This is a genomic window from Micromonospora sp. NPDC006431 (genome assembly GCF_042870725.1).
GTDB lineage: Bacteria > Actinomycetota > Actinomycetes > Mycobacteriales > Micromonosporaceae > Micromonospora.
Genome location: NZ_JBIAHQ010000011.1, coordinates 1 through 114,022, shown reverse-complemented (window position 1 = coordinate 114,022; position 114,022 = coordinate 1). Strand labels below are relative to the sequence as shown.

The following is a 114,022-nucleotide window of genomic DNA, read 5'->3' as shown; positions in this document are numbered from 1 at the left end:
TTGCCGTACCGCACGCACGACACGACGGTCCCGCTGTCCGGGTTGTTCCGGGCGTACGCCTGGGCCACCTTCTCCATCAGGGCCTTGCTCATGCCCATTGCGTTCACCGGGTAGACGGCCTTGTCGGTGCTGAGCACGACCACCGAGCTGACCCCGCTCTCCGCGGCGCCCTCGATCACGTTGGCACTGCCCAGGATGTTCGTACGGACGGCTTCCAGCGGAAAGAACTCGCAGGACGGCACCTGCTTCAGGGCGGCGGCATGGAAGACGAAGTCGACGCCGCGGGTCGCTCGCAGCACGCTGTCCCGGTCCCGCACGTCGCCGACGTAGTAGCGCAGCCGCTCGTCGCCGAACACGCGCCGCATGGCGTCCTGCTTCGCCTCGTCGCGGCTGAGGATGCGCACCTCGGCCACATCCCGGTCCAGCAGCCGACGCGCCATGGTCTGTCCGAAGGAACCGGTCCCGCCGGTGATCAGCACTCGGCTACCCGCAGTCATCAAGCTCATTGTTTCTCCCGTTCGTCCCCGACGGGCGGTCGCACCCGCCAGTACGGCGGATCACCACGCGCTGTTTCGAGCCGGACGCTCGCGCCCGATGGGCACGAGGACGGCCTCGGCCGATACGGCCACCCGGGTCAACGACGGGCCCCAGCAGCGGATACGTGTTTCCCGCAAATGCCACAAAAGGCCGTAATCATCTAAACGTCTCGGCCGTTTTCATAGCGGACACTTGCGGAATCACACTCTTCAACACCGTTTGACTGGTAGAACGGTTTCGTGCTGCCCGCTGGCGGACTCCGTCGGCTCAGACGTCCGCCGAGAGCCCACCCCTGCGCGGGCCTCCTGACCCGTCACCGAAGGAGTTTCATGCCGCGCGGTAACTCGTCAGGCTCGAATCGACGCCGACTGGGGACACGACTGGCTCGCCGGCTGTGCATCCCAACCGTCCGACCTGGGAGGGCACGCCCATGACCGCGGCGCCGCCGCGGGTCGGCCGTGTCATGGCCGCGATCCCGCACGCCGCACCGACCGACTACCCGGCCCTGCCGGCCGCCGCGGCCGGTCTACCGTCTCCCCGGCGCCCATCAGCGACATCAGGAACCGGAGCACCAGGCGGAGGCCTGGCCAGCGTGCTCGTGCTCTGCGTGGTGGCCTTCATGACGGCCAGGCCACCCTCGTGGTCGTTCAACTACGCGGCGATCCTCGCGGTCGTCGCCGTCGCGCTCACCGTCCGGCTGCCGCGCCTGCGCACGGCGGACGTCCTCGCGCTGCTCACCGGCGGATGGGCATACGCGAGTCTGATCTGGACGGCCTGGGCCGACCTCACGGCGCCCTCGGCCTACCGTTACGCCTCGGTGTGCCTGCTCTTCGTGGCCGCTCGGCATGTGCTGCGCACCCGGCGCGACCTGTTGCTGGTCGGCTGGACGTTCCTGGCCGGCTGCGCCGTCGTCGCGATCGAGGTCATCACCGGGGCGCGGTCGCAGGGCCCGGTGGACTTGTTCGGCCAGCGATACGGAATCGACGGCATCAACCTGAACTTCACCGCGTACACCCTGACGGCGGGTATGGTGCTGGCCCTGGTTGTCGCCGCGGTCACCACCGGCCGGCGGCTGCTGCGGCTCAGCCCGCTGGCGATCGCCATGCTCCTCGGGTACGCCGTCCTGCTCACCGGGTGCCGAGGGGCAGCCGTCGGCATGGTGCTCGGGGCGGCGGTGCTTCTCATGGCCCGGCTCGTGCCTCGGCTGACCGTGGGCACCCTGGTCGTGGTCATCATCGCGCTCGTTGTGCTGGTGCCGCTCGAACTCCTCCCGGAACGCCAGGTCCTGTGGCTCGACAACCTGTACGACCGACCCACCGGCGACCTCTCCGGCCGCCTCGCCATCTGGCCGTACGCCCTGAAGACGTGGTCGGAGGATTTGCTGACCGGTTCTGGCGCCGGAGTTTTCATCGGCACCAACCCGTTCGAGATCGGACCGCACAACCTGCTGCTGACCGTCGGCAACGATCTCGGCCTGGTAGGTGTGCTGCTCTACTTCGGCGCGATCGCCGCGGCGCTGCTCGCCACCGCCCGCACCGGTCGGGTCAGTTTGCTGTTGAGCGGTACCTTCGCCGCCGCCATGGTCCCGATCTGGCTCAGTGGGCAGTGGGAGACATCGCTGGCGTTCTGGCTCGTCCTCGCGCTGATCAGCGTGCTGCCGCAGGCGGGCGTCCCGACCGGCGGCTGGGCGTCGAACGGCCGGCATCACCAGTCCACTCGCGTGATTCCCCAGTCGCCACCCCGCAGCACACCGGCGAAGATCTCCAGGCCCACTACGGGTTGAGTCGGCGGGCTCGGCAGCACCTCCCTTGCCCGGCCAGGTTCGCAGGCCGGGCCCCGGTCGATTCCACCAGCCAGTCCCCCGGTTGGCCGCCGTCGGCCGGGGAGCGCGGAACCTGATAAGCCGATGAACGCATCCCAGCTGGCGGCCCCGGTGCCGGCTCAGCCTCTGGACACCTCTGCCGCCTGCAACCGCCGGCGGTGCGCCGGCGGGAGGCCGGTCGGGCGGCCAGCCGCCTCCCGGAGCACCTCGGCGAAGCGGGCCGCCACCTGGTCCGCGCGGTGGTGACGCACCGCGTACGCCAGGCCCTGCCCACCGAGGCGGTCGCGCAGGGCGCGGTCGGTGCAGAGCCGGGACAGCTCGGTCGCGAGCGCAGTGGGATCGTCCACGCCGACCACCACGCCGGCCCGCGCCGCGCCGATGTGGGCCATGGAGGCCAGCTCGGCCGGACCGAAGCCGAGCACCGGCCGGCCGGCCGCCAGGTACTGCGGGATCTTGGTGGACAGTGAGTAGCGGGTGTAGCGGCGGTGCTCGGCCGCGAAGGACTCGACGTGTACCAGCACGTCTGACCGGCGCAACACCGCACCCACCTCGGCGCTGTCCAACGATCGGCCCAGCCGGACCGCCGACAGCCCAGCGAACGCGTCACCGTAGTGGACCAGGTCCGCCGTCGGCGCGTGCACCGTGAGCCGGACCGGCACGTCCCGCGCCGCGAGGAGTCCCACCGCATCGCATACCCGACGCAGCGACCGCCAGCGGTCCAGATGCAGGCCGCCCACGTAGACGAGCTCAACCACCGGCCGGTCCTGCTCAAGGTCCGGCGAAGCGTCCGGGGCGGCGAACTCCGCCGCGTTCACGCAGTTGCCGAAGGCGGCAAACGGCAGCCGGTACCGGCGCTCGTACTCGCGGGCCATCGGCCCGCTGATCCCCATCCCGTACGAGCTGTGCCGCAGCGTCTCCCCGACGCCGGCGCGCACGGCGAGGCGGGGCAGGCCGAGCACCTGTCCCTGCGCGTAAAGGGTGCTCGGCCAGTCGTCCATGAAGTGCGGCACCAAGGGCACCCGGCACTCCTCGGCGGCGACCACGGCGAGACGCATTACCCGGATGCTGCCGATGGTCGTGTAGATCACTTCCGGGCGTTGTGCGCGCAGCCACGCACGCACGTCGTGAGGTACCCGGATCGGGCTGAGGTCGAAGAACGCCCGCAACTGGATGCGGAGCCGGGCACGCAGCGGACCGGGGAGCGGCGCGACGGCCGGCTGCTCGACCTCTGGCCCCACTGTGCCGCTGGTAGGGTGCCGGCGGATCCGGTGCCACAGCCGGAGGACGTGGTGCTCCACCGGTGCGTTTTCAAGCACGAACCGCCTGAACGTGCCACCGATCCCCGGCCCCGGCTCCCGGTCTTCTAGATAGAGTTGGGACAGCCGGTCCGGCGGCCAGCCGGCGAAGAGGTTCGACAACGTGATCCCGGTGCCGGTGGAGCGGTCCAGGACCGGCCCGCTCACGATCAGCACCCGAGGGAACTCCTCACGGGACAACAAGTTGCTCACCCGATCCTTCCTCGGTGACGATGCGGCGGTGCCGCCGCAGCGTCCGGTAGTAGCCGCAGAGCGCGGCCGGAGCGACGGTCAGCGCGTAGCAGGCGGCACCGACCCAGGGCACGGCGTTGACCCCGAGCCATTCGGCGCCATACCACTTCCCGATAGTCGACAGCGCCAGAAAGACGGCCCAACCGATCAGTTGCGGCCCGATGACCCCGGCGGCGTTCTGCACCATGAACCGCGGCGAGAGCCCGGCCTGGAGCACCCACCACGCGCCGAGACCAGCCAGCAGCCACGGATCACCATCCATCGGCATCGGAAGCCACACGGCGAAGAGCCGATCGCCGAGCAACACGAAGGCGGCGGCCGGCAGTCCCGCGACGAGCAACGAGACGATCGTCATCCGGCGGGTGATCCGCTGCACCCAGTCGAGCTGCCGCTGCGCCAGGGCATCCCCATTGGCGGGCCAGAGCGGCACGTTCACCAGCGCGGCGACGAGCCCGACCTGGGCCAGCAGCTTCGCCGGCACGGCGAAGGCGGCCACGCTGGACAGGCCGAGCGTGTGCGCGATGATGAGCGTGTCGGCGTTGGTGGCGACCGACATGACCACGGTCACCAGGAAGAACAGGCCACTGAGCCGGATCAACTCCCGGGCGGTCGCCGCCTCCACCGCCCCCAGCCGCGGCCGCAGCTGCGGGCGCTGCCGGCCGAAGAACCAGACCGTGTTCACCAGGTTGACCAGCAACGGGGCGGCGGCCGACGCGGCGATGACCAGGATCGGCGACTGGTCGGCCCAGACCAGCCCGAGCACCGTCACCAGCCCGACCAGGTTGCCCCCGGTCTGCCAGACGTTGCTCCAGCTGACCTGCTGGTAGGCGTACTGCACCCGCACGATCAGCGAGAGCGGGACGTTGAGCACGAATGCGGTGAGGCTGATCAACGCAATGAGGCGGGTCCGCTCGGGGGTGATCTGACCGGTCACGTTGAAGACCGCGACCCACGGGATGGCGTCGGCGAGCAGCCAGAGCAGCCCGGTCAGGAAGACCGCGAGCAGGGAGAGGGTCAGGTAGGCGCTGGATATGTAGCGCCGCGCCCGGACGGTGTCGCCATGCGCGTAGCAGGGGGCCAACTTGGTCATCAGACCGCTGCCCAGCCCGAGGTCCGCGAAGGCCGCCATGGCGGACAGCGAGGCGACGGCCATCCAGAGGCCGTACAGGTCCTTGCCGAGGAACGGCAGAGTCACCGGGACCGTCAGGATCGGCGTGAGGAAACCGGCGGCCCGGCTGACCAGCGCGGTGGCCACGCCCGAGAGCAGTCGCCGGGTGCGGTCGGGTGCGCGGCCGGCGCTGGCTGGGGGCCCGTCCCGGTCGGCGAGCGTCGTGGACACGGCCTGCTCCTACTGGCCGCCGAGCCGCAGCGGCGCCTGCGAGCCGTTCAGGTTCTGCGACAGCCGGGTGGAGGGATCCGCGACCGCCATGACCCGAGTGACTGCCGAGGTGATGTCGACCCGCACCCGCACCGGACCGACGCCGATGAAGGTGGGGCCACCCGTCACCGCTACCTCCACGTCGTCCCCCGTCCGGTCGTACGCCAGCCCGGCGATCGGCGCGGCTTACCACGGGACAACGAGCAGAGCCCCCGATGAGTCACGCAAATCGGGCAGCGCAACCGAGGTCGTGGCATCAAGGGGTACGAGCGGCGGCAGCCACCACTTCGGGCGAGCGTTCGGAGTGGCTGGACCCAGCAAGCGCGGCAAGGAAGTTGCGCATCCGCCTGCCCTGCGCGGACGGCCCACGGGTGCCACGAACGAAGGCCGCCCCGCCACGTCCGATCCGGGCACCCTCCTCGGGGGGCAGCCGAAGGACCCGATCAATGGCCTCCCGCAGGCCCGCCGCGCTGTCCGAATCGGCGAACTGCAGCCACGGCTCGTAGTCGGCGGGAATGCCGGTAAGCCGAGTGGTCACCACCGGGACGCCGGCGGCGAGGTACTCGATGAGCTTCGACGGAAAGGACCACCGGACGAAGTCCTGCCCGACTGGACGGGGGTTCACCAGTACGGAAGCGCTGGCCAGCCGGGGCAGCAGGGCCGCTCGAGGCAGCAGTTCGGGCAGCGCGATGCGCGGGTCTTCGGCAGCCTGGCTGGCAATCCACTGCTCCAGTTCACCCCGTCCGTACACCCGCAGCCGCAGGTCGCAGTCCGGCAACCCCCGGAACGCCGCAACCAGCCTGTCCACCCCGTACGAACGGCTGAGACCCCCGGCATAGACGATCTCCCGAGCACCCCGCGCCGCTGTCGTCGGCTCTTCGACCGTGGTCGAGGGGTTGGGCACCGCATGGAAGATGCCTTCCATGACCAGCCGAGGCAGGCCCGGAGCGAAATCGTCGGCGAGGGCAGGCGTCAACGCGATTACCCCGGAGCAGCGCGACAGTGCCATCTGGACCAACGCCCGATCAAGCCGGCGCAGCAGCCGGACCAGCCGTCCGTCGGTGGGCAGGACGACGCTGGGCGGATCGGTCAACACGGGGACCACCAGTACGCCCACTCGACGCGCGCGCAGCGCGCCGAACCACAAGAACGGCGAATGCACGCCGTGCACCAGCAACACGTCCGCCCTCGATTCCCGCAGCGTCCGCGCGCCCATCCGCCACACCGTGGCGAACCGGGTGAGGTGCTTCAGCCCGAGCACATTGACGAAGCCGAGCAACTGCCCCGCCACGCCGTCCTGCCGAAAGGAGCCGGACCGGAAGCGGAGTTGCCGGTTGCCGGGCCAGTTGGAGACGGGCGCGGCGGAGAGGAGGTGGACCGGGCAATCTGCGGCGCGCAGGCTACGGACGAGACCCCAGGCGAACGTATGGGTCTGGACCGGCATGACCGAGTCGCGTTTCATGATCTCCACGAGGAGGTCGTCCGGCACGGTGAAGCCGAGCAGCACGACCGACGGGTTGCCCGCTGTGCTCACCGCTGCAACACCCGCTGGTAGGCGCCATCGAGGGCCGCGAGCATGACATCAAGGCTGTAGCGCTCGGCAACGACTTTTCGCGCGATTTCTCCCAGGTGGCGCCGCTCAGCCGGCTCGTCGAGCAGGGGCACCAACGCCGCCGCCAGGGCTTCCGGATCACCTGCCGGCACCAGCCGGCCGCCCCCGGAACGCAGCACCTCCACGTTGCCGCCCACCGCCGAGGCGACTACCGGCAGCCCGTGCCCCATCGCCTCCAGCAGTGCGTTCGACAGGTTCTCGTGCAGGCTCGGGAAGACGAAGATATCGGCGGCCGAGAGCAGGTCCGGTACATCCAGCCGGTTTCCCAGCGGCCGGCACTCGGTCGCATCCACTCTGGCCAAGGCCGCCGCGATGCCGGACCGGTCGGGCCCGGCACCGGCCACGAGCAGCACGCGTCGACCGGTCGTCGGAGGCAGCCGGCGCAGGGCGTCAGCCAGCACGCCGTACCCCTTGTCCCAGGTCAACCGCGCTACCGCGATCATCACGACGTCATCGGGCCGCAAGTTCAGCGCGGCGCGGACCCGGTCCCGACCGGCCGCGGGTTCCGGCGGCAGGGGGACACCGTTCGGGATGACACCGATGAACCGGGCGCCCGCGGCGGCCAGGAAGTCACGCCCGGCGGCGTACTCACAGACGGTGGCGACGTGCGTGGCGGCTCGCAGGGTGAACGGCTCCGCGCCGTGGACGAGCAGCCGGCGCCGCCAGGACTGGCCCGCGTGCCGCAGGTCCCGTACGGTCCCGTGCACCGTGACCAGGATCCGCCGGCAACCGGCAAGCCGCGCGGCGAGGACCCCGTGGAAACCCTCGTTCTGCAGGCCACGTACGTGCACCAGGTCCGGCCGCACCCGACGCAGCATGCTCACCCACCGCCACAGGAGGGGCATGTTCAGCGCACCATTGCCGTGCGGCTGGTGCATGCGGAGGAACTCGTAACGCTCGGCGAGCGGCGAGGCGAGCACCCGCTCGACCGCGGTCAACGGACCGTTCGCCCCGGGCGAGCCAGCGAAGTGCTGGACGACGACGGGCCGGCTCACCGGCCGCCTCCCGGCACCGGCCGCCGCCCGGAACGGTCGGCTCTCCCCCTCGGCTCCACGTCTCCCCCTTGCAGACACGTTCCGGCGCTGCGACCGCCATAAGCAGGACAGCGTAGGATTACTCCGGCAAAAGCCTCCTACCTATATGAACGACCGAAATGCCGAGGTGGCATGGACCAGACAGCAGCGACCTCCACTGCCCCGTCCCCGCGCGCCGTCGCCACGCCGGCGTCGCCACGACTGCTCGTCCTGAGCGCGTTCCGGTTCCCGCACGGCGACGCCATGTCGAACCGACTTCTCCAGCTCGCCCGCTCCGCGGCACCGGCGGGAGGCACTGCCCTGGTGGTCAACGACTGGCCGGACGACGGGAGTCGGCCCGATCCCGCGCCCGTTCTGCCACCGGAGGTGCAGCTGCTCACGCTTACCAGCCGCGCCCACGGTCGGCTGCTCCGGTGGCTGCGGCGGCAGACGCGGCCGGTCCGGGTGCTGCGGGCGCTGCGCCGAGCAGGCGTGCGGCGAGGCGAAGTGAGCTGCGTCTACATTCCGTTGAACCTGTTCAACCTCGCAACCTGGGCGACCCTGCGTGCCGTCCTGCGCGTCCCGGTGCTGGTCGACGTGCTCGAACGGCACGATCCCGGGCAGTTTCCCCGAGGGCGGCTCACGCCCTACTTCCTCCGCCACCGGTGGTCATCGCTGCTCGCCGGCCGCCTCGCCAGCCGGGTGGTCGCCGTCTCGGAGACGCTCGGCGCCCACTACGCGCGGCGCGGTCGCCCGGTCCTGGTGGTTCCGCCGCAGGTCGACTGTGCGCAGTTCACCTCGCCCGCGCCGCCGCCCCTGGCCAGCGGTCTACGGATCCTGTACGCCGGCTCACCCGGCCTGAAGGACCTCCTCGCCGTCGTGCTGCAGGGCCTGGCCAGGTTGCCCGCACCGGAACGGCAGCGGGTCCAACTGGTGGTCGCCGGCGTGTCGCGTGTGGACGCTCCCCGGTCCTCCGATTTGGATGCCGGCCTGCTCGACACCGACTCCGTCGCGTTTCTCGGTCGGGTCCCCCGGGAACGGGTGCTCGCCGAGCTGCGCCGCTCGCACTTCTCGGTCCTGGTCCGGCCGGACGCCGGGTACGCCCATGCCGGCTTCCCGTCGAAGGTGCCCGAAAGCCTCGCCGCCGGCTGCCCCGTGCTGCTCAACCACACCAGCGACCTCGCCGGGTACGTGAGCGACGGTCGGGAGGGCATCGTGCTGGACGGGCCCACCGCGGAGGATGTCCGCCGAGGGCTCCACCGGGCGCTGCAACTCGACGACTCGCAGTGGCGACGGATGAGCCAGGCGGCCCTGGCCCGCGCCCGCGACTTCGACTACCGCGCCTGGACCCCGATTGTCCGCACCTTCATCTCCGGCGTGGTCGACGCCTCGAACGCCCCCGGAAGGTCCGCCTTCGCGTCCGGTTCCTCGTCGCCCAACCGCCGGTCCGCCGGGTAGGGCGTGCGCTCATGCTCGCGGATGGTCGCCACCGGCCACCGCAACCGGATGACCCACGCCGGATTCCCGGCCACGATCGCATAGGGCGGCACCGACCGGGTCGCCACAACTCCCGCCCCGACGACGGCACCCCCGTTCGATCGTCCAGCGTGCAGCACGATCGCGCGGACGCCTATCCACATGTCTCCTCAATGGCCACCTCGGTCGTACCGCTGCTACTCGGGCTGATTGCCTACGGAGATCATGGGCCGGCCGACGATGTCGGTGCGGTGGTTCCCGCCCCTGATGGTGACCTCTGGGCCGAACATGACGTAGTCACCGATCCGGATCCGCCCCGGGGCGGCGATCAGCCTCGGCCGGCAGCCGAGGTCGCCGTTGCTGCCCAACTCGATCGTCTTCAAGGAGAACACCCAGTCCGCATCGAAGACCCCGTTGTCCCCCAGGCCGCGAAGCGCTCGGCGAGGGCCCAAGCCCGGACAGCCGCCGATTCCGCCGACCGGTCGTCCACACGAGGTCGGCCGCCGACGCCAGCCGCCGCATCACCGGGTCCGGCCGGCCTAGCCGGACCGACGGCCTCAGCGGGCGGGAACACCGTCGTGCTCCTGGATCACGGCGACGTTCTCCCGGACCGGCAGGTGTCCGCAGCCCAGCGACCTCGCGCGCGTCGTGGTCAGGTACCCGTCGGTACTGCGGATCCGGCCCCTCAGGTCGACCCCGATGGAGCTGGCGAAGTCCTCGTGGTCGCGGGCGCAGGCCCTGCAATCGGCGTTCCGCGCCGCCATACCGGCTGGTCGGTCATCCCACCGGCTGCTTCGACACCTGTGTCGCGTACCACTCCACCGTCGCGCGCACGCCCTCGGTCCACGTCACGGGCGCCACGTCGGGGAAGAGCGCGCGCAGCGCGGAGCTGTCGGCCTGCGAGTCCCGGACGTCGCCGGGCCGGGGCGCCTCGTGCACGGTGTCGAGCCGCCGGCCGAGGATCCGTTCCAGCTCGGCGATAAATTCCAGCAGCGAGATTCGCGCTCCGAAGGCGAGATTGACGACGTCGGGGCTGGAGACCTGACGCAGCACCGCGTCGACGATGACGGAGGTGACGCTTCCCACGTAGGTGAAGTCGCGGGTCTGTCTGCCGTCCCCGTGTACGCGCAGCGGCTCCCCGGCCAGCGCGGCGGAGACGAACCGCGGCACGACCGCGGCGTACGCGTGGTTGGCAGCCTGGCGGGGGCCGAAGACGTTGAAGAAGCGGAAGGGCAGCACCGCCATGCCGTAGCAGGCGGCGAAGGCGAGGGCGTACGTCTCGGTGGCGAGCTTGGAGACCGCGTACGGGCTCACCGGCACCGGCCGGAGGGTCTCCACACGGGGCAGGACCGGGTTAGCGCCGTAGACGGAGGACGAGGAAGCGACGATCACCTGGGGCACGTCGTGGCGGCGTGCCGCCTCCAGCACGCTCAGCGTGCCGGTGGCGTTGGCGTGGTGACTGCCGATCGGGTTGTCGATCGAGCGGGGTACCGAGCCGAGGGCGCCGAGGTGGACGACGCTGTCGGCGTCGGCGATCGCCTCGTCAAGCACGTCGGGGTCGAGGATGGTCCCGATGATCAGGCGGACGGGGACGTCGGCGAGATTGTCCAGCGAGCCGGTGGACAGATCATCCACCGCCACGATCTCGGTCACCTGTTGGGCGTCGGCGAGGGCACGCACGAGGTTCGAGCCGATGAAACCGGCGGCCCCGGTAACGACGATCTTCAAAGGACCTCCTCGTTGCGGCCACGCGGCGGCGGTTCGTGCAGGGCACCGGTCTCCGCCCCGGTCGTTCAACGAGAAGTTCCGTTACAGGTTATGCAAAAACGCCCACTGCTCCCTATTCGTCCCGAGTTCGCCCGGCAGACCGGGGATCTCCCGCCGGTGTGATGAGCTGGGCGCCTCCTCCGCCTCAGCCGACGATCGGCTCGGCCCGGCGCTGGGGTCGTGCGGCCACCTGGGCCCGCAGCGGAACGTGCGTCTGGTGCCACGCGACCGTGGCAGTGAGCCCCTCGGCGAGCGGTACGGCTGCCGCCTGCGGAAACAACTGGCGCATGAGATGGTTGTCCGCCTCGGAGTGCAGGATGTCTCCCGTCCGGGCCGGCGCGTACCGCCGGGCCACCGGTCGGCCGAGGATCAGTTCGAGCTCGGCCAGCACCGAGTGCAGGTCGGTCCGGGCGCCGAAGGCCAGGTTCACGGGTTGGGGCTGGTGCACGTGCCGCCGGACGGCGTCGAGGATGACCTCGCAGACCGTGTCCACGTAGGTGAAATCCCGGCTCTGGTGGCCGTCACCGTGGATGACCACCGGCTCGTCATGCAGGGCGGCGTGCACGAACTGGGGGATGACCGCCGCGTACGCGTGGTCGTGGCGCTGGCCCGGGCCGTAGACGTTGAAGAGGCGGAAGGCGAGGGTGGGCAGGCCGTAGCAGGCCTGGTACGCGGACGCGTACGCCTCGGTGGCGAGTTTGCCCGCGGCGTACGGGCTGAGCGGGCTGGTCCAGGTCAACTCGCTCTTCGGCAGCTCGGGATTGGCGCCGTAGACCGATGACGACGAGGCCAGCACGACGTGCCGGACCCCCTCCCGGCGGGCGGCCTCCAGGACGGAGAGCGTGCCGGTGGCGTTGATGCCGTGCGCGGCGATCGGCTCCCGGATCGAACCGGGCACGCTGGACATCGCGGCCAGGTGAACGACCACGTCGCGGCCTGCCATGGCACGGGACAGCCGGGCCTCGTCCAGGATGGAGCCTTCGCGCAGCTCCACGTCGAGCCCGGCCAGGTTCGACCTGCTGCCCGTGGAGAGGTCGTCGAGCACCCGGATGTCGGTGACGGCCGGGTCCGCCGAGGCGATCCGGACCAGGTTCGCGCCAATGAATCCGGCGCCCCCGGTGATCAGCAGTCGCATCCCGAACCTTCCCCTTCCGCGCATCCCCCTGTCGTCCGCGGCAGCGGGGCGGGCGCCCGTGAGGACAGCGGACCGTACGGTGCACCAGCCACCTGGAGGTCGGCGTGGATGCCGCAGCATGCCATCGGTGTACCGCCCTCCTGCCGACGAACCCTGATGTCAGCTTAGAGGGGAATCTTCGGTTTTATCCGATTCTTCCCGGCCGCGTCGGTGCGACCCCGGGCGGCCACATGATCGCCCGCCACTCGGCGCCCCCGCCCGCGTCGTCGTGCCCGGTTTACACGCCTTGTCCCCCGTCCTGTGGTGAGCTGTACCGGTGGCGGGGTATGTGTTCGGGCTGGTGCTGCATCCCACCCGGGACGTCTCCGAGGTGGTCGGGATCATCGACCGGTGGGCGGTCCGGCACGGCAAGACGCTGGCCGTCCGCGCCGAGGACCGGCACCGGGTTCCGTCGTCGGTGCAGCCGGTCCCGGGGCCGGAGCTGGCCGCCCGCTCGGATGCCTTGATCAGCATCGGCGGGGACGGCACCATGCTGGGTGCGCTGCGCGCGGCGGTGCACGACCCGAAGCCGGTGCTCGGGGTGCACCTGGGCCGGGTCGGCTTCCTGGTCGAGGTGGAGCCGCCGGACCTGCCGCGGGCGCTGGACCGCCTGGTGGCGCACGACTTCACCATCGAGTCGCACGCCTGCCTGGCCTGCGACGTCTGCGGGGACGACGTGGTGGCGTTCAACGACGTCGCCCTGGTCCGCCAGCCGGGTCTGGGCTTCGTCACCGCCAGCCTGGCCGTCGACGGCCAGGAGTACGGCTACTACCGCTGCGACGCCCTGGTGGTGAGTACGCCGACCGGCTCGACCGCGTACAGCTACGCCGCCGGCGGACCGCTGGTGTCGCCCGCCACCCAGGCGGTGGTGGTGACGCCCTCCGCGCCCATGTCGGGCATCTCCCGATCGGTGGTGTTTTCCCCCGAGGAGAGGATCCGGCTCGACCTTCGGCCCAGTTCGGCGCCGGTGGCTGTCGAGGTCGACGGCCTCGTGATCCGCGACGCCGCCACGGAGGGCGCGGTGGAGGCCCGGTACGTCCGCGACGCCGGCCTGGTCGTCCGGCTCGATCCCCGCCGCTTCCAGGAACGCAGCCAGCTCAAGCTCAGCCTGCTCGACCTGCCGCTGCTGCCCGACCAGCTCCGGGAACTGCTGCCCGAGGAGCTTCGCGAGCAGCTTAACCGACGCGAGCTGCCCCCACCCCGCTGACCAGGAACGGGCCGCCGGACGGGAACCCGCCGCTGACCGGGCGGGGCCGCCGGACGGGAGGGGGTCGCCGGGCGGGAGCACCTGCCGGGCGGGAGCAGCCCGCCCGGGCAGCCCCGACGAGCGCCGGGACCAGCGTCAGCCCTTCGACAGCACCGCGTCGACCAGGGCCTTGGCCTCCTCCTGGATCCGGGCCAGGTGCTCCGGGCCCTGGAACGACTCGGCGTAGATCTTGTAGACGTCCTCGGTGCCGGACGGCCGGGCGGCGAACCAGCCCGACTCGGTGGTCACCTTCAGCCCGCCGATCGGTGCGCCGTTGCCGGGCGCGGTGGTGAGGATGGCCGTGATTGGCTCGCCGGCCAGCTCGGTCGCGGTCACCTGCTCCGGGGAGAGCTTGCCGAGGACGGCCTTCTCCTCCCGGCTGGCCGGGGCGTCGATGCGGGCGTACGCGGGCGCACCGAAGCGCTCGGCCAGCTCGGCCCAGTGCTGGCTGGGGCTGCGCCCGGTGGTGGCGATGATCTCCGCGGCGAGCAGGCAGAGCAGAATGCCGTCCTTGTCGGTGGTCCAGGTGCTGCCGTCCCGGCGCAGGAAGGACGCGCCGGCGCTCTCCTCGCCGCCGAACCCGACCGCCCCGTCGAGCAGGCCGGGCACGAACCACTTGAAGCCGACCGGCACCTCCAGCAGCGGGCGACCCAGGTCGGCGGCGACCCGGTCGATCATGGAGGAGGAGACCAGGGTCTTGCCGACCGCCGCCGCGGGCCCCCACTGGTCCCTGGTCCGGAACAGGTGGCCGATCGCCACCGCCAGGTAGTGGTTGGGGTTCATCAGGCCACCGTCCGGGGTGACGATGCCGTGCCGGTCGGCGTCGGCGTCGTTGCCGGTGGAGACCTGGAACCGGTCGCGGGCGGCGATCAGCGAGGCCATGGCGTTCGGCGAGGAGCAGTCCATCCGGATCTTGCCGTCGCCGTCGAGGGTCATGAACCGCCAGGTCGGGTCGACGGTCGGGTTGATGACCGTCAGGTCGAGCCGGTGCCGCTCGGCGATCTCGCCCCAGTACGCCACGCTCGCCCCGCCCATCGGGTCGGCGCCGATGCGGACCCCGGCGTCGCGGATTGCGGCGATGTCCAGCACGGCCGGCAGGTCGTCGACGTACCGGGCCAGGAAGTCGTACTCCCCGGTGGTGTCGACGGCCCGGGCCCGCGCGTACGGGAGGCGCTTCACCTCCTTGAGCCCGGCGGCGAGGATGGCGTTCGCGCGGTCCTGGATCCACTTGGTGACGTCGGTGTCGGCGGGCCCGCCGTGGGTGGGGTTGTACTTGAAGCCGCCGTCATCAGGTGGGTTGTGCGACGGGGTGATCACGATGCCGTCGGCCAGGCCGGCGCTGCGCCCACGGTTGTGGGTGAGGATGGCGTGCGACAGCGCCGGGGTGGGCGTGTAGCCGTCGCGGCTGTCCAGCAGCACGGTGACCTCGTTGGCGGCGAGCACCTCCAGCGCGTTGACCGCCGCCGGGGCGGAGAGCGCGTGGGTGTCCCGGGCGAGGAACAGCGGGCCGTCCAGGCCCCGCTCCCGGCGGTAGTCGCAGAGCGCCTGGGTGACGGCGAGGATGTGGTCCTCATTGAAGGCGTTCTTCAGGCTGGACCCGCGATGGCCGGAGGTGCCGAAGGAGACCTGCTGCGCCGGGTCCGCCGGATCGGGGTGCGCGGCGTAGTAGGCGGTGACCAGCCGGGGCACGTCGACCAGGTCGGCGGGCTCGGCGGGCTGGCCGGCGCGGGGGTGGGCCACTGCGGGGTCCTCCTTGCGAGTTCGGGCGGTCAGGGCTCGACGGTCTGGCCCTTGCCGATGACCACGATGCCGTTGTCGGAGACGGTGTAGCGCTGGCGGTCCTTCTCCAGGTCGACGCCGATCTCGGCGCCCTCCGGGACGTAGACGTTCTTGTCCAGGATGGCCCTTCGGACCACCGCGTGTCGGCCGATCTCGACACCCTCCATGAGCACCGCGCCGTCCACGTGCGCCCAGGAGTGGACCTTCACCTTCGGCGAGACGATCGAGTTCTCCACCAGCGAGCCCGAGATCACCGACCCGGGCGAGATCAACGAGCCGACCGCCCGGCCGACCCGCTCCCCCCAGGCGTGCACGAACTTGGCCGGCGGGTAGGGCGGCTGGTTGCTGTAGATCGGCCAGTCGAAGTTGTAGAGGTTGAACACCGGGTGGACGTTGATCAGGTCCATGTGGGCGTCGTAGAACGAGTCGAGCGTTCCCACGTCCCGCCAGTAGCCCCGGTCCCGGTCCGTGCTACCGGGCACCTCGTTGTCCTTGAAGTCGTAGACGTTGGCCTCGCTCCGCTCGACCAGCATCGGGATGATGCTGCCGCCCATGTCGTGCTTGCTGCTCTTGTCCTCGGCGTCGTGCTCGACGGCGTCGATCAGGGCCTTCGTGGTGAAGACGTAGTTGCCCATCGAGGCGTAGATCTGGTCCGGTGCGTCGGGCAGCCCCACCGCGTCGGTGGGCTTCTCGCGGAACGCCCGGATCCGCCGGCCGTCCTCGCCGACCTCGATCACGCCGAACTGGTTCGCCGTCGACAGAGGCTGCCGGATGCCCGCCACGGTGACCGCGGCGCCAGAGGCGATGTGGTCCTCCACCATCTGCCGCGGGTCCATCCGGTAGATGTGGTCCGCGCCGAAGACGATCACGTAGTCCGGCTGCTCGTCATAGATCAGGTTGAAGCTCTGGTAGATCGCGTCGGCCGAGCCGGCGAACCACCACGGGCCACGGCGCTGCTGCGCCGGCACCGGGGTGACGTAGTTGCCGAGCATGGTCGACATGCGCCACGTCGTGGTGATGTGCCGGTCCAGCGAGTGGGACTTGTACTGGGTCAGCACGACGATCCTGAGGTAGCCGGCGTTCGCCAGGTTGGAGAGGACGAAGTCGACCATGCGGTACATCCCGCCGAAGGGGACGGCGGGCTTCGCCCGGTCGGTGGTGAGGGGCATCAGGCGCTTGCCCTCCCCGCCGGCCAGGACGATCGCGAGCACCTTGGCAGCCATGCTCAGACGCTATCGATCCTGCCCCGACTTCACCACTCGTACGGGCACAGTTCCGCGCCGGGTGCGCGGCGGGCTTCTGCACTAGGGTGCCGGTCATGACGGATTCCGCTCGGCTGCGCGTTGATCTGCTCACCCGGGAGTACCCGCCGGAGGTGTACGGCGGGGCCGGGGTGCACGTCGAGTACCTGGCGCGCGAGCTGCGCCGCCTCGCCGACGTGCGGGTGCACTGCTTCGGCGCGCCGCGCGACGAGCCGGGTGTCATTGCGTACGCCGAGCCGGCGGAACTGGCCGGCGCGAACCCGGCGCTGCGGACCATGGGCGTCGACCTGGAGATGGCGGCCGGCTGCGCCGGCACCGACGTGGTGCACAGCCACACCTGGTACGCCAACCTGGCCGGGCACACCGCGAAGCTGCTGTACGGGGTGCCGCACGTGGTCACCGCGCACAGCCTGGAGCCGCTGCGGCCGTGGAAGGCCGAGCAGCTCGGCGGCGGGTACGCCCTCTCCTCCTGGTCCGAACGCACGGCGGTGGAGGCCGCCGACGCGGTGATCGCGGTCAGCGAGGGGATGCGGCGGGACGTGCTGATGGCCTACCCCGCGGTGAACCCAGACCGGGTGCGGGTGGTCTACAACGGCATCGACACCGGGCAGTACACCCCGGAGCACGGCACCGACGTGGTGGACCGGCTCGGCATCGACCCGTCCCGCCCCAGCGTGGTCTACGTCGGGCGGATCACCCGGCAGAAGGGCCTGCCCTACCTGCTGCGGGCGGCCCGGGAGCTGCCCGCCGACACCCAGCTCGTGCTGCTCGCCGGCGCACCCGACACCCCCGACATCGCGGCCGAGGTGGAGGAACTGGTCGCCGAGCTGCAGGCCACCCGCTCCGGGGTGGTCTGGGTGGCCGCGATGCTGCCCAAGCACGAGGTGATCCAGGTGCTCACCCACGCCACGATCTTCGCCTGCCCGTCCGTGTACGAGCCGATGGGCATCGTCAACCTGGAGGCGATGGCCTGCGAGACGGCCGTGGTGGCGACCGCCACCGGCGGCATCCCCGAGGTGGTCGTCGACGGCGAGACCGGGCTGCTGGTGCCGATCGACCAGGCCTCCGACGGCAGCGGCCGGCCGCTGGATCCGGAACGGTTCGTGGCCGACCTGGCGGCCCGGCTCAACGAACTGCTGGCCGAACCGGCGCGCACCGCCGAATTCGGCCGGGCCGGGCGGCGTAGGGCGGTGGAGCACTTCTCCTGGGACACGATCGCGCGGCGGACGCTGGAGGTGTACCGGTCGGTGGGCGCCGCCGGCTGACACGCCGGTCAGGTGCCGGGCGAGATCAACGCCAGCTTCGGGAAGTACGTACGGTCGGCGAAGCGCATCGACACCTCGGCGTACACGATCGGATTGATGACCAGAGCACCGGCATCCCGGGCGGCAGCCAGGGCGGCAGCCAGGGCGTCGCCCGACCACTCCGCCCAGCGCGGGTCCTCGGTGAAGATGTCCAGCAGGACGTTGGTGTCGACCAGAGTGGTGGCCGAGTCATACGCTCGGGCGGCGACGGCCCGGACCCGCTCACTCGCCACGGAGCAGTTCCATCAACTCGTCCGTGGACATCCCCTCGGCCGCTCGGGCCCCACCGCGCCCGCGCATGTGGCGGACCAGGCGTTGCCCCCGGGTTTCGGCGCCGCTCACCCGCACGATCCGCAACGCGCCGCCCTCCTCGACGACGTCGACCTCGTCGCCCTCGTGCAGCCCGTACCGGGCGCGCAGGGCGGCAGGGATGGTCACCTGACCTTTGCTGTTCAGCTTCATCGCGCCCCCTCATGACACGTAATACAAACGGTACGTGTCAGGGCCTACCGATGGGCCCGACGGGTAAAGCACGTCTCGACCCGAGCGCGAAGCGATCTCGCGCAGTAGGTTGAACCGGTGACTGGACGGTTCCCGATCGAAGACGTCTCCCCCGTCGTCTCCTGCGGTCGCTACCCGGCCAAGGCCGTGGTGGACGAACTCGTACCGGTGTCGGCCCGCGCCTACCGCGAGGGACACGACGCGCTCGGCTGCAACGTGGTCTGGCTCGGCCCGGACGGCGCGGCCCGCCCGTTCACCCGGCTGCGGCCCGGCGAGCCCGGCCAGGACCGCTGGCACGCCACCATCCGCCCGGACGCGGTCGGCACCTGGCGATTCGCCGTCGAGGCGTTCCACGATCCGTACCTGACCTGGCAGAACGCGGTCACCAAGAAGCTCGCCGCCGGCCAGGGCCCGGCCGAGCTGGCCAACGACCTGGCCGAGGGCGCCCGGGTGCTGGAGGCGGCGCTGGAGCTGGTGCCGGCGGCCGACCGGGCGCGGGTCCGGGCGGCGGCGGCCGCGCTGCGCGCCGACGACCTGGAGCTGCGCCGGCGGGTCGGCCCGGCGCTCGACCTGGCCGCGCTGCTCTGGGACCACCCGGTCCGGGAACTGGTCACCACCGGCGAGGAATACCAGCTCTGGGTGGACCGGCCCCGGGCGCTCTACTCCGCCTGGTACGAGTTCTTCCCCCGCTCCGAGGGCGCGATCCCGGCCACCGTCGACGCGCCGGCCCAGTCAGGCACCTTCGGCACCGCCGTCGACCGGCTCCCCGGGGTCGCGGCGATGGGCTTCGACGTGCTCTACCTGCCGCCGATCCATCCGATCGGCCGGGTCAACCGCAAGGGCCGCAACAACTCGCTCACCGCCGGGCCGGACGACGTCGGCTCGCCGTGGGCGATCGGCGCCGCCGAGGGCGGCCACGACGCCATCCACCCCGACCTGGGTACGCCGGAGGACTTCCGCGCCTTCCTCGCCGCCGCCGCCGAGCAGGGCCTCGAGGTGGCGATGGACCTGGCGTTGCAGTGCGCCCCGGACCACCCGTGGGTGACCGAGCACCCGGAGTGGTTCACCACCCGGGCCGACGGCAGCATCGCGTACGCGGAGAACCCGCCGAAGAAGTACCAGGACATCTACCCGCTGAACTTCGACAACGACCCGGCGGGCATCCGGGCGGAGATCCTGCGGGTGGTGCTGCACTGGGTCGGCGAGGGGATCCGGATCTTCCGGGTCGACAACCCGCACACCAAGCCGTTCGACTTCTGGCACTGGCTGATCTGGGAGGTCAAGCAGGTCGACCCGGACGTGCTCTTCCTCGCCGAGGCGTTCACCCGCCCGGCGATCATGCACGGCCTCGGCAAGATCGGCTTCACCCAGTCGTACACGTACTTCACCTGGCGCACGACGGCGGCCGAGATGCGGGCGTACTGCGAGGAACTGGTCGCGGCGGCCGACTACATGCGACCGAACTTCTGGCCCAACACGCCGGACATCCTGCACGAGTCCCTCCAGCACGGCGGCCCGCCGATGTTCAAGATCCGGGCGGTGCTGGCCGCGCTGCTCTCCCCCTCCTGGGGCATGTACGCCGGCTTCGAACTCTTCGAACACGTCGCCCGCCCCGGCGCCGAGGAGTACCTGGACAACGAGAAGTACGAGCTGCGCCCCCGGGACTGGGCCGACGCCGAGGCGCACGGCCGCTCGCTCGCCCCGTTCATCACCACCCTCAACCGGGTACGCCGCGACAACCCCGCCCTGCACCGGCTGCGCAACCTGCGCTTCCACGACATCGACAACCCGGCGCTGCTCTGCTGGTCCAAGCACGACCCGGACACCGGCAACACCGTGCTGGTGATCTGCTCGTTCGACTCCCGCGCCGTGCAGTGGGGCAACACCACCCTGGACATGCCGGCGCTCGGCCTCGACTGGCACGACCGGTTCACCGTCCACGACGAGCTGACCGGGGTCAGCTACGACTGGGGGCAGCGCAACGCCGTCCGGCTCGACCCGTACCTGCAACCCGCGCACGTCTTCACCGTGCGGCGCACCGCCGCGCCGGCCGCACCGGACCCGGCGAACCCGGCGGCGCCCGACCTGACCGTCGAGGACGTGCCCGCCGACCTGTCCGGCGGCACCGCCCCGACCGCACCGGCCGTGGAGGACGAGGAAAGATGGAGCAGCTGATCTCCGGTCAGGAGTACGACCCGCACGCCGTGCTCGGCGCGCATCCGGCAGCCGGGCGCACCACCATCCGAACCCTGCGGCGCGGCGCGACCGACGTGGCCGTGCTGGTCGACGACGAACGGCACACGATGCAGCGGGTGCACGACGTCGGCGTCTTCGAGGCCGTGCTGCCCGGCGAGGTGCTCGACTACCGGGTCGAGGTCGACGGCACGGTGCACGACGACCCGTACCGCCACCCGCCCACGCTGGGCGAGCTGGACCTGCACCTCATCGGCGAGGGGCGGCACGAGCGGCTCTGGGAGGCGCTCGGCGCCCGGGTGTTCGATGAGGGCGTGGCGTTCACCGTCTGGGCCCCGAACGCCCGCGGGGTGCGGGTGGTCGGTGACTTCACCGGCTGGGCGCCGGACGACGGCTGGCCCATGCGTTCGCTCGGCGCCAGCGGGGTGTGGGAGATCTTCGTGCCGGGCGTGCCGGTCGGCGCCCGCTACAAGTACCGGGTCCTCGGTGCCGACGGGCACTGGCGGGACAAGGCCGACCCGCTGGCCGCGCGCACCGAGGTGCCGCCGGCCACCGCCTCGGTGGTGCACCACTCCACGTACGAGTGGGGCGACGCGGCCTGGCTGGAGCGGCGGGCGAAGCGGCGGCCGCACCAGGAGCCGATGAGCGTGTACGAGGTGCACCTCGGCTCCTGGCGGCCCGGCCTCGGCTACCGCGACCTCGCCGAGCAGCTCACCGAGTACGTGACCAACATGGGCTTCACCCACGTGGAGTTCCTGCCGGTGATGGAGCACCCGTTCGGCGGCTCCTGGGGCTACCAGGTCACCGGCTACTACGCGCCCACCGCCCGGTTCGGCGACCCGGACGACTTCCGCTACCTGGTGGACCGGCTGCACCAGGCCGGCATCGGCGTGCTGCTCGACTGGGTGCCGGCGCACTTCCCGCGCGACGAGTGGGCCCTGGCCCGGTTCGACGGCACCCCACTGTACGAGCACCCCGACCCGCGCCGCGGCGAGCACCCCGACTGGGGCACGTACGTCTTCGACTTCGGCCGCCGGGAGGTGCGCAACTTCCTGGTGGCGAACGCGCTCTACTGGTGCGAGCAGTTCCACGCCGACGGGCTGCGGGTCGACGCGGTCGCCTCGATGCTCTACCTGGACTACTCGCGGCAGGAGGGCCAGTGGGTGCCCAACGTGCACGGCGGCCGAGAGAACCTGGAGGCCATCGCGTTCCTGCAGGAGGCCAACGCCACCGTCTCCAAGCACCACCCGGGGGCGGTGATGGTCGCCGAGGAGTCCACCGCCTGGCCGGGTGTCACCCGCCCGACGGGTGAGGGCGGGCTGGGCTTCGGCTTCAAGTGGAACATGGGCTGGATGCACGACACCCTGCTCTACGCCTCGAAGGACCCGATCTACCGGCAGCACCACCACCATCAGCTCACCTTCTCCCTGGCGTACGCGTGGAGCGAGAACTACGTGCTGCCGATCAGCCACGACGAGGTGGTGCACGGCAAGGGTTCGCTGGCCGGCAAGATGCCCGGCGACACCTGGCAGCAGCTGGCCAACGTCCGGGCACTGCTGGCGTACATGTGGGCGCACCCTGGCAAGCAGTTGCTCTTCATGGGCTGCGAGCTGGCCGACGACCGGGAGTGGAGCGAGGAGCGCGGCCTCGACTGGTACCTGCTGCACGACCCGGCGCGGGCCGGCGTGCAGCGCCTGGTCGGCGATCTGAACCGTGTCTACCGGGCCACCCCGGCGCTGTGGGCGCAGGACACCGACCCGGCCGGCTTCCGCTGGATCGCCGGGGACGACGTCGCCAACAACACCGTCTCGTTCGTGCGGATCGCCCCGGACGGCGCCACCCTGGTCTGCGTGGCGAACTTCTCCGCCCGACCGTTGGAGGGCTACCGGATCGGCCTGCCGGCCAGCGGCGCCTGGACCGAGGTGATCAACACGGACGCCCAAAACTACGGCGGGTCGGGCGTGGGCAACCTGGGCGCGGTGCACGCGGAGAGCGTCCCCTGGCACGGGCTGGCGGCGTCCGCGACGCTGCGGGTGCCGCCGCTGGGCGCCCTCTGGCTCCGCCGCGACTGACCCGGTCTGTCGGGTTAACACCGCCAGGTCGGCGATCTGGCGGTGTCCGGCACCCTTCGACACCGCCACATCCGCGGAACTGGCGTCGATCCGCGAGCGCCACGGCGGGCGCCGGTCAGACCAGGCCCGCCTCCCGCAGCAGCTTCCAGAGGCCGGCGCCGTCCGGCGCGGCGAGCCACTTCTGCCCGACCGGGCCGGCGGACGGGCGGCCGGGCGGGGCGGGCAGGCTACCGGCCAGCACCGACTGGGTGGGCGACAGCCGGCGGATCGCCACCCCGGCCACGTTGTCCGGGTGCGCGGCGGCGAACTCGCGGTAGATCTCCTGGTCGTGCTGCCCGTCGTCGCCGATCAGCAGCCACCGGAGGTCCGGGAACTCCCGGGCCAGCCGGGCCAGGGTGGCCCGCTTGTACTCCTTGCCGCTGCGGAACCACCGGTCGGCCGTCGGCCCCCAGTCGGTGAGCAGCAGCGGCCCCGCCGGGTAGAGGTGCCGGGAGAGGAACCGGGTGAGCGTCGGCGCGACGTTCCAGGCGCCCGTGGACAGGTAGAAGACGGGGGCGCCGGGGTGGGCGGTGACCAGCCGCTCGTAGAGCACCGCCATGCCGGGCACGGCGGCCCGGGCGTGCTCGTCGAGGACGAAGGTGTTCCAGGCGGCGAGCAGCGGTCGGGGCAGCGCGGTGACCATGACCGTGTCGTCGATGTCGGAGAGGATGCCGAACCGGACGTTCGGGTCGAGCACGCGGACCAGGGCCTCGACCGGCTCGGCGTCGGGGACGCTGAGGCGTACGCTGCCCCAGCCGGGGGTGAAGTCGGCCTCGATGACGGTGTCGACGAAGCCGCTGCGGTCCGCCGTCGTCTCGTGGCGTATGTCGCCGGCCTCGATGGTCACCGTGGCGTGCTTGGCGGGCAGGGTGGCGAAGCTGCGCCAGCCGCGGACCTTCTCCGGTCGGGCCCGCTGGCGGACGTCCGGGCGGCCGAGCAGCACCCGGCAGAGCACCCGCGCCCAGCCCGGGGCACCGTACCCGGCGTACGCGATGATGTTGACCTTCCAACCCGTGCGCCGCAGCCGGCGCTCGACCAGGCCGTGGACGGCGTCCTCGATCCGTGCGGCCCGGTGCAGCCGTGGTACGGCGAGTTCTCCGGCAGGTGTGGCGGGCACGCTGTCACCCTGCCACACGCGGGCGACGGCGGCCACGCGACTGCGGCCGGCTCCGACTCCGCCGATCCGCCCCGCCGCGGGGCGGCACCGTGAAAAACTGCGGTCGGGACGACGACGGGGGCGTTGGTCGTGTCGACAGCTGTGCAGCACCGCGGGTGGTGGCACCCCACGCTCGACCGACCGGCGCTCGTCGCCCTGCTGCTCGGGGCGGCCGGGGTCGGCTACCGGCTGGTCCTGACGCTGCTGACCCTGCCCGGCTCGAACAGCGACGAGGCGACGTTCGGCCTCGCCGCCCTGCACATCGCGGCCGGGCGCGAGCGGCCGGTCTTCCTGTACGGCCAGCACTACATGGGCGTGCTGGAGTCCTACCTGGCGGCCCCGTTGGTCGGCTGGGCCGGGCCGAGTTGGCCGGTGCTGCGGCTGCCACTGCTGGTGCTCTACGCGGTCTTCCTCTGGCTGGCGTACCGGCTGACCCGCCGTCTCTACTCCCCCTGGCTGGCCACCTTCGTGGTGGGGCTGCTGGCGCTCGGTTCGGAGCGGGTGGTCCGGGACCAGCTCACCGTGGTGGGCGGCCGGCCGGAGGTGAAGCCGGCGGTGCTGGCGATGCTGCTGATCGCGGTGGCTCTCGGCGAACGCCGGGTGCGGCACCGCTGGCTGGCCACCGGCGTGTTCGGCCTGCTCGCCGGGCTGGCGCTCTGGTCGGACTGGCTGATCGTGCCCTATCTGGCGGTGGCCGGGATCGTGCTGCTCTGGGCGGCGCCCCGGGACCTGATCGGCTGGCCCGGTGTGCTGCTGATCGCCGGCTTCGTGGTCGGGGTCGCCCCGATGATCAAGGACAATCTCGATGCCCCGCCCGGGCAGGACTCGCTGTCGGTGTTCCGGCAGATCAGCACGAAGGCGGGCGCGGCGCCGTCCTGGTCGGACCGGGTGCACGGCGGCCTGCTGGAGGGGGTGCCGCTGGCCGGCGGGCTCTGCCGGGCGGCCGGCTGTGCCCGGTGGCAGGAGTGGTTCGGGCTGCTCTACCCGGTGCTGCTGGTGGCCGCCGCCGTGCTGGGGCTGGTCGCCCTCCGGCGGGCCGCCGACGCCGCCGGACGGGTCCGGGCGGTCGCGCATCTCGCCCTGGTCGTCGGGGCCGTGCTGACCCTGCTCGGCTACGTGCGCAGCCCGCTCGCCGCGACCGATCCGCTGGGCAACGCCCGCTACCTGTCGGTGCTGCAGATCTCGCTGCCGGCGGTGCTGTGGCCGCTCTGGCTGGCCGCCGCGCGAGCCTGGCGGGGCACGGCGGGCGTGGCGGCCCGGGTCGGTGGGGCGGTGGCCGGTCTGGTGCTGGCCGCGGTGGCCGCGGCGACGGTGGCGGCCACCGTGGCGTTCGTCGCGGACGCCCCGTCGGTGCGGGCCGAGGAGCGGCAGACCCGCGAGCTGGCCGACGCGGTCCGTGGGGCCGGGCTGCACGAGGTGTACGGGGACTACTGGACCTGCAACCGGCTGATCTTCAACACCGGCGAGGCGGTGGTCTGCGGGGTGCTCGACGGCAACCTGACCCCGGGGCAGAACCGCTACCCGGCGTACTGGCGGCAGGTGGGGCGGGCGGCCCGGCCCGGGTACGTGCTCAAGGCCGGGTCGTCGGCGGAGCGCACGCTGCGCTGGTGGCTCGGCGACGGGGCCGACGCCGCCGTGGTCGCCGAGGTCGGCGGCTATCGCGTGTACCACCCGGAGAGCGCCGTGCGGCCCTGGCGCTGAGGTTGGGTCGTACGCTGAGCCGATGCTCATCCTGCTGCCCCCGTCCGAGGGGAAGGCCGAGGCCGGCACCGGTCGTCGGCTGGACCTGTCCCGGCTCTCGCTGCCGGAGCTGACCCCGGCCCGGGAGGAGGTGCTGGCCGCGCTCGTCGCGCTCTGCGCCGGGCCGGACGAGGCGGCGGCCCGGGCCGCGCTGGGCCTCAGCGAGGGGCAGGGCGGCGAACTGCGCCGCAACGCCCGGCTGCGCGTGGCGGCGACCGCGCCGGCCGACCGGATCTACACCGGGGTGCTCTACGAGGCGCTCGACCTGGCCTCGCTGCCGCCCGCCGGGGCCCGGCTGGCCCGCCGCTCGGTGCTGGTCAGCTCCGGCCTGTGGGGCGCGGTGCGCCTCACCGACCGGATCCCGCCGTACCGCTGCCCGGTGGGGGCGAAGCTGCCGGGGATCGGCGCGCTGTCGGCGTACTGGCGGCGGGCGCTGGTCCCGGCGATGGCGGCGGCGGCCGGCCGGGGGCCGGTGCTGGACCTGCGTTCCGGCGCGTACGCGGCCACCTGGGCGCCGCGCGGGGAGGTCGCGGAGCGCACGGTGACGGTGCGGGTGCTGCACGAGCGTGCGTCGACGCCGGTGCCGACCCGGTCGGTGGTGAGCCACTTCAACAAGGCCACCAAGGGCCGCCTGGTCCGCGACCTGCTCACGGCCGGCGTCCGGCCGCGTACCACCGCCGCCCTGGTGGGAGCGCTGCGGGACCTGAAGTACACGGTCGAGGAGCAGCCCGCGCCCGCCGGCCGGCCACGCCAGGTTGACGTCGTCGTGACGGAGTTGTAGCCGCAATTTTTCCTCAAGGCTCGGGCGCAGCGGTTTCGTCGTGCCGGCCAGGGGGCCACGGTAAGGGAACCCCACGCCGACAAGGAGTTCCTGCCATGGCCTCCGACTCCACGCTGCTCGACCGGCCACACCGGTCGCTGCCGCTCCCACCGCTGGACTGGCTGACCCTGGCCGACGCGTTCGAGGTCGCCTGCCTGATGCGCTGCACCCCACCCCCGGCCACCGACGGCCGCCGGGTCGACACCGGCACGTACCGGGGCGGGGTCGCCGAGTTCAACCACGAGGCCGCGGCGCACCGGATGCGGCAGCTGCTCGGCCGCCTGGACGTACCGGTGGAGCACGAGCTGACCACCGGCGGCCTGCGCCGCCGCTACGAGCTGCACCGGTTGTCCGTGCCCCGGGAGCACTGGTCGGCGTACGCGATCCTGCTGGAGACCGGCTGGCGGCAGGGCCGCCGGGAGCTGCTCGGGGGGCCCGTCCCCGGCGCCTCCCCGGCCCGGCGGGTGTGGCGGCCCCGGTTGGCCGCGGCGGCCTGGCGCGCGGCGCTGCTGGCCGGCGGGCGGCACGTCCGCCGGCATTGTCTCGGCGTCCGGCTGACCGACCGGGACCTGGCCGCGGTCCTGGTCCGCAGCGCGGCGCTGCTGGACGTCCCGGCGGTGCTCCGGCCCGGCGGCGGCTGCTTCCTGGTGAGCGTGCCCAACGGCCCGCACCGCGCGCGGATCGTGGACAGCGCCACCCTCGCCCCGGCGCAGGCCTGCTGAGCCGTCCGCCCGGCCCGGCCGCCGCGCGGCGCCGCCGGGCCGAGCCGTCCGCACCGCGCCGGGCGGGACCACCGGCGCCGCGTCCGGGCTTGCGCGGCGGCGGGTGCACAGCGCAGAGTGCAGCGCGTGAGCCGACGCTGGTCTGTGCGCGGCCGGCGGCCGACCTCGGCGCCGGCGGCCCTGGTGCTGCTGCTGGTGTCGACCCTCGGCGGGCTCGCCGGCTGCCGGGACGCGCCGACCCCGGCCGTGCGGATCCGGATCGCCACGGGCAGCCCGACCGCCGTCTACCACGCCTTCGGCCAGTCGCTGGCCGCCATCCTCAACCGGGAGCTGCCCGGGGTGCAGGCCAGCGTGGTGGTCACCGCGGCGTCCGCGCAGAACGTCCGGCTGGTCGGCTCTGGGGAGGCGGAGCTGGGCTTCACCCAGGCCGACGTGCTGCCACCCCGGTCCCCGGACCACCCCGCCGTGCTCGCCGTGGCCCGGGTCTACGACGACCTGCTGCACCTGGTCACCACCGCCGGCGGCCCGGTACGCACGCTCGCCGACCTGCGCGGGCGGCGGGTGTCGGTGGGCGCCTACGGCTCCGGCACCGAGGTCACCGCCATTCGCCTGCTGGAGGTGGCGCAGCTCGGCGGCGACCAGGTCTGGCAGGAGCACCTGGGCCTGGACGACTCGCTGGCGGCGCTACGGGCCGGCCGGATCGACGCGTTCTTCTTCTCCGGCGGCCTGCCGGTACGCGGCGTCGCGGACCTGGCCGAAAGCACCGCGATCCGGCTGGTCGACCTGGGTGAGTGGACCGAGCCGCTGCGCCGCCGGTACGGGCAGGTGTACGTGACCCGGGACGTTCCCCGCTCGGTGTACGGCGTGGACCCGATCAGCACGGTGGCCAACCCGAACTATCTGATCGTCCGCGCCGACCTACCGGAGGCGTTGGTGCGGGAGCTGACCCGGCTGCTGATGGACCGCCGGGAGGAGTTGGCCGCGGCCCATCCGGCGGCCGGCCGGATGAGTCCCCGGTCCGCGATCGTCACCACCCCGCTCCCGTTGCATCCGGGGGCGGCGGGCTGGTACCGGTCGACCAAACCCTGACCCCAACCCGGGGATCCGCGGCGCGGGCTCAGCCGGCGGCGGAGCCGACCCGCTCGGCCGGGCCGGTGTCGTCCGCGCCGTCGCCGCTCGCCGGGCCCGTGACGGGGTCCTCCGGGCTCGGGAACCACAGCTCGGCGACCAGCCCCCGAGGCCGGCCCTGGCGCATCGTTAACCGGCCGTCGGAGGCGTCGACCAGCACCGCCACGATGGCCAGCCCCAGCCCGGCCCCGTCCACGTTCTGCACGTCGGGCGCCCGCCAGAACCGCTCGGTGGCCTGGTCGAGCTGGCTGGCCGTCATGCCCGGGCCGGTGTCCCGCACCTGCAGCGCGATTCCGCCGTCGGCGGGGCGTACCGCCACGGTCACCTCCGCCCCGGTACCGCTGAACTTGACCGCGTTGTCGATCAGCGCGTCGAGCGCCTGGTCGATCGCGGTCGGCACGGTCCGGGCGTACGCGGGCGCCGCGGCCGCGTCCAGCCGGAGGGTGACCGACCGGTGCCGGGCCAGCGGCAGCCAGGCCGCCACCCGGGAGGCCGCGACCTCGGCGGCGTCCACGGTGACCCGCTGGTTCTCCTCCCGTTCGGCCCGGGCCAGGGTGAGCAGGGCGTCGAGCAGGGTGGCCAGCCGGTCGGTCTCCTCCAGCGCCAGCCGGTGCTCGGCGCGGCCGTCGTCGTCGGTCAGGCTCGGTCCCAGCTCCTCCACCCGCAGCCGCAGCGCGGTCAGCGGGTTGCGCAGCTGGTGGCTGGCGTGCGCCACGAACGCCCGCTGCCGGTCCATCACGTCGGAAACCGCGTCGGCCATGTTGTTGAAGCTCGCCGCCAGCCGGCGCAGCTCGGGCGGACCGAGCCGGGGGCGTACCCGGGCGGTGCGATCGCCCTCGGCGATCTCGTGGGTCACCGCGTCCAGCTCGGTGACCGGACGCAGCACCCAGCCGGCCAGCCCGAACGCGGTGGAGATGCAGGCCAGCACCACGAGCAGGCCGATCGCGGTGAGCAGCACCCACCAGGAGGCCACGGTACGTCGGACCTTGCCGGCCGGGGTCGCGGTGACCACCGCGCCGAGCACCTCGCCGCCGTCGGTGACCGGGACCGCCACCACGACCGGTTCGTCCACCCAGGGCCACACCGAGTCGGGCCCGCTGAACTGCTGGCCCGCCAGCGCGGTGTCCAGGGCGACGGCGGTGCCCGGGCCGGGCTCCCAGCTCACCGAGGCGGTCACGGTACCGCCCTCCCGGTCGACCAGTGCGGCCGCGATGCCGTACAGGTCGTCGTAGGCGGCCAGCTCGCTGTCGAGCGGGCCGGGCCCGCCGCCGCGCAGCGCCGGGCCGCCCAGCGAGGCGAACCGGGTGGCGTCGGCGAGCCGGTCGGCGCGGACCCGGTCGGTCTCCCGGGTGGCCAGGGTGACCGCCAGCGGCGTCTCCAGGGCCAGCAGGACCAGCACCATCAGCAGCAGATAGCTGATCACCAGCCGGCGGCGCACCCCGGCCCCCTCACTCGCCGCGGAGCCGGTAGCCGACCCCGCGTACGGTCTCCACCAGCTTCGGGTCGCCGAGCTTGCCTCGCAGCGAGCCGACGTGCACCTCGACCGTGTGCCGGTCCGCCCAGGTGGTGCCCCAGACGTCGAGCAGGATCCGGTCCCGCGGCACGGCCACGCCGGGCTGCCGGGCCAGGGAGAGCAGGATGTCGAACTCCTTGCGGGTGAGCGCCACCGCTCGGCCGGCCACGCTGACCGTCCGGCCGCCCACGTCGATGCGGACCGCGCCCGCCTCGATCAGGTTGCGCTCCGGCACGGTGTGCGCCGCCCGCCGCAGCACCGCCTCGATGCGCGCCTGGAGCTCCACCATCGAGAACGGCTTGACCACGTAGTCGTCGGCGCCCAGCCGGAGGCCGAGCACCCGGTCGCGTTCCTCGCCCCGGGCGGTCACCGCGATGATGCCGAGCTGGCTGCTGCGCCGGCGCAGCTCCCGGCACAGGTCGGTGCCGTCGCCGTCGGGCAGGGTCAGGTCGAGCAGCACCAGATCGCAGGGGGCGGCGGAGAGGGCGGCTTCCACGGTGGCGGCGTGCTCCACCTCGTAGCCCCGCCGGATCAGCGCGGAGGACAGGGCGCCGGCCACCCGACGATCGTCCTCGACCAGGAGGATCCGCACCCGTGCCTCCGTTCCCTCTACCTGCTGCCCACGCATCGTGGCAGACGTGCGCGCGCGACGGGAGCCCCAGGCACGTCGTGGGTCCGGCGGGCCGGGCCGGTGGGCTATGGTTCTGCCTTGTGTCCGCTCCCGCCCCCGCGCACGACGAGCCGGCGTTCGCTCCCGACGTTGACGCCCCCACCGCCCTTCGGCAACGTCCCGGGGACCCGGGATCCCGCGCCGACGCGGAGGGCCGGTCGGATGCCGCGGCCGAGGAACGTCCGGGACGGCCCTGGCACCGGCACCCGGCGGTGGCGCCGGTCGCGCTCTACGCCCTGCTGCGGCTCAGCGGGCTGGTCGTCCTCGGGTTCCTCGCCCACCGGTCCGGCGCGGACTTCTGGTCGCTGCTGCACAGCCGGTTCGACGGCATCTGGTACGTGGGGATCGCCGACGACGGATACGACACCGGGATGGTCGGCAACCACCCGAAGTCCCACAGCACGCTGCCGAACCTGCCGTTCTTCCCGCTCTACCCGGGGCTGATCGCGGCGGTCGCCGCCGTCACCCCGTTCTCCACCCAGGTCGCCGCGCTGATCGTCTCCTGGGCGGCCGGCCTGGCCGCCGCGTGGGGCATCTACGCCCTCGGCGCGCACCTCAGCTCGCGCAAGGCGGGCCTGATCCTGGTGGCCCTCTGGGCGGTCCTGCCGCACGCCGTCGTGCAGAACATGGCCTACACGGAGACGGTGTTCACCGCGCTCGTCGCGTGGACGCTCTACGCGCTGCTGCGCCGGCAGTGGCTGACCGCCGGCCTGCTCTGCCTGGTCGCCGGCCTCTCCCGGCCGACCGCCACGACCCTGATCGCGGCGGTCGGGGTGGCCGCACTGGTGGCGATCGTCCGCCGCCAGGACGGCTGGCGGCCGTGGGTGGCGGCGCTGCTCGCCCCACTCGGCTACCTGGGTTACCTGGCCTGGATCGGGCACCGCCTCGGCCGGGTCGACGCCTACTTCGAGATGCAGGAGAAGTACTGGCGGATCGGCTTCGACGGCGGCGTCTCGACGGCCAGGACGCTGAAGAAGGTGCTGGTCGAGCCGGCCTCGCTGCCCATGTACGTGTCCACCCTGCTGCTGGGTGTCGCGGTGGTGCTGATCGCGCTGCTCGTGCTGCACCGCTACCCGCTGCCCCTGGTGGTCTACTCGGTCACGTTCTTCCTGCTCAGCATCGGCACGGAGAACTACTACTGGGCGAAGGGTCGCTACCTGGTGCCCGCCGTCACGCTGCTCCTGCCGGTCGCCGTGGGGCTGGCGAAGGCGCGGCGGAGCACCATGCTGGCCGTGTTCGCGTTTCTCGTGGTCGTCTCCGCGGCTTACGGCGTCTACCTGAGCCTGATCTGGAAGTGGTCGCCCTGACCGCTGGCGCTTCGTCGGGTGCCGCCGCCCGCAGTCGCTGACGGACCACCGGGCGCCGACGTGCTGTCGGCGTTGCTCGACTGCGGGCTCGGTATGCTACGCCGAGCCCGATCACCGGCCGGCCGACGTCGCCGCCGGGTGTCGGCTGGTCCCGGCCCGCGCGGTCGCCTCGGTCCCCCGGGCGCGGTCCGACGCACGGCTCCGATGGCGCGACGGCGCGCCCTGCGACGATGCGAGTTGAAGGATGACTGACACCAACGACCGTTCCCCGTCCGTGTTCGTCCACCCGACCGCCGAGGTGGAGGACGGTGCCCAGGTCGGCGACGGCACCAAGGTCTGGCACCTGGCCCACATCCGGTCGAGCGCCCAGGTCGGTGCCGGTTGCGTGATCGGGCGCAACGTGTACGTCGACGCGAACGTCACCGTCGGCGACCGCGTCAAGATCCAGAACAACGTCTCGGTCTACCAGGGCGTCACCATCGAGGACGAGGTCTTCGTCGGCCCGTCCGCGGTGTTCACCAACGACTTCCGCCCGCGCGCCCAGAACCCGGACTGGACGATCACCCCGACCCTGGTCCGCCGGGGCGCCTCTATCGGCGCCAACGCCACCCTGGTCTGCGGCATCGAGGTCGGCGAGTACGCCATGATCGCCGCCGGTTCCGTGGTCACCAAGGACGTCAAGCCGTACCAGCTGGTGGTCGGCAACCCGGCGCGCCCGAAGGGCTGGGTCGACGAGAAGGGCGACGTCGTCTCCCGGGACGTCGACACCCCCCCGGCGCAGCACTGACGGCAGCGGTGGCCGGCCCGGGAACCCCCGAGCCGGCCACCGGCCCCACCGCTACTCGAAGCCGTGCAGCGAGGTGGTGACGACGAGATCGGGGTGCCGGCGGGCGAGCTGCCAACCGACCGTCACCCCGTAGGTGCCCGCCACCACGACCCGGCGGGTGCGGGTCAGGTCCAGCTTGGGCAGCACGTCGCGTCGAACGACGCGCCACATGATTCTCGGCCGCACGATCCGGTAACCCCGCTCGAAGCCGGAGTCGTGCACCAGCCTCGCCAGCTTCCGGTGTGCTCGCTGTGCGTTCAGGACGCCGAGTTCGGGCCAGATGGACTCGTGCCGGCGGGTGCGGTTCCGGACCGCGGACAGCACCTTGCCGGGCACCCGGTAGACGATCGCCTGCTCGACGCGGAGCATCGGGCGGCAAGACTCTGCCACGTCGATCGGGTGGACACGCAGCCGGGGGTCCCGCGCCGCCTCCCGCCACAGGTTCGCGTCGTGGGTGATGACGTCGACGCCGAAGCCCGCCGCGGCGGCGCGCAGTGCGAAGTCTCGGGCCGGGTAGAACCGGGGCGCGTTGATCGCGACGAGGACGATCCGTTCCGCCGCGACCGTCGCCGGGGCGGCAGTCGCAGCCGGTTCGGGACCGGCCGCCGCCAGGCCACCCGGGCGAGCCGGGGCCGTCACGGGGGCCCAATCCGGGACCTGTTCGCCGGTCAACTGTGGCAGTACGGCCGGCGCCCCGTACCGCGCCTGGAGCGCCGCCCGGGCGGCGCTCACGTCGGCCCTGCCGAGGTGCGCGCCCAGGCGGCGGTAGCCGTCCACCATCCCCGAGGCGTCCTGTGCCGTCTCGACCAGCGTCCCGGCCACTTCGGACAGCACGGCCAGCGTGGGCTCGGTGGGCGCCTCAACGGCCGCCAGCACGGGTGTGCCGGTGGCGACGGCCTCGACCAGGAGTTCGCCGAGCCCCTCCGGCTGGCCGGCGTGCAGCAGGAGGTCATGCCCGTGCAGCAGGTCGGCAAAAGCGGTGTGCGGCACCGGGGGTACGAAGGTGACGCGGTCGCGTAGCTTGAGCTCCTTGATGCGGTCCGTCACCCGGCGCCCCGTCGTGGCGGCGTCGACGAGGATCAGCGTCACCCCCGGATCCGCCGCGGCGACCTCGGCGAACGCCTCCAGGGCCACCGAGAGGCCTCGCCGCTGAAGGAGCGGCCCGACGTGCAGCCAGCGGCGCAACTCCGCCGGCGGCGTGGACCGCGCGGGCAGGACGTCGAAGTCGACGATCTTCGGCACGACCCGGAGCTTGTCCAGGTGCGCGGGGAAGTTCGCGCCGAGGAGCTCGGACAGGAACGGGCTGGTGCAGACCACCTCGTCGGCCCGCTCCAGCACCCTCTCGTAGCGTTCCCGCGTCGCCGGCTGGGCCAGCATCTGCGCCAGCAGCGGCGAGGACTCGATCACCACGACGCGGGCGTCGGGCCGGGCCAGGGCGGTCGCCACCACTCCGCCGAACATGCCGCCGTGCGCGTGCACCACCGGCGCCTCGATCCGGCCGGTGGGCAGCGCGGCGCGCACCGCGTCGAGGTGCGCGTCGGCCCGGGCGACGAACTCCCGGGGCCGGGCCAGCAGGGGTACGGCCATCCGGGTCAGTTCGGCCTCGGGTTCGTCGAGCACCGCCGCGGCATCGACGAGCCGGGCCAGCCGCTCCAGCGTCACGGTGACCAGCGGCGCCGCCGACGAGGAGGAGGACGTCGGCCACTCCTCCGTGTGCAGCACGGACACCCGGTCGTACCGCTGCCCAAGCGCGGCCACCGCGGCGCGGACGAACGTGCCGGCGAGCGGATCCGCCGGTGACGGATACCAGGGAGTGACGACGGCGAGGTCGGCAGCAGCCGGCCGGCGCGCCTCGTCCACGACCGGCTCGAACCGGACCGGCAGGTCCCGCCGGCGGCGGCGCGCCGCGTACGCCACCGGCACGGCCTCCGGATCGCCGGCGATCAGGAGATCGACTCCGGCCAGCAGACCGCGCTGGCCCAGCACGAGGCGGCGGGCGGCATGCACCGCCTGCCGGGGGTCCCGGGGGACCCGATGCACGGTGGCGGCGGCGGGCAGGTCGACGCCGGTCCACTCCGGCACGTCGGCCACGACGGCCAGCACCTGGAGCCCCTGGTCGACCAGCCGGGTGAGGTGAGCGGCGGCGGCACTCACGCGGGTGCTACCGAGCGCCAGGTAGACGACGTTGTGATCGGCAGTCGTCACCGGGATCCCTCCGTGAGCCGGCGCAGCCGTGCCTCCCAGGGACCGAGCGTGGCCGCCCGGGTGTAGGTGTGCGCATGCCGAAGCGCGGCCTCATGGGTGTCCCGGTCGACGTCCCGGGCGGCCTTCGCAGCTGCCACGAACGAGTGGGCGACGCAGTCGGCGTCGAGCCGTGGACCGGCGAACCAGAGCGGATAGCCCTCCAGCACCTCGACCGCCGCGATCTCCGGCTCGTGCACCGACACGATCGGCTTGCCGGAAGCCATGTACTCGAAAACCTTTCCGGAGGTGACGTAGCGGGCGCCGGGCACACAGAAGACCAGGCCGTCGGTCTGCGCGTACACCCCGGCCGCCTCGGCCTTGCCGAAGGCGCCTCGGTAGCGCACGCCCATGTCCTCCTCCTCGGCGATCCGCTGCCGCAGGGGCGGTGCGTTGTCGGGGAAGAATCCCAGGTGGCCGTGGATGTCCAGCTCGGCATCGGCGAGCAGCGGATGCTGCCGGGCCTGCCGCCACCCGGCGAAGAGCACGTCGAGGGGGAGGTACGAGGTCACGGTGCCGACATAGGCGAACCGCAGCGGCCTGTTCGGGTCCGGCACGGTGTGCTCCGGCCGGCCGAGGATCTCCGGCTCCCAGCCGTTCGGCACCACCTGCATCCGGTCCGCCGCGAACGGGTAGCGCTCGGCGTGCCAGCGCCGCATCCCGTCGTTGACGAAGACGATCTCGGCCGCGTCCCGCAGGATCCGGGCCTCCCACCGCATCGCCTTGCCGCCCTCGGGCACCGAGAGCTCCTCGGTGAACTGGTTGAAGGTCCAGGCATCCCGGTAGTCGACCACGTAGGGCACCCGGAATGCGCGGCCGAGCAGCCGGGCCGCGGCGAACGAGACGAACGGGTTGCCGGTCGCCAGGACAAGGTCGAACCGCTGCTCGCTGTGCAGCCGCCGCGCGGCCCGGAAGACGCCGGGCACCCAGCCGAGATACGGCTCGGGGAAGATGGCCTTCTGCAGCGTCGCGTGCAGCCGGTCGGAGAGCATCGGGAAATTCGCCCGCAGCCGGCCGAACTTGCGCAGGTCGGTCTCCCAGTGGCGCATGTTCATCGCGGGGCGCTCGACGCGTACCCGCGGGTCGACCGTCGCCTCCAGCGTCTCGTCGCTAGCGTCGGACAGATAGTGGGTGAAGAATTCCCTCGGTGCCGTCAGCACCGTCACATCCCAGCCGGCCTGGGCCAGGTGGTTGGCGGTGGCGCGGGCGCGGAACACGCCGCTGGCCCGGCTGGGCGGGAAGTAGAAGGACAGGTAGAGAATCCGGGGGCGCGTTTCCGTCGCACCGGTTGCCGCGTCGATGGCGCTGCCACTCCTCGTCTGGCCCCGACTCACCGGACCTCCCGCGCTGGCCGCGGTGGCACCGCGACCGGCCCCGGAGGTCCGGGCGTTCGGGTTCGGATCAGGTCCCATGGAGTTGACCCGGGCGGGATGGACCCGCCCGGGATCAGATCATCCGCCGATGACGACGCGGCGAACGCCGGGCCAACGGGTCGGGTCGGTCACCCGGCGCCCGTCCACCAGCACGGTCACGCCGGGCAGGTCGCTCTGGCCGAGCGTCCGGTACTCCGCGTGGTCGGCCTGGACGACCGCTGCGGTGACCGGCTGGCCCTCGTACGCCGGCAGCCCCAGCGCGGTCAGCTCCTCGGTGGTGTACATCGGGTCGGAGACGTACGGCTTGGCGCCCCGGGCCCGCAGCGCCTCGACCGTCGGGAAGACGCCGGAGAAGGCGGTCTCCTTCACGCCGCCGCGGTAGGCGGCGCCGAGCACCAGCACCTCCACGTCGGTCAGGTCGCCGTACGCGGCGGCCAGCAGGTCGACGGCGTACTGCGGCATGGCGGCGTTGGCCTCGCGGGCCGAGCGGACCACCGTGGCGGCCGGGTCGTTCCACAGGTACATCCGCGGGTAGATCGGGATGCAGTGCCCGCCGACCGCGATGCCCGGCTGGTGGATGTGGCTGTACGGCTGGGTGTTGCAGGCCTCGATGACCTTGGTGACGTCGACGCCCACGGTGTCGGCGAACCGGGCGAACTGGTTCGCCAGGCCGATGTTCACGTCGCGGTAAGTGGTCTCGGCGAGCTTGGCCAGCTCGGACGCCTCGGCCGAGCCCAGGTCCCAGACGCCGTTCGGGCGGTTGAGGTCGGCGCGCTCGTCGAAGTCCAGCACCGCCTCGTAGAAGCGCACGCCGTGCGCGGCGGACGCCTCGTCGATGCCGCCGACCAGCTTCGGGTAGCGGCGCAGGTCGGCGAAGACCCGGCCGGTGAGCACCCGCTCCGGGCTGAACACCAGGTGGAAGTCCTGGCCGGCGGTGAGGCCGGAGCCCTCCTCCAGCATCGGCGCCCAGCGGTTGCGGGTGGTGCCGACCGGCAGGGTGGTCTCGTAACTGACCAGGGTGCCCGGCTTGAGGCCGCGGGCGATGGCCCGGCTGGCGTCGTCCATCCAGCCGAAGTCCGGCACGCCCTCGGCGTCCACGAAGAGGGGGACGACCACGACGACGGCCTCGGACTCGGCGACCGCGGCGGCCGTGTCGGTGGTCGCGCTGAGCAGCCCGGCGGACACCGCCTCCTTGAGCTTGGTGTCCAGGTCGGTCTCACCGGGGAACGGCACCGCGCCGTCGTTGACCAGCTGCACCACCCGCTCGGAGACGTCCGCTCCGATCACCCGGTGGCCCTTGGACGCGAACTGCACGGCGAGCGGCAGCCCGATCTTGCCTAGGGCGACGACGCAGATGTTCATGGCTACTTCTTTCCTCCTAGTGGAAGCCTGTGCCGCAGGCGGGCCAGCAGCCGGCGCGGCGTGAGCGGTGCTACGGCGATCACCAGCTCACCCTTGTGGTTCGTCGTGGCGGTAAGGACGTGCAGGTGGCCTCCCCGCCGCTGCACCGTGCGCTGTGGCACGGGCCGCGCCGGTCCGCGCAGGGCCGTCTCACCAACGGTACCGAACGCCTCGGCCTCCGCCCGGACCACCCGGAGCTCGCCACCGGGGGCGACGCCGGCGAGCAGCCCGGCCAGCGGAAGCTGCGCCCGCACCAGGGTCCCGTTGCCGTCCGCCTCGAGCGTGGCGTTGGCGCTGACGGTCTCGCCGGCACGGAGCCGGATCGCGGCGGCCAGCCGTGGCAGGTCCCCGCGCGGGCTGCGGGCCGTCACCGCCAGCGTCCGGTTGCCCAGGAACGACACGGAGACGGTGTCCAGGCGGGCGATCCAGTCGGCGATCCGATCGGTGACCTCGAACCAGCGGTCGGCCATGCCGAGTCGCGGGTCGCGGAAGCCGGGGTAGCCGGCGTACCAGTGGTCCCCGTCGACCACGGCCGGCGGGATGCCCTCCTCGGCGTCCTGCCGGATGACGGCGAGCAGGTCGTCCAACTCCCCGTACCGGGCGGTGCCCAGGCGCACCCGCGCCTGGATCGGCAACTGGTCGCGGATCTCGTCGGTCAGGTAGCGCTCGACCAGCTTGCGTACGCCGGCCCGGACCTGCTCCTGCACGCCCCGGTCCAGCGCCAGGAAGTCGTTCTCCAGCAGCTTGGCGACTTCCCAGGTGAAGTGCCGCAGCAGGATCGCGTCGCGGCGCTTGCCCGCCTCGACCAGGCCGGCGACGAACTCCACCAGCGACTCGGCGCAGCGCAGCCGCTCCAGGTGGCGGCTGCGGTAGGTGATGTTGCGGGCGTTGAGCCGGCGCACCGCGTAGTAGTAGTCGTAGTCGGCCAGCACGGAGATCCGGCGGGCCCGGACGCAGGCCTCGATGGTGAACGGCTGGTCGCTGCCGACCGGCATGTCCTCCGGGTACCGCAGCCCGTACCGCTCGATCAGATCCCGGCGGAACAGCTTCGTGTTCGACAGGGACCAGGGCAGCGCCGAGTCGAACAGGTCCAGGTCGGGCTCGGTCCGGGCGAAGACCGCCTGGTGGATGTAGCGGCTGTTGACCCCGACGGTCCGGCCCAGCACGACGTCGGAGTCGTAGCGGTCCGCCGCCGCGACGAGCCGCTCCAGCGCCTCCGGGCCGAGGTAGTCGTCGGAGCCGATGAAGAAGACGTACCGGCCGGTGGCGTGCTCCAGGCCGCGGTTGCTGGGCGCGGCGGGCCCGCCGGAGTTGGGCTGGTGGATCACCTTGACCGTGCCCGGGTGGAGCCGGGCGAACCGGTCCAGCTCCCGGCCGCTGCCGTCGGTGGAGCCGTCGTCCACCGCGATGACCTCCAGCCGGTCCGGGCCGATGGTTTGCTCGACCAGTGAGGTCAGGCACCGCGTCAGGTAGGGCATGGTGTTGTAGACGGCGGTGATGACGGTCACGTCGGGCCGGTTCACCCGCTGACCCCCGCGGGTGGCTGCGCGTCGGTCGTCCGCGCCACGGGCTCCCCCGCCGCCGCGTCACCGACCGGTCGGGGCCGCCCGGGAAGCAGCCGCCGGTAGACGACGTCCAGGACCTTGGCCTGGGCCTCCCAGGTCCAGCTCTCCAGCAGACCGGGCCGGTCGTACGCCGTGCGGTAGCGGGCCGGGTCGGCCAGCACCGCCCGGACGGCGCGCACGTAGTCGGCCACGTCCTCGGCTCGGAACACCTCGCCCTGGCCGGTCGACCGTACGGTGCCCGCCATCGTCCGCACGTCGCTGACGATCAGCGGCAGCCGCGCGTGCGAGTACTCGAAGAACTTGGTGATCAGCGCGATCTCGTGGTTGGGCCAGTGGTGGATCGGGATCACGCCGGCGTCCGCCGCCGACAGGAAGGGCACCACCTGCCAGTGGGCCACGTACGGCAGGGCGTGCACCCGGTCGGCCACCCCGAGCTTGGCCGCCCGGGCGAGGAGGCCGGAGACGTACGGGCCGGTGGGCTTGTTGACCACCAGCGCGACGTGCACCCCGGGCAGCTGCGGCAGCGCGTCGACCATGACGTCCAGCCCGCGCTGCCGGGCGGCGGCCCCGCTGTAGACCAGCAGCGGAGTGTCGGCGCCGATGCCGCAGAGCGCCCGCAGATCCGGCGCGGGAGCGTCCGGAACCAACTCCTCGCCATGGTCGGCGGCCGGGGCGTTGAGCACCACGTCGGGCAGGGTGGCCAGCCCGTGCTGGCGCTGGAGCAGCTCGGCCAGGCCGTCGGAGACGGTCATCACCGCGTCGGCGTACCGGGCGTACTCCCGCTCGTGCGCCATGTGCGCGGGCAGCCAACGGGCATTGTCCTGCCAGGGTCGGAGGCCGGGCAGGAACTCGTGGGCGTCCCAGACCAGCTTGATCTCGCGCCCCGCGGCGGCAGCGCGGATCTTGGCGCGGGCGCCCACCCCGAGCATCCGGAAGTCGTTGGCGTGAATCAGGTCCGGCCGCAGTTCGTCGAGCACCGGCCCGTAGGCCAGTTCGTAGTCCCACAGCCCCGGCTCCAGCCGTCGCCAGGCGCCGTCGCCCTTCACCGCCTGCCAGAACAGGGTGTAGGCACGGTCCCACGGATTGCGGAACCGGCGCCGGGTGCGGGCCCGGGTGAGCTGCCAGTATCGAAACGAGACCCATTTCCGGGTCGCCTGGGCGGCGAGCCGCTCGGCGTCCAGCAGGCGGCGGCGCAACGCCAGGCGGGGGGTGTCGGGGTCGGCCAGCTTGAGCTGAGCGGCCCGGACGGCGAGATCGGCCTGCCAGGCCTTGACCGCCTGGGCCCGGTGCGCGGCGATGCCGCTGGGCGGGTACGCCAGCGGCCACCGCAGCCAGGCGCGGCGGAACTCGTGCCGGCGGCGGGCGAGCGGATCGGGCATGGGCAGCAGCCGCACCTGGGCGTCGCCGAGGGACCAGCTGCGTGCCTCCAGGACCGGCGATCGACCCAGCAGGATGACCTCCCACCCGGCCTCCGCCGCGGATCGGGCGGCCTTCTGCACCCGCGAGTCCCCATTGACGGCGTTGTCCACCAGCATCACGACCCGGCCCCGGGCGGTCGGGTCGGCAACGCCGTCGAACCTCATGATGCTTCTCCGCCTCCCCTGTCGGGCCCCGTCTCCTGCCACGGAACCCCGGCGAGTGTACGGCAAGCGCCGAGGATGCCTCGCGGACATCGGACGATCGGACAGTTAGGCGTCGTAACGGGGCAGCCCGACCCCTCACTACGATGGGCCGGGTGAGTGTTCCCGCGCAGGCCGCCACGGCGGCTCCTCGTAGCGTTCCCGAGCGCGACCGTCGATCCCCCGCCCCCTCGACCGGCTCCGCCGGGACCCCGCCGGTCGAGGCCGGACGCCCCACCCGCCAGTACTCCCTCGACGTGCTCCGGATCCTGGCGATCTCTGGTGTGGTCGCGATCCACACGGTCGGGATGGTGCTGGGCCACGACGAGCTGCGAGGCACGGTCGAGTGGTGGCTGGCGGCCGGCATCGACATCGGGGCGATCTGGACCGTGCCCCTGTTTGTCATGATCAGCGGCGCGCTCACCCTCTCCCCGCGCGCACACGCCGCCGGACCCGGCGCCTTCTATCGCAAGCGTTTCGTCCGGATCCTCCCCGCCCTGGTGGTCTGGCACGTTGTCTACCTGGTGGTGGCCCGGATGGGGCTGCGCGGCGAACGGCTCACCATCGAGGGCCTGGGCGTCCTGCTGTTCGACGCCCGGGTCTTCACCGCGCTCTATTTCCTCTGGCTGATCGCCGGGCTGTATCTGGTGGCGCCGGTGCTCGTCGCCTTCCTGCGCGACGGCGGCCGGCGGCGGGCGCTGATCCTCGCGGGCGTGGCGCTCGGGTTCACCGTGATCGCCTTCCTGGGATCCGCGATCGCCGCCCGGCTGGGCGCGCCCCGGCCGATCCACCTCGGCGCGCTCACCCTGTGGTGGCCGTACGTGGGCTACTTCGTCGCCGGGTGGGCGCTGCGCACGGTCCGGCTGGGCCGGCGCGGCCTGGTGCTGGCGTCCGTCGCCGGGCTCGCCCTGCTCGCCGAGGGGGTGTGGCAGTGGGGCACCCGGGCGGAGCGACCACTGCTGCAGACCCTGATGCCGATCGGCTACCTGGGGGCGAGCGTCGCCGCGGCCACCATCTGCATCTTCCTGGTCGGCGTGACCCTCGGCGACCAGCGGGAGCCCTCCCCCCGCGTCGGCCGGTGGCTGGTCCGGCTCTCCGAGGCGTCCTTCGGCGTGTTCCTCGTCCACCTGCTTGTCTTCGAGGTGCTCCGGTTCAGCGTGCCGGCCATCGCCGCGGGCGCGTCCCTGCCGCTGATGCTGGGGACCTTCGCGGTGGTGCTGGTGACCTCGTTCGCGATCTCGCTCGGAGCGGCCCGGATCCCGTACATCCGGGCCGTCTTCTGAGGCGGGCCACGATGGTGGGCGGTGCGACGCGATGACGCTGCTGTCGCCAGAGGAGAACGCCGCCTACTGGAACCGGCGGCACCTCACGGAGGGTTACCTGCGCTCGGGCGGCGACATGTCGTACGACGAGGGCACGAACCGGATGTTCTACATCCTGCGGCTCGGGCTGCTGCTGGACATCATCGGGCACAACGCCGATCCGGTGGCACCGCTGTACCTGCTCGACGCCGGCTGCGGGAAGGGCTGGTTCAGCCGGCAACTCGCCCAGTTCGGCCACCAGGTCGACGGCATCGACGCCAGCGAGAGCGCGATCGCGTACTGCCGGGACCGGGGCGGCCCGGCCCGGTTCCACGTCTCCCCGCTGTCCCAGTGGCGCAGCCCCTGGCTCTACGACGTGGTCCTGGCGGTCGACGTGCTGTTCCATGTTCTCGCCGACGACGAGTGGGAACGATCGGTGCGTAACCTCGCCTCACTGGTGGGGCTGGGCGGACGGCTGGTGGTCAGCGACTGGGGGGAACCGGGCGACCGGGTGTACGGCGACTACCAGGTCGTCCGGGGCATCAACCGCTACCTGCCGCTGCTGAGCGAGTGCGGCCTGCGCTCCGACGGCTGGCGGCCGTACGCGTTCCGGCAGAACCCGATCGGGTTCCACGTCTTCACCCGAGAGCACTGAGGGGGCCAACCATGCGTCTGCCCGAGGTCCTGGCGCTGCACCTCAGCGGCGTCCGGGAGGTCGTCGACGTCAGCCGCGAGGGGGTCGACCTGGCGGCGCGGTACGCCCTTCCCGACGACGTCAGCCACCGCCGGTGCCCGGTCACCGACGCCGCCGAGCTGGTCCGCACCCCGGACCGGCTCCTGGTCGGCCTGCTCGGGCCGGAGCCGACGGTGCACCTCCAGCCCTCAGAGGTGGCGGCGGCGCTCGCCGGGGCGGCCGCCGGAACCCGGGGAGTCCTGCTGCTCGCCTGGCCGGTCGACGAGCTGCCGGTCCACCTGCTGGTCGGGCCGATGGTGGCGGCCCGATGCCAGGTCGTGGACGCGATACCGCTGGGCATCGCGGGGATCCGCGGGGTTTCCGCCGCCGTCGTCGTGCAGCGGGTCGACCGTCCGCTGCCGCAGCGTGGGCACCTTGTCGACATGACGGTCGCCCGGCGGGCCGCGCACCCCGTCCCCGAACCGGCCGACGAGCTGCGGACGGTGCTGCGCATGGCCAACGAGCACCGGCTCACCGGCCTGGTGACCCGGGCGGTGCGACGGCGGTTGCGCGAGCTGGAGGAGCAGGTCGAGCGCCAGCGGCAGCGGCTCGACGAGCGCGACGCCCGGCTGGCGGAGCTGGAACGCGAACTGGCCCGCCGGGCGACCGTCGGGGCCCCGGCGGAAGACACGGACCGGTACCCGGGCGAAGGGGCGCCGCCGGAGCCGGACGAGGGATTCTTCGGATCCGGGCCCGGCTCGAAGTAAGGTGTCCAGAGCCCAGGCCGGGGCGAATCGGGCCCGGTTTCGCCGCCCGTGCCGGGCACCGCGTTCCCACAGCCGTCGCAGCAGGTCAGAAGAATCGGGAGAACATGCCGTGAAGGTAGTCAGTGTCGTCGGTGCCCGCCCTCAGCTGGTGAAGCTCGCACCAATTGCGGCCGCGTTCCGGGACACCGGGCACCAGCACGTCATCGTGCACACCGGCCAGCACTACGATGCCGACCTGTCCGACGTGTTCTTCTCCGGGCTGGGCATCCCGGATCCGGACGTCCACCTCGGGATCGGGTCGGGCAGCCACGGCGCCCAGACCGGCGGGGTGCTGGCCGCGATCGACCCGGTGCTGGCCGAGGAGAACCCGGACTGGGTGCTCGTGTACGGCGACACGAACTCGACCCTTGCCGGCGCCGTCGCGGCCGTCAAGCAGCACCTGCGGGTGGCCCACCTGGAGGCGGGGCTGCGCTCGTTCAACCGGCGGATGCCGGAGGAGCACAACCGGGTGCTCACCGACCACGCGGCGGACCTGCTGCTCGCGCCGACCGAGGAGGCCATGCGGCACCTCGCGGCGGAGGGCCTCGCCGCGCGGTCGGTGCTGGCCGGCGACGTGATGGTCGATGTCTGCCTGCGCATCCGGGATGCCGTGCTGGCCGGCGGGCCGACGGCCCCGGAGCTGCCCGAGGGGATCGACCCCGCCGAGCCGTACCTGCTGGCCACGCTGCACCGCGCGGAGAACACCGACGATCCGCAGCGGCTGGCCGCCCTGCTCGGGGCCCTGGCCGCGGCCCCCGTGCCGGTCGCGCTGCTGGCCCACCCGCGGCTGGTGTCCCGCGCGGAGGCGTACGGGCTGAAGCTCGACCAGGGCTCGATCCGGGCCGGCCGACCCCTCGGCTACGCCGGGATGGTCAGCGCGGTGCTCGGCTCCGCCGGCGTGGTGACTGACTCCGGCGGCCTGCAGAAGGAGGCGTACCTGCTCGGGCGGCCATGCACCACGCTGCGCGGCGAGACGGAGTGGGTGGAGACCCTCGCCGGCGACTGGAACCGGCTGGTGCCCGACCCGCACCTGCTGGACCCCGGCGCCTGGGCGACGACGGTGAGCCGACCGGCCCCCGACGCCCCGCGCGGCACCCCGTACGGTGACGGCCACGCCGCGGAGCGGGTCGTCCAGCTGCTCGAGCAGCATCTCTGACCGTGACGGGCACTGAGCGAGCGGGAGGAGAGCCCGTGTCCGGACCAGCGAACGTGGCGATCGTGACGCCCTGGTACCCAACCCGGCAACGCCCCTTCCTGGGCGCCTTCGTGCAGGCGATGGTCGAGGCGACGGCTCCGGGCCACGACCGGGTACGGCTCTACCACTGCGAGGAGTGGGGCCACCGGCTGCCACCGGACACCAGCGACGCCGTCGATCAGGGCTACCGGGAACTGATCGCGCACGCGGTACACCCGGGGCGAACCGTGGGCGGGGCGGAGCTGGTGCACCTCCCGGTGCCGCTGCCGGTCACCACCGACTACGCCGCCATCGCCCGGCGGCACGAGGAGACCCTGCGGTCGGTGCTCGGCGGCCAGCCGATCGACGCGCCCGTGGTGCACGCCCACGTCGGGCTGCCCGGCGGGTGGGCGGCGCTGCGCAACGCCCGGCCCGACGCCCGGGTGTTCGTCACCGAGCACGCCACCTTCCTCGACCTGGTGCTGGCCCAGCCCGAGGCCCGCGCGATGTACGAGGAGCTGCTGCAGCGGTGTGCCGGGGTGTTCGCGGTCGGGGAGGCCGTCCGGCGGCCCTTGGTCGAAGCCTTCCCGCAGCACGCCGACCGGGTTGGCTACCTGCCCAATCCGATCTCCTTCGACCAGCAGCGCGCTGCGCCCGTCACCGCGCTGCGCCGCTGGCTCTTCGTCGGCGGACTGATCCCCCGGAAGGGGGTGCGCTGGCTGCTGGAGGCATTCGCGTCCTGCCGGGCCCGGGACCCGGAGCTGACCCTCACCTTCGTCGGCGAGGGTGAGCTACGCGGCCAGCTCCAACAGCGCGCCGAGGAACTCGGCGTGGCCGACGCGCTGACCTTCACCGGCGCGGTGCCGCCGGACCGGGCCCTGGCGCTGATGCGCGAGCACGACCTGCTGGTCCATCCGAGCCGGTTCGAGACGTTCGGGATGACCGTGGTCGAGGCGGTGGCCGCCGGCCTGCCGGTGCTGGTGACCCGGTGCGGCGGTCCGGAGGAGACCCTGGCCGGGGTCGAGGACGCCGCCGCCGAACTGGTCGATGTGGAGGAGGGCTCCGAAGCCCTGATCGCCGGCTACTGGCGGCTGCGCGAACGGTTCGACCGGCTCGACCTGGCGGGCGCCCAGCGGGAGCTGGCCGCCCGGTACAGCTACCCGGCGGTGGCCCGCGCCCATGACCGGGTGTGGTTCTCGGCGGGGGATTCCGTGGCGGGCGCGGTGCAGGCGGGACTGGGTGGACGGATCGATGACTGAGCAGGTGCTCATCCTGGCCCTCGGGGCCACCCGGAAGCGGGCCGTCGTGGAGGACGCGGCCGAGGTCGTCGCGCGCGGCGGCCGGGTCACGGTGCTGATCACCTCGGCGGCGGACTGGCGCCGGGAGCGCTTCGCGCCGGGTGTCCGGGTGGTCGACCTGACCGAGCTGGAGGGGCGTCGCCTTCCGCTGCGCGTCGAGCGGGCGGTGCTGTACCGCGCTCCCCGGCTCGCCTTCCGGGCGGTCGGTCGGGGTCGCCTGGCCGGGTGGACGAAGCGGGCCGGGCGGGCGTACGAGCGGCGGATCGCCGACCGGGTGCACCGGCGCGTCTTCCTGCCGGCGTACCACCGGCTGCGCAACGACCTGGTGCCGCAGCGGCTGGCCGAACGGGTGGTCACCGAGACCGCGGCGGATCTCCTCGTGGTCGCCGACCCGGCCTCGATCCCGCTGGCCGCACGGATCGTCCGGCAATCCCCGGCTCTCCGGGTCGGCTACGGCCTGCCCTACCTCACTCCGGCCGCCCCCAGCTGACCCCCGCGGTCGTCTGCGGGGGGCGTACGACACGACCGGCCGGTGCCCCTGAGGGGCACCGGCCGGTTTGCCTTTCCGGCTCTTGTGGTCAGGCCTGGCCGAGGAACTCCTCGAAGGCCCGGGCGGTACGCCGGCCGTCGTGCACCCGGCGCACGTAGTCAACCGCGCGCCGGCCCAGCTCGGCGGTGCCCTCCCGGTCGGCGAGCAGCCCCTCCAGCACCGACTGGAGGGTCTTGCCGGTGGCGTTCACGATCGGCGGCCGCTCGCCGACGGTGTGCTCCACACTCGGCGCGAGGTACGCCACCACCGGCTTGCCGGCCGCCATCGCCTCGACGGCGAAGGTGCCGTAGCTGCCCGTGGTGATCTGGTCCACCACGATGTCCGCGCCCTTGACCATCTCCACCATCTCGGCCCACGGCACGCCCTCGGCGAGCCGCAGCTCGATGGCGCCGGAGTCGTGCAGGCTGTTGAGCACCGGCAGGATGCGGTCGGTGCCCTTGGTCCACCGCTTCGAGGGGCCGTGCAGGACGACCGGGCAGGACCGCTGCATCACCGGTTCGTCGCAGGCCCACGCCTCCAGATCGACCACGAGCGGCGCCCACGTGGCCCAGGGCAGGTCGTCGAGCAGATCCGGGGTCGTGACGAAGAGCGGCAGGCCCGACTCCTCCGCCACCCTGCGGTTGCGTTCGGACCGGGCGGTGAATCGCTCGACGTACCCGGCGGGCGCGTCGAAGAAGAGCGAGTCCTCGTGCCGCTCCATGTGGCGCAGCGGGTGCCGGACCTCACTGCCGTGCGCGAGCAGGGCCACCTTGATCTTGGCTCGGCGCAGCGCCGGCAGGTCGTACTCGATGTTGTCGCCGTTCAGCGAACCGAAGATCGGCAGGAACGCGTCCACCACCAGGTGGGTGTACCGGCCGATCACCCGGTGCAGCTGTTCGACCTGCACGTCGAGATCGTGCAGCAGTCGCTCCGGGTCGAGGTAGACGTCGGCCGGGTAGATCAGAGTCGGCGAGGTCTTGCGCATCAGGACCTCGGCCGACACGTCCGGGTTGTCCCGGCAGATGGCCTGGGCGAAGGCGGCCGCCTGGCCGGCGTAGTTCGCCGGGCCGAGGCCGAGCCGTACCCGGGTCACGTCCAGCTTGCGCCAGGTGGGCAGGGCGGTCGGCGGGGCACTCGTGTCGACGGTCGCCGCCGCGGTGACCGGACGCTCGTCCACCGCCCAGGAGACGTCCGACCGCCCCTCGGTGGGCGGCGCCACCGGCGAGATCCGGCGGTAGAGCTCCAGCAGCCCGTCGCACTGCTGCTCCCAGGAGAGGTCGTGCAGGATCGGCTCGGTGATGTTGCCGACCAGCTCCGACCGGTGGGCGAAGGCGTCCCGGACGGCAGCGGCGAAGCTCACCGGGTCGTCGGCGGTGAAAACCGCCCCGACCTTGTGCTGGTTGACATACGCGCCGAGCGTCTTGACGTCGCTGGCGACGACCGGCAGACCGGCGTGCAGGTACTCGGCCAGCTTCGTGGGGAGCGAGATCTCGTAGTTGAGAGTCCGCTGGGAGCAGATCAGCCCCAGGTCGGCGGTGGAGAGGTAGTCCGGGACCGCATGCTGCGGCACGTACGGCACGACGTGCACGCGCTGCCGTACCCCGAGCGTCTGCGCCCGCTCCAGCAGCAGCTCCCGCTCCGGGCTGTTGCGGCCGGAGACGATGGCCAGGTGGAATTCCGGAAGCTCCGGCAGGGCGGTGACCGCCGTGCCGAGGCCGCGCTCGGCGGCGAGCCAGCCGGAGTAGACCAGCAACGGCACCTCGGGTGCCAGCCCGCAAGCCTGCCGTACGGAGGGCGGGTTGGCGCTGACGCCGATGGTCTCCCGGATCGGCGTGTTGCGCACGACCAGCGGGGTCTCGGGCAGCTGGAAGTCGTCGCGCAGCAGCTCGGCGATCTCCGGGGAGACGGTGACCACCGCGTCGGCGAAGTTGATGAACTCCTTCTCGTACGCGATGTACGCGCTCGCCTGCTCCGGCTTGGGCCAGTCCACGCCGCTGACGTATTCGTGCGCGTCGTAGAGCCAGGCCACCTTCTCGCCACGCGCCCGCATCCGGGCGACGCTGAGCGCGGCCGTGCCGATCATGGTGATGTCGTTGGCGTGGATCAGATCCGGCTTGAGCTCCTCGATCACCGGCCCGAAGGCGAGGTCGAGGTCGAGCAGGAACGGGTAGTCGCGGCGCCAGTTGCCGGTCGGAGCGGGCGTGTGCCGCTGCTCCCACTGGAACGCCCGCACCCGGAACTGGTGCACCGCGCGGCTGGCCTTGACCATCGCACCCAGCGCCCGGCTCGCCGGGTAGGCGATCGGGGAGATCGCCTGGGGGCGGTGCTGGTCGTCGCGGAGCCAGCCGATCCGCGCGGTCACCTGGCGTACCCACGCCTGGTGGGCCGCCCGGCGGCGAGCCAGGCTGGACTTGTCGGCGATGCCGAACTGGGTGATCTTCCGCCGGATCCGGTGGCCCTTCGCGCGCTCCCGCATGTGGCTGCCGACGGGCAGCCGCACGACCTCGACGGGACCCATCATCGAGCGCTGAGGGCGGACCCGTCCCCCGGCACCGATGAGAGTCACGTCCCAACCGGCACGCGCGGCGGCGAGCGCGGTCTTCTGCACGCGGGAGTCCCCGGTGATGCCGTTTCCGACGATCACCGCCAGCCGCGGCCGGCGGGCGGACGGTTCCATTCCATGTCCTCCAGGAGTCGTGTGGCTCAGTCGGTACGAGCCGCGCGGTGGGCCGCCCACCGGGGGCCGCCCACCGCGCTGCCAGGATCGTCAGACAGCGGCCGGCACGGCCGGAACGTCGCGCGACGACACGTCAACCGTGCTGCCGTCCGCCGCGGAGGACAGCAGCGCTGCCGCGACCTGGACCGTCCGCAGACCCTGCCGGAGGGTCACGATGTCGCTCTCCTTGCCCTCGACCGCGTCCCGGAAGCGCTCGTGCTCCACCAGCAGCGGCTCCCGCTTCGGGATGGCGTACCGCACCATGTCACCCTCGGCCACCCCGCGGAAGGCGCGCAGCGCCTCCCACTCGGTGTCGATGGCGCCGTTGGCGTAGAAGGTCAGGTCCGCGGTGAGGGTGTCGGCCACGAAGCAGCCCCGGTCACCCGTGATCACAGTGGACCGCTCCTTGAGCGGGCTCAGCCAGTTGACCAGGTGGTTGACCATCGTGCCGTCGGCGAGCTGGCCGACCACGGCGACCATGTCCTCGTGCAGCCGACCGCTGCGGGAGACCGTCCGCGCCGAGACGGCGGCATACTCCTGCCCGGTGACCCAGCTGGTGAGGTCGATGTCGTGGGTGGCGAGGTCCATCACCACGCCGACGTCGGCAATCCGGTGCGGGAACGGGCCCTGCCGCCGGGTGACGACCTGGAACACCTCGCCCAGCTCCCCCGCCTCCAGGCGCAGGCGCAGGTTCTGCAGGGCGGGGTTGTACCGCTCGATGTGGCCGACCCCGGCCACCACGCCGGCGGTCTCGAACGCCTCGACGAGCCGGCCCGCGGCCTCTACCGACTGGGCCAACGGCTTCTCGATCAGCGCGCCGACGCCGTTGCGGGCCAGCTCCAGGCCGACCTGCTCGTGCAGTGCGGTCGGGCAGGCGACCACCGCGTAGTCGATGCCCATGGCCAGCAGTTCGTCCAGTTCGGGCACGACCGGCGCGCGCAGCGTACCGGTGACGTCGCCGGCGGGGTCGACGATGCCGACCAGGTCCACACCGTCCAGGCCGGACAGGACCCGGGCGTGGTTGCGGCCCATCGCGCCGAGGCCGATCAGGCCGGCGCGCAACTTACGTCCCTCGCTCATCGGGCACCCCCGGCGAGGTTCGCGCCCTCGGCGATGCGCTCGAGGTCGGCCGGGCTCAGCGCCGGGTGCACCGGCAGCGAGATCACCTCGGCGGCGGCCCGCTCGGTCTCCGGCAGGTCCCACGGGCCGGGCTTGCCGTCCTCGGTCAGGTACGGCTTGAGCCGGTGGATCGGGGTCGGGTAGTAGACCGCGTTGCCGATGCCCAGCTCGGTCAGGCGCCGCTGGGCGGCGTCCCGGTTGCCCTGGGTCCGGACCGTGTACTGGTGGTACACGTGCTTCGCGTTGTCCGCCACCGGCGGGGTCACCATGCCGGTGATGTTGGTGTCGAGGAACTTCGCGTTCGCCCGCCGCTGCTCGGTCCACTCCGGAAGCTGGCGCAGCTGCACCCGGCCGATGGCCGCCGCCACGTCGGTCATCCGCATGTTGGCACCGACGATCTCGTTGGCGTACCGCTGCTCCATGCCCTGGTTGCGCAGCAGGCGCAGGGTCCGCGCCAGCTCGGGATCGGCGGTGGTGATCATGCCGCCCTCGAGCGAGTGCATGTTCTTGGTCGGGTAGAAGCTGAAGCAACCCGCGGTGCCGAACGCGCCCACCGGCTGCCCGTCGAGTGCGGCGCCGTGCGCCTGGGCGGCGTCCTCGACCACGGCCAGGCCGTGCCGCTCGGCGATCTGCATGATGCGGTCCATCGCGGCCGGGTGACCGTAGAGGTGCACCGGCATGATCGCCACGGTGCGCGGGGTGACCGCGGCGGCCACGGCCTCCGGGTCGACGCAGAAGGAGCCGGGCTCGATGTCGACGAAGACCGGCTCGGCGCCCACCAGACGGACGGCGTTCGCGCTAGCGGCGAAAGAGAACGAGGGAACGATGATCTCGTCACCGGGGCCGAATCCGAGCGCCATCAGGGTCAGCTGGAGCGCCGAGGTGCCGGAGTTCACCGCGACGCAGTGCCGACCGGCGACCAGCTCGGCGAACTCCTCCTCGAACGCCTTGACCTCCGGCCCCTGCACCACCAGGCCGCTGCGCAGCACCCGGACAGCCGCCTCGATCTCGGCCTCACCGATCACCGGCCGGGCTGGGGGGATGAATTCTGCGTTCAGCCCAGACATGGGCTTCCTCCTGTCAACAGGGAGCTCGTTCGGGACGCGATGCTAGCCGGTCCACCAGAGACCGGACTTAGGGGTACGGAAGCGGTCATGACCCGATGGGATCGATGGCCACGGTCATGGGGGATAGGTGAACGTCCGGTTCTGTCCGGACTGCCGGTTGGCATGCTACCTCCAGTGCGGTGGCGACAACGGCCGCCAGTCGGGGCAAATCCTCCGCGGACAGGGGGGCCCGGGACACCGCGAGCCGCCAGTACAGCGGGCCGACGATGAGGTCGACCGCCAGGTCGAGATCGGTGTCGGGGCCGAGCTCGCCACGCTCGATCGCCCGGCCGATGAGCTGGCCGCCGACGTCGCGCTGGTTGCCCCGGAGAGCCTCCTCCAGGGTCTGGGCGATGCGCGGGTTGCGGGCGGCCTCGGCCAGCAGGTCGGGGATGATCTGCGCCGCGAGCGGGTGCCGCAGCGCCCGGGACATGATCAGGAACAGCATCTCCAGGTCGGTGCGGAGGTCGCCGGTGTCCGGCAACGGCAGGCTTCGCCCCGCCGCCGACGAGACGATCTCCAGCACCAGCTCCAGCTTCGAACTCCAGCGCCGGTAGATGGCGGTCTTGCTCACTCCGGCCCGGCGGGCCACCGCCTCGATGGAGAGCCTTCCATAGCCGACCGCGGCGAGTTCCTGCATGACGGCGCCGCGGATGGCCGTGGTGATCTCATCTCGCAACACCGCCGCTCCGGCGGGAGCACGCCTCTTCTCGGTCGTCACGTGGGACAATGTACCGCAGCGACGGTACGGTTGCGTCCCGACGTGTTTTGAACTACCGTCCACGCATCGACGGAGCGGCGATCCGCACCCCCCGTGCCCCCCGCTCTCTGCCGTCGCGGATCTTCCCAACGCACAAGAGATCGGAGCGCCTACCCATGGCCAACACGGCGGTGGCCGACGCCGACTCAGGACTGACCCGGGCACAGCTCGCGGCCCGGCACGGCCTGTCCGTCGCCGGCGCGCGGCCGACCCTGGCCGCGTATGTGAAGCAAGTGTGGTTCTACCGGCACTTCATCACCACATACGCCAACGCCAAGGCGGTCTCCGCGTTCAGTCAGGCCCGACTGGGCCAGATGTGGCAGGTGTTGACCCCGCTGACCAACGCGGCGGTCTACTACCTGATCTTCGGCATCATCATCGGCACGAGCAGGAACGTGCCGAACTTCATCGCGTACCTCTGCGTGGGCGTGTTCGTCTTCAACTTCGCCCAGCTGGTCATCCTCGGCGGTACCTCAGCGATCACCGGCAACCTCGGGCTGATCCGGGCGCTGCACTTCCCGCGCGCCAGCCTGCCCATCGCGGTGACCCTCACCCAGCTGCGCAACCTGTTCTACGCGATGGCCGTGCTGGTGGTGATCGTGCTGGTCACCGGCGAGCCGATCACCCTGGACTGGCTGCTGGTGATCCCGGCGATGGTGCTGATGACGATCTTCAACGCCGGCCTGGCCATGGTGCTGGCTCGGCTCGGGTCCAAGCTGACCGACATGAAGCAGATCATGCCGTTCGTCATGCGGACCTGGATGTACGGCTCCGGCGTGCTCTACAGCGTGAAGGCGTTCGAGCAGAACCTCCCGGCGGTGCTGGCCCACCTGGTGAACGTCAACCCGCTGCTGATCTACATCGAGCTGGTCCGGCACGCCCTGCTGGAGAACACCATCCTCACCTCGTCGGCGCCCAGGCTGTGGCTGCTGGCGATCGCCTGGGCGGTCGTGATGGGCGTGGGCGGTTTCATCTACTTCTGGCGCGGCGAACAGGAGTACGGTCGTGGCTGAGCTGAACGTACCCGCCAACGTGGCCACCACGGCCGTTGGCGAGCGGATCCCCACGGTGATCGTGGACGACGCCCACCTCATCTACCGGATCTACGGCGCCGGCACGGGTAGTGCCGGGTCCCCGGTGGCGGCGCTGCGACGGATCGTCCGCCGCCAGCCCCAGAAGCCCACGTTGCGGGAGGTGCACGCGGTCAAGGGCGTCAGCTTCACCGCCTACCGGGGTGAGGCGGTCGGCCTGATCGGCAGCAACGGCTCCGGCAAGTCGACCCTGCTGCGGGCCATCGCCGGGCTGATGCCGGTCAACCGGGGCGCGATCTACACCCAGGGCCAGCCCTCCCTGCTCGGCGTCAACGCCGCGCTGCTCGGCGACCTGTCCGGCGAGCGCAACGTCGTACTCGGCTGCCTGGCCATGGGCATGAGCCCGGAGCAGGTCAAGAAGGCCACCTCCGAGATCCTCGCCTTCTCCGGGATCAACGAGCGCGACGACTTCGCCTCCCTGCCGATGCGGACGTACTCCTCCGGCATGCAGGCCCGGCTGCGCTTCTCGATCTCCGCCGCCAAGCGGCACGACGTCCTGCTGATCGACGAGGCCCTCGCCACCGGCGACTCCCGGTTCCGCCGGCGCAGCGAGCAGCGCATCCGCCAGCTGCGCGAGGACGCGGGTACCGTTTTCCTGGTCAGCCACTCGATCAGCTCGATCCGGGACACCTGCGAGCGGTCGATCTGGCTCGAGTCGGGGTTGATCCGGATGGACGGCCCCACCGACGAGGTGACCAAGGCGTACGAGAACTACATGGCCAGCCGCTGAGGCGGCAGCGGGGTTCGACGGCCGGCGCCGCCCTCGCGGGCGACGCCGGCCGTCGGGACGTTACGCCGCGCACCCCAACCGCTCATGGATCAGTGAGGACCGCAATGACGCAGGACCGCACCACCGCACCGGATGCCACGCCGGCCGGCCCGGCACCCTGGCGCCCCTCGCGGACGGTGGCCGTGATCCTCGCCGGGGGGACCGGGACCCGCCTCGGGCTGGGCATCCCGAAGCAGCTGTTGAAGGTCGCGGGCAAGCCGATCGTCGAGCACACCCTCGCCGTCTTCGAGGCCGCGCCGGAGATCGACGAGATCATCGTGCTGATGGCCGCCGGCCACGTGGCGGAAGCCCGGCGGATCGTCGCCAACGCCGGCTTCCACAAGGTCAGCAAGGTGATCGAGGGCGGCGAGACCCGCAACGACACCACCCGGATCGCGCTCGACGCGATCGGTGCCGGCGATGTCAACGTCCTCTTCCATGACGCGGTCCGCCCACTGGTCAGCGCCCGGATCGTGCGCGAGTGCGTGAACGCCCTCTGGACGTACTCGGCGGTCGACGTGGCCATCCCGTCCGCCGACACGATCATCCAGGTCGACGAGGACGACTGCATCACCGACATCCCGGTCCGCGCCACCCTGCGCCGGGGCCAGACCCCGCAGGCGTTCCGGTCCGGCACGATCCGGGAGGCGTACCGGCGGGCCGAGGGCGACCCGGACTTCGCCGCCACCGACGACTGCGGCGTAGTGCTGCGCTATCTCCCCGGCACGCCGATCAAGGTGATCGACGGCTCGGACGAGAACATCAAGGTCACCCACCCGGTCGACGTGCACCTGGCGGACAAGCTCTTCCAGCTCGCCGCCGCGCAGGCGCCCCGGTTGAGCGACCACCGCAGCTACACCGAGGAGCTGACCGGCCGGACCATCGTGGTCTTCGGCGGCAGCTACGGCATCGGCCACGACCTCACCGAGCTGGCCCGCCGCTACGGCGCCCAGGTCTTCCCGTTCAGCCGCTCCACCACCGGCACCCACGTGGAGCGGGCCGAGGACGTGGCCGCGGCGCTGACGACCGCCTTCGAGGCGACCGGCCGGATCGACCACGTGGTGGTCACCGCCGGGATCCTGGAGAAGGGCGCCCTCGCCGAGATGGACGACGCGACGATGGACCGGCTCCTGCAGGTCAACTTCGTCGGCCCGGTCACCGTCGCCCGGCAGTCGCTGCCGTACCTCCGGCAGACCAAGGGGCAGCTGCTGCTCTACACCTCCAGTTCGTACACCCGCGGCCGGGCCCGGTACGCGCTCTACTCGGCCACCAAGGCGGCCCTGGTCAACCTGACCCAGGCGCTCGCCGACGAGTGGGCCGACTTCGGCGTACGGGTCAACTGCGTCAACCCGGAGCGCACCGCCACGCCGATGCGTACCAGGGCGTTCGGCGAGGAGCCGGAGCACACGCTGCTCTCCGCCGAGGCGGTCGCGCAGGCCTCCCTCGACGTGCTCGTCTCCGAGCTGACCGGGCAGGTCATCGACGTCCGCCGGGCCCCTGGCGAGCAGCCGGCCGGCGAGCAGGTCGCCGTGGTGCCCGCCCAGCCGGAGGACGACGGCTCCAGGTCGCGGCGCGACCCCAGGCCCACCGAGCTGGAGTTGTCGGACGACGCCTCCAGGTCGCGGCGCGACCCCAGACCCACCGAGCTGGAGTTGTCGGACGACGGCTCCAGGTCGCGGCGCGGCGCCAGACGCGCCGAGCTGGAGTTGTCGGAGCAGCTGCCCGCAGCCTCGACGCCGGGCCGGACGACCGAGGGACGGTAGCGATGCGTGGTGACCTGGTCCGGAAGCTGCTCGCCCGGGCACTGACCACCGGGCTGGCGGTGCTGGCGTTCCTCGTCGTGGCGCTCACCGGCGCGACCGGCTGGGGGCTGGCGATCGCGGTCGCCGCCCTGGCCGCCGCCGCATGGGAACGCCGGGTACGGCCCACCGCCGACGGCGTCGCCGAATCGGTGCTGGTCGCCGCCGGGATCCTGGTCGGCTACGCCCGCCGCCTCGACGCCGGCTTCGATCCGGCGCTGGCCGCCACCGCGCTGGTGCTGCTCGGCCTGGTGCTGCTGGTCGGGCCGCTGCGCGAGGCCGGGGCGCTGGAGATCCGCGCGGCCAACCTGCCGGTCCGCACCTGGGCACCGCTGGTGGCCGCGCGGCTCGGTGACGCGCTGCTGGTGCTGCTCGCCGTGGTGGCGGTGGCCGCCGTCCTCGCCCTGCCGGCCTGGCTCGCGCTGGTCGCCGCCCTGCTGGTCGGGGCCGGGTGCGGCGCGGTCGGGCTGGACCTGGCCCGGCGGCGGTTCCGGCCGCCGGCCGGGGGCGGGCCGGTGGGCCGGGCGCTGCGCCGCCACCAGCCCGAGTTCGTGCTCTACTTCTCCGCCCCGCCCGGGTCGGAGTACCAGATCACCATGTGGCTGCCCTACCTGGAGCGGATCGGCCGGCCGTTCCTGGTCATGCTGCGGGAGCCGGAGTTCCTGCCGGCGATCGCCGCCGCGACCAGCGCGCCCGTGGTGTTCTGCCCGACGCTCAAGGCCATGGACGAGGCCCTGGTGCCCAGCCTGCGGGCGGCGTTCTACGTCAACCACGGTGCGAAGAACAGCCACTGCATCCGGTTCGCCCACCTGACCCACGTGCAGCTGCACCACGGGGACAGCGACAAGGCGCCCAGCGCCAACCCGGTGTCGGCGATCTTCGACCGGATCTTCGTGGCCGGGCAGGCCGCGATCGAGCGGTACGCCCGCGCCGGCGTGGAGATCCCCGCCGAGAAGTTCGTCGTGGTCGGCCGCCCCCAGGTGGAGGCGATCGAGGTACGCCGGGAGCCGGTCCGGGGCCTGGCCAACCCGACGGTGCTCTACACGCCGACCTGGACGGGGCACCACGCGGACGCGAACTACTGCTCCCTTCCGGTGGCCGAGACGGTGCTCCGCCGGCTGCTGGACCGGGGCGCCACGGTGATCCTGCGGCACCACCCGTACACGGCGCAGAACCCGGCCTCGGCGCGACAGCTGGCCCGGCTCACCGAGCTGCTCGCCGCAGACCGGGCGAAGGCCGGCCGGGCGCACCTGTGGGGAGCGGCGGCCAGCCGCGAGCTGACTCTGACCGACTGCGTCAACCGCTCCGACGCGCTGGTCTCGGACGTCTCCGGGGTGATCTCCGACTACCTCTATTCCGGCAAGCCGTACGCGGTGACCGACATGGGCGCCGACGGCGACGAGTTCGTCGCCCGGTTCCCCCTGGCCGGCTCCGGCTACGTGCTGCGCCGGGACATGTCCAACGTGGACGAGGTGCTGACCGAGCTGCTCGACACCGACCCGAAGGCCGCGGCCCGCTGGGCCACCCGCACCCGCTACCTGGGCGACTTCCCCGCCGATTCGTACGCCGAGGCGTTCCTCGACGCCGCCCGCCGGCAGCTCGAACCGGGCTGGAACCCGCCGGCCCCGCGCGCCGTCGACGCGGTCGCGCCGGACGGCTCGCCGCTGTCCCCCACCGCCTGACCCACCCCCACCGCCTGACCGCTCCGTCGCCAATGGCCGGAGCGGTCATCGGCGTGCCGAAAATCACCGCCATACATCCACCATTGTAAATATTTATCTTCATCATCATACTTGCTCCCGGGCGCCCAGCCGACGCGGTGTAGTCGGTCCCCTTACCGGCGACGCGGCACGTCCGCACGCCGGCCACCCCTCGTCCACAGGAGCACCTATGAAAACGGTTTTCCGTCAGCTCGCCATGTGGCTCGGCGCGCTCGCGCTCGCCGTGGCGGCCGCACTGACCGGTCCGGCCGCGGCCCAGGCCGCGGCGCCGGCGTGGCCCCTGCTCAGCAACGGCTCGACCGGCACCAACGTCACCACCGCCCAGTACCTGCTCCGCCACCGCGGCTACAGCCTCACGGTCGACGGCCAGTACGGCCCCGGCACCACCTCGGCGGTGAAGTCCTTCCAGTCGGCCAACGGCCTATCCGCCGACGGCGTCATCGGGGCGCAGACCTGGGGCAAGCTGGTGGTCACCCTGAGCCCCGGGGCCAACAACGACGCGGTCCGCGCGCTGCAGGTCTCACTCAACAAGTACGGCTACAACCTGGTCGTGGACGGCGATTGGGGCCCCGCCACGACCAATGCCGTGAACAGCTTCAAGTCCGCCCGTGGCCTTTCCGGCGGCTCGGTCGACACCACCACCTGGCAGTACCTGACTGGCGGCACTGGCAGCGGCAACTACCGCCTGGTCATCGGCAAGTCGGTGCTGCCCCGCAGCGAGTACGACGATCCGCACCACGACTACCCGGCGATCGACCTGCCCACCCTGACCGGCACGACCACGTACGCGATCACCTCCGGGACGATCGGGCACGTGGGCGGCAGCTGCGGCATCGGCATCGGCATCACCGGCGACGACGGCGCCTACTACCTGTACTGCCACCTGAACTCGCGCTCGGTCGCGGCCGGCTCCCGGGTCAGCGCCGGCCAGGTCCTCGGCTACACCGGGGCCACCGGCAACGTGACCGGCCCCCACCTGCACCTGGAGGTCCGGGTCAACGGCGCCAACCGCTGCCCGCAAAACATGCTGCTGGCCATCTACGACGGCGTCGCCCCACCGGCCCCGTCCGCCCTGCCCGCCACCGGCTGCTTCTACTGACGCAACCTGCGGTCGTGATGTCGTCGCCCTGCCTGCGGGGCGACGGCGTCACGGCCCGTCGGGCGCCGCGAACGGCGCGAGCAGGTCGAGGACCACGGCGGGGTCCTCGACGTGCGCGTTGTGGCCGAGCCCCGGCAGCGTCGCCACCGGCACGCCCAGCTCCTTGAGCTGCGCGTCGGACACCATCGGGTCCTGCTCCCCCCGGGCCAGCAGCACCGGCACATCGGTCGCGGCGAGCAGGGCGGGCAGCTGCGGCTCCCCGACCGCGAACGCGGCCGGGTCCATGGCCAGCCGCCAGCGGCCGTCCTCGCGGCGCAGCCCGGCGTCCACCACCGGATGGTCGGGAGCGAACAGCCCGGCCAGCCCGGCCACCCGCAGGTAACGGCGGGCGGCCTCGTCCCGGCTGGCGAACCAGGTCACCGGCCGCTGGGCGAGCTCGCGGGCCTTGTCCAGCTCGGCCGGCGACCAGGCGACCTTGATGCCGAGCCCGACCACCCCGTCGATCGGAAGCTGCCGCGTCCGCGCGGCCAGCGCCAGCGCCACCACCCCGCCGAGCGAGTGCCCGAGCACCACCAGCCGGTCCCGGGGGCCGAGCCGGTCGGCGACCGGGCCGAGCCCCGCCACCACCCGGTCCGCGAGCGCCTCGAAGGAGTACGCCGGCAGCTGCGGCGACCAGCCGTGCCCGGCCAGGTCGGGGGCCAGCCAGCGGCCCGCCCAGCGGCGCTCCAGCAGCGGCGCCCAGGGCAGCCACACCTCACCGGTGGCGCCCATGCCGTGCAGCAGCAGCAGCTGGCGGGTACCCGTCTCGTCGCCCATACGGCGCAGTGTGCCACCGGACGGACACCAGGCGCGAGACCGGCCCCGGATACGACGTCGGGCACCGGCTCCAGGAGCCGGTGCCCGACGTGCCGGGGTGGGATCAGGCGGAGTAGCCGCGGGTGCCGGCCCAGTTCGCCAGATCGATGGTGGTGATCCAGTACTCGGGCAGCGCCGGGTTCGCCGAGTCGGCGATCCGCACCGTCCGGCCGTCGTCCTTGTAGCCGACCACTGCGATGTAGTGGCCGCCGGGGAACGAGTGCCAGCCGCCGTTGGTGTCGGTGGCGGAGCCGGCGATGTTGACCACCACGCCGCGGCCGTCGGTGATCGCCTTGACCACGTCGGCCTGGAGCTGGTCCATCTGTGCCGGGGTCGCGGCCTGGCCCGGGATCATGTGGGTCCGGTACGGGTTGCCCTTGACCATCTGGTTGAGCCCGCGGGTGGTGTCCTCGGCCGAGTTGGTGCCGTTCTCGCCGGCGTTCAGCGGGGCGGCCATCGCGTCCTGGGTGGTCTCGACGCCGCTCGCGCTCAGCGCGTTGCGCACCGCGGCCGGACCGCAGTTCCAGTAGGCGGTCTGGGCCTCGTAGTTGTAGTCGAGGACCTTCGTCGACGGCGGCTTCGGCTTCGCCTTCGCGGTCTTCGTGACGTCCGGGTCCGGCTTGGCCGAGCTGGCCTTCGCCGACGGCGACCCGCTCGGCGACGCGCTGGGCGAGGCGGTCGGGGACGGGGCGGCGACCCGGGCCTCGCTCCGGGTGGCGACGTCACCGAGGCGCGGGGCCAGTTCGGCGACGGCGGCGGTGGTCTCCTGCCGGACCGGCGCGTCGTTCGTGCTGGCCAGTGCCGCGCTGGCGCCGCCGGCCAGCACGAGAGCCGCGGCGGAGCCGGCGACGATCTGGTACGGGCGCTCGGTCGCGAGGCGCCGCAGCTGACGCTTCAGGTGGTGCTTCACGTGTTCCTCCACGGGGGCCGGAGCGGCACACGCCGACCCGACGCGCGGAGTAGCTCACGCGCGTTCCTGGGCGGGTGGCCGCGGGAAAAGAGCGCCCGGCGGACCGGGCAGCGGGGGTCGGTTACCGGAACGGACTCGCGGGTCAGGCGAGCGCCGGCACCGTGGCGCCGTGGAGGCGGGGGGAGGATCGGGGGGTGGTTCGCACGAGGTTGGAACTCCTTCCGTGGCCGCCTACCGGGTTAGCTGACGGATTCGGGCGGGAAGTAGGCCCTACCGCGGGCCTCGGCTCGCGGATTCACCCCGGTGTTGCACTGGGTCCCCGGTTCGTGAGATCACGATTGAGCGGGTCGGCGCGGCGTCGCCACTTGCGATCGAAAACCGCACCGGACGCGCTGACACTACCGGTGGGTACGCCGCCTGCCAAGCGCGCCCACCTGCGTAAACGTCAACCACCGTTACCGAGATCGGAACAGCCGGTCACTGACCTGACTCAATGGGACGACCGTTTTTAACGGGAACCGTCGGGTGACTATCGGACATCCGGGTGGGGATCGAAGGGGAATTGCGGGGCTCGATCGCCCGGCCTGATCCGGTTGACCGTTTCCCCGGTCGCCGTGACCGGGCTCACCGAATTCGGATAACGATTCAGCCGACCCGCGCCGGACGCCACCGTGCGGGGTGCACCCCGACCGCGCCGGCCGGCACCGGGGCGAGGGTCTGGGTCACCGCCTCGGCGGGGCGTACCGGGACCGCTCCGGGGCGCACCGCCTCGGCGGCCGCGTACGCCTCCACGGCCAGCACCCGGGCCGCCTCGGCGGCCACTTCGGCGTCCCGCCAGGCCCGCCGCTCCCGCTCGGCGGCTGCCCGCCACCGGGCCCGCCGGCCGTCGCGTACCACCCGGGCCAGGGCGATCTCCTGCTCGGCCGGATGCCGGCGCGGGTCCCACCCGTTGCGCCCGGCGAGGACGTCCGCGAGCTGCCGGGCGGTCAGGTCGCCCTGCCAGTGCGCCGTCATGGCGGCGTGGTGCAGCCACCGCTCCCGGGCCGCGTACTCGGCCGGCGTCCGGGGCGTCCGCGGCTCGGGCAGCACGGCGGCCCCCGCGAACCGCCGGGCGGCCGCCTCGGCCTCGTCGTACGCCCGCCAGGCCCGGTCGACCTCGTCGTGCGCGGTCAGCCACTGCTCGCGCCACCGGCGGGCGGTCTGCCTGGCCCCGCCGGCGGCGACCGCCACCTCGTCGGCGTACCGGCGCAGGTCGGCGCGGCGGGCGGCCGCCACGGCGGCCGGGTCGGGGGCGGGATCCGGCGGAGTCCCCCGCTCGGGCCGGGCGACCAGGGCGGCGAGCACCCCCAGGGCGAGCACGAGCAGGGCCGACCAGATGGCGGCGGCCACGGGAACCTCGGTCAGGAAGTGGTAGAGAAGAGTCTGCTTCATGGTCGGCACCTCACGGGAACGACGTGGTGGAGAGGTCCGCACGGCCGGCGGGGCGGGGACGCGACCGGGTACGGGCGCCGCCACCGGGCCGGTGCGGGGGTGAGGTTCGGGTACGGCGTGGGCGGACCGGGCCCGCCGGGCTCGTCAGCGGGCGGGCGGGGCCCGGGAGCCGACGGTCGCCGGGACCAGCCCGACCAGGACGCGGTGCCGGTCGCCCGGGGCGACCACGACGCCCCGCACCAACGAGTCCGGTGCGCTGGCCAGGAGGGCCTGCCGGTCGCCGGCCGCGTCGGCGCCGGACGACGTCCACCCGGCCGCCGCAGCCGATCCGGTCCCGATCCGCGCGGCGGGACCAGGCGCTCCGGTCCCGGCCCGGACCACCGCGTCGGCGGCCTCGCCGGACCAGCGGATCAGCGCCCGGAGGGTGGGGTCTGCGCCGGCGGACTCGGTGCCGCCGAGGTGCCCGGCCCGTAGGGTCGCGGTGTCGACGGCGACCGTCGCGGGAGCCGCGTGCGCCGCCGCGGCCGGGCCCAGGGGCAACGTGGCTGCGCCGAGCGAGCAGGCGACGACCACGGCCAGGCTGGCCAGCATGCGCGCCGTCCAGCGCGCCACCCACCACACGGGACAGGTGAGCGCGATCGGAAGCACCGGTCCAAATTACCGTCGAACCGGCCGTATCGCACCGTCCCCGGGCGTGTCGCACCGCCGCAGAGGCGCATTGGCCAGCGTGGACACCGGCCCGACGGCGGGGGTGTGGTCCGGCGGCCCGCTCAGCGCGGGTCGCGCCGCCCCGCGTACTCGATCGACCGGGGCCGTGGGACGCGGACCTCGACCGGTGCGGCGGGGGCGGCCTGCGCGCGGGCCCGCCGGGGCGGTCCCAGCCGGCGCATCATCGGCGTCTCCACCCAGCGGTGCAGGGCGGCGGCGAGCAGCAGGTTGCCCAGCAGGAAGCCGAGCACCGCGAGCGGGCCCCACCAGCCGCGCAGCCCCTCGCCCCAGTGCCCGGTCAGGCGCAGCACGGCCTGCATCACCAGCACGTGCACCAGGTAGAACGCGAAGGAGACCTCACCGAGCCAGACCATCGGACGAGACCCCCACGGGGTGCGCCGGCCGTGCACGTCGGCGTCGGCCGCGGCGGTGATGACCAGGAGGTACGCGACCGCGAGCAGGGCCGCCCAGAGCTCCGCGCGGACCCACTGCGCGGCGACCACCCAGGTGGCGACGAAGAGCAGGCTGGCCACGGTGAGGTTCGGGCCACACCAGCGGCCCCGGCGCATCAGTTCCGCCGCGGCCACGCCCATCCAGAACTCCAGCGACCGTGCCACCGGGAATACCTGGGTGAACCACCACCGGTTCTCCTCGGGCAGCAGCAGCTGACCGGGCCAGAGGGCCAGGATGAGCAGCGGTGCCGCGACCACCACCGCCCGGAGCAGCCCGGTGCGCGACCGGCGCAGGTAGGGCAGCACGAACGGCAGGCAGAGATAGAAGGCGAGTTCGCAGGAGAGCGACCAGCTGACCGTGTTGACGCTGTAGAAGTAGCCGGGGGTGGGATTCCAGGCCTGGACCAGGGCGAGGTTGCCCATGGCGGCCCAGAGGCCGACCGGGTCGGCGAACCAGAACGCGACCAGCAGCGCCAGCACGAACGTGACCAGGTGGTTGGGGTAGATCTTGGCCAGCCGGCGGCGCAGGAAGGTGCGCCGCGGCTCACCGTCCCGGTACGACCAGACCAGCACGAATCCACTGAGGATGAAGAAGAACTCCACGCCGGACAGACCGAGGGCGAAAAGCCAGTCCACCACGGCCTGGTAGCCAGGCTCGGCGACGATCCGCATGGTCCCGGCGTGGAAGCCGAAGACCAGCAGGGCGGCGATCCACCGCAACCCGGTTAGCGACGGCAGCCGGACGGCGCGGACGGAGGTCGGTGTGCTGGTCATGCCGGAAGCCCGACCGTCAGCAGGATCACCAGCACGCGCGTCTCCTCCTCGGGCGGTCGGCGACGGGCGGCACCGGGACCACCCGGGACGGCTCTCCACCGCGACGCCGCCGCCGGGCACCCTACCCGCCGGTGCCCCGGACCGCCTCCCGCGCCGTCGGGCCGCCCGGCCACCGGGACGCCGGCGAGCCGCGGACAGAGCGCTCGTACGTCTGTTCGATCGGAGGGGTAGGATCGGCCTCGTGTCCGACGTCGCGTACCAGCCCTCGATGCTTGACTTCACCGAGCAGGGGCCGATCCTGGGCGCGCTCGGCGCCGGGCTGCGCCGGCACGAGCTGAGCCGCAGCGCGTGGGTCGACCACCTGCCCGGCTGGGTGCGGGGTTCCGACGGGGTGCTCGACACGCTGCTGCGCGACGTGCCCTGGCGGGCCGAGCGCCGCACCATGTACGAGACCGAGGTCGACGTCCCCCGGCTGCTCTGCTGGTACGCAGCCGGCCGGCCGCTGCCCCACCCGGTGCTCACCCAGGCCCGCGAGGCGCTCACCCAGCACTACGCGGCCGAACTGGGCGAGCCCTTCGTCACCGCCGGCATGTGCCTCTACCGCGACGGCCAGGACAGCGTCGCCTGGCACGGCGACACCCTGGGCCGCTCCGCGCACACCGACACCATGGTGGCCATCGTGTCCTTCGGCTCCCCGCGCCCGCTGCTGCTGCGTCCCCGCGGCGGCGGGGCCAGCCTGCGCTTCCCGCTCGGTCACGGCGACCTGGTCGTGATGGGCGGGTCGTGCCAGCGCACCTGGGAGCACGCCGTCCCCAAGACCGCCCGCCCGGTCGGCCCCCGAGTCAGCGTCCAGTTCCGTCCCGCCGGCGTCGCCTGACCCCGACCGGCTCGGCCGCGCCGGCGCACGCCCCCGGCGGCGCCGGATCCGGCCCACCGCACCCGGACGCGGATCCGTGACGTGCTACAAACGACCCTCAGGGTCGATCACGCCCCCGTCACCTGACGACGCGAAGGGCGCAGCATGTCCCACTCCTCCACCGAGCCGCGATCCCGCTGGTCCCCGTGGCACCTGCACGGCGACGGCCGGTCCGTCCGCCCCGGCGACGTGGTGCATCCCGACGAGCGGCTGTCCTGGCCGCGTACCGTCGGCGTCGGCGTGCAGCACGTCGTCGCGATGTTCGGCGCCACCTTCACGGTGCCGCTGATCACCGGCTTCCCGCCGGCCACCACGCTCTTCTTCTCCGGGCTCGGCACGCTGCTGTTCCTGCTGATCACCGGCAACCGGCTGCCGTCGTACCTGGGCTCGTCGTTCGCGTTCATCGCCCCGGTGCTGGCCGCGAAGACCAGCGGCGGCATCCCGGCGGCGCTGGGTGGCATCGTGGTGGTCGGCGCGGTGCTGGCCCTGGTCGGCCTGGTGGTGCAGTGGGCCGGCGCACGCTGGATCGACGCGCTCATGCCGCCCGTGGTCACCGGCGCCATCGTCGCGCTGATCGGGCTCAACCTGGCCCCGGTGGCCTGGGACGGCGGGGGCAGCGGCACCGGCGTGAAGGCGCAGCCGCTGATCGCGGTGGTCACCCTGGTCGCGATCCTGGTCGCGACGGTGATCTTCCGGGGCTTCCTCGCCCGGCTCTCCATCCTGCTCGGCGTGGTGGTCGGCTGGGTGCTCGCCGCGGTCCTCGGCGAACTCGACCCGAAGGCGGTCACCGGGCTGAAGGAGGCCGCCTGGGTGGGGCTGCCGCAGTTGCACGCCCCGAGCTTCAGCCTGCGGGCGGTGGTGCTGGTCATCCCGGTGATCCTGGTGCTGATCGCGGAGAACGCCGGGCACGTCAAGGCGGTCGCCGCGATGACCGGCCGCAACCTCGACCGGGACATGGGCCGGGCGTTCCTCGGTGACGGCATCGCCACCGTGCTCGCCGGCTCGGGCGGTGGCTCCGGCACCACCACGTACGCGGAGAACATCGGCGTGATGGCGGCGACCCGGGTCTACTCGACCGCCGCGTACTGGGTGGCCGGCGTGACGGCGGTGCTGCTCGGGCTGAGCCCGAAGTTCGGCGCGCTGATCCTCACCGTGCCGGCCGGGGTGCTGGGCGGGGCGACCACCGCCCTCTACGGTCTGATCGCCATCCTCGGCGCGCGGATCTGGATCGAGAACCGGGTCGACTTCCACGACCCGGTCAACCTGATGACCGCCGCCGTGGCGGTGATCATCGGGGCGGCCAACTACACCCTCACCGCCGGCGACCTGTCGTTCAGCGGCATCGCCCTCGGCACCGCCGCTGCCCTGGTCATCTACCACGGCATGCGCCTCATCGCCCGCCTCCGCGGCACCACGCCGGAATCCCGCCCCGCCCCCGAACCCGAACTCTGATCCCTCCCCCCTCCCCGCTCCCCCGGTCCGTCCCCGCGATCATGAGGTTGGCCGGGTGAGATGTCCGTTTCGCGACCGCCAACCCCATGATCAACATGCGGGGGCGGGGGTGGGGGGTGGGTGGCAGGGCCGGCGGCGTGAGCCGCCGGCCCTGCCGGGGCGCCTGGTCAGTCGCGTTCGATCTGGTGGCCGACGACGGTGGGGCCGAGCATGACCGCGAAGCCGGAACCGTCGCGGCGGGGGTCCGCCGGGGGCAGTTCCACCGGATCGCCGGTGGCGGTCGCGCCGACCGGACGCGGACCGACCCAGGCCACCGCCAGGTCCACCTCGCCCTTGAGGAACCGCTGCGCGCGCACCCCGCCGGTCGCCCGCCCCTTCGCCGGGTACGCCTTGAGCGGCGTCACCTTCACCGTGGCGCCGGTCGAGGTGACCACCATCGGCTCCCCGTGCCCCGGATCGTCGGTGCGGACCGCGCCGAAGAAGACGACCGTCGCCCCGGCCGGCAGGTTGATGCCGGCCATGCCCCCGCCCTTGATGCCCTGCGGGCGCACCTGCGACGCGGCGAAGCGCAGCAGTGACGCCTCCGAGGAGACGAACGCCAGCGCCTCGGCGCCGTCGGTGAGCCAGGTCGCCCCGACCACCTCGTCGCCGTCGCGCAGGGAGATCACCTCGAACTCGTCCGAGCGGACCGGCCACTCGGGCGCGCAGACCTTGATCACGCCCTGCCGGGTACCCAGCGCCAGGCCGGGCGACCCCTCGGCGGACGGGCCGAGCGGCGCCAGCCCCACCACAGTCTCCCCCGGCTCCAGCGGCGCCAGCTCGGCCGCGGACATGCCGCCGCGCAGCGACACCGTGCCGGACTGCTCGGGCAGCACCGGCAGCGGCAGTACGTCGATCTTGAAGGCCCGCCCGGCGCTGGTGACCAGGAGCACCCGGCCCCGCGCGGTGGAGGAGACGACGGCGCGTACCGCGTCGTGCTTGACCCGGCCGCTGCGTCGGCGCCCCTCGGTGGCCTCCTCCGACTCGGCCGCGGTCCGGGCGACCAGCCCGGTGGCGGAAAGGATCACCTGGCACGGGTCGTCGGCGACCTCCAGCGGCCCGGCCGGTACGGAGGCGGCCAACACCTCCTTGAGATCCCCGTCGACCAGGGTGGTGCGGCGCTCGGTGCCGAACTGCTTGACCACGGCGGCCAACTCGTCGGAGACGAGCTTCCGCAGCACCTTCGGGTCGTCGAGGATCTTCGACAGCTCGGCGATCTCGGCGCGCAGCTTCTCCTGCTCGGCCTCCAACTCCAGCCGGTCGTACTTGGTGAGGCGCCGCAGCGGGGTGTCCAGGATGTAGGTCGCCTGGATCTCGGAGAGCTTGAACCTCTGCATCAGGCCGTCCTTGGCGGCCTGGGCGTCCTCGCTGGCCCGGATCAGCTTGACCACCTTGTCGATGTCGAGCAGGGCGATCAGCAGACCGTCGACCAGGTGCAGCCGCTCCTCGCGCTTGCGCTTGCGGTACGCGCTGCGCCGGGTCACCACCTCGTACCGGTGGGCCAGGAAGACGTCCAGCAGCTCCTTGAGCCCCAGGGTCTGCGGCTGGCCGTCCACTAGGACCAGGTTGTTCACGCCGAAGGACTGCTCCAGCGGGGTGAGCCGGTAGAGGTCAGCGAGCAGCGCCTGCGGGTTGACCCCGACCTTGCACTCGACGACCAGACGGGTGCCGTTCTCCCGGTCGGTGAGGTCCTTGACGTCGGCGATGCCGGCGAGCCGCTTGGTCTTGTTGACCTCGTTGGTGATGGCCGCGATGACCTTCTCCGCGCCGACGCCGTAGGGCAGCTCGGTGACCGTGATGGCCTGCCGGCCGCGGCTGCCCTCCAGCGGGCCGATCTGCACCCGGCCGCGCATCCGCACCACGCCCCGCCCGGTCTCGTACGCCCGGCGCACCTCGTCCAGGCCGAGCAGCAGCCCGCCGGTCGGCAGGTCCGGGCCGGGGACGAACTCCATGAGCTTGTCCAGCGTGGCGTCCGGGTGGTTGATCAGCCAGCGGGCCGCCTGGACGACCTCGCTCAGGTTGTGCGGGATCATGTTGGTGGCCATGCCGACCGCGATCCCGGACGCGCCGTTGACCAGCAGGTTGGGGAAAGCTGCCGGCAGCACGGTGGGCTGGGTGAGCGAGCCGTCGTAGTTGGGCTCGACGTCGACCGTGTCCTCGCCCAGGTCGCCGACGAGCAGCATCGCCTCCCGGGACATCCGGGCCTCGGTGTAGCGGGCGGCGGCCGGGCCGTCGTCCGGCGAGCCGAAGTTGCCGTGCCCGTCGATCAGCGGCACGTTGAGCGAGAAGTCCTGGGCGAGGCGGACCATCGCGTCGTAGATCGCGGCGTCGCCGTGCGGGTGGTACTTACCCATCACGTCGCCGACGATCCGGGCGGACTTCACGTGCCCCCGGTCGGGGCGGTGGCCCTGCTCGTACATCGACCAGAGGATGCGCCGGTGCACCGGCTTGAGGCCGTCCCGCGCGTCGGGCAGGGCGCGGGAGTGGATGACCGAGAAGGCGTACTCCAGGTAGGAGTCGGAGACCTCGGTGACCAGCGGATTGTCGAAGACCCGCGCACCGGCCTGGTCGAACGCGGACAGGTCGGCGCGGGCGCGGTCGTCCCTACGGCGTGCCATGGTTCAGCTTTCCTTCCGAAACGAACCCGGTGGTCAGGCGTCGATGGCTTCGCGGTCGACCCGGTCGGCCGAGTCGATGAGCCAGTTGCGGCGGGGTTCGACCTTCTCCCCCATGAGCAGTTCGAGGATCCGCTCGGCGGCCTCGACGTCGTCGAGGGTGATCCGGCGGACCGCCCGGGTGGCCGGGTTCATAGTGGTCTCCCAGAGCTCGTCGGCGTCCATCTCGCCGAGGCCCTTGAAGCGCGGGATCGGGGTGACGATCTGCTTGCCGGCCTTCTCCAGCTTGCGGACCGTCGCCTCCATCTCGGCCTGCGTGTAGGTGTAGACGGTCTGCGGATTGCGCCCCTTGGTGGTGATCTTGTGCAGGGGCGGCATGGCCGCGTAGAGCCGGCCGGCCTCGATCAGCGGCCGCATGTACCGGGCGAAGAGCGTGATCAGCAGGGTACGGATGTGCGCGCCGTCGACGTCCGCGTCGGCCATGATGAGGACCCGGCCGTAGCGCATCGCCGACAGGTCGAAGGTACGCCCGGAGCCGGCGCCGAGCACCTGCACGATCGCCGCGCACTCGGCGTTGTCCAGCACCTGCTGGAGGTTGGCCTTCTGCACGTTGAGGATCTTGCCGCGGATGGGCAGCAGGGCCTGGTATTCCGAGGAGCGGGCCATCCGGCTGGTGCCGAGGGCGCTGTCGCCCTCCACGATGAACAGCTCGCTGCGGTCCACCCCGGTGGCCCGGCAGTCGACCAGCTTGGCCGGCATCGACGCGCCCTCCAGCGCGGTCTTGCGCCGGGCGGCGTCCTTCTGCTGCTTCTGGGTGAGCCGCACCCGCGCCGCGTCGACGATCTTCTGCAGCACCGTCCGGGCCTCGGCCTTGGTCTTCCGGTCTTCCAGCCAGGCCTTGAGGTGCTGCTCGACCAGGCCCTGCAGCACTTTGGTGATGCCGGCGGTGGAGAGCTCGTCCTTGGTCTGCGAGGTGAACTGCGGCTCCGGGATCCGCACGTGCACCACCGCGGTCATGCCCTCCAGGACGTCGTCCAGGGTGGGCGCGTCCTCCTTGGGCTTGAGCAGGCCGCGGGTGTTGCGGGCGGCCTCAGCGAGGGTACGCGCCAGGGCCCGCTCGAACCCCTTACGGTGGGTGCCGCCGTGCGCGTTGCGGATGGTGTTGGTGAAGCATTCGACGGTGCGCTCGTAGCCGGTGCCCCAGCGGAACGCGACCTCGACCTCGGCCCGGCGCTGCACGTTGGACTGCATCACGCCGTTGGCGTCGGCGGCGTTCTCCCGGTAGGTCCCCTCGCCGGTGACCAGCAGCGTGCCGGAGACCGGGCGGTCGCCGGCCGGGGCGAGGTATTCCACCATGTCGGTGAGGCCGTTGGGGAAGTGGAAGCTCTCCTCGACGACCTCCTCCCCCGTCTCGTCGCGCAGCCGGTATGCCACGCCGGGGACGAGGAAGGCGGTGTTGCGCAGCTTGAGCCGGACCGCCTCGGTGTCCAGCCTCGCGCCGGTCTCGAAGTAGCGCGGGTCGTGCCACCAGCGGATCGAGGTGCCGGTCGGCTGGCGGCGCTTCATCGCGCCGACGATCTGCAGGCCGGGGCCGGGCGTGAACGCCGCGTCCGGGCCGGCCCCGTCGAAGATCCCGGGTACGCCGTGCCGGAACGACATCGAGTGGATTTTGCCACCGCGGCGGACCGTGACGTCGAACCGCCGGGAGAGCGCGTTGACCGCGGAGGCGCCCACGCCGTGCAGCCCGCCGGAGGTCTTGTAGCCCGAGCCGCCGAACTTGCCGCCCGCGTGCAGCCGGGTCAGCACCAGCTCGACGCCGGAGATGCCGGACTTGGCGTGCACGTCGGTGGGGATGCCCCGCCCGTCGTCGTCGACCTGCACCGAGCCGTCGGCGTGCAGGATCACGTCGACCTTGGTGGCGTGACCCGCGACACCCTCGTCGGTGGAGTTGTCGAGGATCTCGTTGACGAGGTGACCCACGCCACGGCTGTCGGTCGAGCCGATGTACATGCCGGGGCGCTTGCGGACAGCGTCCAGCCCCTCCAGGTGCGTCAGGTCGTCGGCCCCGTACAGGGTCTCAGGCTGTGCGGTCAACTGGTCGTACTCCCAGGTCTCGGCGGTGTGGTGCCGCTCACCGGCTTGATCGCCTCGCGCGGCGCGCCGCAGCGAGCCTAGCCCGGCGATCCGACAGAGCCGTGGCACCGGGTGGGTGCGGCGTCCGGTTTGGCCGCGTCCGGGGTCTCTGCCACCGCCCGGTCATGGGCGTCCGGAGGCGAGGAGGCGTCCGTGCAGCACAACCACTCGACCTGCCGGCTGTCTTCCCGAACGATCGACCGATGGCGATCCGACCGATCGGTGCTCCCCGGGAGCTACGACCCGAGGCTCGCGTTGCGGGCGGGCGGCGCGCCGCGGCTGACCAGGCAGCCGTCGACCAGCGGGCAGGCCGGCTGCTCGCAGGAGACCACCTCGCCGTCCCCCTCGAAGGCCCGGACCACCAGCCCGACGGTCAACGCCGCGCACGCGTTGCGCCACGAACTGCCCGGCCTCGGAGAAGCAGTTGCCGAACCTGTCGGTGCGCCTGTGGTACGAGGACGCCGCCGACGGTGAGCTGGCCGGGCTGAAGGCGGAGGTCGCCAGCGGGCTCGTCGATCCGGCGCGGATTCCGCTGGCCCCCGGGGCGTACGTGCATCTCTGCGGGCCGGTGCCGTTCATGGCCCTGGTCCGCGGCGCACTGCTGCGCCGGGGCGTGCCGGCGGAGCGGATCGCCTACGAGGTGTTCGGCCCGGGCATGCTGCACGGCTGAGCCGCACGGGTCCGAAGACCGGGGGCCGGTGCCGGGCGATGCCCGGCATCGGCCCCTCGCCATGCCGGCCCCGACAGGCGTGATCACGGTCACGATAAGTGACTACAGCCGGCCTCCCGCGACCATCGACCCGCGCCCTTTGCTCTGCAGCCACGGAGGCAGCAGTCACCCATGGTTCGCTGCTGCGTCTATGGCTGCAGAGCAAAGCCGGGTGGGGGGTGTTTCGGCACCGGGGCTACCGCACGGATTTTCGCTGGTCGGGGGATTGTGGCCAGATCAGCGCCCACGGGGGCACCACGCGCCAGGATCACGCTGGGTGATATCGAGTTTCCGCGGAGGCGTGTCACCCACAGTTGTCGGCAGCACGCCAGGCGGACGCCCGACCTGCCGGCCGTCAGGCCCAGTGCCCGACCACGGCGGCGAACACCAGCAGCGAGCCGACCAGCTCGACCAGCCCGACCCGGACCGGGGCCAGCCGCCGGCCCGGCAGCAGCGCCGCGCGGAGCAGCAGCAGCGCGAAGACCCCCGCCACCGCCGGGCCCCAGTAGGCCACCGCCACCACGGCCGCCGCGAGGTGGTACGCCCCGGACGCCCACCGGTAGCCGACGCTCTCCCGCTCCCGAATCATCGTCTTGACGTAGAGCACCGTGCCGACCAGATACGCGGCGACGGCGCCCGCCACCCCGGCCAGCCCGGCGGGCGGGACCCCGGCGACGGTGGCCACCACGAACACCATGAGCACGCTCTGCGCCACCGAGGCGAGATCGTTGAGCAGGGCCCGTTCGCGACGCCGCCGGGCGTACCCGACGTTGACGGCGGTGAGCAGGGCGTAGAGCGGGGCGTAGCCGAGGACCGCGGGCCGGGCCAACAGCACCGGCGTGATCAGCAGCGCGGCCGCGGCGCCGTAGAGCAGCAGCTGGGGGCGTACCCGGTCGGCGCGGCCGGTCTTCACGACCAGCAGGGCGTAGTAGGAGAAGAGGTAGCCGGTCAGCCAGGCGCCGAGCAGCGGCAGATGCGGCCACCGGAGGCCGGTGACGCAGACCGCCGTGGCGTACGGAAGGAGCAGCATGGCCCAGGCGCCGTGCTGCGGCGGCAGCCAGCGGTGCCGACGACCCCGCTGCCGACCGGCGGCCCCGGTGCCGGCGCGGGCCGGCGTGCGGGGCTCCTCGGTCGGCGCGGACAGCGAGGACGTGGACACGGAAGGTCACCTCCGGGAGTCGACTCGGACGAGGTTGGCACTAAACCGGAGCCGGCCGCACCTCTTTGCCCAGCTTGGTCGCATCCTGCGGCCCCGACCAGGGACTTTGGTCACTGATCCGAGACTCCACAGGTGACATCGAACTCCGCGGGAGAAGTCGATGATCTCAGGTTAGGCAGTGTTCGCGGGGGTAGGGGGCTTCCCATGCGCGTCCTCGGAATCAACGCGATCTTCCACGACCCCGCAGCTGCCCTCGTGGTCGACGGCAGGGTGGTGGCCGCCGCCGAAGAGGAGCGGTTCAGCCGCCGTAAGCACGGCAAGCGCCCGGTGCCCTTCGCCGCCTGGGAGCTGCCCGAGCTGTCCGCCGCCTGGTGTCTGGCCAGCGCCGGGATCGACGCCGACAGCCTCGACACGGTCGCGTACTCCTTCGACCCCGGACTCTGCCGCGACGCGACCGAGTTGGGCCTCGACGACCCGTGGGACTGGCTGCGGGTCGACTACGCCAAGCGGGCCCCGCAGTTCCTCGCCGCCGCCCTGCCCGGGCTCGACCCGGAGAAGGTGCGGTTCGTGCCGCACCACGTGGCGCACGCCGCCTCCGCCGGGCTGGCCGCCCCGCCGGCCGGCGACGACACCGCGGTGCTGGTGCTCGACGGGCGCGGCGAGGTGGCCAGCCACCTGGCCGGCGTCTACCACGACGGACGGCTGTCATCCCTGTACGCGCAGCAACTTCCACACTCGCTCGGCCTGCTGTACGAGGACCTGACCCGGCACCTCGGCTTCCTGCACTCCAGCGACGAGTACAAGGTGATGGCGCTCGCCTCGTACGGCCGGCCGACGCATCTGGGCATGCTCCGTGACCTGGTCCGGGTCACCGACGACGGCGGGTTCCACGTCGAGCGGATCGACTGGGCCGGCCTGGCCAAGGCGCGCACCGCCGACGGCGAGATGACCGACGACCACGCCGACCTCGCCGCCAGCGTGCAGGCCCGGCTGGAGGAGGTCGTCCTCGACCTGTCCCGCTGGCTGTACGACACCACCGGCGGCGCCGGCACCCTGGCCCTGGCCGGCGGGGTCGCTTTGAACTGCGTGGCCAACGCCCGGCTCGCCGCCGAGGGGCCGTTCCGGGACGTCTGGGTGCAGCCGGCGGCCGGCGACGCGGGCACCGCGCTGGGCGCGGCCCTGCACGTGGCCGGCGAGATGGGGGACCGGTCCATCCCGATGGCCGGGGTGGACCTGGGCCGCGGCTGGTCGGACGAGGAACTGGAGGCCGAGCTGCGGCGGGCGGCGCTGCCGTACCGCCGGCCGGCGTCGATCGCCGCGGAGGCGGCTCGGGTGCTCGCCGACAACGGCATCGTCGCCTGGTACCAGGGGCGCAGCGAGTACGGCCCGCGGGCGCTGGGCCACCGGTCGCTGCTCGCCCACCCCGGCGACCCGGACACCACCCGCCGGATGAACGACGTCAAGGGCCGGGAACAGTTCCGGCCGATCGCCCCGATGGTCCGTGCGGAACGCTTCGCGGAGCTCTTCGAGGGCGTCTACCCCAGCCCGTACATGCTCTTCGTGCACCGGGTGAAGGCGCAGTGGCGGGACCGGATCCCGGCGGTCACCCACGTCGACGGCACCGCCCGGGTGCAGACCGTGCACGCCGGCACCGAGCCGCTGGTGGCCGAGTTGCTGGCCGAGTTCGAGCGGCGCACCGGGCTGCCGGTGGTGGTCAACACCTCGCTGAACACCGCCGGGCGGCCGATGGTGGACACCCCACGGGAGGCGATGGAGCTGTTCGGCTCCGCGCCGGTGGACCTGCTCGCCCTCGGTCCGTTCGCGGTGCACCGCCGGGCGCTGGGCGGTGGCCGGTGATCAGCGTGGTGGTGCCGACGCTCGGCCGGCCCAGCCTGGCCGTGCTGCTGGACACCCTCGCCGGGCAGCTCGGCGACCTGCCCGGGGCCGACCTGCTGCTGGTCGACGACCGGCGCGACGAGACCGGGGAACTGGCCGTGCCGGGGGCGCTGGCGGCGTACGCGAAGGTGCTGACCGGTCGTGGCGCGGGCCCGGCGGCGGCCCGCAACCTGGGCTGGCGGGCCGCCCGCGGCGAGTGGGTGGTCTTCCTGGACGACGACGTGGTGCCGGCGCCGGACTGGGCCCGGCGGCTGCGCGCCGACCTCGAGGTGCCCGGCCGGATCGGCGGGGTGCAGGGCGTGGTGACCGTGCCGCTGCCGGCGGACCGCCGCCCCACCGACTGGGAACGCGCCACCGCCGGCCTGGCCGAGGGCAGGTGGATCACCGCGGACATGGCCTACCGCCGGGCCGCCCTCGCGGCCGTCGGCGGGTTCGACGAGCGCTTCCCCCGGGCCTACCGGGAGGACGCCGAACTGGCCCACCGGGTCCGGCTGGCCGGCTGGGACCTGGTCCGCGGCCAGCGCCGGGTCACCCATCCGGTACGCCCCGAGGGCCGCTGGGTGAGCCTGCGCACCCAGCGCGGCAACGCCGACGACGCGCTGCTGCGCCGGTTGTACGGCCCGAACTGGCGGACCGCGCTCGACCTGCCCCCGGGCCGGCGGCCCGGGCACGTCGCGGTCGCCACGGCCGGCGCGGTCGCGCTGGCCGCCACCGTGCTGCGTGCCGTGGCCCGTCCCGGCGCCCGGCGGCGCGGCCTCGGAGCGGCCGCCCTCGTCGCCGGGCTGGGCTGGGCGGCCGGCACCGCCGACTTCGCCCGGGTCCGCATCGCGCCCGGCCCGCGCACCCGCGACGAGGTCGTCGCCATGCTGGCGACCAGCGCGCTCATCCCGCCGCTCGCGGTCGTCCACTGGGTACGCGGCTGGTGGCACGCCCGCTCGTTGCCCGCCGGGGCGGTCGTCACGGCGGACGGACCCGAGGCGGGGCGATGACGTTCCCTTCGCTTGCCCCGGGCAACTGGGCGGCCGAGACGCCCCCCGGTCCCGCCCTGTTCGACGCGGTGCTGCTGGATCGGGACGGCACGCTCGTCGAGGACGTGCCCTACAACGGCGACCCGGAGAAGGTCCGCCCGGTGCCCGGCGCGCGGGAGGCGCTGGACCGGTTGCGCGCGGCCGGGCTGCGTCTGGCCGTGGTCAGCAACCAGTCCGGCCTGGCCCGGGGCTGTTTCACGGTTGAGGACCTGCGCCGGGTCAACGCCCGGGTGGAGGAGTTGCTCGGCCCCTTCGACGACTGGCAGATCTGCCCGCACGACGACACCGACGGCTGCGGCTGCCGCAAGCCGGCGCCGGGTCTGGTGCACGCCGCCGCCCGGGCGCTCGGCACCACGCCCACCCGGTGCGTGCTGGTCGGCGACATCGGCCGGGACATGAGGGCCGCGCTCGCCGCCGGGGCGACCGGCATCCTGGTCCCCACCCCGGTCACCCGCCCGGAGGAGGTCGCCGAGGCGCCGACCGTGGCCCGGGACCTGCCCGCCGCGGTGGAGGAGATCCTGCGCCGGATGCGGGCGGTCCGGCCGGTCGCGCCCCGCGCCGGGCGGGCCGGGACGGTCCTCGTGGTGCGCAGCGACTCGGCCGGGGACGTGCTGGTCACCGGCCCGGGCATCCGCGCCGTCGCGGCCGGCGCCGACCGCGTCGTACTGCTCTGCGGGCCACAAGGCAGGGCAGCCGCCGACCTGCTACCCGGCATCGACGAAATCATCGAATGGCCACTGCCCTGGATCGACGCCAACCCCCAACCCGTCGACCCACACGACATGCACCACCTCACCACCCGACTCACCACCACCCACGCCGACGAAGCAATCATCTTCACCTCCTTCCACCAATCCCCCCTACCCCTCGCCCTGCTCCTACGCATCGCCGGCATCCCCCGCATCAGCGCCATCAGCGACGACTACCCCGGCACCCTGCTCGACATCCGCCACCACGTCCCCACCGGCATACCCGAACCCGAACGAGCCCTCTCCCTCGCCGCCGCCGCCGGATACACCCTCCCCACCGACGACCAACCAGGACTACGGCTGCGGGACGACCTGGAGCCACCGACCGGGACGGAAACCGCGCCGGACCACCCGGTCCCTGCACCGACCGACGACTACGTGGTGGTGCACCCCGGCTCGTCGGTGCCGGCCCGGGCCTGCCCGGCGGACCGCTGCGCCGAGATCGTGGCCGCCCTGGTCGCCGACGGGCGCCGGGTCGTCGTCACCGGCGGGCCGGACGAGCGGGACCTGACCGCGCGGGTCGCCGCCGCCGGCGGCGTGGACCTCGGCGGGGCGACGGACCTCACCGGGCTCGTCCGGATCATCGCCGGCGCCCGCTGCCTGGTGGTCGGCAACACCGGGCCGGCCCACCTCGCCGCGGCCGTGGGTACCCCGGTGGTCAGCCTCTTCGCCCCCACCGTCCCGTTCGGACAGTGGGGACCGTACCGGGTCCCGACCGTCCGGCTCGGCGACGCCGGGGCGGCCTGCCGGAGCACCCGCGCGGCCGTCTGCCCGGTCGCCGGGCACCCCTGTCTGGCCGGCGTCGACCCGGCCGAGGTGGTTGCCGCCGTGCGGCTCCTCGACCCGCCCGACTACCGCCCCGTCCGCCGCGCCCGACCAGCCCGATCGTGAGGAGAGGCATGAACGTTCTGCTGTGGCACGTACACGGCTCCTGGACGACGTCGTTCGTCCACGGACGACACCGCTACCTGGTGCCGGTCACTCCCGACCGCGGCCCGTACGGCCTCGGGCGGGCGCGGACGTACGCCTGGCCGGCGAATGCCGTGGAGGTGACCCCGCAGGAACTGGGGCAGACCGACGTCGACCTGGTCGTCCTGCAACGGCCCGAGGAGCTGGAGCTGGCCGAGCAGTGGCTGGGCCGCCGCCCCGGCCGCGACCTGCCCGCGATCTACGTCGAGCACAACACCCCCAAGGGCGACGTGCCGAACACCCGCCACCCGATGGCCGACCGGGACGACCTGATCATCGCCCACGTCACCCACTTCAACGAACTGTTCTGGGACAACGGCGCCACCCGCACCACCGTCATCGAACACGGAGTGCTCCCACCGGCCGTCGAATGGACCGGCGAGCTGAACCGCCTGGCCGTGGTCATCAACGAACCCGTACGCCGCTGGCGCGTCACCGGCACCGACCTGCTCCCCCGCTTCGCCGACATCGCCCCGCTGGACGTCTACGGCATGAGCGTGACCGGACTGGCCGACCACCTCGGACTACCACCCGACCGGCTCACCAGCCACGACGACGTGCCACAACACACCATGCACACCGAACTCGCCCGACGACGGGCATACCTACACCTGTGCCGCTGGACATCCCTCGGACTCAGCCTGATCGAGGCGATGACCATGGGCATGCCCGTGGTGGCACTGGCCACCACCGAAGCCGTGGACGCCGTGCCGCCCGACGCGGGGGTGCTCTCCACCCGGGTGGACACGCTGGTCGAGGCGGCCCGCTGGCTCGCCGAGGACCGCGACGCGGCGTACCGGCTCGGGGCGCGGGCGCGCGAGGTGACGAAGGAACGCTTCGGGCTCGACCGGTTCCTCGCCGACTGGGACCGGCTGATGGAGGAGGAAGTATGCGCATCGCGATGATCTCGGAGCACGCCAGCCCGCTCGCCGTCCTCGGCGAGGAAGACGCCGGCGGCCAGAACACCCACGTGGCGGAACTCGCGGCCGCGCTGGCCGGCGAGGGACACGACGTCCGCGTCTACACCCGCCGCGACTCCCCCACCCTGCCCGACGCCGTGTCCACCCCGGACGGCTATCACGTCTGCCACGTGCCGGCCGGGCCGCCACGGCGGGTCCCGAAGGACGAACTGCTGCCGTACATGGGCGAGTTCGGCAGCTGGCTGGCCGACACCTGGCGGCGCGACGGCTGGACCCCGGAGGTGGCCCACGCACACTTCTGGATGAGCGGACTGGCCACCGTGCACGCGGGCCGGCGGACCGGGGTGCCGACCGTGCTCACGTACCACGCGCTCGGCACGGTGAAGCGCCGCCACCAGGGCGCCCGGGACACCAGCCCACCAGGACGGATCGGCTACGAACGGGCGCTCGGGCGGGCCGTCGACCGGGTCGTCGTGCAGTGCAGCGACGAGGTGGCCGAGCTGGTCCGGATGGGCGTACCCCGGTCCCGGATGGCGCTGGTCCCCTCCGGCGTCAACCAGCGCGTGTTCCACCCGGCCGGCCCGGCCGCGCCGCGCGACCCGGCCAGGCCTCGCATCCTCACGGCCGGCCGGCTGGTGGAGCGCAAGGGCTTCCTGGACGTGGTCCGAGCGCTGCCCGCGGTGCCGGACGCCGAGTGCGTCGTGGTCGGCGGCCCGCCGGCCGAGTTGCTGCCCGCCGACGCCTTCGCCCGGCGGCTGCGGGCGCTCGCCGAGTCCTGCGGGGTCGCCGACCGGGTCCGGCTGGTCGGCGGGGTGCCCCGGGAGGAGATGGCCGGCTGGTACCGCTCGGCCGACGTGCTGGTGGCCACCCCCTGGTACGAGCCGTTCGGGCTCACCCCGCTGGAGGGGATGGCCTGCGGCGTACCGGTGATCGGCAGCAACGTCGGCGGCATCGCCGACACCGTCGTCGACGGGCTCACCGGCGACCTGGTGCCGCCTCGCGACCCCCGCGCGCTGGCCACCGCGATCCGCCGGCTGCTCACCGACAAGGTACGCCGCTTCGCGTACGCCACGGCGGCGCTGGACCGGATCCGGAGCCGGTACTCGTGGAAGCGCTGCGCCGAACAACTCAACGCGGTCTACGCCACGGTGACCACGGTCGCCCGTCCCGCCCGGGCGGTGGCCTGATGACCGACATGATCGACGCGCACCTGTCCGGGCTGGCGGCGGCGCTGCTGCCGTTCCGGCGGGAGGCCGAGCGGCTCGCCGACTGGGGCACGGAGCTGGCCTGGACGCTCGTCCGGGGCGGACGGATCCTCGTCGCGGGCAACGGGGGCAGCGCCGCGGAGGCCCAGCACCTCACCGCCGAACTCGTCGGCAAGCTCCACGACGACCGGGAACCCCTGTCCGCCATCGCCCTGCACGCCGAAACCTCCGCGCTCACCGCCATCGGCAACGACTACGGCTACGACGAGGTCTTCGCCCGCCAGGTCCGCGCCCACGGCCGAACCGACGACATCCTCCTGCTCCTGTCCACCAGCGGCACCAGCACCAACCTGCTCACCGCCGCCCACGCCGCACGCGAGACCGGACTGCGCTGCTGGGCCTTCACCGGCCCGACACCCAACCCCCTCGCCGACGCCTGCCACGAGGTCCTCGCCGTTCCGTCACCGGACAGCCAGGTGGTGCAGGAGCTGCACCTGGTCGCCACCCACCTGCTCTGCGAGTACGTCGACCAGGCCCTCCCCTTGATCCGGCAGCTGCCCACGACGACCGTGACCGCGCCCCGGGGCAACAGCATCGCCGGGTGGGCACCACCGCTCGTCCCGGTCCTCCGCGACGGGCACACCGCGAACGGACACACCGCCAACGGGCAACGCGCGAACGGGCACACCGCCAACGGACACACCGCCAACGGGCAGAGCGCCAACGGACACCGCGGCACGGGCCACAGCGTCGACGGCCACGGGCGGAACGGGCACCACCGCAACGGGACCACCGGCACCGGTTGGGTGGAGCGGTGAGCGGGCCGCTCGTCGTGGTCGGCGACGCCCTGCTGGACCGGGACGTGACGGGCACGGTGAACCGGGTCTGCCCGGACGCCCCCGTACCGGTGCTGGACGAGCGCACCGCCGTGGACCGGCCCGGCGGGGCCGGCCTGGCCGCGCTGCTCGCCGCCGCCCAGGACACCGAGGTCGCGCTGGTCACCGCGCTCGCCGACGACGCCGGCGGGGCCCGCCTCGCCGAGTTGTTGGCCGAAGCGGGGGTGGCGGTCTATCCGGTGCACCTGCCCGGCGCGACCGCCGAGAAGATCCGGCTGCGGGCGGGCGGACAGACGCTGCTCCGGCTGGACCGGGGCGGCGGCCCGCAGCCTCCCGGCGAGCCGCCGGAGGCGGTGCTGGAGGTGCTGTCCCAGGCCCGGGCCATCCTGGTCAGCGACTACGGTCGCGGCCTGATCCGGCAGCCGACGCTGCGCGCCGCGCTCGCCGAGGCGTCCGCCCCGGTGGTGTGGGACCCGCACCCGCGCGGCCCGGCCGCCGTGGCCGGGGCCCGGCTGACCACGCCGAACCTCGCCGAGCTGCGGCAGCTCACCGGCGACGCGGGGGCCGGCTCGGCGCTGTCCACCGCGACCCGGGCCGGGCACGAGCTGCGACGCCGCTGGCGGGTCGGCGCGGTCGCGGTGACCATGGGTCCGGACGGCGCGGCGCTCTGCCACGCCGGCAGCACCCCGCTGGTCGTGCCGCCACCGTCCATTCCGAACCGGGTCGAGGACACCTGCGGCGCCGGCGACCGGTTCGCCGCCACCGCCGCCCTGGCGCTCGGCGACGGCGCGCTGGTCTCCGAGGCGGTCGGCGCGGCGGTGGCCGCCGCGTCGGCGTACGTGGCGGCGGGCGGGGCCGCCGGCCTGCACCGCGAGCCGGCGCAGCCCCCGACACCCGCCGCCGCCCGCACCGCCGAGGAGCTGGTGGCTGCGGTACGCGCCGACGGCGGCACCGTCGTCGCCACCGGCGGCTGCTTCGACATCCTGCACGCCGGGCACGTCGCCACCCTCCAGGCGGCCCGCCGTCTCGGCGACTGCCTGGTGGTCTGCCTGAACTCCGACCGCAGCGTACGCGGGCTGAAGGGGCCGGAGCGCCCGGTCAACCCGGAGGCGGATCGGGTCCGGCTGCTGACCGCCCTGGACTGTGTCGACGCGGTGCTGGTGTTCGACGAGCCCACCCCGCACCGGGTGCTGGCCCGGCTGCGGCCCGACGTCTGGGTCAAGGGCGGCGACTACGCCGGGAACGGCGGGCCGGAGCTGCCCGAGGCGGATCTGGTCCACCGCTGGGGCGGCCGGGTCGTCACCGTCCCCTATCTGGCCGGCCGATCCACCACGGGCACCATCTCCGCCGCGCGCCAGCGCGGCCTCCACCTCGTCAAGGGAGCGGCAGTATGAGCGAGCGTCAGCGGAGTGCTGGCAGTGGCATCAACGGCAGGGCGGTCCTCGTGACCGGCGGGTCGAGCGGCCTGGGCGCGGCGGTGGTGACCGCGGTCGCCAAGGCCGGTGGGCGGCCGTACGTGCTGGACCGGCAGGCGCCCGCCGACGGGGTGCCCTGGGTCGAGTGCGACCTCGCCGACACCCGCGCCGCGGAGGCGGCCACCCGCCAGCTCGCCGAGCAGGCCGGCGGGCTCGACGGTGTGGTGACGGCCGCCGGCGTGGACGTGCCGGGGCGGCTGGCCGACGTGCCGGGCGACACCTGGGACCGGATCGTGACGATCAACCTGCTCGGCACCGCCGCGGTGGTCCGGGCGGCTGTGCCGTACCTGGAACGCGGGCACGGCACGGTGGTCACCGTGGCGTCCACGCTGGGCGTCAAGGCGGTCAGCGACGCGACCGCGTACTGCGCGGCGAAGTTCGGGGTGGTCGGCTTCACCCGGGCGCTCGCCGCCGAGCTGGCCGGGACGGTCGGCGTGACGCTGCTGATCCCCGGTGGCATGCGGACGGCGTTCTTCGACGACCGGGACGAGAAGTACCGGCCCGGCCCGGACGCGATCCTCAACGACCCGGCCGACACTGCGGAGGCGGTGCTGTTCGCCCTCGCCCAGCCGCCGGGCTGCGCGGTACGCGAGCTGGTGGTCTGCGCCGAGCAGGAGTCCTCGTACCCGTGATCCTCGTGCTCCGCGCGCTCGGCGTCGGCGACCTCGCCACCGGGGTGCCGGCGCTGCGCGCGCTGCGCGCCGCGTACCCCGGTGATGAGCTGGCGCTGGTCGCGCCGCGCTGGCTGGCGCCGCTGGTCGAGCTGGTCGATGGGGTGGACCGCCTGGTCGAGGCGGACGGGCTGGGCCACCTGGGGTGGTCCGGACCGACGGCCACGCTGGCGGTGAACCTGCACGGCCGGGGCCCGCAGTCGCACCGGATGCTGGCCGAGGTCAGGCCCGGCCGGCTGCTCGCCTTCGCCAACGCCGAGGCCGGGCACCACGACGGTCCACCGTGGCGGGCCGACGAGCACGAGGTGGACCGGTGGTGCCGGCTGCTGGCCTGGTACGGCATCCCGGCCGACCGGACGGACCTGGCGCTGCACCGCCCCGCACCCGGTGCGCGGCCCAGCGGGGTCAGCATCGTCCACCCCGGGGCGAAGGCCGCCGAGCGGCGCTGGCCACCGGCGCGCTTCGCGGCGGTGGCCCGGGAGCTGACCGCGCGCGGCCACCGGGTGGTGGTGACCGGCAGCCCGGGTGAGCGGGGCATCGCCGACGAGGTGGCCCGCGGCGCCGCGCTGCCGCCGGAGGCGGTGCTGGCCGGGCAGACCGGCCTCGGCGAGCTGGCCGCCCTGGTGGCCCACGCCCGGCTGGTGCTCGCCGGCGACACCGGCATCGGCCACCTGGCCACCGCCTACGGCACCCCGTCGGTGCTGCTCTTCGGCCCGGTTTCGCCCGCGCTCTGGGGCCCGCCGCCGGACCGGCCGTGGCATCAGGCGCTCTGGGCCGGGCCGCGGCCGCCCGGGGACGGGCTCCACCCGGCGCTGGCCGAGCTGGCGGTGCCCGCGGTGCTGGCGGCCGTCGACCGGGTCGAACGGGCCTTTCCCGGTGCGGTGGGGCGGCTCGTCCCGGCCGCCCGGGACGGGACGGACCGAACCGCGCCGACCGAACCGGCGGCCCGGTGCGGCACCCCCGCGGCTACCCGCCGGTAGCTTGCCGCCGTACCCTGAGCCGGTGAGCGGGGAGTACACGCAGGAGTTCGTCGACGTCGACGGGGCGCGGATCGGCGTCCAGGTCTACCCGGAGCCGGACGGGCCGCCCGGCGCGCCGGTGGTGGTGCTCTGGCCGGCGATGGGGGTGCGGGCCCGCTACTACCGGCCCTTCGCCGCGGCGCTGCGCGGCGCCGGGCTCGCCGTCGTCGTGGTCGACCTGCGGGGCACCGGCGAGAGCACTCCGGCTCCCGCGCGCACCTGCCGCTACGGCTACCCCGAACTGGCCGTTGACGTCGGCGCCGTGCTCGACGCGCTCAAGCCCCGGCTGGACGGCCGTACCCGGCTGCTGCTCGGGCACTCCCTCGGCGGGCAGGTCGCGCTGCTGCACCAGGCCCTGCACGACGCGGACGCGGTGGACGGGCTGGCCCTGGTGGCGGTCGGCCTGCCCTGGTGGCGCGGGTACCCGGGGCTGCGCGGCTGGGGCGTGCTGCCGTACACCCAGGGGATCGCGGCGGTGGCCCGGCTGTTCGGCGTGTGGCCGGGCTGGGGGTTCGGCGGCCGGCAGGCCTGCGGGGTGATCCGGGACTGGGCGTACACCGCCCGGACCGGCCGGTTCCCGGTGCTCGACGGGGTCGACGCCGAGGCGGCGGTACGCCGGGTGCGTACGCCGGTCCTCGCGGTGAGCGTGGACGACGACCAGTACACCCCGCACGAGACCCTGGACCACCTCTGCGGCAAGCTCACCGCCGCGCCGGTGACCCGGCACCGCTACACGGTGGCCGAGGCCGGCGGCCCGCTGGACCATTTCACCTGGGTACGCGCGGCGATCCCGCTGGCCGCCCGGGTCGCCGCGTTCGCCGCCACCCTGCCGCGCCGCTGACCGGTGGCCGGGCTGCACGCCGGGTCGGCCGGGCGGGAGCGATCGGGGGCGTAGCCGGCCGGAACGTGGGTATGCCGCACCGCCCGAACACGGCGGAGGGGGATCAGATGTCCGAACGGCACACCGCGTTGCGGTCGATGCACGATCTGGGCCTGGCGGCATGGTTCGGCGGCTCGCTGATGGGCGCGCTCGGCGTCAACGCGGCGGCGGCTCGGGTCGACGACTCGACGCAGCGGCTGCCGGTGGCCTCGGCGGGCTGGGCGCGCTGGACCCCGGTCAACGCGGCGGCGATCGGCGCCCACCTGGCCGGCGCGGTCGGCGAAATGGTCACCGAGAGCCCACGGATGGCGGTGCAGTCCGGGGTGGGGAAGATCAGCGCGGTGAAGACCGCGCTAACCGTGGGCGCGCTGGCGGTCACCGGCTACAGCCGGATGCTCGGCAAGAAGCTGGAGCGGGCGGGCGGGCCGCCCGTCGAGGGAATCACCGAGCCGAGCTATCAGACCCCGGCGAGCGTGGCCTCCTGCCAGCGGCAGATGAAGCTGCTCCAGTGGGCGGTGCCGGCGCTGACCGGCGCGCTGGTGGTGGTGACCGCGTACATGAGCGAGCAACAGAAGCCGGGCCAGGTGCTCCGGGGCATGCTCGGCCGGGCCGGCGGGGTGATCACCCGGCCGAGGATGGCCGGCAAGGTCATCGCGATGGGCGGGCCGAAGATCGGCAAGGCAGTCGGGATGACTGCTCCGAAGATCGGCAAGATCGCCGGCCTGAGGGTCGCCGCGATGGGTGCTCCGAAGATCGGGAAGGTCGTCGGCAAGGGCGCGCCGAAGATCGGCAAGGTCGCCCTGGGCTCGCCGAGGACGATCGCCAAGGTCGCCGCGATGGGCGCGGCCACGCGGCACCTGGTCACGGCCGGCCGTTGACCCGCCGAGCGGACGCCGATCCGGCATGACCGGGCGGGCGGCGGGCATTCAGCGCGGGCACGGGAACCCAGCCAGGGTGAGGTGGCGATGAGCAGCAAGAAACGACCGAGGACGGGCGAGGGGCGGGGGCCCGAGGCGAGCAAGCCGTGGGGCACCACGGACGGTTTCGACGCCGACCCGCCGTGGGGCGCGGGCCAGGACTCGCCGATGGACGAGGGTAGCGAGGAGCCCGCGGTCCCGGAGGGCCGGCGGGGTGAGCGCCGGGCGCGCGGGGCGGCGGCGGGCGGGCCGGCGGCCGGGCGGCACGGCTTCGGGTCGGTGGAGCCGACCCGCACCGCAGAGGCCGGACCGGGCGCGCCGCCGGATCCGGCGCCGTCCGCCCGGACCTTTCCCGACGACAGCGCCGAGGGCGACCTGCCGGACAACGCGCTGGAGGAGGCCACCGGCATGCACCCGGAGGGCGTCCGGCGGCGCGGCTGAGCCGGTACGGCAGTGGCGGCGAGGACACCGACGCGCCGCCCCCGCTGACGACCCGACGCACGGAGCGAGCCCCGCCGGGCCTCGCTCGGCCCGGGGTCAGGATCCCGCGCCGGCCCGCTCCCGGACGGCCTCGACGCCGAGCAGTTCGGCGAGCCGGGCGGCGTCCCGTTGGGCCTGGTCGCCGCAGCAGTTGTTCATCAGGACGTGCAGCTCGGCGCACTGGTCGGCCAGTTCACGCAGCAGCTCGGACCAGTGCCGCAGTTCCTCCTCGCCGTAGGCGTAGCGGAACCTGTCCTGCCTGTCGCCGCTCTCCCAGGCCGTGCTGTGCCCGTGGAACCGGACCACCGCGAGGTCGGCGGTGGTGATCAGGATCGGCGGCACCGAGGAGACGTGGCCCTGCGGCATGTCCACGCAGACGTACCCGAGCCCCTGCTCGCGCAGGAAGGTCACGGTGTCCACCACCGCTTCCTCACTGAACCACGAGGAGTGCCGCAGCTCGACGCAGACCGGCCAGGGCCGGCACCGCCGGGCCGTCTCCCGGATCCGCCGTTTGGCGGCGTCGCCGCGGGCCAGCCAGGGCGGGAACTGCAGCAGCACGGCGCCGAGCCGCTCGGCCGCCGCGAGCGGCGCCAGCGCCGCGTGGAACCGGTCCCAGAGTTCGTCGTACGCCCCTGCGGGCAGGTCCCGCCAGCGGATCAGGCTCGGTCCGCCGGCCGGCCGCAGCTCGCGGGGCAGCGCCGCGACCGGGGTGTGGTGGCCGGTGAAGAGGCGGAACGCCTTGACGTCGAAGGTGAACCCCGGCGGGGTGGCGGCCACCCAGCCCGCCGCCGTCTCCGGCAGCGGGATCGCGTAGTACGACGTGTCCGCCTCGACCAGCCCGAACCGCTCGGCGTAGAAGCCGAGGCGGCCCGCGGGGGTGTTGACCGCGCGGGGATACCAGCCGGAGCGCACCAGCAACTGGTCGGCCCAGGATGACGTGCCCACCTTGATGACACCCATGTCATTCAGTGCACCGCCAACCGGACGAATCGGCAACCGGGACGGTCCCGTGTGGAAGCCGGAAACTGTCGGTGGGCCGTCGTACGGTGTCCGCGGTCGTCAAGCGAAAGGCGGACAACATGAGCGTCTCCGACCAGGTCCTCACCGGTGAGCGGGCGGATCTGCTGGCCAGCCTGCGCCTGCACCGCGGGTTCCTCCGGCAGACCGTGCAGGGCATGACCGACGAGCAGGCGGCCCGGCGCAGCACGGTGAGCGAGCTCTGCCTCGGCGGCCTGATCAAGCACGTGGCGGGCGTCGAGGAGCGGTGGATGCGGTTCGCCGTGGGCGGGGCCGAGGCGATGGAGAGCGAGCCGGTCGACTGGGTCGGGCAGTTCCGGATGGCGGAGGGCGAGACCCTGGCCGCGTTGCTCGCCGAGTTCGACCGGGTGGCCGCCGAGACCGATGCCCTGGTCGCCACCGTCGACCTGGACCAGGCGCACCCACTGCCGGTGGCGCCGTGGTTCGAGCCGGGGGCGAGCTGGTCGGTGCGCCGGGTGCTGCTGCACCTGATCGCCGAGACCGCGCAGCACGCCGGCCACGCGGACATCATCCGCGAGTCGATCGACGGGGCGAAGACGATGGGGTGACCACCCGAGGCAGGTGAGCGGTCTCACGCCGGGTTCGGGTGACCGGCGCGGGTTTCCATGTGACGTCACGAAGCGTGGCGGCGCTGAGGGACACGAGATGACCACACACCGGATGGACCAGGAGACCGTCGAGCGGCTGCTCGTCGGTCCGGGCGCCGACGCGCAGGACGTTCCCGAGGTGCTCGTCCGGCTCCTCGCCGCCGTCCGCGTCGCCGCCCGCCCGCACGAACTCGGCGGCGAGGCGGCCGCCCTCCAGGCTTTCCGCACGGCGCGCGCCGGACTGCTCCCGGCGGCGCCCCGCCCCGGGCAGGGGTTCGTCGCCAGCCTGCTCAGCGCGAAGATCGCGCTCGCCGCGCTGCTGGCCGCCGCCACCGGTGGCGTGGCGCTCGCCGCCGCCACTGACACGCTGCCGGCGCCGATCAGCGGCGGTGCCGAGACCAGCGCGACGCCGAAGGCCGGGGTCGGGTTGCCGGGCTCGCCGACGACCGGGCCGGGCGCCTCGCCCCCCCCGGCCGCCGAACCCAGCCCGACCGCCGGTCCGACCGGCCAGCCGAGCACCTCGGCTCGCCTCACCGGGCTCTGCCGCGCGTACCTCGTGAAGGCAGCTGAACAGCGACGGCGCGTGCTGGAGACGCCGAGCTTCGCCGACCTGGTCTCGACCGCCGGCGGCCGGGACAAGGTCACCGGCTACTGCGAGCGGCTGCTCGACGCGCCGGACAAGGAAAAGGGCACCAGCAACGGGACGAAAGAGCGGACCGACAGCCCGCCCACCGGACCCGCTACCGGCCAGCCGGCCGGTGGCCAGGCAACCACCGCCACCACCCCGGCCGTCACGGGGCCGCCGGCGATCCGCCCGGCGGGTCCGTCCGTGCACCTGTCCGCCCCGGTCCGGCCGACCCTGCGCTGAGCGGCCGGGCACGAGGCCCCGGACGCCCCGTCCGGTCGCGCGGCGCGGCCACTGCCGGCGGTCGGTTTCGGCCGGCGCACCTCGGGCCGGTGACCTGCGGCGGCCGGGCTGATAGCTTGCCCCGGTGACCCCGCGGCGTCGCCGACTGGCGATCCTCTTTCGCCTGGCCACCGTGCTCAGCGTGGTGGCCGGCGTCGTGCTCACCGCCCTCGGCCCGGCCACGGTGACCGGGCTGCTGCCCTACTTCACCATCCAGAGCAACGTGGCGGTCGGCGGGTTCGCCGGATACGCCGCCTGGCGGTGCTGGCACGACCGGCCGGAGCCGCCGTCGGTGCTCAAGGGTGCGGTGACTCTCTACATCACCATCACCGGGGTGGTCTACCACCTGGTGCTGGCGAATCCGGCCAGCCCGTTCGCGATGGCCCAGCCCGGCCGGGCGCTCGGCGAGGCGCTGGGCAACCAGTTCCTGCACACCGTCGTGCCACTGCTCGCGGTCGCCGACTGGGTGCTGTTCGACCAGCGCGGCCGGCTGCGCCTCCGCTACGCGGCCTGGTGGCTGGCGTTCCCGTTGGCGTACCTCGGGTTCGCCCTGGTGCGCGGCCTGATCGTGCACCGCTACCCGTACCCGTTCGTCGACGCCGGTCAGCTCGGCTACGACGGGGTGGGGCTCAGCTCGCTCGGTTTCGCGTTCGCGTTCTGGCTGCTCGGGCTCCTGTTCGTCGGCGTCGACAAGGGGCTGGCCGGGCGGACCCGAGCGGTGCTCTCCCCCGCCGGCGCCGTCGCGGCGCGGCCCGCCGCCGCGGGATCCTCCGGGCCGGCGGAGCAGACCACGGCGGGGCAGCGGTGACCGGGGTTCAGCTGCGCGCGGGCGGCGGTCAGCCCCGCTCGACGAGCCCGCGCACATACGCGGCCTGACCGGCGTGCTGCAGATCGTCGTCCAGCAGACTCACCAGCCGCACGCCGAGGGTGACCGGCGGGTCCCAGTTCAGGTCGACCACCCGGTCGAGGTCGGCGGGGCGCACCCCGCGCAGATACCGTCGGGTCCGGTCGACCACCGCAGCGTGGTAGTCGAGGAGCACCTGACCGTTCTCCGGCCGTACGGTGGCGACCTGTTCGGGGCCGTACCCGAAGCCGGTGTCGTCCGGGTCGGCGGTCATCCCGAAGCTCCGCGCCCAGTCGCCGGTGACCCAGATCTGCTCCTCCCCCAGCAGGTCGGCGACGCCGTGATCCTGGATCCGGGTCAGGTGCCAGACCAGCCAGCCCACCGTGTTCGCCCCGGGTGCCGGAGGCTGGCGCAACTGCTCCGGGCTCAGACCGTCGACCGCTGTCGCCACCAGATCGGGCAGCCGGTCGTACGCCTCGGTCAGCAGATCGTTCACGTCCACTCGTCCACGCTCCTCGCCGTCGGTGCCACCGGGGCAGTACCGCCCACCGGGCCGGGCAAACCTCACCTCTTAGGGTGATCGCGTGGTCGCGGCGCTGGAGCTGTATCTCGACACGGACGCCACCCGGCGGATCCGGGTGCTCTGGGACGCGCTGGAGTCCGAGGGCGTGCAGAGCATGCGGTCGCTGCTGGAGCAGCGGCACCGCCCGCATGTCTCGCTCGCGGTGGCGCCCCGGTTCGACCCGGAACGGGTGGCCGAGGCGCTCGCCGGGATGGTGGTGGCCGCGCCGTTGCGGCTGGAGTTCCAGCACGCGGGGCAGTTCGTCGGGCGGGTGCTGTGGCTCGGGCCGGCCCCGACCGCCGAGTTGCTGGCCCACCACGCCCAGGTGCACCAGCGGCTGGCCCGGGCCGGGATCGGGCTGGTCGAGCACTACCAGCCGGGACGCTGGGTGCCGCACTGCACGCTCTCCATGCGGGTGCCGAACCCGCTGATGGGCGCGGCGGTGCGCCGCTGCCTGGAGGTGCTGCCGCTGACCGCCACCGTGGTCGGCGCGGCCATCACCGATCACGCCCGGGGCATCTCCCATCCGCTTCCGTGAGGTTCAGCGCGGGCCGAGGTCGACGATGAAGGTCGGGTACTCGGGTTGCGGGCAGGGCTCACCGCGGTGGCCGAGCCGCTCGTAGAAGGGCGCCGCCCGCTCCCGGTGCGCCTGCCACTCCAGGTGGCGGGCCCGCCCGGCCGCCCACCGCGTCACCGCCGCGAGCAGCGTCCGGCCCACCCCGTGTCGGCGCCGGTCCGGGCGTACGTAGAGGTCGTGCAGGCGCGCGGTCCGGTGCGTGTCGCCGGAGCGCAGGTGCGGGCCGTGATCCTGGGCGGCGGCGTACCCGGTCAGCCCGCCGGCGTCCACCGCGCCGAGCAGCGCCCAGCGCGGGTCGGCGAGCAGGCGCAGGAAGTGCTCCCGGTGCGTCTCGGCGGGCTCGTCACCGACGCCCATGTCGCGCAGCATCGGCCACAGCTGCGGCCAGTCGGCGGCGGTCAACTCCCGTACGGTCGTCATGCCGGCCAGGATGCGGGCCGAGGGTGGCTTCCGGCCAGCCGGTTTCGGGCCGGGCGGGCTCAGCGGACCGCTCCGGCCGGTTCACTCCGGTCGACTACGGCAGCGGGTCGACCTGGTGCACGAGCGGCTGGACGCGCACGGCGCCCGGCCGAGGACCGGGGTGGGGCGGGACCCGCGCACCGGCGACGGTACCGTTGCGCCTCATCATGCCCTTGCGGGGCGGTCGTCCGCCGGCCCGGCGCTGGCGAACCTGACGGAGGATGGCGCAATGTCCAACGGCGAGGAACCGTTCGCATCCCACGACGACGTGTCCGCACGGCCGAGGTTCGACCCGGCGCTGCGCGGCTACGACAAACGCCAGGTGGACCGGTACGTCGAGCAGATGGAAGCCGAACTGTCCGCATTGGCGGCCGGCCGGGACCGGGCGTACGCGCAGGTGCGGGAGCTGACCACGCAGGTGCAGCGGACCCAGGCCGAGGCGGCGGAGCTGCGGCAGCGACCGGCCGAGGTGGACCGGGCGTCCTTCCGGGACCTCGGTCCGATGGTCGAGCAGATCCTCGACCTGGCCGAGCGGCAGTCCGCCCAGATCACCGAAACCGCGACCAGGCGCGCCGCCGACCTGCAGGAGCAGGCCGAGAAGGTACTGGCCTCGGCGCAGGAGGAGGCCGTCCGCCAACTGCGGGAGCTGGAGGACGATCTGTCGGCGCGCCGCGCCGAGCAGGAGAACGCGCACGAGGAGCAGCGCGCCGCCGCGCAGGCGGAGCTCACCGCGATCCGGGAGATGGCCGAGAAGCTGCGCGTCGAGGGGCAGGCCGCCCACGAGCGGGCGCAGCAGGAGGCGAAGCGGATCGCCGAGCAGAGCGCGCAGCAGGTCGACCAGGCCCGCTCCGCCTCGGAGGCGCTGGTAAAGGCGGCCCGCACCCAGATCCAGCAGGAGGTCCAGGCCACCCGGAGCAAGGCCCAGCAGGAGCTGGCCCAGTGGCAGGCCACCATGGCCCGCGAGCTGGACGAGCGGCGGGCCGCCGCCGAGCAGGAGCTGGCCGACCGGGCCAGCGCCGCCGAACGGGACATCGCCGCGCTGGTCGCCGAGGCCCAGCAGTACGCCACCGAGGTCCGCGAACGGGTCGACGAGGAGACCGCGGCGCACCAGGAGCAGCTCTCCACGGTGCAGCAGGAGATCCAGCAGCGGCAGGAGACCCTCACGCAGCTCCAGGCCGAGCTGGAGAGCGTCGGCCAGCGGCTGGAACGGACCCGCCAAGAGATCGCCACGGTCGAGCAGGAGGGGGCCGCGCTGGAGGAGCGCCTGGTCGAGGTACGCCGGGACCTGGCGGCCGAGACCAAGCGGCTCGACGAGGCGCGGCGGGCGGCGGACCTCGCCGAGCAGCACGCCAAGGAGACCCGGGCCCGGGTGCAGCGCGAGGCGAAGCGGGTGGCTGACCTGGCCGCCGCGGCGGTCATGGCGGCCGCTGCGGGCGGCGCGGCAACCGCCGAGTATCCGCAGGTCGCTCCCCGCCCCCTCGGCGACGGCGCGGGCCACGACGCGGCCGACCGTCCGGCGGCGGAGCGCCTCGAGGGCCCGGAACTGCCGACCGGTGACGCGAACGCCTCGCGCGCGCCGCTGAACGGCCCCACCTTCGACGCGTTCGCGGTGCGTCCGCCGGCGCAACGCACCGCCGCCGAGGCGGAGTCGGCCGTGCGGACCGCCGAGGAGCCGGCGGCGGGCCCCGACGTCGGGATCTCGGCCAACGCCTGAGCCGGCCGTCCTGACCGGTGCCCGGCCCGGGTGCCGGTCAGGATCCGGCCGGCCCGGCGCCGGCTCCGTCCGGTGTCGAGGCAGGTCGTCCGGCCGCCGGCGCAGCGCACCACGCCCAGGCCGCCGGAACGCCGGCGGGCGAACTCTTGATCTGCATCTTGAAGCATGCAAATATTCGGATCACTTTGCGTGCTGCTCCGACTTCGAGGGGTTGATCAACGTGCGGAAGGTTTCCTCCGTCGCGACGGCTGTCGCGCTGGCGACCGCCTGCTCCGGCGTCGCCGTCATCAGCGCTGCGGCGCCGGCCGGCGCATCCTGCAGCCACTCCCGCACCAACGTCGACACCGCGGGCGGCCAGCTCTTCAACGCCAGCAACGTCAACATCCGCTCCGGCCCGCACACCAGCTGCGCCTCCCTGGGGTACGGGCAGTACAGCCACAACGTCGACTTCTGGTGCTTCACCAACGGCGACAAGGTCACCGCCAACGGGCACACGACCTACACCTGGACCTACCTGAAGGACACCACGACCGGCGTGTCCGGCTGGGTGGCGGACGCCCTCCTCGACAACCTCGGCAGCAACATCGCCTGCTGACCGCCGGCCGCCCCCACCGGCGGCCAGCGAACGGGCAGGATGGTTCGCCATGACCACCGAGCCCCGCCTCTACCCGCCGATCGAGCCGTACGCCACCCACCGGATCGCCGTCGGTGACGGCCACGAGCTGTACGTGGAGGAGGTGGGCCGGCCGGACGGCCTACCCGTGGTGTTCCTGCACGGCGGGCCCGGCGGTGGCCTCGTCCCGGCGGCGCGGCGGTTCTTCGACCCGGACCGCTACCGGGCCGTGCTGTTCGACCAGCGCGGCGCGGGCCGGAGCACCCCGCTGGGCGGACTGCGCGCCAACACCACCTGGCACCTGGTCGACGACATCGAGGTGATCCGGGAGCGGCTCGGGATCGACTCCTGGCTGGTGTTCGGCGGCTCGTGGGGGGTCACCCTCGGCCTGGCGTACGCGCAGAGCCACCCGGACCGGGTCACCGGCCTGATCCTGCGCGGCGTCCTGCTGCTGCGGCGCAGCGAGCGGAACTGGTTCTACCAGGGCGGGCTGCGCCACCTCCAGCCGGACGAGTGGGACCGGTTCATCGCCCCGATCCCCGAAGCGGAGCGGGACGACCTGCTGGGCGCGTACCACCGGCGGCTGCACGGGCCCGACGACGCCGAGGCCCGCGCGTGCGCCGTCGCCTGGGGCCGGTGGGAGGCGGTGAACTCCGCGCTGCGCCCCGACCCGGACCTGCTCGCCCACTTCACCGCCGACGAGCACGCGCTGCCGATCGCGCGGATCCTCTCCCACTACGCGCTGCACGGCGGCTTCTTCACCAGCGAGACGCAACTCCTCGACGGGGTGGACCGGATCCGCCACCTTCCCGCCGTCATCATCAACGGCCGCTACGACCTCTGCTGCCCACCGGTGTCGGCGTATGACCTGGCGCGGCGCTGGCCGGAGGCCGAACTGCGGATCGTGCCCGACGCCGGCCACTCCGCGGCGGAACCGGCGATCGCCCGGGAACTGCTGCGCGCCACCGACCGCTTCGCCGACCTGCTCACCGGCTGAGCCCCGTCCGCAGGCCGGCCTTCGCCGCCTGCGCCGGGCTGACCGCCGCAGTCGCCCGTCATTCGACCAGGAGGGCCCGGACGGCGGCGGCGATCACCGGGTCGACCGGGAACCGCTGCTCCAGCCAGCCCAGCGTCACCCGGGCCGCCTCCCGGTTGCCCCGGTAGCCGGGCACCATCTCGGCCAGCGGCAGCACCTCCGGCGGGTACGCCCCCTCCACCCGGCGGCTCGGGTCGAACGGGTCCCGCCGCTGCGCCGCCGCCGGAGCGGTGAGCCGCAGCAGGGCGAGCACCCGGTCCACCGCGTACGACTGGATGAACCGCGCCGCGGTGAGCCGTTCCCCGCGCAGCTCGCGATGCAGGCCGACGTAGAGGTTGGTGAGCGCCTCGTTGAGGTGGAACTCGACGGTGTCGTACGGCGTGGCGGGGCGCGCCGGTGGCCCGCACTCGGCCAGCCCGGCGGGCGCGTCGGACCGCTGCCACACCACCCGGGCGCCGGTGAACGGCAGGCGCCGCAACTCGTCCACGGTGAAGACCGCGTACTCAACGAAGATCCCGTCGGCGTAGCGCGCCTTGCGGCCGTTGCGTTCGTTGGCGAAGCTGTACGCCACCGGGCCGGGCGCGGCCAGCCAGTCGACCGACTCGACGTAGCGGGGCACCGCGCCGTCGGCGACGACGAGGAAGAAGTCCAGGTCGGAGTGGGCGTCCAGCCGGTCGTGCTCGGCGCCGGCCGAGCCGAGGCCGAGCAGCGCCACGGTGTCCGGCCGGGTGGCGAGGTGAGCGGCGAGCTCGTCGAGTCGACGCAGCATCGGGTGCAAGCCGTCGTCCCTTCCGTGAAGAGTCGACGTTTCAGCCCGTACGGCCCTGCTCGCCGCCGGGGTCGCGACACCGATGCGGCCCATCATCGTTCTCCGGCGGATGCCGCACAAGCGCACCTGTCCCGCCCCGGCCGACAATGGCAAGATCGACCGGGTGACGGGTTCGCTGTTGGCGGTCAGTGACCTCCATGTGTCGTACGCCGAGAACCGCCGCATCGTGGACGGCCTGCGACCGGAGTCGGCGGACGACTGGCTCATCGTGGCCGGCGACGTCGCCGAGCTGTTCGGGCACGTGGAGCGGACGTTGCGCCAGCTCCGCGACCGGTTCGCCAGGGTGATCTGGGTGCCGGGCAACCACGAGCTCTGGACGCACCCGGCCGACCCGGTGCAGCTGCGCGGCCGGGACCGGTACGACGCGCTGGTCCGGATGTGCCGCGACCTCGGTGTGCTGACCCCGGAGGACGACTATGCGGTGTGGCGCGGCGAAGGCGGGCCGGTCACCGTCGCGCCGCTGTTCCAGCTGTACGACTACTCGTTCCGGGCGCCCGGCACCACGTCGAAGGAGGCGTCGCTGCAGCGCGCGTACGACGCCGGGGTGGTCTGCACCGACGAGCTGCTGCTGCACCCCGACCCGTACCCGGACCGCGAGTCCTGGTGCTGGGCCCGGCTCGCCGAGACCGAGCGGCGGCTGGCCGGCGTCGACCCGGCGCTGCCGACGGTGCTGGTCAGCCACTGGCCGCTGGTCCGCGAACCCACCGAGGTCCTGTGGTACCCGGAGTTCGCGCAGTGGTGCGGCACCGACCGGACCGCCGACTGGCACGTCCGCCACCGGGCCGTCGTCGCGGTCTACGGGCACCTGCACATCCCGCGCACCACGCACTACGACGGGGTGCGTTTCGAGGAGGTGTCGCTGGGCTACCCGCGCGAGTGGACCCGGCGCGGTGGTGAGCCGCGACCGATGCGGCGGATCCTGGGCGGTGCGGCGTGATCGAGGCACTGCTGCCGCCGGCTGCCGTACCCGTCGAGGCGTTCTCGGATCTTCCCGGTGAATGCCCGTACCCGGGCGAGGAGGATCTCGTCGCGAGGGCGGTGGAGACCCGCCGACGCGAGTTCGTCACCGCCCGCCGGTGCGCCCGGGAGGCCCTCGCCCGCCTCGGGTACGCCCCGGCCCCGATCCGCTCCGGCCCGCGGCGGGAACCGGTGTGGCCGGCGGGCGTGGTCGGCAGCATCACCCACTGCGCCGGTTACCGGGCCGCGGCGGTCGGCAGGGTCACCGAGCTGGCCGGCCTCGGCATCGACGCGGAACCGCACGCTCCCCTGCCGGACGGCGTGGGCGCGCTGGTGACCGTCGCCGGTGAGCCGGACCTGCTGGGCCGCCTCGCCGACGCCGACCCGGGCGTGCACTGGGACCGGTTGCTGTTCAGCGCCAAGGAGTCGGTCTACAAGGCGTGGTACCCGCTGACCGGGCGCTGGCTCGGCTTCGAGGACGCCGAACTGTCGGTCGACCCCGCCGCCGGGGCCTTCACCGCGCGGCTGCTGGTGGACGGCAGGCGTACCGACGGCGGGCCGTCGCTGACCGAGCTGTGCGGCCGGTATCTGGTCGCCCGCGGCCTGGTCGTCACAGCCGTGGCGGTGGCCCGCTGACCTCTGCTGCCAGGTCGCCGATGTGGCGGTGTCGCGCCGCCGCCGACACCACCGCATCGCCGACCCGGGCGGGGCCGGGCGACCCGTCAACGACGCCGCTGCGGCGTCGTGTCCTGCCCACGATCCGCTGCGGGAGCGGATACGGTCCCGGAATGACCACGGAAACCGCCATCCGGCACGCCGGCGGCACCCTGCTCGACTACTACCTGTTGCGGGCCGAGGCGGACCACGCCGAGGTGACGGGGCTGCTGGTCGAGGAGTTCGTCCTGGCCGACGACCTGGCCGCGGCACGGCTGCGCAGTGCCGGGTGGACGCCGGCCGACGGCGGCTGGTGGAGTTCGGCCGCGTACGCCCGGGCGGTCCGCACCGACCCGCGGCTGCGCGCCCGCCTGGCGGCGGTCGACCGGGCCACCGCCGAGGCGACCTACCACCGGCTCGGCGGTGGCGACCTGCCCGCCGAGGAGGAGCTGCGCGGCCACTTCCGCGACGACGTTCCGCTGGCCACCGGTGCGCCGCTACGCCTGAGCGACGGCCCGGACGTCCACCGGATCCTCTTCGCCGGTGAGCTGGACGACCGCCGGTTGGCCCGGCTGGGCGCGCTGCTCCGGCTGGACGATCCGGACGGGGCGCGGCCCGGCGTGGTCGGCACCGGGCGGCTCCGGGTCAACGACACGAACGTCCGCTGGGACCTGCGGCGCGTCGGCGGCGGCATCGCCTGGTGCTTCGATGTGACCGCCGAGCCGGCCGGTGGCGACGCGCTGCCCTGGGTGCTCCGCCAGCTCATCGGCGTGGCGCGCGGCCACGGCCTGTTCCCCGCCACGATCGAACGCCTCTCCTGACCAGCTCAGCCGGCGGGGCGGGCCTCCTGGCCGACCGGCACGGCATGACGATCCTGCTCGCCACCCACGGGCGGGCCATCGCCGCCCGCTGCGACCGGCTGATCCGCCTCAACGACGGACGGGTCGTCGAGGACGTCGACCTCACCGAGGGTGAGGATCCGGCCGACACGTACCAGCGCGCCAGCCGGTTGCGGCTGTAGCTCGGCCGGCCGCCACGCGTACCCGCACCGCCCTGCCGGGGCCGGTCCGGCTCAGCGTTTGCGGGCCCGGGCGGTGGCCCGCGCGTTCGCCTTCTCGATCGCCCGGACCAGGTCGTCCTTGTTCAGGTTCTGCGGGTCCTCGATGCCCACCTTCCGGGCCACCTCGTCGAGGTGGCCCTTGCTGGCGTTGACGTCCACGCCCTGCGCGGTGGGCCGCCGCCGTTGCGCCGACTCCGGTGTGCCCAGCGCCGCCTGCGGGTCCGAGGGCCCCCGGTGCTCCTTCGGTTCCCAGTGGTCGCCGACCTTCTCGTGGGTGTGCTTCAGCGACGCGTACGCGGTCCGGTGCGCCCGTTCCCCGTCGCCGTAGGTCTCCTCGGCCGACTCCAGGGTCTTCTTGTACGTGCGTACCGCCTTGTCGTCGGAGCGGGCGACGGTCGACGGCACCTCGGGCCGCATCTGTTCCGCCTGCTCGTGCTTGTCCCCCATGGCTGTTGCCTCCCCTGCGGTTCCCTGCCCGGCGCTGCTGGCCCGCGGCCGGTTCCGGCCGGCACGGCGCCGGTCGTGTCATCGCTCCCAGCCGTCGCGGGCGGCGGAGGTGCCGGCGGGCATGACCCGACCAGCGGTGCTCGACACGGCGTTTCCGACCTGGTCGGCCAGGCGTGCGGAGCTGCCGCCCGCGGTCCGCAGCCGCTGCAGGCCCAGGCCGCCGAGGAACACGGCTGCCGCGAGGTAGCCGGCCGTCAGTCCCGCCGCCGCCATCCGCCGCGGCAGCATCGCCTCCAGCATCCGCAGCGTGGTCGTCGAGGCCGCCCCGATCCCCAGCACCACGCACCCGCCGGCGGCGGCCAGCAGCAGGAAGCCGACACCCGCCGGCCGGGCGGCGTCGGTCAGCTGCGCCCGCACCGCCCGCACCTCCTCGCGGACCACGTCGGCCACGTCCGCCGCCAGGCGCTCGACCGGGGCGCCCCGCCCCGCGGGCCCGCCAGCACGGCCTCCGACGGTGTCACTCATCGGGCCTCCCTCGACTCGTCAAGACCCGCCTGCGTACCCGGAAACCGCGACGGCAATCAGCCCGCCCGTGTGTCGGAGGGTGCCCGGACGGTCACGCCGGGCACAATCGGGGATCGTGGTGTGAGCAGAGGTGCTCCCTCCGGAGGTGCCCGTTGTCGCGGTGTCGAGGCCGACTGACCAGGTGGACGCTGCGTGGCATCCTCCTGGTCGGCGGCGTTCTCGCCGTCTGGGGCCTGTCCGACACGGTCGCGGATGACCCGGCTCAGGCTGCCGCGCCGACTCGGTCCTGCCTCCTCGGGGACGCGCTCGACGGTGCCGACCGGATCCTCGGCGGTGTCCTGAGCTGCATGCCGCACTCCGCGCCCGCTTCACACAGCGGGGGTGAAGCATCCGCCGTCGGGGGCGGCGTGCCGGCGGTGAACAGACGCCAGCCACCGATGCGAGTTCCGGCGAATGCCCCGCCCGCGCGGGTGCCGGCACCGGCACGGTCCGCGTCGCACGCCCCCGTCCGCTCGAGCGCGGACACCGTCGTCGAAGCGACCACTTCGGTGACCGGTCGGGTCGTGGACCTCGCCTCGCCCGTCGTTGCGGAAGTCGCCGAGGCAGGGCTGCTGAAACCGGTCGGCAGTGTGCTCCGGCCGCTGGTCGAGCCGATCGTGGACGTGCTGCCGCCGGCTCTGGACCCGGTGCTCGACCTGACCCAGCCGATCATCGGCCCACCCGCTACGGCCACCGACCCGGTCGTGACCGCGCCGCCGGCGGTGGCCGCCGGCGCGCCGGCGGTCACCGCACCCACCGCGCTCGCCCGCCCGGCGCCACCGGTGGTCGCCAATTATCCGGCACCCCCGGCACCGCCCCGCTGGTCACCGCCCGCGGGCCGCGGCGCGGAGCCACCGGATGCCGCCGCGCTGACGCGGGTGCAATGGCCGGGCCACCCCGGCCACACCCCGGGCGCGACGCCTGCCGCTCCCGCCCGCACCGCCGCCAGCGGCTCCGCCCACGGCGGGATCAGCCTCCCGGCCGACGCGTGCCGGCCCTCCTGGGCCCCGGACCTGCACCTACTCGGCCTGTGCGCCGGTGGGTGCGACCCGCTCGCGGACCGCTCGTACCGACCGGACCCCAGACCCGCCTGAGCATCCCGGGCCGCTGCCGTCTGCGGAGACGGCGCGGTGGGGCCGGGGGTGCACGGGTAACCGCGCCTGGTGCGCTCGTGCCTGCGCTCACCGGGATTCCTGGTCGATCTCTAGTTCCCGCACGGGCACAGCGGCCGTCACCGCTGCCGCTGAAGCCCAACTGCCGCCGCCTTGGTCCGCTCGCAATCGGGACCGCTCGGCCGTCCACCGACCATCTGCAACCGGGAGAATTTCGTGCACCGCACACTGCCCGTCTGCCGCGCCCGTTGGCAGGACATCCCCGACATCGTCGCGCTCGTCGTCGACCCCTTCGCCGGCAGCACCGTCGGCGCGTGGCTGGTACCCGACGAACGCCACCGACGTGACGTGCTCACCGCCGCCATCCGCCTCTGGATCGAGCACGCTCTCCTCTGCGGCGAGGCGTACCTCCTGCCCGGCCACTCCGCCGCCGCGGTATGGCTGCACCGGTACGGCCCCGTCCCACCGCCGACCGAGTACGGCGAGCGGCTCGCCGTCGCCTGCGGCGACTACCTGGACCGGTTCCTCCACCTCGACGACGTCCTGGCCACCCACCGGCCCGCCAATCCCCACAACCACCTGGCGTTCTTCACGGTCGCGCCGAACCCGCACCGGATCAGGCGGGCCACCGCACTGCTCACCACGAGCAACGCGCGGATGGGCCAGGCCCTGCTCCCCGCCTACGCGGAGGCGACCACGATCGCCGAGCGAGACCTGTACGCGCGGCACGGCTACGTCACCCACGAGCCGTTCCGGCTCCCCGACGGCAGCACCGCGTACCCGATGTGGCGCGGCCCGGGTCGGTGGCGGGTCGGCCACCGCCCGCTCAGCCCGGCGATCTGCCCGTATCGGGCCGCCTCGGCGGCATAGCCAGGGTGGCTGGCAAAAGCCCCGCTCAGGTTCCTTGTCGGAGGACAATCTCTGAGTGGGCAGGCAGCAGCATATGGTGCTGGAACAACGGCGAGCCACGAGGGAATCGACGCATGAAAGAACACGGGACTCGTGAGTAACTTCACCATCAGTACGTCTTTCGCGGCAGACGGCACAACGCTGCTCCATGTCCGCGGCGAAATCGATGTCTCCACCTCCGCCGAACTGCTGGCCGCTGTCGTGAACGAGGTCAACCGACGACGTCCGCCCAAGCTGGTGGTCGACATGCTGCATGTGACGTTCCTCGACTCCACCGGCTTGACGACTCTTCTTTCCGCTCATCGGTCCGCCCAGCAACTCGGCACGACGTTGGTCGTACGTGAACTCAGCGCTTTTGTGCGACAGCAACTGCGGGTGGCCGGTATCTACGAAATCCTCACCGAAGTCCATTAGTCGGACGCTCGGCAGCCGCTGGTTGCCTTTCCGGCGGCAGAGGAATAGGTGAGACGATTCCTCACCCATTCGTTCCGCAACTTCATCCGCCGGCAGCCGCCGACGAGGGCCAACTGCTCGGCGCCGGCCCGGCGCATCGGACGGAGAAGAAGGGGTACGCCCTTCGGTGGTCTTCATCCTTGCGCTCGGCGCCGCCCTGCTGCTCGGGACCGGTTCGGTCATCCAGCAGCGGGTCGCCTTCCAGGCCCCGGACGGCCTGGCGCTGCACGTGGGACTGCTGTGGCATCTCGCCCGGCAGCGCCTGTGGCTGCTGGGTCTCGCCGCGACCCTGATGGGCGGCGCGCTCAGCGGTCTCGCTCTCGGTCAAGGCTCGGTCGTGCTGGTGCAGCCCGTCCTGGTACTGCGCCTGCTGTTCGCCCTGTCGGTCGCGGCGCTGTGGACCCGGCGCCCGCTGCGGCGGCGGGACTGGGCGGTGGCGTCCGCGGTCACCGTCGGCATGATCGCCTTCCTGGTGGCGGGCAGTCCCGGACCGGGCAACCCGGAGGGCGTGCCCGCCTGGGACTGGGCGGTGGCGGCGGCCGCCATCGGCGCGCTGACCTGGGCACTCGTCCGCACCGCGCGCCGGCTGCGCCCCAACCAGGAAGCGCCGATGCTGGCGATCGGGGCGGGCATGCTGTTCGGGCTCCAGTCCGCGCTGACCCAGTCGGCCTCGCACCGGCTGTTCACCCAGGGGCTGCTGGCGCTGCTGACCAGCTGGCAACCCTACGCGGTGGCGCTGATCGGACTGCTGGGCACGCTGCTCGCGCAGAGCGCGTACGACCTCGCCCCGCTCTCCGTCGCCTATCCACCGCTCGCCGCGGCCGAGCCGCTCGCCGGTATCGCGGTCGGCATCGGCGTGCTCGGTGGGACGCTGCGGCTGACCCCGGGGGCGATCTCCGTGGAGGCCATCGGCCTGATCGTGATGACGCTCGCGGTGTACCTGCTGGCCGCGTCGCCGCACATCGTCGGCCACCGCGACGAGCCGGCGAAGAAGAAGCACTGACTGGACCCCGTCCAGACCTCGCAACGAAATCTCATCGTTGCCAGCGGTGACGTGAGAGACTACTTTCGAAACATGCCTCTCAAAAATCCGTACGGGGACTTCGAGATCAGCGACCCGCAGGCGCTGCGGGCCCTCGCGCATCCGGTGCGGCTGGCCGTCCTCGGCCATCTCCAACGCCACGGCCCGGCCACCGCGACCCAACTGTCGCCGCACGTGGGCGCCACCCCCTCAGTGGTCAGCTGGCACCTGCGTCACCTGGCCTCATTCGGGCTGGTGACCGACTGGGACGGGGCCACCAACCGGCGCGAGCGCTGGTGGCAGGCGGCGGCCAAGGGGTTCCGGTTCAACCTGCCCGACGACGCCGACGGGCAGAACGCGGCACGCCAACTCCAGGGCGAGATGTTCGCCCAGAGCGCCGAGCTGCCGCAGCAGTGGCTGCTGCACGACGAGCCGCGGCTGGACACCGGGTGGCGGCGGGCCGCGGGCCTGGCCAACACCCGGATCATGCTCACCGCCGAGGAGATGCAGCAGCTCAAAGACGACGTCGAAGCCCTGATCGCCAGATACGTGCAGCGCCCGGAGGCCGAGGCGCCGGCCGGGGCTCGGGGCGTACGGCTGCTGCAGTACGTCCTGCCGGAGCCCGACGGCGACGAGCAGGCCGAGGCATGAGCGCCGTCACCGCCGCCCCGGCCGGCACGGTCCGGACCGGGCGGCACTTCCGGGCGTTCTGGCTGGCCCAGACGATCTCGCAGTTCGGTGACCGGATCACCGAGCTCGCCCTTCCGCTCATCGCGGTCACCATGCTGGCCGCGACACCCGGCCAGGTCGGCCTGCTCACCGCCCTGATCTGGCTGCCGTACCTGTTCGGCGTGTTCGTCGGCACCTGGGTCGACCGGCGTACGCACAAACGGCGGCTGCTGATCGTCGCGGATCTGGTCCGCGCGGTCGTGCTGTTCAGCCTGCCCGTCGCCTACCTGCTCGACGTGGTCAGCCTGACCCAGATGTTCGTCGTCGCGGTGCTCAGCGGCGCCGGCGCGGTGCTGTTCAGCATGGCCTACCCGTCGTTCTTCGTCACGCTCGTGCCGAGCGCGGCCTACATCGACGCCAACAGCAAGCTCAGTCTGAGTCGAGCCGGATCGTCCGTCGCCGGTCCCGCCCTCGGCGGCGCGCTCATCCAACTTCTGACCGCACCCGTCGCGCTCGCCGCCGACGCCCTGTCGTTCCTGGGATCCGCGCTGCTGATCCGGCGCATCCCGGCCGGCGAGGCACCGCCGGCACCGAACCGCTCGTCGACCCGCGCGCTGATCCGGGACGGGCTGACGCTGCTGCTGAGACACCGCGTGCTGCGCGCGGCCCTCGGCGCCACCACCACCGTCAACTTCTTCACCTTCATCGCGTCGGCGCTGCTGGTGCTCTACGCCAGCCGCGAGCTGGGCCTGTCGGCGGGCGCCATCGGACTGGGCATGGGTGGCGGCGCCTTCGGCGGCCTGGCCGGCGCGGCCCTGGCCCCGCGGGTGACCCGAGCGATCGGCGTCGGCCGCGCCGCCATCATCGGCACCGCGCTCTTCCCGGCGCCGCTGGCACTGCTGGCGCTGGGCAGCGGCCCGACCTGGGCGAAGATCGCGTTGCTCGCCGCGGTCGAGTTCGTCTCCTCGGTCGGCGTCATGCTCATGGACATCAACCTCAACGCCCTGATCACCAAGGTCACGCCCGACGACGCCCGGGGGCGGACGGCCGGCGCGTACAGCACCATCAACTACGGCATCCGCCCCCTGGGTGCGCTGATCGGCGGCTGGCTGGGCACCACCATCGGACTGCGTCCCACCCTCGTCCTCGCCGGCCTTGCCGGCGTCTCCGCCGCCCTGTGGCTGATCCTGTCACCCGTCAGAGCCATCACCACGCTCAACGACGAGCCCTGATAACACGCACGGCCACGGGCCGAGCGCCCCTCCATCGAACGGCATCACTGATGCCTTGGTTGCCCACCGGCGGCCCCGTCACGCCGACCCGGCGCGGCGGGGCCGCCGCTTGGGGTTTCAGCGGCCCCGGGTGGCCCGGCCGATCTCCACCGGCAGCGCCGGCGCGCCGTCGACCGGTGCCGGGTCCTCCGGCGTGGCGGCGATCCCGCCGGCCGCGATCCGGTCCAGGGTCGCCAGGCCGGCCTCGTCCACCGTGCCGAAGACGGTGTAGTTGGGGCGCAGCGCAGAGTCGGACTGCACCAGGAAGAACTGGCTGCCGTTGGTGTCCGGGCCGGCGTTGGCCATCGCCAGGGTGCCCCGGGCGTAGAGCCGCCGGACCCCGGTCGGGTCGGTCGGTGCCGGCGGCAGGTTGGTGGGCAGTTCGTCGGCGTACCGGTAGCCGGGACCGCCCTCGCCGGTGCCGGACGGGTCGCCGCACTGCAACACCTTCAGCGTGGGGTACGCGGTGAGCCGGTGACATGGCGTCCGGTCGTAGAACTTGTGCCGGGCCAGGTGCAGGAAGCTCTGCACGGTGCATGGGGCCTGTTCACGGTCGAGGGTCAGCCCGATCGGGCCCTGGCTGGTCCGCAGGGTGACCCGGACGGTGCCGCGGTCGGGCGTGTGCCGGGGGTCCGGCGGCAGCGCCACCGGCCGGGCGGCCGGCTCGTCCGGCGTGGGCGTGTACGCGCAAGGGCCTTTCGTGGGCGCCGGCGAGGCTGCCGGTGCCGCGGTCGCGGCGGCGCCACCGGCGGCGACCAGCGCGGCGGACACCACCGCCACGCCCGCGAGGCGGGACAGCAACTGCGGGATGGCGTGCGGTCGGGTTTCGCTCGGCACGTGGTCCTCCCTGGACTTGTGACAGCAGAGAGACCGGAGTCTATGGAGCCGGTGACCCGATGTCGATGACTCGTTCTGTCGGCCCGTGCCGGCGCATCCCGTCAGAGTGGATGCCCGGCGGGGTTGGCCGTCCTTCGCGAGGCGTCCGGCGGGAACGGCCGCTCCCGGCGTGGGAGCGGCCGTTCCCGGTCGTCGCGGTCGACGGGCTTGCCGCCGACCGGTCAGCCGATGGAGAGTTCGTTCACCCAGTTCTGCCAGGCCTGCTCGACCTGGGCCGGGTCCTGGTCGGCGGCGAAGATGTGGTGGCCGAGGACCAGGACGTTGCCGCGCTCGGCGCCGGAGTGCAGGAACCGGTAGAGCGCGTCGCCGGTGCGAACGCCGAAGTAGGTCGGCAGGCCGGCGAGGTCGACGACCCCGTCGATCGGTGGCAGGCCGTCGACGGTGAGCTGGGCGCGCTGCCCCTCGGTGATCGGGCCGGTGATGCCGAATGCGACGGCCACCGCCGCGAAGGCCTGGTCCGGGGTGCCGGCCCCGGGGCGGAACGCGGCGACCGGGGCGCCGGTCCGGCCGGGGAAGTGGGTGAGGTAGGCGGCCAACGTGCCCAGGTACATGTCCCAGCCGGCCTGCATCGCCTCATACTCGGTCTCCCAGTTGTCGCCGAGGACGCCGCTCTGGACCAGCCGCAGCACCGTGGCGCCCTGGTCGCGGCCCTCGATCAGGTACTCGATGGCGTTGAAGGCGCCGTCCGGGCCGGACTCGGCGCGGATGGCGAACCGCTTCCCCGGCTCCCATGCGGTGACGGTCGCCTCGTCGGTGTGGCCGGCCATGGTGAGGCTGCTGCGACCGCCTTCGCGCGGCTCCACCTCGTTTCGGCCCATGAACCAGGAGTCGAGGCCCGGCCCGGTGGCGATCGCCTCCCACACCTGCTCGGGGGTGGTGGCCAGCTCGATGTCCTTCTGCAGTTCGAAGTGGTGTCCCATGATGCGGAGCCTTTCCGGTGATCGGTGTCGTCGAGAGTTCTGTCGAGTCGGTTACCCGACGCCTCGGCTGGGGCGGGGAGGTGGTGGGCCCGGGGTGGGTCAGTGGGCGGCCGCGCCGGCCCGGTGACGGAGCATCGGCAGCAGCGCGACGGCCACCACGACGTGCAGCACACAGAGCATCAGCCGGGTGTCCCCCGTGGCCTGCTCGATGAAGACCGGGATGAACGACGCCACCAGCACCGTCCCGGCCAGCCCGCTCCAGACTGCCCGGGCGTGCCGGGTGAACCGTTCGAGCAGCGTGAGGGCACCCCAGCCGAGCAGCCCGAAGACCAGGCTGAACACGGCGATCTCCGGCAAGATCAGCGGGTGTGCCTGGGTGGCGCCGGGGTCGGTGAGCGTGAAGTCCACGCCGGCCGCGCGGCCGACCAGGTAAAGGAGGCTGTTCGCGGCCACCGCGGCGGCCACCCCCAGGGCGCGCTGGCGGCGGCGGGACGTGCCGCTGACGGTACGGCTGGCCGGGCGGGTCCGGGCAATGATCGGGCTGGTCGTGGTGGTCATGTCAGGACTCCTCGGATTCGTTGCCGGTCGTGGGAGTGACGCTGGGGTGCAGGGCGAGCACCACGCGGTGCTCGCGGCCGCCGGGGGCGTTCTCGTCGTGGTACCTGCTGACCAGGGCGCTCACCGTGGCGGCCAGTTCCTCGGCGAAGGCGGCCCGGTCGCGGGCGGAGGCGAACCGGACGGTGGCGTCGACTGCGAACGTCGCCACCCGCTTCTTCGCCCGGTCCGCGCCGGTGATGAGCGCGCCGACGTCCTGCACGAGCCGGGCGGCGACCGCGAGCAGCCACCGCGCGGACAGCCGGTCCGGCGCGTCGGACGGGTTGGGCCGCACGGCCGCGAGGGCCGTCGGCGAGATCACGTACGACGCCGCGGTGGCCTGCATGACCCGTTCGGTGACGTTGCCCTTGCGGCGCTCCTCCACCAACTCGATAAGGCCGTGCTGCTCGAGCGCGCGGAGGTGGTAGTTGACCTTCTGCCGAGGCAGGCCGACCCGGGCGGCGAGCATCGTCGCCGAGGCCGGCTCGGCGAGCGCGGCCAGCAGCCGGGCCCGCATGGGGTCCAGCGACGCCTCGGCCGCCGCCGGGTCCTCGATCACTGCGATGTCGAACATGACCCCACCCTCCCACCGACAACTTTTCTTGTCAAGACAATCTGCCTTGTCGGTTGGCTCTGTGGTGCTACCGCCCTACGACGGGGTGCCTCCCGCACACCGGCCGCCGGGATAATGGACCCGCGACGCCGCAACACCGCCGGAGGTCGGGTTGGTCCAGGACGAGATCCGCCGACGCAATATCGGCACCCTGCTGCGACACGTTCACCTGTGCGGTTCGCTCTCCCGTGCGGCGCTGGGTGAGCGGATGGGGCTGAACCGCAGCACGATCATGGCGCTGACCGCGGAACTCACCGCCGCCGGTCTGGTCCGTGAGGAGCCGCCGACCGACACCGGGCGGGCGGGCCGGCCGTCGCTGGTGGTCCGCCCGGAGTCCACTCGGGTGTACGTGCTGGCGTTCGACGTCGCCGTGGACTGGCTCGTCGCCGCCCGGGTCGGACTGGGCGGCGTCATCCTGGACCGCCGGCGGGCCCCCCGTCCGCGTGCCGGAGCCGACCTCGACCGGGTGGTCGAGGTCCTCGCCTGGTTCGGTCGGCAACTGCACAAGGCGGCACCGCCGGCCTCGGTGTGCGTCGGGGTCAGCGCGTCGTACTGCGGGATGATCCGGCCGGGCGACGGCATGGTCCGCTTCGGACCCGACATGGGCTGGGTGGACCAGGCGTTCGGCACCGAACTCGGCCGCCAGCTGGGGCTCGGCCTGCCGGTGTCCGTGGGCAACGAGGCCCACCTCGGAGCGCTGGCCGAGCAGCAGCGCGGGGCGGGCGTCGGCTTCCGGAACCTGATCTACCTGCACGGGGACGTCGGCGTGGGCGGCGGGATCATCGTCGGTGGCAAGTTGCTGGATGGTGAGGGCGGGTACGGCTGCGAGCTCGGGCACATGGTGGTCAACCCGTACGACGGACGGCCCTGCGGCTGCGGCTCGCGCGGCTGCCTGGAGGCGGAGGTCGGCGAACGGGCCCTGCTCGACGCCGCCGGACGGCCCGCCGAACTGTTCGGCCGCGACGCCCTGCGCGCGGTGGTCGACGACGCCGGCCGCGGCGACCCGGTGGCCCGGGATGCGCTGCACCGCGTCGGCGACTGGCTCGGCATCGGGGTGGCGAACCTGATCAACCTGTTCAACCCCGGCATCGTGATCTTCGGCGGGATGCTGCGCGACGTGTATCCCGGCGCGGCCGAGCCGGTCCGCGCCCGCATCGCGGCCAACGTGCTGCCGGTCGCCAGGGAGCGGGTACGGCTGCGCACCTCGGCGCTCGGCGACGACGCCACCCTCGTCGGTGCCGCCGAACTCGGCTTCTCGGAACTGCTGACCGATCCACTGGGCACGCTCGCCCGCACGGCGACCGGGGGCTGGGCGTCGACATCCATCGCGAGCTCGGTGTCGCACTCCCGTGGCAGCATGACCGGCATGGCGACATCGAAGCAGCCGGTGACCGTCCCGACCGACGCCAGCGTCGATGACTTCCTGGCCGCGGTCCGCGACGAACGCCGGCGGGCCGACGCGGAACGCCTCTGCACGTTGCTGCGCGCAGTGACCGGCGAGCCCGCGGTGATGTGGGGCCCGAGCATCGTCGGCTTCGGCAGCTACCGCTACACCTACGACAGCGGACGCACGGGCGACTGGCCGCTGGTGGGTTTCTCGCCGCGCAAGCAGCAGCTCGTCGTCTACCTGGTGGGCGGGTTCGAGGAACGGCACGCGTCCGTGCTCGCCCGGCTCGGCCCGCACAAGACCGGAAAGGGATGCCTCTATCTCAAACGGCTCGACGACGTCGACGAGAGCGCGTTGCGTGAACTCGTCGACCGGACGGTGCGGGTGCACAAGGGCGTCGACCGGGCCAGCAGACACGGGCAGTAGTGAGGGGAAGGCTCTCCTCCCCCAGCACCGCGACCTTCGAGCGAGCCGTCGTCCCGCGCGGGCGAACCGGCGATGAGCTGTTTCCCGGCCGACCTTGACCGGGCTCGACGAGGCATGACCAGCCCCTGACGGCACGCCGAGAGCACGCCGACTGCCTGGAAACCCGGGTGGTCGGTGGGGCGACCACGGGCGGCTATCGCGGACTGTCCAGACACGATCCATCGATGCCTCAAGTAATGCTCAAATCCAGTTCACGCGACCCAACGCCGCCAATAGATGCACATACGCTCCCCTCGGCTCCAGCCCGCTCCGATCGCTTCGGATCCACAGGGAGGTTGCATCCCGAGATAGGCCCAAGGGCATCCAAAAGGTGCAATGGCACAACCGACTCCCGACGTGGGAGCGGTTCGAGATCGACGCGACCCCGGCGGGGAGACCTACCTCCCGATCCTTCTCACGACGGCGATCATCGTCGTCCCAGGCTCACCGCGCGCGAGCTCAGCACGACCGTTCTGGTTGGACCGGCCCGAGACGCAGCAGGGTCGGCCACCACTTCAACCACATGCCACAAGCAGAAGGAGGGGAGAATGCGACGTACCCAAGTGCGCATCGCACTTCTCGCGCTGCCCGCCCTGGTGGGGAGCGTCCTCATGGCGACCGCGCCCGCCGGCGCGGAGCCGACGGCGGGCTCGGGGCGTTCCCAGCTCGAGGACCCGGCACAGGTACGCCTCGTACACATCCAGATGGCCGGCGCTGACATGCTGGACAAGGTCGTCGCCGCCGGCTTCGACCTCGAGCACGGCCTCAAGCGCGTACCGAACGGCATCGAAGGCGAGGCGGTGGTGACCGCCGAGCAGATCGCCGAGCTCGAGGCGATGGGCGTCGAAATCCTCGGCGACGACGAGGGCTTCGCATGGAGCAACGAGGCCGACGGCGGCATCCAGGCCCGCCGCGCGCAGGCTGTCCAGCTGCTCAGCCACGAGGAGACGGTACGGATCGTCCGCGCCGACTGGTTCACCACGAAGGGCCAGGGTTTCCTCTACGTCGAGGCCCGGACCACCGCGGGGCAGCAGACGAACCCGATCGTCACGATGCAGCTCGAGAATGACTCGGGCGCGGACACGTCGTTCGGCTTCGCCCGGACGATGAGCCGGTTCGTCGACTCCGGGCAATACATGTTCCACCGGAACCTGTTCAAGCTCGACGCACGACCGAGCCAGATCCGGGTCACGAGCTCGACCGGCGGCGTCGCCACCGGCTACGTCTCCAACTGGCTGGAGGACGGCGCGCCGCCGCTGACGGCGAACCCGGCCTACAAGTGGGACTTTGTCGATGGCTACCGGACTCCGCAGCAGCTCTACAGCCGCGCCGAGGAGATCGCCCGCCAGTACCCGGACATCGCCGAGATCGTCTACCTGCCGAACAAGACGAACGGCTACCAGCGTAAGGCGCAGGCCACGATCGGCGGTACCGGGCAATCGGCGGTCGTCGTCAGCTCGGCGGCGTGGGGCCACGAGGGCGGCAACGACATCACTGTCGAGTTCGTGAACCGGCCGGAGGCGAACCTCCCGCTCACGGTCGAGGTGGCGGGCAAGGCGGTGCGGGTCCTTCTCGCCAAGGACGCCTCCGGTGCGCTGGCGAGCACGGCCGCCCAGGTGGCGACGGCGCTGCGGACCCAGTCCCAGGGCCTGATCGACCGGGCGCACCCGTACCGGACCAACGCGGGCACCGGCATCGTCGCCGCGACGTCCGGCCCGGTCGCGCTGACCGACTTCCTCAACGAGAAGCGCGCCGGCGCACCGGAGGGCGAGGTGCCGCGCGGTCCGGCCACGATCCCCGTCCTGCGGATCGGCAAGCACCGCGACGGCAGGAACCCGGGTGTCCTGATCCAGGCGCAGGACCACGCCCGTGAGTGGGTGCCGGCGACGACCTCGCTGGAGTCTGCCGAGCGCCTGGTGCACAACTACAAGTCGGACTGGGAGACGAAGAAGATCGTCGACAACACCGACGTCTTCTTCATCCTGTCGAACAACCCCGACGGAGCGAACTACAGCTTCTACAACTTCGCCTCGCAGCGTCGGAACATGACGAACCACTGCGCGGACGACAACGCCGATCCGGCCCGGCGCAACTCCTGGGGCGTCGACCTGAACCGGAACTACCGGGTCGGGTCGGGCCACGACGGCTACTCGGGCGGGTCGACCAGCTGCGTCAGCGACACCTACCAGGGACCGGAGAAGCTGTCCGAGCCCGAGTCGAAGAACATCATCTGGCTGGTCGAGAAGTACCGGAACATCAAGTTCATGATGTCGGTGCACTCCAACGGCGGCCAGCTGTTCTGGCAGCCGGGCGCCTACATCGCGGACGGGCGGATCACCACGCCGCGCCCGCCGCTGGGTGACGAGGCGTTCTACTGGCAGTCGGCCGCCCGGATCCTGTCGCAGGTCAAGGCGCACCGGCAGACCGTCGTCACGCCGGAGAACGTCGGCGGCTCGTCGGACGTCCTCTACTCCTCCGCCGGCAACGTGCGCGAGGACCTGTACCACAACTACGGGATCTACGCCTTCGGCTGGGAGGTCGGCGGCTCGATCTACAACCCGGCCACCGGCAACTGGCAGGGCGGCTCGTTCCAGCCGGCCTGGGTGGGCAACCCGGAGCTCGTCAGCGGCCACGCCGAGACGATGGAGTACGCCAACGGGATCATGGAAATGTTCCGGGTCGCGGCGGATTGGGGCCAGGACAACAAGAAGCCGACGTCCAAGCTCGTCCCCGGCGGCGGGAAGTACTCCGGGCCCGTCGACGTGCGCTTCGAGACGAGCGAGCCGGCCACCATCTACTACACGACGGACGGCAGCCGGCCCACCCTCGAGTCGCCCCGCTACGCAGCGACCGAGTTCCGTGAGCCGGGGCAGGTGTTCCACGTGACCGAGACCACGACGTTCAAGTGGTTCTCGGTCGACTCCGCCGGCAACATCGAGCAGAACTACGACCCGACCAACAACGACACGCGCAACAACTACCGCACGGCGACGATCACGGTCGCCAAGTAGTAGTCCCGCGCCACGCCCATCCGGTGATCATTGCCTCGTCAGTGCGGTTCCGTCCGCACTGACGAGGCAATGCCGTGCATGCTCAACCCGGCTGGTGCGGTGGCAATTCCAGCATGAGTTGAGGAAAGCGCTCGGGCCGCCCGGGCGGAAGCGCTGGGTGCCGCGACCGCGGGTTGGCAGGAAAGCTCCGAACGCCTCCGCAACCGCTACGCTCCCCGGGTGTCACCGTTGCTGATCGGTACGTGCGCGACCCTGTGCGGCGTGGCTGGCCTGCTACTGCCACGGGCCGCGTATCGCTTCGCCGTACCGTCCGGTGAACCGCTTCAAGACACCTGTGTCGACTGCGGCGCCTCGCTGCACCCGGGCGTCGACGACTGGCTGTCGGTTCGGTCGACCTGTGCCACCTGCGGGGCCCGGTTGGGGCCCGCGGCGTGGGCGACCGGCGTGGCAGCTGGGCTCGCTGGCGGGCTGGTCGGCGCCGCGCTGGGCCCGGTAGCCGTCCTGCCGCTCTTTCTCGCCGTCACGGTGCTCGGGGTGCTGCTCGCCGCGATCGACATCGCCTGTCGTCGTCTTCCCGACACCCTGGTGCTGCCAGCCTTGGCGGTGACACCGGTCCTGTTCGCCGTCGTCGCCGCCGTGACCGCACAGTGGAGCGACTGGCTTCGCGCGCTGCTGGCCTGCCTGGCCTCCGGTGTGGTCTTCATCGGGATGGCACTGCTGCCCGGTGGCGGCTACGGAATGGGCGACGCGAAGGTAGCCGCCCTGCTCGGCTGGTATTTCGGCTGGCTCGGCTGGCAGGCCGTGCTGCTCGGCGCGCTGCTGCCGTGGCTGCTGAACGCGCCCCTGCTGCTGGCCCTGCTGGCCTCCGGTCGGGTGGGCTGGAAGAGCCATCTGCCGTTCGGCCCGGCCCTGCTGGCTGGTGGGCTGCTGGCCGTTTGCGTGGTGGCCTGGTAGCCGACCGGTGGCCGGCTCGATCTGGCCGGGAGGCGTCCCCCTCCGGCCGTCGCGAGGAATACAGCTGACCTGACCCCAGCATGGCCGACCGGCCCGGCCGGGCCGGTCGGAGGTCGCAAGCCGGCCGGGCCCGGGCCGGCGCGGCCCGCTTCGCGCACTGCCCGACCCCTCGCTTGTAGGTTCTCCGCGCTTCGTCCGGAGGCGTCCATCGCATGCGCGACCTCGGGCGACTGTCCGCGCCCGGCCGCCGGCGGCTGTCCGTGTCCCGGCTCGTTGCTGTCGGCGCTGGTGTCGGCGCCGCCCTGGGTGAGAGAGTGAGCGCGTGGGGCTGAACAAGGAGACTGCGGCGCAGCTCGCCGAGGCTCGCCTGGCGGAATGGCGCCGCAACGGCTATGACGAGTGGCGCGCGATGCTCGACGACAAGGAGACGCGCCTGGTCGTGGGCGAGGACGGCCGACGGTACGCCGTGGTCAGCTACGCCATTGACGACGGTGCGGGGCGGGTCCGGATGTCAGTCCTCGTGGACGATGGCGGCTGGTCGGCGTTGGTCCCGCTGGTGCGAGACGAGATCATGAGCTCGGACGGCACCTTCATCACGTGACCTCTTCGTCCCAAAAGAATGATCAGTCGTCTCGTCGCGCACGGCGGCGCGGTGCAGGTTCGTGCCGACGTGTAGCGCGTATGGGTTAGCGGCTATCGACCGGTATGGCGTCCTGCGGGGTTGCCAGATGATCCACCGCCAGCTGATCCGATGCCGCCCACCGTCGCGTTTGGCACGCCCGGCCCGGTGCCGCTGCCAGCCAGGCATGCATGACAACGCCGCTGGTCGGCCTCTGACCGCCTAGTACGGCAGCCGCCAATTGCTAGCTGACCAGGGCGTAGTCGCGATTCAGTCGGGTGCGTTGGTGGAACCAGCGGGCGCGGGCTTGGTGACGG

General features: G+C 73.0%; 100 protein-coding genes, 5 pseudogenes and 1 riboswitch (1 of these 106 cut by a window edge). Of the genes and pseudogenes, 61 read left to right on the top strand and 44 right to left on the bottom strand.

Features of this window, described 5'->3' with window-relative positions; genetic code table 11:
- Positions 1-497 carry the beginning of a polysaccharide biosynthesis protein gene (locus ACFYM6_RS20205; protein WP_387277531.1) on the bottom strand. The gene continues 535 nt to the left of window position 1, outside the view, so 497 of the gene's 1,032 nt are visible here — the first part of the coding sequence; its start codon is at positions 495-497; the stop codon falls past the left edge of the window.
- Positions 498-1,129: 632 nt separating this feature from the next.
- Here ACFYM6_RS20205 and ACFYM6_RS20200 point away from each other — a divergent pair.
- On the top strand, positions 1,130-2,320 hold the full coding sequence (locus ACFYM6_RS20200) for an O-antigen ligase family protein (RefSeq protein ID WP_387277529.1): 1,191 nt from the start codon (positions 1,130-1,132) through the stop codon (positions 2,318-2,320).
- A 158-nt stretch (positions 2,321-2,478) separates the two neighbouring features.
- Here the strand turns inward: ACFYM6_RS20200 and ACFYM6_RS20195 are convergent, their stop codons facing one another.
- The 5 genes from ACFYM6_RS20195 to ACFYM6_RS20175 form a co-directional block, all read right to left on the bottom strand.
- A complete protein-coding gene (locus tag ACFYM6_RS20195) occupies positions 2,479-3,867 on the bottom strand; it encodes a glycosyltransferase (RefSeq protein WP_387277527.1) in 1,389 nt (462 codons plus the stop codon).
- Positions 3,845-5,245 carry a lipopolysaccharide biosynthesis protein gene (locus ACFYM6_RS20190; protein WP_387277525.1) on the bottom strand — a complete coding sequence of 467 codons (1,401 nt, stop codon included), beginning with the start codon at positions 5,243-5,245 and terminating at the stop codon, positions 3,845-3,847. Before ACFYM6_RS20190 ends, ACFYM6_RS20195 begins: the two co-directional genes overlap by 23 nt.
- Positions 5,246-5,254: 9 nt before the next feature.
- Positions 5,255-5,413, bottom strand: a complete 159-nt coding sequence (locus ACFYM6_RS20185) for a hypothetical protein (protein WP_387277523.1) — start codon at positions 5,411-5,413, stop codon at positions 5,255-5,257.
- Positions 5,414-5,540: 127 nt separating this feature from the next.
- Positions 5,541-6,818, bottom strand: coding sequence for a glycosyltransferase family 4 protein (locus ACFYM6_RS20180; RefSeq protein WP_387277521.1), 1,278 nt, complete (start codon positions 6,816-6,818; stop codon positions 5,541-5,543).
- A complete protein-coding gene (locus ACFYM6_RS20175) occupies positions 6,815-7,891 on the bottom strand; it encodes a glycosyltransferase (protein ID WP_387277519.1) in 1,077 nt (358 codons plus the stop codon). Before ACFYM6_RS20175 ends, ACFYM6_RS20180 begins: the two co-directional genes overlap by 4 nt.
- A 171-nt stretch (positions 7,892-8,062) precedes the next feature.
- Here ACFYM6_RS20175 and ACFYM6_RS20170 point away from each other — a divergent pair, with 171 nt between their 5' ends.
- Positions 8,063-9,367 carry a glycosyltransferase family 4 protein gene (locus ACFYM6_RS20170; RefSeq protein WP_387277518.1) on the top strand — a complete coding sequence of 435 codons (1,305 nt, stop codon included), beginning with the start codon at positions 8,063-8,065 and terminating at the stop codon, positions 9,365-9,367.
- Between the two features lie 215 nt (positions 9,368-9,582).
- Here the strand turns inward: ACFYM6_RS20170 and ACFYM6_RS20165 are convergent, their stop codons facing one another.
- From ACFYM6_RS20165 to ACFYM6_RS20155, 3 genes are all read right to left on the bottom strand, one after another.
- On the bottom strand, positions 9,583-9,768 hold the full coding sequence (locus ACFYM6_RS20165) for a hypothetical protein (RefSeq protein ID WP_387277516.1): 186 nt from the start codon (positions 9,766-9,768) through the stop codon (positions 9,583-9,585).
- A 394-nt stretch (positions 9,769-10,162) separates the two neighbouring features.
- Positions 10,163-11,113 carry an NAD-dependent epimerase/dehydratase family protein gene (locus tag ACFYM6_RS20160; protein WP_387277514.1) on the bottom strand — a complete coding sequence of 317 codons (951 nt, stop codon included), beginning with the start codon at positions 11,111-11,113 and terminating at the stop codon, positions 10,163-10,165.
- 184 nt (positions 11,114-11,297) lie between these two features.
- Entirely contained in the window at positions 11,298-12,287 is a 990-nt protein-coding gene (locus tag ACFYM6_RS20155) for an NAD-dependent epimerase/dehydratase family protein (protein WP_387277512.1), read from the bottom strand.
- 316 nt (positions 12,288-12,603) lie between these two features.
- On the opposite strand from ACFYM6_RS20155, the gene ACFYM6_RS20150 reads away from it, so the two are divergent.
- Positions 12,604-13,533: an NAD(+)/NADH kinase gene (locus ACFYM6_RS20150; RefSeq protein ID WP_387277510.1), complete on the top strand. Its 930-nt coding sequence runs from the start codon at positions 12,604-12,606 to the stop codon at positions 13,531-13,533.
- Positions 13,534-13,668: 135 nt separating this feature from the next.
- On the opposite strand, the gene pgm is transcribed toward ACFYM6_RS20150, so the two are convergent.
- Both pgm and glgC read right to left on the bottom strand, forming a co-directional pair.
- Positions 13,669-15,312: a phosphoglucomutase (alpha-D-glucose-1,6-bisphosphate-dependent) gene (gene pgm / locus ACFYM6_RS20145; RefSeq protein WP_387277508.1), complete on the bottom strand. Its 1,644-nt coding sequence runs from the start codon at positions 15,310-15,312 to the stop codon at positions 13,669-13,671.
- Between the two features lie 29 nt (positions 15,313-15,341).
- A complete protein-coding gene (glgC, locus tag ACFYM6_RS20140; protein ID WP_387277506.1) occupies positions 15,342-16,574 on the bottom strand; it encodes a glucose-1-phosphate adenylyltransferase in 1,233 nt (410 codons plus the stop codon).
- 95 nt (positions 16,575-16,669) lie between these two features.
- Between glgC and glgA the strand changes: the two genes are divergently transcribed.
- Positions 16,670-17,878, top strand: a complete 1,209-nt coding sequence (gene glgA / locus ACFYM6_RS20135) for a glycogen synthase (protein ID WP_387277504.1) — start codon at positions 16,670-16,672, stop codon at positions 17,876-17,878.
- A gap of 8 nt (positions 17,879-17,886) precedes the next feature.
- Here glgA and ACFYM6_RS20130 read toward each other — a convergent pair whose 3' ends face one another.
- Both ACFYM6_RS20130 and ACFYM6_RS20125 read right to left on the bottom strand, forming a co-directional pair.
- Positions 17,887-18,150 (bottom strand): hypothetical protein, encoded by a 264-nt coding sequence (locus tag ACFYM6_RS20130; RefSeq protein WP_387277502.1) that lies wholly within the window; start codon positions 18,148-18,150, stop codon positions 17,887-17,889.
- Positions 18,140-18,379, bottom strand: a complete 240-nt coding sequence (locus ACFYM6_RS20125) for an AbrB/MazE/SpoVT family DNA-binding domain-containing protein (protein WP_073839703.1) — start codon at positions 18,377-18,379, stop codon at positions 18,140-18,142. The genes ACFYM6_RS20130 and ACFYM6_RS20125 overlap by 11 nt, the downstream gene beginning before the upstream one ends.
- A 117-nt stretch (positions 18,380-18,496) precedes the next feature.
- Here ACFYM6_RS20125 and ACFYM6_RS20120 point away from each other — a divergent pair, with 117 nt between their 5' ends.
- Both ACFYM6_RS20120 and glgB read left to right on the top strand, forming a co-directional pair.
- The gene (locus tag ACFYM6_RS20120; RefSeq protein ID WP_387277500.1) at positions 18,497-20,593 is read left to right on the top strand and encodes a maltotransferase domain-containing protein; all 2,097 of its coding nucleotides are present in this window, start codon (positions 18,497-18,499) and stop codon (positions 20,591-20,593) included.
- Positions 20,581-22,683, top strand: coding sequence for a 1,4-alpha-glucan branching protein GlgB (gene glgB, locus ACFYM6_RS20115; RefSeq protein WP_387277498.1), 2,103 nt, complete (start codon positions 20,581-20,583; stop codon positions 22,681-22,683). Before ACFYM6_RS20120 ends, glgB begins: the two co-directional genes overlap by 13 nt.
- A gap of 115 nt (positions 22,684-22,798) precedes the next feature.
- Here the strand turns inward: glgB and ACFYM6_RS20110 are convergent, their stop codons facing one another.
- A complete protein-coding gene (locus ACFYM6_RS20110; protein ID WP_387277497.1) occupies positions 22,799-23,839 on the bottom strand; it encodes an App1 family protein in 1,041 nt (346 codons plus the stop codon).
- A gap of 129 nt (positions 23,840-23,968) precedes the next feature.
- Between ACFYM6_RS20110 and ACFYM6_RS20105 the strand changes: the two genes are divergently transcribed.
- The 4 genes from ACFYM6_RS20105 (at position 23,969) to ACFYM6_RS20090 (ending at position 28,249) form a co-directional block, all read left to right on the top strand.
- Positions 23,969-25,579 carry a hypothetical protein gene (locus tag ACFYM6_RS20105; RefSeq protein WP_387277495.1) on the top strand — a complete coding sequence of 537 codons (1,611 nt, stop codon included), beginning with the start codon at positions 23,969-23,971 and terminating at the stop codon, positions 25,577-25,579.
- Positions 25,580-25,601: 22 nt separating this feature from the next.
- The gene (gene yaaA, locus ACFYM6_RS20100) at positions 25,602-26,399 is read left to right on the top strand and encodes a peroxide stress protein YaaA (protein ID WP_387277493.1); all 798 of its coding nucleotides are present in this window, start codon (positions 25,602-25,604) and stop codon (positions 26,397-26,399) included.
- Positions 26,400-26,494: 95 nt separating this feature from the next.
- Positions 26,495-27,160, top strand: a complete 666-nt coding sequence (locus ACFYM6_RS20095; RefSeq protein WP_387277491.1) for a hypothetical protein — start codon at positions 26,495-26,497, stop codon at positions 27,158-27,160.
- Between the two features lie 126 nt (positions 27,161-27,286).
- A complete protein-coding gene (locus ACFYM6_RS20090; RefSeq protein ID WP_073839644.1) occupies positions 27,287-28,249 on the top strand; it encodes a TAXI family TRAP transporter solute-binding subunit in 963 nt (320 codons plus the stop codon).
- Positions 28,250-28,277: 28 nt separating this feature from the next.
- Here the strand turns inward: ACFYM6_RS20090 and ACFYM6_RS20085 are convergent, their stop codons facing one another.
- Positions 28,278-29,726 carry a sensor histidine kinase gene (locus ACFYM6_RS20085; protein WP_387277489.1) on the bottom strand — a complete coding sequence of 483 codons (1,449 nt, stop codon included), beginning with the start codon at positions 29,724-29,726 and terminating at the stop codon, positions 28,278-28,280.
- Positions 29,727-29,736: 10 nt separating this feature from the next.
- On the bottom strand, positions 29,737-30,429 hold the full coding sequence (locus ACFYM6_RS20080; protein WP_357441366.1) for a response regulator transcription factor: 693 nt from the start codon (positions 30,427-30,429) through the stop codon (positions 29,737-29,739).
- Between the two features lie 83 nt (positions 30,430-30,512).
- On the opposite strand from ACFYM6_RS20080, the gene ACFYM6_RS20075 reads away from it, so the two are divergent.
- Together ACFYM6_RS20075 and ACFYM6_RS20070 are read left to right on the top strand one after the other, a co-directional pair.
- Positions 30,513-31,778 carry a glycosyltransferase family 39 protein gene (locus ACFYM6_RS20075; RefSeq protein ID WP_387277487.1) on the top strand — a complete coding sequence of 422 codons (1,266 nt, stop codon included), beginning with the start codon at positions 30,513-30,515 and terminating at the stop codon, positions 31,776-31,778.
- A 244-nt stretch (positions 31,779-32,022) separates the two neighbouring features.
- Complete coding sequence (locus ACFYM6_RS20070) at positions 32,023-32,565, top strand: acyltransferase (protein WP_387277485.1); 543 nt, start codon at positions 32,023-32,025, stop codon at positions 32,563-32,565.
- Between the two features lie 51 nt (positions 32,566-32,616).
- On the opposite strand, the gene ACFYM6_RS20065 is transcribed toward ACFYM6_RS20070, so the two are convergent.
- The 5 genes from ACFYM6_RS20065 to ACFYM6_RS20045 form a co-directional block, all read right to left on the bottom strand.
- Positions 32,617-34,809, bottom strand: coding sequence for a glycosyltransferase (locus ACFYM6_RS20065; protein ID WP_387277483.1), 2,193 nt, complete (start codon positions 34,807-34,809; stop codon positions 32,617-32,619).
- The gene (locus tag ACFYM6_RS20060) at positions 34,806-36,179 is read right to left on the bottom strand and encodes a glycosyltransferase (protein ID WP_387277481.1); all 1,374 of its coding nucleotides are present in this window, start codon (positions 36,177-36,179) and stop codon (positions 34,806-34,808) included. Before ACFYM6_RS20060 ends, ACFYM6_RS20065 begins: the two co-directional genes overlap by 4 nt.
- Positions 36,180-36,296: 117 nt before the next feature.
- Positions 36,297-37,580, bottom strand: a complete 1,284-nt coding sequence (locus tag ACFYM6_RS20055; RefSeq protein WP_387277479.1) for a nucleotide sugar dehydrogenase — start codon at positions 37,578-37,580, stop codon at positions 36,297-36,299.
- A 2-nt stretch (positions 37,581-37,582) separates the two neighbouring features.
- Positions 37,583-39,142, bottom strand: coding sequence for a glycosyltransferase family 2 protein (locus tag ACFYM6_RS20050; RefSeq protein WP_387277477.1), 1,560 nt, complete (start codon positions 39,140-39,142; stop codon positions 37,583-37,585).
- The gene (locus ACFYM6_RS20045; RefSeq protein ID WP_387277475.1) at positions 39,139-40,767 is read right to left on the bottom strand and encodes a glycosyltransferase family 4 protein; all 1,629 of its coding nucleotides are present in this window, start codon (positions 40,765-40,767) and stop codon (positions 39,139-39,141) included. The genes ACFYM6_RS20050 and ACFYM6_RS20045 overlap by 4 nt, the downstream gene beginning before the upstream one ends.
- Before the next feature lie 152 nt (positions 40,768-40,919).
- Here ACFYM6_RS20045 and ACFYM6_RS20040 point away from each other — a divergent pair, with 152 nt between their 5' ends.
- From ACFYM6_RS20040 to ACFYM6_RS20015, 6 genes are all read left to right on the top strand, one after another.
- On the top strand, positions 40,920-42,086 hold the full coding sequence (locus ACFYM6_RS20040) for an acyltransferase (protein WP_387277473.1): 1,167 nt from the start codon (positions 40,920-40,922) through the stop codon (positions 42,084-42,086).
- Between the two features lie 31 nt (positions 42,087-42,117).
- Entirely contained in the window at positions 42,118-42,759 is a 642-nt protein-coding gene (locus tag ACFYM6_RS20035; protein ID WP_387277471.1) for a class I SAM-dependent methyltransferase, read from the top strand.
- Between the two features lie 11 nt (positions 42,760-42,770).
- A complete protein-coding gene (locus ACFYM6_RS20030; RefSeq protein WP_387277469.1) occupies positions 42,771-43,544 on the top strand; it encodes a hypothetical protein in 774 nt (257 codons plus the stop codon).
- A 109-nt stretch (positions 43,545-43,653) separates the two neighbouring features.
- Positions 43,654-44,739, top strand: a complete 1,086-nt coding sequence (gene wecB, locus ACFYM6_RS20025) for a non-hydrolyzing UDP-N-acetylglucosamine 2-epimerase (protein WP_387277467.1) — start codon at positions 43,654-43,656, stop codon at positions 44,737-44,739.
- A 35-nt stretch (positions 44,740-44,774) separates the two neighbouring features.
- Positions 44,775-46,016, top strand: a complete 1,242-nt coding sequence (locus ACFYM6_RS20020) for a glycosyltransferase family 4 protein (protein ID WP_387277465.1) — start codon at positions 44,775-44,777, stop codon at positions 46,014-46,016.
- On the top strand, positions 46,009-46,545 hold the full coding sequence (locus ACFYM6_RS20015) for a hypothetical protein (protein WP_073839656.1): 537 nt from the start codon (positions 46,009-46,011) through the stop codon (positions 46,543-46,545). Before ACFYM6_RS20020 ends, ACFYM6_RS20015 begins: the two co-directional genes overlap by 8 nt.
- An 88-nt stretch (positions 46,546-46,633) precedes the next feature.
- Here ACFYM6_RS20015 and ACFYM6_RS20010 read toward each other — a convergent pair whose 3' ends face one another.
- From ACFYM6_RS20010 to ACFYM6_RS19995, 4 genes are all read right to left on the bottom strand, one after another.
- A complete protein-coding gene (locus ACFYM6_RS20010) occupies positions 46,634-49,261 on the bottom strand; it encodes a glycosyltransferase (RefSeq protein WP_387277462.1) in 2,628 nt (875 codons plus the stop codon).
- Positions 49,262-49,351: 90 nt separating this feature from the next.
- On the bottom strand, positions 49,352-50,380 hold the full coding sequence (locus ACFYM6_RS20005) for a Gfo/Idh/MocA family protein (RefSeq protein ID WP_387277460.1): 1,029 nt from the start codon (positions 50,378-50,380) through the stop codon (positions 49,352-49,354).
- Positions 50,377-51,486, bottom strand: coding sequence for a DegT/DnrJ/EryC1/StrS family aminotransferase (locus tag ACFYM6_RS20000; protein ID WP_357441392.1), 1,110 nt, complete (start codon positions 51,484-51,486; stop codon positions 50,377-50,379). Before ACFYM6_RS20000 ends, ACFYM6_RS20005 begins: the two co-directional genes overlap by 4 nt.
- An 85-nt stretch (positions 51,487-51,571) precedes the next feature.
- On the bottom strand, positions 51,572-52,207 hold the full coding sequence (locus tag ACFYM6_RS19995) for a TetR/AcrR family transcriptional regulator (RefSeq protein WP_357441431.1): 636 nt from the start codon (positions 52,205-52,207) through the stop codon (positions 51,572-51,574).
- Between the two features lie 194 nt (positions 52,208-52,401).
- Between ACFYM6_RS19995 and ACFYM6_RS19990 the strand changes: the two genes are divergently transcribed.
- The 5 genes and pseudogenes from ACFYM6_RS19990 (at position 52,402) to ACFYM6_RS19970 (ending at position 58,764) form a co-directional block, all read left to right on the top strand.
- A complete protein-coding gene (locus ACFYM6_RS19990; RefSeq protein WP_387277458.1) occupies positions 52,402-53,298 on the top strand; it encodes an ABC transporter permease in 897 nt (298 codons plus the stop codon).
- The gene (locus ACFYM6_RS19985; protein ID WP_387277456.1) at positions 53,291-54,106 is read left to right on the top strand and encodes an ABC transporter ATP-binding protein; all 816 of its coding nucleotides are present in this window, start codon (positions 53,291-53,293) and stop codon (positions 54,104-54,106) included. Before ACFYM6_RS19990 ends, ACFYM6_RS19985 begins: the two co-directional genes overlap by 8 nt.
- 104 nt (positions 54,107-54,210) lie before the next feature.
- Positions 54,211-55,737: pseudogene (locus tag ACFYM6_RS19980) on the top strand (D-ribitol-5-phosphate cytidylyltransferase); the annotation flags it as partial.
- A gap of 173 nt (positions 55,738-55,910) precedes the next feature.
- The gene (locus ACFYM6_RS19975) at positions 55,911-57,626 is read left to right on the top strand and encodes a CDP-glycerol glycerophosphotransferase family protein (RefSeq protein WP_387277455.1); all 1,716 of its coding nucleotides are present in this window, start codon (positions 55,911-55,913) and stop codon (positions 57,624-57,626) included.
- A gap of 208 nt (positions 57,627-57,834) precedes the next feature.
- Positions 57,835-58,764 carry a peptidoglycan-binding protein gene (locus tag ACFYM6_RS19970; protein WP_387277453.1) on the top strand — a complete coding sequence of 310 codons (930 nt, stop codon included), beginning with the start codon at positions 57,835-57,837 and terminating at the stop codon, positions 58,762-58,764.
- 48 nt (positions 58,765-58,812) lie between these two features.
- On the opposite strand, the gene ACFYM6_RS19965 is transcribed toward ACFYM6_RS19970, so the two are convergent.
- The 5 genes from ACFYM6_RS19965 to ACFYM6_RS19945 all read right to left on the bottom strand — a co-directional run bounded on the left by ACFYM6_RS19965 (position 58,813) and on the right by ACFYM6_RS19945 (position 63,894).
- Positions 58,813-59,580, bottom strand: a complete 768-nt coding sequence (locus tag ACFYM6_RS19965) for an alpha/beta fold hydrolase (protein WP_387277452.1) — start codon at positions 59,578-59,580, stop codon at positions 58,813-58,815.
- A gap of 103 nt (positions 59,581-59,683) precedes the next feature.
- Positions 59,684-60,541, bottom strand: a complete 858-nt coding sequence (locus ACFYM6_RS19960; RefSeq protein ID WP_387277450.1) for a C39 family peptidase — start codon at positions 60,539-60,541, stop codon at positions 59,684-59,686.
- A 201-nt stretch (positions 60,542-60,742) separates the two neighbouring features.
- Positions 60,743-60,884, bottom strand: a riboswitch (cyclic di-AMP (ydaO/yuaA leader).
- Between the two features lie 290 nt (positions 60,885-61,174).
- Positions 61,175-61,960 (bottom strand): hypothetical protein, encoded by a 786-nt coding sequence (locus tag ACFYM6_RS19955; protein WP_387277448.1) that lies wholly within the window; start codon positions 61,958-61,960, stop codon positions 61,175-61,177.
- A 144-nt stretch (positions 61,961-62,104) separates the two neighbouring features.
- Positions 62,105-62,608 (bottom strand): hypothetical protein, encoded by a 504-nt coding sequence (locus ACFYM6_RS19950; protein ID WP_387277446.1) that lies wholly within the window; start codon positions 62,606-62,608, stop codon positions 62,105-62,107.
- Positions 62,609-62,730: 122 nt separating this feature from the next.
- On the bottom strand, positions 62,731-63,894 hold the full coding sequence (locus tag ACFYM6_RS19945) for an acyltransferase family protein (RefSeq protein ID WP_387277444.1): 1,164 nt from the start codon (positions 63,892-63,894) through the stop codon (positions 62,731-62,733).
- 241 nt (positions 63,895-64,135) lie between these two features.
- Here ACFYM6_RS19945 and ACFYM6_RS19940 point away from each other — a divergent pair, with 241 nt between their 5' ends.
- Both ACFYM6_RS19940 and ACFYM6_RS19935 read left to right on the top strand, forming a co-directional pair.
- A complete protein-coding gene (locus ACFYM6_RS19940) occupies positions 64,136-64,771 on the top strand; it encodes an alpha-ketoglutarate-dependent dioxygenase AlkB (RefSeq protein WP_387277443.1) in 636 nt (211 codons plus the stop codon).
- A 144-nt stretch (positions 64,772-64,915) separates the two neighbouring features.
- Positions 64,916-66,262, top strand: a complete 1,347-nt coding sequence (locus ACFYM6_RS19935) for a uracil-xanthine permease family protein (RefSeq protein ID WP_387277441.1) — start codon at positions 64,916-64,918, stop codon at positions 66,260-66,262.
- 167 nt (positions 66,263-66,429) lie between these two features.
- On the opposite strand, the gene ACFYM6_RS19930 is transcribed toward ACFYM6_RS19935, so the two are convergent.
- From ACFYM6_RS19930 to ACFYM6_RS19920, 3 genes are all read right to left on the bottom strand, one after another.
- Complete coding sequence (locus ACFYM6_RS19930) at positions 66,430-68,919, bottom strand: DNA topoisomerase (ATP-hydrolyzing) subunit A (RefSeq protein WP_387277439.1); 2,490 nt, start codon at positions 68,917-68,919, stop codon at positions 66,430-66,432.
- 33 nt (positions 68,920-68,952) lie between these two features.
- Positions 68,953-71,010: a type IIA DNA topoisomerase subunit B gene (locus ACFYM6_RS19925; protein ID WP_387277437.1), complete on the bottom strand. Its 2,058-nt coding sequence runs from the start codon at positions 71,008-71,010 to the stop codon at positions 68,953-68,955.
- A gap of 275 nt (positions 71,011-71,285) precedes the next feature.
- Positions 71,286-71,426: a hypothetical protein gene (locus ACFYM6_RS19920; RefSeq protein WP_387277804.1), complete on the bottom strand. Its 141-nt coding sequence runs from the start codon at positions 71,424-71,426 to the stop codon at positions 71,286-71,288.
- A 4-nt stretch (positions 71,427-71,430) separates the two neighbouring features.
- Here ACFYM6_RS19920 and ACFYM6_RS19915 point away from each other — a divergent pair.
- Positions 71,431-71,719, top strand: a pseudogene (locus tag ACFYM6_RS19915) (hemin transporter); the annotation flags it as partial.
- 394 nt (positions 71,720-72,113) lie between these two features.
- Here ACFYM6_RS19915 and ACFYM6_RS19910 read toward each other — a convergent pair.
- Positions 72,114-72,902: a YwiC-like family protein gene (locus ACFYM6_RS19910; protein ID WP_387277793.1), complete on the bottom strand. Its 789-nt coding sequence runs from the start codon at positions 72,900-72,902 to the stop codon at positions 72,114-72,116.
- Between the two features lie 219 nt (positions 72,903-73,121).
- Between ACFYM6_RS19910 and ACFYM6_RS19905 the strand changes: the two genes are divergently transcribed.
- The 12 genes and pseudogenes from ACFYM6_RS19905 (at position 73,122) to ACFYM6_RS19850 (ending at position 85,923) form a co-directional block, all read left to right on the top strand.
- A complete protein-coding gene (locus ACFYM6_RS19905; protein ID WP_387277435.1) occupies positions 73,122-74,774 on the top strand; it encodes a carbamoyltransferase in 1,653 nt (550 codons plus the stop codon).
- On the top strand, positions 74,771-75,802 hold the full coding sequence (locus ACFYM6_RS19900) for a glycosyltransferase family 2 protein (RefSeq protein ID WP_387277433.1): 1,032 nt from the start codon (positions 74,771-74,773) through the stop codon (positions 75,800-75,802). Before ACFYM6_RS19905 ends, ACFYM6_RS19900 begins: the two co-directional genes overlap by 4 nt.
- Positions 75,799-77,481 (top strand): HAD-IIIA family hydrolase, encoded by a 1,683-nt coding sequence (locus ACFYM6_RS19895; RefSeq protein WP_387277431.1) that lies wholly within the window; start codon positions 75,799-75,801, stop codon positions 77,479-77,481. Before ACFYM6_RS19900 ends, ACFYM6_RS19895 begins: the two co-directional genes overlap by 4 nt.
- A gap of 8 nt (positions 77,482-77,489) precedes the next feature.
- On the top strand, positions 77,490-78,464 hold the full coding sequence (locus ACFYM6_RS19890) for a glycosyltransferase (RefSeq protein ID WP_387277429.1): 975 nt from the start codon (positions 77,490-77,492) through the stop codon (positions 78,462-78,464).
- Entirely contained in the window at positions 78,449-79,666 is a 1,218-nt protein-coding gene (locus tag ACFYM6_RS19885; protein WP_387277427.1) for a glycosyltransferase, read from the top strand. Before ACFYM6_RS19890 ends, ACFYM6_RS19885 begins: the two co-directional genes overlap by 16 nt.
- Positions 79,666-80,502: an SIS domain-containing protein gene (locus ACFYM6_RS19880; protein WP_387277425.1), complete on the top strand. Its 837-nt coding sequence runs from the start codon at positions 79,666-79,668 to the stop codon at positions 80,500-80,502. Before ACFYM6_RS19885 ends, ACFYM6_RS19880 begins: the two co-directional genes overlap by 1 nt.
- Positions 80,499-81,914 carry a PfkB family carbohydrate kinase gene (locus ACFYM6_RS19875; RefSeq protein WP_387277423.1) on the top strand — a complete coding sequence of 472 codons (1,416 nt, stop codon included), beginning with the start codon at positions 80,499-80,501 and terminating at the stop codon, positions 81,912-81,914. The genes ACFYM6_RS19880 and ACFYM6_RS19875 overlap by 4 nt, the downstream gene beginning before the upstream one ends.
- Positions 81,911-82,627 carry an SDR family oxidoreductase gene (locus ACFYM6_RS19870; RefSeq protein WP_387277421.1) on the top strand — a complete coding sequence of 239 codons (717 nt, stop codon included), beginning with the start codon at positions 81,911-81,913 and terminating at the stop codon, positions 82,625-82,627. The genes ACFYM6_RS19875 and ACFYM6_RS19870 overlap by 4 nt, the downstream gene beginning before the upstream one ends.
- Positions 82,624-83,535 (top strand): annotated as a pseudogene (locus tag ACFYM6_RS19865) (glycosyltransferase family 9 protein); the annotation flags it as partial. The gene ACFYM6_RS19870 and the pseudogene ACFYM6_RS19865, both read left to right, overlap by 4 nt.
- Before the next feature lie 133 nt (positions 83,536-83,668).
- On the top strand, positions 83,669-84,526 hold the full coding sequence (locus tag ACFYM6_RS19860; RefSeq protein WP_387277419.1) for an alpha/beta fold hydrolase: 858 nt from the start codon (positions 83,669-83,671) through the stop codon (positions 84,524-84,526).
- A 107-nt stretch (positions 84,527-84,633) separates the two neighbouring features.
- Positions 84,634-85,443, top strand: a complete 810-nt coding sequence (locus ACFYM6_RS19855) for a hypothetical protein (RefSeq protein WP_387277417.1) — start codon at positions 84,634-84,636, stop codon at positions 85,441-85,443.
- 87 nt (positions 85,444-85,530) lie between these two features.
- Positions 85,531-85,923, top strand: a complete 393-nt coding sequence (locus ACFYM6_RS19850) for a hypothetical protein (RefSeq protein WP_387277415.1) — start codon at positions 85,531-85,533, stop codon at positions 85,921-85,923.
- 96 nt (positions 85,924-86,019) lie between these two features.
- On the opposite strand, the gene ACFYM6_RS19845 is transcribed toward ACFYM6_RS19850, so the two are convergent.
- Positions 86,020-86,922: a DUF72 domain-containing protein gene (locus ACFYM6_RS19845; protein WP_387277413.1), complete on the bottom strand. Its 903-nt coding sequence runs from the start codon at positions 86,920-86,922 to the stop codon at positions 86,020-86,022.
- Positions 86,923-87,041: 119 nt separating this feature from the next.
- Between ACFYM6_RS19845 and ACFYM6_RS19840 the strand changes: the two genes are divergently transcribed.
- The 3 genes from ACFYM6_RS19840 to ACFYM6_RS19830 all read left to right on the top strand — a co-directional run bounded on the left by ACFYM6_RS19840 (position 87,042) and on the right by ACFYM6_RS19830 (position 89,302).
- Complete coding sequence (locus ACFYM6_RS19840; RefSeq protein WP_387277411.1) at positions 87,042-87,548, top strand: DinB family protein; 507 nt, start codon at positions 87,042-87,044, stop codon at positions 87,546-87,548.
- Positions 87,549-87,645: 97 nt separating this feature from the next.
- On the top strand, positions 87,646-88,455 hold the full coding sequence (locus ACFYM6_RS19835; RefSeq protein WP_387277409.1) for a hypothetical protein: 810 nt from the start codon (positions 87,646-87,648) through the stop codon (positions 88,453-88,455).
- A 124-nt stretch (positions 88,456-88,579) separates the two neighbouring features.
- Positions 88,580-89,302, top strand: coding sequence for a Pr6Pr family membrane protein (locus ACFYM6_RS19830; RefSeq protein WP_387277407.1), 723 nt, complete (start codon positions 88,580-88,582; stop codon positions 89,300-89,302).
- A gap of 28 nt (positions 89,303-89,330) precedes the next feature.
- Here the strand turns inward: ACFYM6_RS19830 and ACFYM6_RS19825 are convergent, their stop codons facing one another.
- A complete protein-coding gene (locus ACFYM6_RS19825; RefSeq protein ID WP_387277406.1) occupies positions 89,331-89,840 on the bottom strand; it encodes a DinB family protein in 510 nt (169 codons plus the stop codon).
- Between the two features lie 82 nt (positions 89,841-89,922).
- Here ACFYM6_RS19825 and ACFYM6_RS19820 point away from each other — a divergent pair, with 82 nt between their 5' ends.
- Positions 89,923-90,438 carry a 2'-5' RNA ligase family protein gene (locus ACFYM6_RS19820; RefSeq protein ID WP_357446898.1) on the top strand — a complete coding sequence of 172 codons (516 nt, stop codon included), beginning with the start codon at positions 89,923-89,925 and terminating at the stop codon, positions 90,436-90,438.
- A 3-nt stretch (positions 90,439-90,441) separates the two neighbouring features.
- Here ACFYM6_RS19820 and ACFYM6_RS19815 read toward each other — a convergent pair whose 3' ends face one another.
- Positions 90,442-90,897 carry a GNAT family N-acetyltransferase gene (locus tag ACFYM6_RS19815; RefSeq protein WP_387277403.1) on the bottom strand — a complete coding sequence of 152 codons (456 nt, stop codon included), beginning with the start codon at positions 90,895-90,897 and terminating at the stop codon, positions 90,442-90,444.
- Positions 90,898-91,165: 268 nt separating this feature from the next.
- Here ACFYM6_RS19815 and ACFYM6_RS19810 point away from each other — a divergent pair, with 268 nt between their 5' ends.
- From ACFYM6_RS19810 to pip, 3 genes are all read left to right on the top strand, one after another.
- Complete coding sequence (locus tag ACFYM6_RS19810) at positions 91,166-92,650, top strand: hypothetical protein (protein ID WP_387277401.1); 1,485 nt, start codon at positions 91,166-91,168, stop codon at positions 92,648-92,650.
- Positions 92,651-92,870: 220 nt separating this feature from the next.
- On the top strand, positions 92,871-93,245 hold the full coding sequence (locus ACFYM6_RS19805) for an SH3 domain-containing protein (RefSeq protein ID WP_387277399.1): 375 nt from the start codon (positions 92,871-92,873) through the stop codon (positions 93,243-93,245).
- Positions 93,246-93,294: 49 nt separating this feature from the next.
- Positions 93,295-94,260, top strand: a complete 966-nt coding sequence (gene pip, locus ACFYM6_RS19800) for a prolyl aminopeptidase (RefSeq protein ID WP_387277397.1) — start codon at positions 93,295-93,297, stop codon at positions 94,258-94,260.
- Positions 94,261-94,318: 58 nt separating this feature from the next.
- Here pip and ACFYM6_RS19795 read toward each other — a convergent pair whose 3' ends face one another.
- Complete coding sequence (locus tag ACFYM6_RS19795) at positions 94,319-95,068, bottom strand: hypothetical protein (protein WP_387277395.1); 750 nt, start codon at positions 95,066-95,068, stop codon at positions 94,319-94,321.
- Between the two features lie 109 nt (positions 95,069-95,177).
- On the opposite strand from ACFYM6_RS19795, the gene ACFYM6_RS19790 reads away from it, so the two are divergent.
- The 4 genes from ACFYM6_RS19790 (at position 95,178) to ACFYM6_RS19775 (ending at position 97,760) form a co-directional block, all read left to right on the top strand.
- Positions 95,178-96,065, top strand: a complete 888-nt coding sequence (locus ACFYM6_RS19790) for a metallophosphoesterase family protein (protein ID WP_387277393.1) — start codon at positions 95,178-95,180, stop codon at positions 96,063-96,065.
- Entirely contained in the window at positions 96,062-96,721 is a 660-nt protein-coding gene (locus tag ACFYM6_RS19785) for a 4'-phosphopantetheinyl transferase (RefSeq protein WP_387277391.1), read from the top strand. The genes ACFYM6_RS19790 and ACFYM6_RS19785 overlap by 4 nt, the downstream gene beginning before the upstream one ends.
- Positions 96,722-96,873: 152 nt before the next feature.
- Entirely contained in the window at positions 96,874-97,560 is a 687-nt protein-coding gene (locus ACFYM6_RS19780) for a hypothetical protein (protein WP_387277389.1), read from the top strand.
- A gap of 44 nt (positions 97,561-97,604) precedes the next feature.
- Complete coding sequence (locus ACFYM6_RS19775) at positions 97,605-97,760, top strand: hypothetical protein (protein ID WP_387277387.1); 156 nt, start codon at positions 97,605-97,607, stop codon at positions 97,758-97,760.
- A 51-nt stretch (positions 97,761-97,811) separates the two neighbouring features.
- Here the strand turns inward: ACFYM6_RS19775 and ACFYM6_RS19770 are convergent, their stop codons facing one another.
- Both ACFYM6_RS19770 and ACFYM6_RS19765 read right to left on the bottom strand, forming a co-directional pair.
- Positions 97,812-98,246 (bottom strand): ChaB family protein, encoded by a 435-nt coding sequence (locus ACFYM6_RS19770; protein ID WP_357446937.1) that lies wholly within the window; start codon positions 98,244-98,246, stop codon positions 97,812-97,814.
- A 78-nt stretch (positions 98,247-98,324) separates the two neighbouring features.
- On the bottom strand, positions 98,325-98,771 hold the full coding sequence (locus ACFYM6_RS19765; protein WP_387277385.1) for a phage holin family protein: 447 nt from the start codon (positions 98,769-98,771) through the stop codon (positions 98,325-98,327).
- 548 nt (positions 98,772-99,319) lie between these two features.
- Between ACFYM6_RS19765 and ACFYM6_RS19760 the strand changes: the two genes are divergently transcribed.
- The 6 genes from ACFYM6_RS19760 (at position 99,320) to ACFYM6_RS19735 (ending at position 104,206) form a co-directional block, all read left to right on the top strand.
- Positions 99,320-99,904: a hypothetical protein gene (locus tag ACFYM6_RS19760; RefSeq protein WP_387277383.1), complete on the top strand. Its 585-nt coding sequence runs from the start codon at positions 99,320-99,322 to the stop codon at positions 99,902-99,904.
- Between the two features lie 234 nt (positions 99,905-100,138).
- Entirely contained in the window at positions 100,139-100,792 is a 654-nt protein-coding gene (locus ACFYM6_RS19755; RefSeq protein ID WP_387277382.1) for a hypothetical protein, read from the top strand.
- A gap of 132 nt (positions 100,793-100,924) precedes the next feature.
- Positions 100,925-101,245 (top strand): STAS domain-containing protein, encoded by a 321-nt coding sequence (locus tag ACFYM6_RS19750; RefSeq protein ID WP_387277380.1) that lies wholly within the window; start codon positions 100,925-100,927, stop codon positions 101,243-101,245.
- Positions 101,246-101,411: 166 nt separating this feature from the next.
- The gene (locus ACFYM6_RS19745; protein ID WP_387277378.1) at positions 101,412-102,287 is read left to right on the top strand and encodes a DMT family transporter; all 876 of its coding nucleotides are present in this window, start codon (positions 101,412-101,414) and stop codon (positions 102,285-102,287) included.
- 72 nt (positions 102,288-102,359) lie between these two features.
- Positions 102,360-102,956 carry a helix-turn-helix domain-containing protein gene (locus tag ACFYM6_RS19740; RefSeq protein WP_387277376.1) on the top strand — a complete coding sequence of 199 codons (597 nt, stop codon included), beginning with the start codon at positions 102,360-102,362 and terminating at the stop codon, positions 102,954-102,956.
- Positions 102,953-104,206, top strand: coding sequence for an MFS transporter (locus tag ACFYM6_RS19735; protein WP_387277374.1), 1,254 nt, complete (start codon positions 102,953-102,955; stop codon positions 104,204-104,206). Before ACFYM6_RS19740 ends, ACFYM6_RS19735 begins: the two co-directional genes overlap by 4 nt.
- Positions 104,207-104,323: 117 nt before the next feature.
- Here the strand turns inward: ACFYM6_RS19735 and ACFYM6_RS19730 are convergent, their stop codons facing one another.
- The 4 genes from ACFYM6_RS19730 to ACFYM6_RS19715 form a co-directional block, all read right to left on the bottom strand.
- Complete coding sequence (locus ACFYM6_RS19730) at positions 104,324-105,082, bottom strand: peptidylprolyl isomerase (protein ID WP_387277373.1); 759 nt, start codon at positions 105,080-105,082, stop codon at positions 104,324-104,326.
- Between the two features lie 221 nt (positions 105,083-105,303).
- Positions 105,304-106,062 (bottom strand): SRPBCC domain-containing protein, encoded by a 759-nt coding sequence (locus ACFYM6_RS19725; RefSeq protein ID WP_387277371.1) that lies wholly within the window; start codon positions 106,060-106,062, stop codon positions 105,304-105,306.
- Between the two features lie 99 nt (positions 106,063-106,161).
- The gene (locus ACFYM6_RS19720) at positions 106,162-106,620 is read right to left on the bottom strand and encodes a DUF6069 family protein (protein ID WP_387277369.1); all 459 of its coding nucleotides are present in this window, start codon (positions 106,618-106,620) and stop codon (positions 106,162-106,164) included.
- 1 nt (position 106,621) lies between these two features.
- The gene (locus tag ACFYM6_RS19715; RefSeq protein WP_387277367.1) at positions 106,622-107,230 is read right to left on the bottom strand and encodes an ArsR/SmtB family transcription factor; all 609 of its coding nucleotides are present in this window, start codon (positions 107,228-107,230) and stop codon (positions 106,622-106,624) included.
- A gap of 59 nt (positions 107,231-107,289) precedes the next feature.
- Between ACFYM6_RS19715 and ACFYM6_RS19710 the strand changes: the two are divergent.
- From ACFYM6_RS19710 to yidD, 6 genes and pseudogenes are all read left to right on the top strand, one after another.
- A pseudogene (locus ACFYM6_RS19710) lies at positions 107,290-108,548 on the top strand (ROK family protein); the annotation flags it as partial.
- Positions 108,549-108,626: 78 nt separating this feature from the next.
- Positions 108,627-109,082: a DUF1801 domain-containing protein gene (locus ACFYM6_RS19705; RefSeq protein WP_387277791.1), complete on the top strand. Its 456-nt coding sequence runs from the start codon at positions 108,627-108,629 to the stop codon at positions 109,080-109,082.
- A 587-nt stretch (positions 109,083-109,669) separates the two neighbouring features.
- Positions 109,670-112,132 (top strand): M14 family metallopeptidase, encoded by a 2,463-nt coding sequence (locus ACFYM6_RS19700; protein ID WP_387277365.1) that lies wholly within the window; start codon positions 109,670-109,672, stop codon positions 112,130-112,132.
- A gap of 261 nt (positions 112,133-112,393) precedes the next feature.
- The gene (locus ACFYM6_RS19695; protein ID WP_387277364.1) at positions 112,394-113,086 is read left to right on the top strand and encodes a prepilin peptidase; all 693 of its coding nucleotides are present in this window, start codon (positions 112,394-112,396) and stop codon (positions 113,084-113,086) included.
- A gap of 322 nt (positions 113,087-113,408) precedes the next feature.
- Positions 113,409-113,687: a hypothetical protein gene (locus ACFYM6_RS19690; protein WP_387277362.1), complete on the top strand. Its 279-nt coding sequence runs from the start codon at positions 113,409-113,411 to the stop codon at positions 113,685-113,687.
- A gap of 37 nt (positions 113,688-113,724) precedes the next feature.
- Positions 113,725-113,931, top strand: a pseudogene (yidD, locus tag ACFYM6_RS19685) (membrane protein insertion efficiency factor YidD); the annotation flags it as partial.
- Between the last annotated feature and the right edge of the window lie 91 nt (positions 113,932-114,022).

What these genes read in the sequence shown, in the direction of transcription:
- ACFYM6_RS19720 (WP_387277369.1), bottom strand. Translation starts at nt 106,620, where the DNA reads ATGACCACCACGACCAGCCCGATCATTGCCCGGACCCGCCCGGCCAGC.
- ACFYM6_RS19990 (WP_387277458.1), top strand. Translation starts at nt 52,402, where the DNA reads ATGGCCAACACGGCGGTGGCCGACGCCGACTCAGGACTGACCCGGGCA.
- ACFYM6_RS19905 (WP_387277435.1), top strand. Translation starts at nt 73,122, where the DNA reads ATGCGCGTCCTCGGAATCAACGCGATCTTCCACGACCCCGCAGCTGCC.
- ACFYM6_RS19840 (WP_387277411.1), top strand. Translation starts at nt 87,042, where the DNA reads ATGAGCGTCTCCGACCAGGTCCTCACCGGTGAGCGGGCGGATCTGCTG.
- glgC (WP_387277506.1), bottom strand. Translation starts at nt 16,574, where the DNA reads ATGGCTGCCAAGGTGCTCGCGATCGTCCTGGCCGGCGGGGAGGGCAAG.
- ACFYM6_RS19895 (WP_387277431.1), top strand. Translation starts at nt 75,799, where the DNA reads ATGACGTTCCCTTCGCTTGCCCCGGGCAACTGGGCGGCCGAGACGCCC.
- ACFYM6_RS19970 (WP_387277453.1), top strand. Translation starts at nt 57,835, where the DNA reads ATGAAAACGGTTTTCCGTCAGCTCGCCATGTGGCTCGGCGCGCTCGCG.
- ACFYM6_RS19835 (WP_387277409.1), top strand. Translation starts at nt 87,646, where the DNA reads ATGACCACACACCGGATGGACCAGGAGACCGTCGAGCGGCTGCTCGTC.
- ACFYM6_RS20030 (WP_387277469.1), top strand. Translation starts at nt 42,771, where the DNA reads ATGCGTCTGCCCGAGGTCCTGGCGCTGCACCTCAGCGGCGTCCGGGAG.
- ACFYM6_RS19790 (WP_387277393.1), top strand. Translation starts at nt 95,178, where the DNA reads ATGCCGCACAAGCGCACCTGTCCCGCCCCGGCCGACAATGGCAAGATC.
- ACFYM6_RS19870 (WP_387277421.1), top strand. Translation starts at nt 81,911, where the DNA reads ATGAGCGAGCGTCAGCGGAGTGCTGGCAGTGGCATCAACGGCAGGGCG.
- ACFYM6_RS20155 (WP_387277512.1), bottom strand. Translation starts at nt 12,287, where the DNA reads ATGCGACTGCTGATCACCGGGGGCGCCGGATTCATTGGCGCGAACCTG.
- ACFYM6_RS20070 (WP_387277485.1), top strand. Translation starts at nt 32,023, where the DNA reads ATGACTGACACCAACGACCGTTCCCCGTCCGTGTTCGTCCACCCGACC.
- glgA (WP_387277504.1), top strand. Translation starts at nt 16,670, where the DNA reads ATGACGGATTCCGCTCGGCTGCGCGTTGATCTGCTCACCCGGGAGTAC.
- ACFYM6_RS19780 (WP_387277389.1), top strand. Translation starts at nt 96,874, where the DNA reads ATGACCACGGAAACCGCCATCCGGCACGCCGGCGGCACCCTGCTCGAC.
- ACFYM6_RS19765 (WP_387277385.1), bottom strand. Translation starts at nt 98,771, where the DNA reads ATGAGTGACACCGTCGGAGGCCGTGCTGGCGGGCCCGCGGGGCGGGGC.
- ACFYM6_RS20125 (WP_073839703.1), bottom strand. Translation starts at nt 18,379, where the DNA reads ATGAAGCTGAACAGCAAAGGTCAGGTGACCATCCCTGCCGCCCTGCGC.
- ACFYM6_RS19775 (WP_387277387.1), top strand. Translation starts at nt 97,605, where the DNA reads ATGACGATCCTGCTCGCCACCCACGGGCGGGCCATCGCCGCCCGCTGC.
- ACFYM6_RS19890 (WP_387277429.1), top strand. Translation starts at nt 77,490, where the DNA reads ATGAACGTTCTGCTGTGGCACGTACACGGCTCCTGGACGACGTCGTTC.
- ACFYM6_RS19815 (WP_387277403.1), bottom strand. Translation starts at nt 90,897, where the DNA reads ATGACGACCGTACGGGAGTTGACCGCCGCCGACTGGCCGCAGCTGTGG.
- ACFYM6_RS20000 (WP_357441392.1), bottom strand. Translation starts at nt 51,486, where the DNA reads ATGTCTGGGCTGAACGCAGAATTCATCCCCCCAGCCCGGCCGGTGATC.
- ACFYM6_RS19715 (WP_387277367.1), bottom strand. Translation starts at nt 107,230, where the DNA reads ATGTTCGACATCGCAGTGATCGAGGACCCGGCGGCGGCCGAGGCGTCG.
- ACFYM6_RS19965 (WP_387277452.1), bottom strand. Translation starts at nt 59,580, where the DNA reads ATGGGCGACGAGACGGGTACCCGCCAGCTGCTGCTGCTGCACGGCATG.
- ACFYM6_RS19725 (WP_387277371.1), bottom strand. Translation starts at nt 106,062, where the DNA reads ATGGGACACCACTTCGAACTGCAGAAGGACATCGAGCTGGCCACCACC.
- ACFYM6_RS19880 (WP_387277425.1), top strand. Translation starts at nt 79,666, where the DNA reads ATGACCGACATGATCGACGCGCACCTGTCCGGGCTGGCGGCGGCGCTG.
- ACFYM6_RS20080 (WP_357441366.1), bottom strand. Translation starts at nt 30,429, where the DNA reads ATGCGTGGGCAGCAGGTAGAGGGAACGGAGGCACGGGTGCGGATCCTC.
- ACFYM6_RS19850 (WP_387277415.1), top strand. Translation starts at nt 85,531, where the DNA reads ATGAGCAGCAAGAAACGACCGAGGACGGGCGAGGGGCGGGGGCCCGAG.
- ACFYM6_RS19930 (WP_387277439.1), bottom strand. Translation starts at nt 68,919, where the DNA reads ATGGCACGCCGTAGGGACGACCGCGCCCGCGCCGACCTGTCCGCGTTC.
- ACFYM6_RS19735 (WP_387277374.1), top strand. Translation starts at nt 102,953, where the DNA reads ATGAGCGCCGTCACCGCCGCCCCGGCCGGCACGGTCCGGACCGGGCGG.
- glgB (WP_387277498.1), top strand. Translation starts at nt 20,581, where the DNA reads ATGGAGCAGCTGATCTCCGGTCAGGAGTACGACCCGCACGCCGTGCTC.
- ACFYM6_RS19700 (WP_387277365.1), top strand. Translation starts at nt 109,670, where the DNA reads ATGCGACGTACCCAAGTGCGCATCGCACTTCTCGCGCTGCCCGCCCTG.
- ACFYM6_RS19770 (WP_357446937.1), bottom strand. Translation starts at nt 98,246, where the DNA reads ATGGGGGACAAGCACGAGCAGGCGGAACAGATGCGGCCCGAGGTGCCG.
- ACFYM6_RS19955 (WP_387277448.1), bottom strand. Translation starts at nt 61,960, where the DNA reads ATGAAGCAGACTCTTCTCTACCACTTCCTGACCGAGGTTCCCGTGGCC.
- ACFYM6_RS19795 (WP_387277395.1), bottom strand. Translation starts at nt 95,068, where the DNA reads ATGCTGCGTCGACTCGACGAGCTCGCCGCTCACCTCGCCACCCGGCCG.
- ACFYM6_RS20170 (WP_387277518.1), top strand. Translation starts at nt 8,063, where the DNA reads ATGGACCAGACAGCAGCGACCTCCACTGCCCCGTCCCCGCGCGCCGTC.
- pip (WP_387277397.1), top strand. Translation starts at nt 93,295, where the DNA reads ATGACCACCGAGCCCCGCCTCTACCCGCCGATCGAGCCGTACGCCACC.
- ACFYM6_RS19705 (WP_387277791.1), top strand. Translation starts at nt 108,627, where the DNA reads ATGACCGGCATGGCGACATCGAAGCAGCCGGTGACCGTCCCGACCGAC.
- ACFYM6_RS19945 (WP_387277444.1), bottom strand. Translation starts at nt 63,894, where the DNA reads ATGACCAGCACACCGACCTCCGTCCGCGCCGTCCGGCTGCCGTCGCTA.
- ACFYM6_RS19935 (WP_387277441.1), top strand. Translation starts at nt 64,916, where the DNA reads ATGTCCCACTCCTCCACCGAGCCGCGATCCCGCTGGTCCCCGTGGCAC.
- ACFYM6_RS20045 (WP_387277475.1), bottom strand. Translation starts at nt 40,767, where the DNA reads ATGAGGTTCGACGGCGTTGCCGACCCGACCGCCCGGGGCCGGGTCGTG.
- ACFYM6_RS20015 (WP_073839656.1), top strand. Translation starts at nt 46,009, where the DNA reads ATGACTGAGCAGGTGCTCATCCTGGCCCTCGGGGCCACCCGGAAGCGG.
- ACFYM6_RS20005 (WP_387277460.1), bottom strand. Translation starts at nt 50,380, where the DNA reads ATGAGCGAGGGACGTAAGTTGCGCGCCGGCCTGATCGGCCTCGGCGCG.
- ACFYM6_RS20035 (WP_387277471.1), top strand. Translation starts at nt 42,118, where the DNA reads ATGACGCTGCTGTCGCCAGAGGAGAACGCCGCCTACTGGAACCGGCGG.
- ACFYM6_RS19845 (WP_387277413.1), bottom strand. Translation starts at nt 86,922, where the DNA reads ATGGGTGTCATCAAGGTGGGCACGTCATCCTGGGCCGACCAGTTGCTG.
- ACFYM6_RS20055 (WP_387277479.1), bottom strand. Translation starts at nt 37,580, where the DNA reads ATGAACATCTGCGTCGTCGCCCTAGGCAAGATCGGGCTGCCGCTCGCC.
- ACFYM6_RS20095 (WP_387277491.1), top strand. Translation starts at nt 26,495, where the DNA reads ATGGCCTCCGACTCCACGCTGCTCGACCGGCCACACCGGTCGCTGCCG.
- ACFYM6_RS19740 (WP_387277376.1), top strand. Translation starts at nt 102,360, where the DNA reads ATGCCTCTCAAAAATCCGTACGGGGACTTCGAGATCAGCGACCCGCAG.
- ACFYM6_RS20010 (WP_387277462.1), bottom strand. Translation starts at nt 49,261, where the DNA reads ATGGAACCGTCCGCCCGCCGGCCGCGGCTGGCGGTGATCGTCGGAAAC.
- ACFYM6_RS19885 (WP_387277427.1), top strand. Translation starts at nt 78,449, where the DNA reads ATGCGCATCGCGATGATCTCGGAGCACGCCAGCCCGCTCGCCGTCCTC.
- ACFYM6_RS19975 (WP_387277455.1), top strand. Translation starts at nt 55,911, where the DNA reads ATGCGTGGTGACCTGGTCCGGAAGCTGCTCGCCCGGGCACTGACCACC.
- yaaA (WP_387277493.1), top strand. Translation starts at nt 25,602, where the DNA reads ATGCTCATCCTGCTGCCCCCGTCCGAGGGGAAGGCCGAGGCCGGCACC.
- ACFYM6_RS19855 (WP_387277417.1), top strand. Translation starts at nt 84,634, where the DNA reads ATGTCCGAACGGCACACCGCGTTGCGGTCGATGCACGATCTGGGCCTG.
- ACFYM6_RS19810 (WP_387277401.1), top strand. Translation starts at nt 91,166, where the DNA reads ATGTCCAACGGCGAGGAACCGTTCGCATCCCACGACGACGTGTCCGCA.